At 58.8% G+C, this 115,343-nt stretch carries 97 protein-coding genes, 1 pseudogene and 1 riboswitch (2 of these 99 only partly in view); of the genes and pseudogenes, 58 read left to right on the top strand and 40 right to left on the bottom strand.

Features of this window, described 5'->3' with window-relative positions:
- The 4 genes from bcsC to GQR96_RS23500 all read left to right on the top strand — a co-directional run.
- Positions 1 to 1,207 carry the 3' portion of a cellulose synthase complex outer membrane protein BcsC gene (gene bcsC / locus GQR96_RS23515; protein WP_065903798.1) on the top strand. 2,273 nt of this gene lie to the left of the window's left edge, so only the last 1,207 of its 3,480 coding nucleotides appear in the window; the start codon falls outside the window, past its left edge; it ends in the stop codon at positions 1,205 to 1,207.
- Between the two features lie 243 nt (positions 1,208 to 1,450).
- The gene (gene hmsP / locus GQR96_RS23510; protein WP_065903801.1) at positions 1,451 to 3,457 is read left to right on the top strand and encodes a biofilm formation regulator HmsP; all 2,007 of its coding nucleotides are present in this window, start codon (positions 1,451 to 1,453) and stop codon (positions 3,455 to 3,457) included.
- Between the two features lie 156 nt (positions 3,458 to 3,613).
- Positions 3,614 to 4,900, top strand: coding sequence for a dicarboxylate/amino acid:cation symporter (locus tag GQR96_RS23505; RefSeq protein WP_004204966.1), 1,287 nt, complete (start codon positions 3,614 to 3,616; stop codon positions 4,898 to 4,900).
- A gap of 219 nt (positions 4,901 to 5,119) precedes the next feature.
- On the top strand, positions 5,120 to 6,631 hold the full coding sequence (locus GQR96_RS23500; protein ID WP_004204964.1) for a M16 family metallopeptidase: 1,512 nt from the start codon (positions 5,120 to 5,122) through the stop codon (positions 6,629 to 6,631).
- A gap of 54 nt (positions 6,632 to 6,685) precedes the next feature.
- On the opposite strand, the gene GQR96_RS23495 is transcribed toward GQR96_RS23500, so the two are convergent.
- Positions 6,686 to 7,615, bottom strand: a complete 930-nt coding sequence (locus GQR96_RS23495) for a 2-dehydro-3-deoxygluconokinase (protein ID WP_032456707.1) — start codon at positions 7,613 to 7,615, stop codon at positions 6,686 to 6,688.
- Positions 7,616 to 7,809: 194 nt separating this feature from the next.
- On the opposite strand from GQR96_RS23495, the gene GQR96_RS23490 reads away from it, so the two are divergent.
- The gene (locus GQR96_RS23490; protein WP_017900002.1) at positions 7,810 to 9,861 is read left to right on the top strand and encodes an AsmA family protein; all 2,052 of its coding nucleotides are present in this window, start codon (positions 7,810 to 7,812) and stop codon (positions 9,859 to 9,861) included.
- A 37-nt stretch (positions 9,862 to 9,898) separates the two neighbouring features.
- Here GQR96_RS23490 and GQR96_RS23485 read toward each other — a convergent pair whose 3' ends face one another.
- From GQR96_RS23485 to GQR96_RS23475, 3 genes are all read right to left on the bottom strand, one after another.
- Positions 9,899 to 11,221, bottom strand: coding sequence for an MFS transporter (locus GQR96_RS23485; RefSeq protein ID WP_017900001.1), 1,323 nt, complete (start codon positions 11,219 to 11,221; stop codon positions 9,899 to 9,901).
- A gap of 271 nt (positions 11,222 to 11,492) precedes the next feature.
- Positions 11,493 to 12,524: an inner membrane protein YhjD gene (gene yhjD, locus GQR96_RS23480; protein ID WP_062914623.1), complete on the bottom strand. Its 1,032-nt coding sequence runs from the start codon at positions 12,522 to 12,524 to the stop codon at positions 11,493 to 11,495.
- 106 nt (positions 12,525 to 12,630) lie between these two features.
- Entirely contained in the window at positions 12,631 to 13,530 is a 900-nt protein-coding gene (locus GQR96_RS23475; RefSeq protein ID WP_004204959.1) for a LysR family transcriptional regulator, read from the bottom strand.
- A 119-nt stretch (positions 13,531 to 13,649) separates the two neighbouring features.
- Here GQR96_RS23475 and GQR96_RS23470 point away from each other — a divergent pair, with 119 nt between their 5' ends.
- Entirely contained in the window at positions 13,650 to 14,408 is a 759-nt protein-coding gene (locus GQR96_RS23470) for an SDR family NAD(P)-dependent oxidoreductase (protein ID WP_065903803.1), read from the top strand.
- 34 nt (positions 14,409 to 14,442) lie between these two features.
- On the opposite strand, the gene GQR96_RS23465 is transcribed toward GQR96_RS23470, so the two are convergent.
- From GQR96_RS23465 to GQR96_RS23455, 3 genes are all read right to left on the bottom strand, one after another.
- Positions 14,443 to 14,976 (bottom strand): GNAT family N-acetyltransferase, encoded by a 534-nt coding sequence (locus tag GQR96_RS23465; protein WP_048295698.1) that lies wholly within the window; start codon positions 14,974 to 14,976, stop codon positions 14,443 to 14,445.
- Positions 14,977 to 15,042: 66 nt separating this feature from the next.
- On the bottom strand, positions 15,043 to 16,695 hold the full coding sequence (locus GQR96_RS23460) for an alpha,alpha-trehalase (protein ID WP_017899998.1): 1,653 nt from the start codon (positions 16,693 to 16,695) through the stop codon (positions 15,043 to 15,045).
- A gap of 239 nt (positions 16,696 to 16,934) precedes the next feature.
- The gene (locus GQR96_RS23455; protein WP_062914626.1) at positions 16,935 to 18,083 is read right to left on the bottom strand and encodes an iron-containing alcohol dehydrogenase; all 1,149 of its coding nucleotides are present in this window, start codon (positions 18,081 to 18,083) and stop codon (positions 16,935 to 16,937) included.
- Between the two features lie 126 nt (positions 18,084 to 18,209).
- On the opposite strand from GQR96_RS23455, the gene GQR96_RS23450 reads away from it, so the two are divergent.
- Positions 18,210 to 18,833, top strand: a complete 624-nt coding sequence (locus tag GQR96_RS23450) for a glutathione S-transferase family protein (RefSeq protein WP_023319290.1) — start codon at positions 18,210 to 18,212, stop codon at positions 18,831 to 18,833.
- A 53-nt stretch (positions 18,834 to 18,886) separates the two neighbouring features.
- Here GQR96_RS23450 and gorA read toward each other — a convergent pair whose 3' ends face one another.
- Together gorA and GQR96_RS23440 are read right to left on the bottom strand one after the other, a co-directional pair.
- Positions 18,887 to 20,239: a glutathione-disulfide reductase gene (gorA, locus tag GQR96_RS23445; RefSeq protein ID WP_065903806.1), complete on the bottom strand. Its 1,353-nt coding sequence runs from the start codon at positions 20,237 to 20,239 to the stop codon at positions 18,887 to 18,889.
- A 72-nt stretch (positions 20,240 to 20,311) separates the two neighbouring features.
- Positions 20,312 to 21,154, bottom strand: a complete 843-nt coding sequence (locus tag GQR96_RS23440; RefSeq protein ID WP_004204945.1) for a 23S rRNA (adenine(2030)-N(6))-methyltransferase RlmJ — start codon at positions 21,152 to 21,154, stop codon at positions 20,312 to 20,314.
- A 193-nt stretch (positions 21,155 to 21,347) separates the two neighbouring features.
- On the opposite strand from GQR96_RS23440, the gene GQR96_RS23435 reads away from it, so the two are divergent.
- From GQR96_RS23435 to rsmJ, 3 genes are all read left to right on the top strand, one after another.
- Positions 21,348 to 22,619 carry an acid phosphatase gene (locus GQR96_RS23435; protein WP_065903809.1) on the top strand — a complete coding sequence of 424 codons (1,272 nt, stop codon included), beginning with the start codon at positions 21,348 to 21,350 and terminating at the stop codon, positions 22,617 to 22,619.
- 182 nt (positions 22,620 to 22,801) lie between these two features.
- On the top strand, positions 22,802 to 24,844 hold the full coding sequence (gene prlC / locus GQR96_RS23430) for an oligopeptidase A (protein ID WP_049116793.1): 2,043 nt from the start codon (positions 22,802 to 22,804) through the stop codon (positions 24,842 to 24,844).
- 7 nt (positions 24,845 to 24,851) lie between these two features.
- On the top strand, positions 24,852 to 25,604 hold the full coding sequence (gene rsmJ / locus GQR96_RS23425) for a 16S rRNA (guanine(1516)-N(2))-methyltransferase RsmJ (protein ID WP_004204942.1): 753 nt from the start codon (positions 24,852 to 24,854) through the stop codon (positions 25,602 to 25,604).
- Positions 25,605 to 25,749: 145 nt separating this feature from the next.
- Here rsmJ and dtpB read toward each other — a convergent pair whose 3' ends face one another.
- Both dtpB and uspA read right to left on the bottom strand, forming a co-directional pair.
- Positions 25,750 to 27,222 carry a dipeptide/tripeptide permease DtpB gene (gene dtpB, locus GQR96_RS23420; RefSeq protein ID WP_004204941.1) on the bottom strand — a complete coding sequence of 491 codons (1,473 nt, stop codon included), beginning with the start codon at positions 27,220 to 27,222 and terminating at the stop codon, positions 25,750 to 25,752.
- A 255-nt stretch (positions 27,223 to 27,477) separates the two neighbouring features.
- Entirely contained in the window at positions 27,478 to 27,915 is a 438-nt protein-coding gene (gene uspA / locus GQR96_RS23415) for a universal stress protein UspA (RefSeq protein WP_004145166.1), read from the bottom strand.
- A 382-nt stretch (positions 27,916 to 28,297) separates the two neighbouring features.
- Here uspA and uspB point away from each other — a divergent pair, with 382 nt between their 5' ends.
- The gene (gene uspB / locus GQR96_RS23410) at positions 28,298 to 28,633 is read left to right on the top strand and encodes a universal stress protein UspB (protein ID WP_002921203.1); all 336 of its coding nucleotides are present in this window, start codon (positions 28,298 to 28,300) and stop codon (positions 28,631 to 28,633) included.
- Positions 28,634 to 28,691: 58 nt separating this feature from the next.
- Here uspB and pitA read toward each other — a convergent pair whose 3' ends face one another.
- A complete protein-coding gene (gene pitA, locus GQR96_RS23405; protein WP_004204940.1) occupies positions 28,692 to 30,188 on the bottom strand; it encodes an inorganic phosphate transporter PitA in 1,497 nt (498 codons plus the stop codon).
- Between the two features lie 229 nt (positions 30,189 to 30,417).
- On the opposite strand from pitA, the gene GQR96_RS23400 reads away from it, so the two are divergent.
- Positions 30,418 to 31,611 (top strand): BaiN/RdsA family NAD(P)/FAD-dependent oxidoreductase, encoded by a 1,194-nt coding sequence (locus GQR96_RS23400; RefSeq protein ID WP_064178577.1) that lies wholly within the window; start codon positions 30,418 to 30,420, stop codon positions 31,609 to 31,611.
- Between the two features lie 31 nt (positions 31,612 to 31,642).
- Here the strand turns inward: GQR96_RS23400 and GQR96_RS23395 are convergent, their stop codons facing one another.
- The 5 genes from GQR96_RS23395 to GQR96_RS23375 form a co-directional block, all read right to left on the bottom strand.
- A complete protein-coding gene (locus tag GQR96_RS23395; protein ID WP_065903812.1) occupies positions 31,643 to 33,526 on the bottom strand; it encodes a sigma 54-interacting transcriptional regulator in 1,884 nt (627 codons plus the stop codon).
- A 141-nt stretch (positions 33,527 to 33,667) separates the two neighbouring features.
- A complete protein-coding gene (locus GQR96_RS23390; protein ID WP_065903814.1) occupies positions 33,668 to 34,831 on the bottom strand; it encodes a metallo-dependent hydrolase in 1,164 nt (387 codons plus the stop codon).
- Positions 34,832 to 34,843: 12 nt separating this feature from the next.
- Positions 34,844 to 36,238 (bottom strand): DASS family sodium-coupled anion symporter, encoded by a 1,395-nt coding sequence (locus tag GQR96_RS23385; protein ID WP_025999215.1) that lies wholly within the window; start codon positions 36,236 to 36,238, stop codon positions 34,844 to 34,846.
- A 64-nt stretch (positions 36,239 to 36,302) separates the two neighbouring features.
- On the bottom strand, positions 36,303 to 37,001 hold the full coding sequence (locus GQR96_RS23380) for an RraA family protein (RefSeq protein ID WP_065903817.1): 699 nt from the start codon (positions 36,999 to 37,001) through the stop codon (positions 36,303 to 36,305).
- A 10-nt stretch (positions 37,002 to 37,011) separates the two neighbouring features.
- Positions 37,012 to 37,965 carry a hydroxyacid dehydrogenase gene (locus GQR96_RS23375; RefSeq protein ID WP_004204934.1) on the bottom strand — a complete coding sequence of 318 codons (954 nt, stop codon included), beginning with the start codon at positions 37,963 to 37,965 and terminating at the stop codon, positions 37,012 to 37,014.
- A 336-nt stretch (positions 37,966 to 38,301) separates the two neighbouring features.
- On the opposite strand from GQR96_RS23375, the gene GQR96_RS23370 reads away from it, so the two are divergent.
- Positions 38,302 to 38,577: a LysR family transcriptional regulator gene (locus GQR96_RS23370; protein ID WP_004204933.1), complete on the top strand. Its 276-nt coding sequence runs from the start codon at positions 38,302 to 38,304 to the stop codon at positions 38,575 to 38,577.
- Positions 38,578 to 38,611: 34 nt separating this feature from the next.
- Here the strand turns inward: GQR96_RS23370 and GQR96_RS23365 are convergent, their stop codons facing one another.
- From GQR96_RS23365 to GQR96_RS23330, 8 genes are all read right to left on the bottom strand, one after another.
- Positions 38,612 to 39,625, bottom strand: coding sequence for a magnesium transporter (locus GQR96_RS23365; protein ID WP_065799832.1), 1,014 nt, complete (start codon positions 39,623 to 39,625; stop codon positions 38,612 to 38,614).
- A 56-nt stretch (positions 39,626 to 39,681) separates the two neighbouring features.
- Positions 39,682 to 39,863, bottom strand: a riboswitch (M-box (ykoK) riboswitch).
- Positions 39,864 to 39,961: 98 nt separating this feature from the next.
- A complete protein-coding gene (gene nikR, locus GQR96_RS23360) occupies positions 39,962 to 40,360 on the bottom strand; it encodes a nickel-responsive transcriptional regulator NikR (protein WP_004202063.1) in 399 nt (132 codons plus the stop codon).
- Positions 40,348 to 41,139 (bottom strand): nickel import ATP-binding protein NikE, encoded by a 792-nt coding sequence (gene nikE, locus GQR96_RS23355; RefSeq protein WP_004202065.1) that lies wholly within the window; start codon positions 41,137 to 41,139, stop codon positions 40,348 to 40,350. Before nikE ends, nikR begins: the two co-directional genes overlap by 13 nt.
- A complete protein-coding gene (gene nikD, locus GQR96_RS23350) occupies positions 41,136 to 41,900 on the bottom strand; it encodes a nickel import ATP-binding protein NikD (protein ID WP_004202067.1) in 765 nt (254 codons plus the stop codon). The genes nikE and nikD overlap by 4 nt, the downstream gene beginning before the upstream one ends.
- Complete coding sequence (gene nikC, locus GQR96_RS23345; RefSeq protein ID WP_004202068.1) at positions 41,900 to 42,733, bottom strand: nickel ABC transporter permease subunit NikC; 834 nt, start codon at positions 42,731 to 42,733, stop codon at positions 41,900 to 41,902. Before nikC ends, nikD begins: the two co-directional genes overlap by 1 nt.
- Complete coding sequence (gene nikB, locus GQR96_RS23340; RefSeq protein WP_065903819.1) at positions 42,730 to 43,674, bottom strand: nickel ABC transporter permease subunit NikB; 945 nt, start codon at positions 43,672 to 43,674, stop codon at positions 42,730 to 42,732. Before nikB ends, nikC begins: the two co-directional genes overlap by 4 nt.
- Positions 43,674 to 45,242 (bottom strand): nickel ABC transporter substrate-binding protein, encoded by a 1,569-nt coding sequence (nikA, locus tag GQR96_RS23335; protein WP_049116343.1) that lies wholly within the window; start codon positions 45,240 to 45,242, stop codon positions 43,674 to 43,676. Before nikA ends, nikB begins: the two co-directional genes overlap by 1 nt.
- 137 nt (positions 45,243 to 45,379) lie before the next feature.
- Positions 45,380 to 46,240 carry a LysR family transcriptional regulator gene (locus tag GQR96_RS23330; protein ID WP_017899988.1) on the bottom strand — a complete coding sequence of 287 codons (861 nt, stop codon included), beginning with the start codon at positions 46,238 to 46,240 and terminating at the stop codon, positions 45,380 to 45,382.
- A 97-nt stretch (positions 46,241 to 46,337) separates the two neighbouring features.
- On the opposite strand from GQR96_RS23330, the gene GQR96_RS23325 reads away from it, so the two are divergent.
- From GQR96_RS23325 to arnF, 8 genes are all read left to right on the top strand, one after another.
- Positions 46,338 to 46,844, top strand: coding sequence for a phenolic acid decarboxylase (locus GQR96_RS23325; protein ID WP_012540376.1), 507 nt, complete (start codon positions 46,338 to 46,340; stop codon positions 46,842 to 46,844).
- Positions 46,845 to 47,240: 396 nt separating this feature from the next.
- Positions 47,241 to 48,380, top strand: a complete 1,140-nt coding sequence (arnB, locus tag GQR96_RS23320) for a UDP-4-amino-4-deoxy-L-arabinose aminotransferase (RefSeq protein WP_004202075.1) — start codon at positions 47,241 to 47,243, stop codon at positions 48,378 to 48,380.
- A 1-nt stretch (position 48,381) separates the two neighbouring features.
- Positions 48,382 to 49,365: an undecaprenyl-phosphate 4-deoxy-4-formamido-L-arabinose transferase gene (arnC, locus tag GQR96_RS23315; protein WP_004202077.1), complete on the top strand. Its 984-nt coding sequence runs from the start codon at positions 48,382 to 48,384 to the stop codon at positions 49,363 to 49,365.
- Entirely contained in the window at positions 49,362 to 51,347 is a 1,986-nt protein-coding gene (gene arnA, locus GQR96_RS23310; protein ID WP_032456699.1) for a bifunctional UDP-4-amino-4-deoxy-L-arabinose formyltransferase/UDP-glucuronic acid oxidase ArnA, read from the top strand. The genes arnC and arnA overlap by 4 nt, the downstream gene beginning before the upstream one ends.
- Complete coding sequence (gene arnD / locus GQR96_RS23305; RefSeq protein ID WP_069734274.1) at positions 51,344 to 52,246, top strand: 4-deoxy-4-formamido-L-arabinose-phosphoundecaprenol deformylase; 903 nt, start codon at positions 51,344 to 51,346, stop codon at positions 52,244 to 52,246. Before arnA ends, arnD begins: the two co-directional genes overlap by 4 nt.
- Positions 52,246 to 53,901 carry a lipid IV(A) 4-amino-4-deoxy-L-arabinosyltransferase gene (gene arnT / locus GQR96_RS23300; RefSeq protein ID WP_004202082.1) on the top strand — a complete coding sequence of 552 codons (1,656 nt, stop codon included), beginning with the start codon at positions 52,246 to 52,248 and terminating at the stop codon, positions 53,899 to 53,901. The genes arnD and arnT overlap by 1 nt, the downstream gene beginning before the upstream one ends.
- On the top strand, positions 53,898 to 54,236 hold the full coding sequence (gene arnE, locus GQR96_RS23295) for a 4-amino-4-deoxy-L-arabinose-phosphoundecaprenol flippase subunit ArnE (protein WP_004202083.1): 339 nt from the start codon (positions 53,898 to 53,900) through the stop codon (positions 54,234 to 54,236). Before arnT ends, arnE begins: the two co-directional genes overlap by 4 nt.
- Positions 54,236 to 54,616: a 4-amino-4-deoxy-L-arabinose-phosphoundecaprenol flippase subunit ArnF gene (arnF, locus tag GQR96_RS23290; protein WP_023319275.1), complete on the top strand. Its 381-nt coding sequence runs from the start codon at positions 54,236 to 54,238 to the stop codon at positions 54,614 to 54,616. Before arnE ends, arnF begins: the two co-directional genes overlap by 1 nt.
- On the opposite strand, the gene GQR96_RS23285 is transcribed toward arnF, so the two are convergent.
- On the bottom strand, positions 54,613 to 55,662 hold the full coding sequence (locus GQR96_RS23285; protein ID WP_004202085.1) for an AI-2E family transporter: 1,050 nt from the start codon (positions 55,660 to 55,662) through the stop codon (positions 54,613 to 54,615). The two genes, arnF and GQR96_RS23285, sit on opposite strands and share 4 nt — an antisense overlap.
- Before the next feature lie 133 nt (positions 55,663 to 55,795).
- Between GQR96_RS23285 and GQR96_RS23280 the strand changes: the two genes are divergently transcribed.
- A complete protein-coding gene (locus GQR96_RS23280; RefSeq protein WP_065903823.1) occupies positions 55,796 to 57,016 on the top strand; it encodes an MFS transporter in 1,221 nt (406 codons plus the stop codon).
- On the opposite strand, the gene GQR96_RS23275 is transcribed toward GQR96_RS23280, so the two are convergent.
- Positions 57,017 to 57,574: a DcrB family lipoprotein gene (locus GQR96_RS23275; RefSeq protein WP_017899984.1), complete on the bottom strand. Its 558-nt coding sequence runs from the start codon at positions 57,572 to 57,574 to the stop codon at positions 57,017 to 57,019. It abuts the gene before it with no gap.
- Positions 57,575 to 57,647: 73 nt separating this feature from the next.
- Positions 57,648 to 58,313, bottom strand: a complete 666-nt coding sequence (locus tag GQR96_RS23270) for a 7-cyano-7-deazaguanine/7-aminomethyl-7-deazaguanine transporter (protein WP_004202088.1) — start codon at positions 58,311 to 58,313, stop codon at positions 57,648 to 57,650.
- 206 nt (positions 58,314 to 58,519) lie between these two features.
- Here GQR96_RS23270 and tusA point away from each other — a divergent pair, with 206 nt between their 5' ends.
- Positions 58,520 to 58,765, top strand: a complete 246-nt coding sequence (gene tusA, locus GQR96_RS23265) for a sulfurtransferase TusA (protein ID WP_002920858.1) — start codon at positions 58,520 to 58,522, stop codon at positions 58,763 to 58,765.
- 277 nt (positions 58,766 to 59,042) lie between these two features.
- On the opposite strand, the gene zntA is transcribed toward tusA, so the two are convergent.
- Entirely contained in the window at positions 59,043 to 61,253 is a 2,211-nt protein-coding gene (gene zntA / locus GQR96_RS23260; protein ID WP_065697481.1) for a Zn(II)/Cd(II)/Pb(II) translocating P-type ATPase ZntA, read from the bottom strand.
- 78 nt (positions 61,254 to 61,331) lie between these two features.
- Positions 61,332 to 61,958, bottom strand: a complete 627-nt coding sequence (locus tag GQR96_RS23255; protein WP_004202090.1) for a lysoplasmalogenase — start codon at positions 61,956 to 61,958, stop codon at positions 61,332 to 61,334.
- A gap of 150 nt (positions 61,959 to 62,108) precedes the next feature.
- Between GQR96_RS23255 and GQR96_RS23250 the strand changes: the two genes are divergently transcribed.
- Entirely contained in the window at positions 62,109 to 62,459 is a 351-nt protein-coding gene (locus GQR96_RS23250) for a DUF2500 domain-containing protein (protein ID WP_023291234.1), read from the top strand.
- Positions 62,460 to 62,472: 13 nt separating this feature from the next.
- Here the strand turns inward: GQR96_RS23250 and GQR96_RS23245 are convergent, their stop codons facing one another.
- Together GQR96_RS23245 and rsmD are read right to left on the bottom strand one after the other, a co-directional pair.
- A complete protein-coding gene (locus tag GQR96_RS23245; RefSeq protein WP_004202092.1) occupies positions 62,473 to 62,748 on the bottom strand; it encodes a DUF1145 family protein in 276 nt (91 codons plus the stop codon).
- A complete protein-coding gene (gene rsmD / locus GQR96_RS23240; RefSeq protein WP_017899982.1) occupies positions 62,738 to 63,334 on the bottom strand; it encodes a 16S rRNA (guanine(966)-N(2))-methyltransferase in 597 nt (198 codons plus the stop codon). The genes GQR96_RS23245 and rsmD overlap by 11 nt, the downstream gene beginning before the upstream one ends.
- A 182-nt stretch (positions 63,335 to 63,516) precedes the next feature.
- Between rsmD and ftsY the strand changes: the two genes are divergently transcribed.
- From ftsY to rpoH, 4 genes are all read left to right on the top strand, one after another.
- Positions 63,517 to 65,040: a signal recognition particle-docking protein FtsY gene (gene ftsY / locus GQR96_RS23235; RefSeq protein ID WP_062914635.1), complete on the top strand. Its 1,524-nt coding sequence runs from the start codon at positions 63,517 to 63,519 to the stop codon at positions 65,038 to 65,040.
- A gap of 2 nt (positions 65,041 to 65,042) precedes the next feature.
- Complete coding sequence (ftsE, locus tag GQR96_RS23230; protein ID WP_004202097.1) at positions 65,043 to 65,711, top strand: cell division ATP-binding protein FtsE; 669 nt, start codon at positions 65,043 to 65,045, stop codon at positions 65,709 to 65,711.
- Positions 65,704 to 66,759 (top strand): permease-like cell division protein FtsX, encoded by a 1,056-nt coding sequence (ftsX, locus tag GQR96_RS23225; RefSeq protein ID WP_002920816.1) that lies wholly within the window; start codon positions 65,704 to 65,706, stop codon positions 66,757 to 66,759. Before ftsE ends, ftsX begins: the two co-directional genes overlap by 8 nt.
- Positions 66,760 to 67,028: 269 nt before the next feature.
- Positions 67,029 to 67,883: an RNA polymerase sigma factor RpoH gene (gene rpoH / locus GQR96_RS23220; RefSeq protein ID WP_002920815.1), complete on the top strand. Its 855-nt coding sequence runs from the start codon at positions 67,029 to 67,031 to the stop codon at positions 67,881 to 67,883.
- A gap of 52 nt (positions 67,884 to 67,935) precedes the next feature.
- Here the strand turns inward: rpoH and GQR96_RS23215 are convergent, their stop codons facing one another.
- Positions 67,936 to 69,459, bottom strand: a complete 1,524-nt coding sequence (locus GQR96_RS23215; RefSeq protein WP_049002848.1) for a MocR-like pyridoxine biosynthesis transcription factor PdxR — start codon at positions 69,457 to 69,459, stop codon at positions 67,936 to 67,938.
- A gap of 118 nt (positions 69,460 to 69,577) precedes the next feature.
- On the opposite strand from GQR96_RS23215, the gene GQR96_RS23210 reads away from it, so the two are divergent.
- The 3 genes from GQR96_RS23210 to livJ all read left to right on the top strand — a co-directional run bounded on the left by GQR96_RS23210 (position 69,578) and on the right by livJ (position 73,596).
- Positions 69,578 to 70,843, top strand: a complete 1,266-nt coding sequence (locus tag GQR96_RS23210) for a 4-aminobutyrate--2-oxoglutarate transaminase (RefSeq protein ID WP_004202103.1) — start codon at positions 69,578 to 69,580, stop codon at positions 70,841 to 70,843.
- A gap of 147 nt (positions 70,844 to 70,990) precedes the next feature.
- On the top strand, positions 70,991 to 72,235 hold the full coding sequence (locus GQR96_RS23205; protein ID WP_017899980.1) for an aromatic amino acid transport family protein: 1,245 nt from the start codon (positions 70,991 to 70,993) through the stop codon (positions 72,233 to 72,235).
- Positions 72,236 to 72,492: 257 nt separating this feature from the next.
- Positions 72,493 to 73,596, top strand: coding sequence for a branched chain amino acid ABC transporter substrate-binding protein LivJ (gene livJ / locus GQR96_RS23200; protein WP_002920812.1), 1,104 nt, complete (start codon positions 72,493 to 72,495; stop codon positions 73,594 to 73,596).
- Between the two features lie 325 nt (positions 73,597 to 73,921).
- On the opposite strand, the gene panM is transcribed toward livJ, so the two are convergent.
- Positions 73,922 to 74,305 carry an aspartate 1-decarboxylase autocleavage activator PanM gene (panM, locus tag GQR96_RS23195; protein ID WP_065903851.1) on the bottom strand — a complete coding sequence of 128 codons (384 nt, stop codon included), beginning with the start codon at positions 74,303 to 74,305 and terminating at the stop codon, positions 73,922 to 73,924.
- Between the two features lie 423 nt (positions 74,306 to 74,728).
- Between panM and livK the strand changes: the two genes are divergently transcribed.
- From livK to ugpQ, 10 genes are all read left to right on the top strand, one after another.
- Positions 74,729 to 75,838: a high-affinity branched-chain amino acid ABC transporter substrate-binding protein LivK gene (gene livK / locus GQR96_RS23190; protein ID WP_002920808.1), complete on the top strand. Its 1,110-nt coding sequence runs from the start codon at positions 74,729 to 74,731 to the stop codon at positions 75,836 to 75,838.
- A 61-nt stretch (positions 75,839 to 75,899) separates the two neighbouring features.
- The gene (gene livH, locus GQR96_RS23185) at positions 75,900 to 76,826 is read left to right on the top strand and encodes a high-affinity branched-chain amino acid ABC transporter permease LivH (RefSeq protein WP_043522580.1); all 927 of its coding nucleotides are present in this window, start codon (positions 75,900 to 75,902) and stop codon (positions 76,824 to 76,826) included.
- Positions 76,823 to 78,100: a branched chain amino acid ABC transporter permease LivM gene (livM, locus tag GQR96_RS23180; RefSeq protein ID WP_004202111.1), complete on the top strand. Its 1,278-nt coding sequence runs from the start codon at positions 76,823 to 76,825 to the stop codon at positions 78,098 to 78,100. The genes livH and livM overlap by 4 nt, the downstream gene beginning before the upstream one ends.
- Entirely contained in the window at positions 78,097 to 78,864 is a 768-nt protein-coding gene (livG, locus tag GQR96_RS23175) for a high-affinity branched-chain amino acid ABC transporter ATP-binding protein LivG (RefSeq protein ID WP_002920803.1), read from the top strand. Before livM ends, livG begins: the two co-directional genes overlap by 4 nt.
- A 1-nt stretch (position 78,865) precedes the next feature.
- Entirely contained in the window at positions 78,866 to 79,579 is a 714-nt protein-coding gene (gene livF / locus GQR96_RS23170; RefSeq protein WP_004145133.1) for a high-affinity branched-chain amino acid ABC transporter ATP-binding protein LivF, read from the top strand.
- 271 nt (positions 79,580 to 79,850) lie between these two features.
- Positions 79,851 to 81,167, top strand: coding sequence for a sn-glycerol-3-phosphate ABC transporter substrate-binding protein UgpB (ugpB, locus tag GQR96_RS23165; protein ID WP_004174008.1), 1,317 nt, complete (start codon positions 79,851 to 79,853; stop codon positions 81,165 to 81,167).
- Between the two features lie 106 nt (positions 81,168 to 81,273).
- A complete protein-coding gene (gene ugpA, locus GQR96_RS23160; protein ID WP_004202113.1) occupies positions 81,274 to 82,161 on the top strand; it encodes a sn-glycerol-3-phosphate ABC transporter permease UgpA in 888 nt (295 codons plus the stop codon).
- Complete coding sequence (gene ugpE, locus GQR96_RS23155) at positions 82,158 to 83,003, top strand: sn-glycerol-3-phosphate ABC transporter permease UgpE (protein ID WP_023319266.1); 846 nt, start codon at positions 82,158 to 82,160, stop codon at positions 83,001 to 83,003. Before ugpA ends, ugpE begins: the two co-directional genes overlap by 4 nt.
- A 1-nt stretch (position 83,004) precedes the next feature.
- The gene (locus tag GQR96_RS23150; RefSeq protein WP_004150074.1) at positions 83,005 to 84,075 is read left to right on the top strand and encodes a sn-glycerol-3-phosphate import ATP-binding protein UgpC; all 1,071 of its coding nucleotides are present in this window, start codon (positions 83,005 to 83,007) and stop codon (positions 84,073 to 84,075) included.
- Complete coding sequence (ugpQ, locus tag GQR96_RS23145; RefSeq protein ID WP_065903827.1) at positions 84,072 to 84,812, top strand: glycerophosphodiester phosphodiesterase; 741 nt, start codon at positions 84,072 to 84,074, stop codon at positions 84,810 to 84,812. Before GQR96_RS23150 ends, ugpQ begins: the two co-directional genes overlap by 4 nt.
- 24 nt (positions 84,813 to 84,836) lie before the next feature.
- On the opposite strand, the gene GQR96_RS23140 is transcribed toward ugpQ, so the two are convergent.
- Positions 84,837 to 85,157 carry a DUF2756 family protein gene (locus GQR96_RS23140; RefSeq protein ID WP_004202118.1) on the bottom strand — a complete coding sequence of 107 codons (321 nt, stop codon included), beginning with the start codon at positions 85,155 to 85,157 and terminating at the stop codon, positions 84,837 to 84,839.
- A gap of 123 nt (positions 85,158 to 85,280) precedes the next feature.
- Here GQR96_RS23140 and ggt point away from each other — a divergent pair, with 123 nt between their 5' ends.
- Entirely contained in the window at positions 85,281 to 87,026 is a 1,746-nt protein-coding gene (gene ggt, locus GQR96_RS23135; RefSeq protein WP_017899976.1) for a gamma-glutamyltransferase, read from the top strand.
- Positions 87,027 to 87,115: 89 nt separating this feature from the next.
- Here ggt and yhhY read toward each other — a convergent pair whose 3' ends face one another.
- Both yhhY and GQR96_RS23125 read right to left on the bottom strand, forming a co-directional pair.
- Positions 87,116 to 87,592 carry an N-acetyltransferase gene (gene yhhY, locus GQR96_RS23130; protein WP_072140523.1) on the bottom strand — a complete coding sequence of 159 codons (477 nt, stop codon included), beginning with the start codon at positions 87,590 to 87,592 and terminating at the stop codon, positions 87,116 to 87,118.
- Between the two features lie 239 nt (positions 87,593 to 87,831).
- Positions 87,832 to 88,473, bottom strand: coding sequence for a bactofilin family protein (locus GQR96_RS23125; RefSeq protein WP_064183546.1), 642 nt, complete (start codon positions 88,471 to 88,473; stop codon positions 87,832 to 87,834).
- Positions 88,474 to 88,737: 264 nt separating this feature from the next.
- Here GQR96_RS23125 and GQR96_RS23120 point away from each other — a divergent pair, with 264 nt between their 5' ends.
- From GQR96_RS23120 to gntU, 5 genes are all read left to right on the top strand, one after another.
- A complete protein-coding gene (locus tag GQR96_RS23120) occupies positions 88,738 to 89,775 on the top strand; it encodes an oxidoreductase (protein ID WP_049004487.1) in 1,038 nt (345 codons plus the stop codon).
- A gap of 121 nt (positions 89,776 to 89,896) precedes the next feature.
- Positions 89,897 to 90,592 carry a pirin family protein gene (locus GQR96_RS23115; RefSeq protein WP_002920779.1) on the top strand — a complete coding sequence of 232 codons (696 nt, stop codon included), beginning with the start codon at positions 89,897 to 89,899 and terminating at the stop codon, positions 90,590 to 90,592.
- Positions 90,593 to 90,831: 239 nt separating this feature from the next.
- Positions 90,832 to 91,827 (top strand): gluconate operon transcriptional repressor GntR, encoded by a 996-nt coding sequence (gntR, locus tag GQR96_RS23110; protein WP_002920777.1) that lies wholly within the window; start codon positions 90,832 to 90,834, stop codon positions 91,825 to 91,827.
- 182 nt (positions 91,828 to 92,009) lie between these two features.
- The gene (gene gntK / locus GQR96_RS23105; protein ID WP_004202126.1) at positions 92,010 to 92,540 is read left to right on the top strand and encodes a gluconokinase; all 531 of its coding nucleotides are present in this window, start codon (positions 92,010 to 92,012) and stop codon (positions 92,538 to 92,540) included.
- The gene (gene gntU / locus GQR96_RS23100; RefSeq protein ID WP_004202127.1) at positions 92,540 to 93,880 is read left to right on the top strand and encodes a gluconate transporter; all 1,341 of its coding nucleotides are present in this window, start codon (positions 92,540 to 92,542) and stop codon (positions 93,878 to 93,880) included. Before gntK ends, gntU begins: the two co-directional genes overlap by 1 nt.
- On the opposite strand, the pseudogene GQR96_RS23095 reads toward gntU, so the two are convergent.
- Positions 93,877 to 94,239: pseudogene (locus GQR96_RS23095) on the bottom strand (hypothetical protein). The gene gntU and the pseudogene GQR96_RS23095 overlap by 4 nt on opposite strands.
- Before the next feature lie 103 nt (positions 94,240 to 94,342).
- Between GQR96_RS23095 and asd the strand changes: the two are divergent.
- The 6 genes from asd (at position 94,343) to glgP (ending at position 105,119) form a co-directional block, all read left to right on the top strand.
- Positions 94,343 to 95,449: an aspartate-semialdehyde dehydrogenase gene (gene asd / locus GQR96_RS23090; RefSeq protein WP_017899971.1), complete on the top strand. Its 1,107-nt coding sequence runs from the start codon at positions 94,343 to 94,345 to the stop codon at positions 95,447 to 95,449.
- 237 nt (positions 95,450 to 95,686) lie between these two features.
- Positions 95,687 to 97,873, top strand: a complete 2,187-nt coding sequence (gene glgB / locus GQR96_RS23085) for a 1,4-alpha-glucan branching enzyme (protein ID WP_065903829.1) — start codon at positions 95,687 to 95,689, stop codon at positions 97,871 to 97,873.
- Positions 97,870 to 99,846, top strand: coding sequence for a glycogen debranching protein GlgX (gene glgX / locus GQR96_RS23080; protein ID WP_065903831.1), 1,977 nt, complete (start codon positions 97,870 to 97,872; stop codon positions 99,844 to 99,846). Before glgB ends, glgX begins: the two co-directional genes overlap by 4 nt.
- A gap of 79 nt (positions 99,847 to 99,925) precedes the next feature.
- The gene (gene glgC, locus GQR96_RS23075; protein WP_002920566.1) at positions 99,926 to 101,221 is read left to right on the top strand and encodes a glucose-1-phosphate adenylyltransferase; all 1,296 of its coding nucleotides are present in this window, start codon (positions 99,926 to 99,928) and stop codon (positions 101,219 to 101,221) included.
- Entirely contained in the window at positions 101,221 to 102,654 is a 1,434-nt protein-coding gene (gene glgA / locus GQR96_RS23070) for a glycogen synthase GlgA (protein ID WP_004202133.1), read from the top strand. The genes glgC and glgA overlap by 1 nt, the downstream gene beginning before the upstream one ends.
- A gap of 17 nt (positions 102,655 to 102,671) precedes the next feature.
- Positions 102,672 to 105,119 carry a glycogen phosphorylase gene (gene glgP, locus GQR96_RS23065; RefSeq protein ID WP_004202135.1) on the top strand — a complete coding sequence of 816 codons (2,448 nt, stop codon included), beginning with the start codon at positions 102,672 to 102,674 and terminating at the stop codon, positions 105,117 to 105,119.
- Positions 105,120 to 105,207: 88 nt separating this feature from the next.
- Here the strand turns inward: glgP and glpD are convergent, their stop codons facing one another.
- Entirely contained in the window at positions 105,208 to 106,716 is a 1,509-nt protein-coding gene (gene glpD / locus GQR96_RS23060) for a glycerol-3-phosphate dehydrogenase (protein ID WP_032456687.1), read from the bottom strand.
- 204 nt (positions 106,717 to 106,920) lie between these two features.
- On the opposite strand from glpD, the gene glpE reads away from it, so the two are divergent.
- From glpE to GQR96_RS23045, 3 genes are read left to right on the top strand one after another with little or no spacing between them, the layout of a single operon-like run.
- Positions 106,921 to 107,250 (top strand): thiosulfate sulfurtransferase GlpE, encoded by a 330-nt coding sequence (glpE, locus tag GQR96_RS23055; RefSeq protein ID WP_004202138.1) that lies wholly within the window; start codon positions 106,921 to 106,923, stop codon positions 107,248 to 107,250.
- Between the two features lie 50 nt (positions 107,251 to 107,300).
- Entirely contained in the window at positions 107,301 to 108,131 is an 831-nt protein-coding gene (gene glpG, locus GQR96_RS23050) for a rhomboid family intramembrane serine protease GlpG (RefSeq protein WP_004151408.1), read from the top strand.
- A gap of 49 nt (positions 108,132 to 108,180) precedes the next feature.
- Complete coding sequence (locus GQR96_RS23045) at positions 108,181 to 108,939, top strand: DeoR/GlpR family transcriptional regulator (protein WP_002920548.1); 759 nt, start codon at positions 108,181 to 108,183, stop codon at positions 108,937 to 108,939.
- Positions 108,940 to 108,954: 15 nt separating this feature from the next.
- Here GQR96_RS23045 and malT read toward each other — a convergent pair whose 3' ends face one another.
- Positions 108,955 to 111,660 carry an HTH-type transcriptional regulator MalT gene (malT, locus tag GQR96_RS23040; RefSeq protein WP_004202139.1) on the bottom strand — a complete coding sequence of 902 codons (2,706 nt, stop codon included), beginning with the start codon at positions 111,658 to 111,660 and terminating at the stop codon, positions 108,955 to 108,957.
- Between the two features lie 624 nt (positions 111,661 to 112,284).
- Between malT and malP the strand changes: the two genes are divergently transcribed.
- Together malP and malQ are read left to right on the top strand one after the other, a co-directional pair.
- Complete coding sequence (gene malP, locus GQR96_RS23035; protein ID WP_004202140.1) at positions 112,285 to 114,675, top strand: maltodextrin phosphorylase; 2,391 nt, start codon at positions 112,285 to 112,287, stop codon at positions 114,673 to 114,675.
- A 10-nt stretch (positions 114,676 to 114,685) separates the two neighbouring features.
- Positions 114,686 to 115,343, top strand: the beginning of a protein-coding gene (gene malQ, locus GQR96_RS23030; protein WP_065903834.1) for a 4-alpha-glucanotransferase. It continues 1,436 nt past the right edge of the window; 658 of the gene's 2,094 nt are visible here — the first part of the coding sequence; its start codon is at positions 114,686 to 114,688; its stop codon lies beyond the right edge, outside the window.

Genomic DNA, 115,343 nt, shown 5'->3' with positions numbered 1-115,343 from the left:
GACGCGCAACGACAGCCGGGATGACTGGCTGAAGCGCGGGATCCGCAGCGATGCCGCCGACCTTTATCGCCAGCAGGATCTGAACGTCACCCTGGAACATGACTTCTGGGGATCCAGCGGCACCGGCGGCTATTCCGATCTGAAGGCGCATACCACCATGCTGCAGGTGGATGCCCCGCTAGCGGATGGCCGGATGTTCTTCCGCACCGACCTGGTCAATATGGATGCCGGCAGCTTTTCCACCCACAGTGACGGGAGCTACTCGCCCAGTTGGGGCACCTGTGGGGAGATCGCCTGCACCAGCGGCAGTAAAAATCAGACCGACAGCGGGGCCAGCGTGGCGGTCGGCTGGCAGAACGACACCTGGAGCGGGGATATCGGCACCACGCCGATGGGCTTCAATGTCGTCGATGTGGTCGGCGGCCTGAGCTACAGCAGCGACGTCGGGCCAGTGGGGTACACGGTCAACGTCCACCGGCGGCCCATCTCCAGCTCGCTGCTCTCCTTCGGCGGGCAGAAAGACAGCAACAGCCATACCGGCACCACCTGGGGCGGTGTCCGCGCCGACGGCGGCGGTGTGAGCCTCAGCTATGACCGGGGCGAAGCGCACGGGATCTGGTCCTCGCTGGGGGCCGACTCGTTGACCGGTAAAAACGTGGCGGATAACTGGCGCGTGCGCTGGATGACCGGCTACTACTACAAGGTGATTAACGAGAATAATCGTCGCGTCACCGTCGGTCTCAACAATATGATCTGGCACTACGACAAAGATCTCAGCGGCTACACCCTCGGCCAGGGCGGCTATTACAGCCCGCAGGAGTACCTCTCTTTCGCCGTGCCGGTGACCTGGCGTCAGCGCACGGAGAACTGGTCCTGGGAACTCGGCGGGTCGGTGTCATGGTCCCATTCGCGTACCCAAACGCAGGCCCGCTATCCGCTGCTGAACCTGATCCCGTCCGACCACCGGCAGCGCGCCAGCGAACTGACGGAGCAGGGCAGCAGCAGCCAGGGATTCGGTTACACCGCCAGAGCGCTGGTGGAGCGGCGGGTGACCAGCAACTGGTTCGTTGGCGCCGCGGTCGATATTCAGCAGGCGAAGGATTATACCCCAAGCCATGCGCTGCTTTACGTCCGCTACTCGGCGGCAGGCTGGCAGGGGGATCTGGATATGCCGCCCCAGCCGCTGGTGCCTTACGCCGACTGGTAGCAGAATAGGCTGAATTACGTCACAGAGCGCCACTCCACGGCGCGCTTCGCGTATACTCGTGAGGCGTTGCCCACCGTCGGCCGCCGGGGAGGTCTCTCCGGCGTCTGCGTCACCGCGTGGAAATATCCCGTCACTTCATCCCTCGCGGGCGTGGGCGAAGGATTTGAGTATATAATCAGCCTGAAACGACCGGGATTGAAGGATTGATACCGGGTATGCATTCAGTATCAGTGGAGAACACCGTTGCGCGTCAGCCGTTCACTTACAATCAAACAGATGGCGATGGTCGCGAGCGTGTCCATGGCCTTTGTATTGGTTTTTTGCACTATTTTGCTGTTTCACTTTGTGCAACAGAGTCGCTTTACCACGGCCACGCAGTTAGAAAGTATCGCGCGATCCGTTCGCGAACCGCTGTCGGCGGCTATTCTGAAAGCCGATATTCCGGAAGCGGAAGCTATTTTAAGCCGTATCCAGCCTGCTGGCATCGTCAGCCGGGCGGATGTGGTCTTGCCCAACCAGTTCCAGGCGTTACGGATGCGGTTTATCCCCGAGCGGTCGGTGCCGGTGACCATCACCCGGCTGTTTGAGCTGCCGGTGCAGATTTCGCTGCCCATTTATTCGCTGGAGCGGCCGGCCAACCCGCAGCCGCTGGCCTATCTGGTGCTGCAGGCCGATTCCTATCGCATGTATAAATTCGTCATGAGCGCCCTTGCTACGTTAGTGACTGCTTACTTACTTCTGGTGCTGATGTTGACGGTGGCGCTCACCTGGTGCATCAACCGGCTGATGGTTCGCCCTCTGCGGCGTATCGCCCGCGAGCTGAACGATCTCTCCCAGCAGGAGCGTCTTGGGCATCAGCTGACCCTCCCGCGCCTGCACCATGACGACGAGATCGGCATGCTGGTGCGCAGCTATAACCGCAACCAGCAGAGCCTGGTGCGCCAGCATGATGAGCTGTCCATCCAGTCGACCCGCTTCCCGGTCTCCGAGCTGCCGAATAAAGCCTTTTTGCTGGCGATGCTGGAGCAGACGGTGGCCCGCCCGCAGAGCGCCGCGCTGATCGTCGTCGCCTGTGAAACCCTACAGGACGCCGCCGGCGTGCTCAAGGAGAGCCAGCGCGAAATGCTGCTCCTGACGCTGGTGGAGAAGCTGCGCGCCGCGATCCCGCCGCAGATGGTGCTGGCCCAGGTGAGCGGCTATGACTTCGCCATTCTCGCCGATGGCCTCGCCGAATCCTGGCAGGCGGTGACGTTAAGTAAGCAAGTGCTCACTATTATTAATGAACGTTTGCCGCTGCATGGTCTGCAGCTGCGACCCTACGCCAGCGTCGGGATCGCTATGTTCCACCCCGGCCTCAGCGCCGAACAGTTTTACCGGCGCGCGGTGTCGGCCGCCGTCACCGCAAGACGCAAAGGTAAAAACCAGATTGAGTTCTTCGATCCCGAGCAGATGGAAAAGGCTCAGCGTCGCTTGATGGAAGAGCACGATATAATGACCGCCCTCGACAACCAGCAGTTCGCTATCTGGCTGCAGCCGCAGGTGGCCTGCGCCAGCGGCGAGATCTGCGGCGCCGAGGTGCTGCTGCGTCAGCGGCAGGCGGATGGCAGCTGGTCGCTACCGCCGGCGCTGATTGAACGCATTGAGTCCTGCGGGCTGATTATCCCGGTCGGCTACTGGGTGATGGAAGAGGCCTGCCGCCAGCTGGCTGCCTGGCAAAGCCAGGGGATTATGCTGCCGCTGTCGGTCAATGTTTCGCTGCTTCAGCTGCTGGAGCACGATCGCGGCGAGGAGATGCTGAAGCTGATCGCCCGCTACCGCATCGCGCCGGGGACCTTAATCCTCGAGGTGACGGAGAGCTGCCGGATGGACGATCCGCAGGACGTGATGGCGCGGTTGCAGCCTCTGCGCGAGGCCGGGGTACGTATTGCGCTGGATGATTTTGGCATGGGTTACGCCGGGTTGCACCAGCTGCAGCAGATGAAGGCCCTGCCGGTTGATATCCTGAAAATCGATAAGGTATTCATCGATATGCTGCCGGAGGATGTCAGCATGGTGCCGGCGATGATCCAGCTCGCGCGCGGCCTGTCGCTACGTATCGTGGCGGAAGGGGTGGAGAACGAGGCCCAGTACCGCTGGTTGCAAGCCGCCGGCGTCGAGGTGCTCCAGGGCCATCTGTTCGGTTGCGCTTTACCGCAGGAGGCGTTCAGCGCGCGCTATCTCTCCCCGGTCCGGGAGGATGCAAATTTGTAAATGTTTTGTTGACTTGTGCGAGTCAGCTCAAAGATTTTAACAATTGCGTTGCACTTTCGGCGTTAGTTATTTCTGAAATGTTTCCAGGGTGTTATTTTTAAGCCACAGACGTCAAATATCCCTTCTTGCTCTGTGGTTATTCCCAAAGGACACCCTATGAAAACCTCTATCTTTAAAAGCCTCTATGTCCAGGTTCTGACGGCCATAGCGATCGGTATTCTGCTGGGCCATTTTTACCCGGAACTGGGCGCGCAAATGAAACCCTTCGGCGACGCCTTCGTTAAGCTGATTAAAATGGTGATTGCTCCGGTTATCTTCTGTACCGTCGTGACGGGGATCGCCGGGATGGAGAGCATGAAAGCCGTTGGCCGTACCGGGGCGGTAGCGCTACTCTATTTCGAAGTGGTCAGCACCATCGCGCTGATTATCGGTCTGATTATCGTCAACGTGGTGCAGCCGGGGGCCGGGATGAACGTCGACCCGTCGACGCTCGATGCGAAAGCGGTGGCGGTGTACGCTGAGCAGGCGAAAGACCAGGGGGTGGTGGCCTTTTTACTGGATGTGATCCCGGGCAGCGTCATTGGCGCCTTCGCCAGCGGCAACATCCTGCAGGTTCTGCTGTTCGCCGTTCTGTTTGGCTTTGCCCTGCATCGTCTGGGCAGCAAGGGCCAGCTGATTTTCAACGTCATTGAAAGTTTCTCGCAGGTCATCTTCGGCATCATCAATATGATTATGCGCCTGGCGCCGATCGGCGCCTTCGGGGCCATGGCCTTCACCATCGGTAAATATGGCGTCGGCACCCTGGTGCAGCTGGGGCAGCTGATCATCTGCTTCTATATCACCTGTATCCTGTTCGTGGTGCTGGTGCTGGGGAGCATCGCCCGGGCCACCGGCTTCAGCATCTTTAAATTTATCCGCTATATCCGTGAAGAGCTGCTGATCGTGCTGGGGACCTCCTCATCCGAATCGGCGCTGCCGCGCATGCTCGACAAGATGGAGAAGCTCGGCTGTCGTAAGTCGGTGGTGGGCCTGGTGATCCCGACCGGCTATTCGTTTAACCTCGACGGCACCTCTATCTATCTGACGATGGCGGCGGTGTTTATCGCCCAGGCGACCAACAGCCATATGGATATTTTCCATCAAATCACCCTGCTGGTGGTGCTGCTGCTCTCCTCGAAAGGGGCGGCGGGAGTGACCGGCAGCGGCTTCATCGTGCTGGCGGCGACCATCTCGGCGGTTGGGCATTTACCGGTCGCTGGCCTGGCGCTGATCCTCGGTATCGACCGCTTTATGTCCGAAGCCCGCGCTTTGACTAACCTGGTCGGTAACGGCGTCGCCACGGTGGTGGTGGCAAAATGGGTGAAAGAACTCGATGCCAAACAGATGGATGATGTGCTGAATAACCGTGTTCCCGCGAACAAAACGCACGAATTATCCTCTTAAATCCTCCTCTTAGGCCCGTACTCCCTTGCTGGAGTACGGGCTCCTGCGCATAATTAGAGGTCATTTCCGCCCGGCGGGAATGACACGAAATGATTATTTTACGTTGTCATGCGACATTTTCGTCTCCGTGTGGTCTAACCGACGTATTTCACTCTCACTTTTTTCGGCAGCCCGTCAGTGGGATGCTGTTGTAACCAGGAATGTTCATCAGGGGTTCACATGCAGGGCACAACAATTAAACTCTTAACGGGCGGTTTGCTGATGGTAGCGGCGGCCGGTTATGTGCAGGCAGAAGCGCTCCAGCCTGATCCGGCCTGGCAACAAGGGACCTTAGCGAATGGGTTGTCGTGGCAGGTGCTGGCCACGCCGCAGCGTCCCAGCGACCGTATCGAAGTCCGTCTGTCCGTGAATATTGGCTCGCTGAGCGAAAGCACTCAGCAGAGCGGTTTCAGCCGTTTTATTCCCCGTCTGGCGTTGACGCAAAGCGGCAGCCTGCCGACGATGCAGGCGCGCTCGCTGTGGCAGCAGAGTATTGACCCGAAGCGTCCTCTGCCGCCGGCCATCGTCTCCTACGATTACACGATGTTTAATCTCAGCCTGCCGAATAACCGCAACGATCTGCTGAAAGAGGCGCTGAGCTGGCTGGCGGACGCCAGCGGTAAACTGACCATTACGCCTGAATCGATCAATCACGCGCTGCAGGGCAGCGACATGGTGGCGACCTGGCCGCTGGATACCAAAGAGGGCTGGTGGCGCTATCGCCTGAAGGGCTCCACCATGCTGGGCCACGATCCCGCCGCGCCGCTGAAGCAGCCGATCGACGTGGCGCAGCTGAAAGACTTTTATCAAAAATGGTACACCCCTGACGCCATGACGCTGATCGTGGTGGGTAACGTCGACAGCCGCAGCGTCGCTGAGCAAATCAGCAAGACCTTTGGCGATCTGAAGGGGAAGCGGGAAACGCCGGCGGCGGTGCCGACCTTATCGCCGCTGCCCACCGTGCCGGTCAGCATCATGACCAGCGCCGTGCGCCAGGACAAACTGTCCATCATGTGGGACGCCCCCTGGCAGCCGATCCGCGATTCCGCAGCGCTGCAGCGCTACTGGCGCGACGACCTCGCCCGCGAAGCGCTGTTCTGGCACGTGCAGCAGAGCCTGAGCAAAAATAACGTCAAGGATATTGGGCTTGGTTTCGACTGCCGGGTGCTCTATCAGCGCGCGCAGTGCGCCATCAATATCGAATCGCCGGGCGAGCGCCTGAATAACAATCTGAGCGTGGTTTCGCGCGAATTGGCGAAAGTGCGCGACAACGGCCTGCCGCAGGAGGAGTTTGACGCGCTTATCGCCCAGAAAAGCCTCGAGCTGCAGAAGCTGTTTGCCACCTATGCGCGCACCGATACCGACATTCTGATGAGCCAGCGCATGCGCTCCCTGCAAAATCAGGTGGTGGATATCGCGCCGGAGCAGTACCAGAAGCTGCGTCAGGAGTTCCTCAACTCCCTGACGGTGGACATGCTGAACCAGTACCTGCGTCAGCAACTCTCTCAGGATATGGCGCTGGTGTTACAGCAGCCGAAAGGCGAACCGGAATACAACATGAAGGAGCTGCAGGCCACGTGGGAAAAACTGATGGCGCCGAGTCCGGCGAGTCCGGCGGCCGCAGCGACCAGCGGCAGCGCCGATACGGTTGACGCCCACAGCGAGGCCAGCGACATCCCGTCGGGGCAGTAACCTGACGCCTCTCCGGCGCGCCAGCGGCGGCCGGAGAGCGCTTACAGGTGAGGATTATTGCGGCATCGCTTCCCGCGGGATGATCGCCCCGCGATACTGGATCACCGTGCTGGCGGTCAGATGTCCGCGTCTGGCGGCGGATTCAGCATCGCCGCCGGTCAGGCGAACGGCCAGATAGCCGGCGCTGAAGGAGTCGCCGGCGGCGGTGGTATCCACCACCTTCTCTTTGGCCAGCTTGACGGCCGGCACTTCCCGCAGCGGTTGCCCGCTAACCGAGACCAGGCAGGCATCCGCTCCGCGCTTCACCACCACCTCTTCCACGCCGGCGGCGTGGGTGCGGGCGATCACCTCGGCGACCGGTTTTTCCCCCCACAGCGCGTCTTCATCGTCGAGGGTCAGAAACGCGATATCGGTGCAGGCGAGCATCTCCTGATAAACCTGCTGCGTCTCCGCCTGGCTGGCCCACAGGCGCGGGCGATAGTTGTTGTCGAAGATCACCTTGCCGCCGTTGGCGCGGCACTCACGCAGCAGCGTGAACAACGTTGCACGACTGACCGGGCTGAGAATGGCGAGGCTGATACCGCTCAGATAGAGATAGTCGAAAGTGGCCAGCTCTTCGCAAATCGCCGCTGCGCGATCGCTCTCCAGCCAGAATTTTGCCGCCGCCTCGTTGCGCCAGTAGTAGAAGGTGCGCTCGCCGGCGTCATCGGTTTCAATGTAATACAGCCCCGGCAGGCGGTCGGCCATCCGCTGGATAAGATTGATGTTGACGTTTTCCTGCTGCCAGCTGTCGAGCATCTGCTGGCTGAACGCATCGGTTCCCAGCGCGGTGACGTAGTGGACGCTCAGCGCGCTGGCATCTGTCTGCCGCGCGATATAGACCGAAGTGTTTAAGGTATCGCCGCCAAAGCCGCGGTTAACGGCCCCGTTCTTCTCTGACAGCTCAATCATGCATTCGCCAATGACGGCAATTTTTTTAGACATAGCCAGAACCTGCAATGGAATCGATATAAGCGCTAGTGTGCGCTGCGCTGTTTTGCTGGTCAATCATATTAAAACATCGTTCCATTATTTTTTTGACCTGACGCGCGTAATGTGACGAAAAGCGCATTTCCAGGAGAAACGCCGCTTTTTGACTATATTCAGGACTGACGTGATGCAAAAGGAGCGGAGTAGGGATGAGCAGAACCCGTAAAACGTTGGTAATCATCACAGGAACGATACTGTTGCTGATCGTTCTCTTCTTTATCGTGCTGGCCACCTTTGACTGGAACCGGCTGAAGCCGACGATCAATCAGAAAGTGTCTGCCGAGCTGAACCGCCCGTTCGCCATCCGCGGCGATCTCGGCGTGGTCTGGGAGCGTCAGCCGGAGGAGCGCGGCTGGCGCAGCTGGATCCCGTGGCCCCATGTGCACGCGGAGGATATCGTGCTGGGCAATCCGCCGGCCATTCCCCAGGTGACCATGATCCACCTGCCGCGGGTGGAGGCGACCCTCGCCCCGCTGGCGCTGCTGAGCAAAACGGTGTATCTGCCGTGGATCAAGCTGGAACGGCCCGACGTGCGGCTGATCCGCCTGGCGGAAGACAACAATAACTGGACCTTTCAGCTGGCTGGCGATCGGCGTGCCGCGGGGGACAGCGCCCCCTCCAGCTGGTCTTTCCGCCTCGATAATATTCTTTTCGACCGCGGGACTATCGCTATCGATGACAAGATCACCCGCAGCGATATCACCATCCTCGTCGATCCTCTAGGCAAACCGCTGCCGTTCAGCGAAGTCACCGGCACGCAGGATCGGCAGAGCGCGGCGAAACCAGGCGACTACGTCTTTGGTCTTTCGCTGAAGGGCCGCTACAAGGGGCAGCCGGTCACCGGCAACGGTAAAATCGGCGGCATGCTGGCCCTGCGCAGCGCAAGCACGCCTTTCCCGCTGCAGGGCGACTTCCGCTCCGGCAATACGCGGGTGGCGTTTAGCGGCACGGTCAGCGACCCGCTCAACGTCGGTGGCATTGACCTGCGGCTGAAATTCGCCGGCGATTCGCTGCGCGACCTCTACGACCTGACCGGCGTGCTGCTGCCGGAGACGCCGTCGTTCTCCACCGACGGCCACCTGCGCGCCGACTTTAAGCAGAAAAACCGCATGCGCTTTGACTATCAGGATTTTAACGGCCGGATCGGCGATAGCGACATTCATGGCTCCCTGACCTATACCACTGGCAAACCGCGACCGAAGCTCAGCGGCGACATGGAGTCGAAGCAGCTGCGGCTGGCGGATCTCGGGCCGTTAATCGGCGTCGACTCCGGCAAAGGGACGAAGAAAAGCGCAGCGCGCCAGGCGGGCGACCGACCGCAGCCGGCGGGTAAAGTGTTGCCGGCGGACCGCTTTGAAACCGATAAATGGCAGGTGATGGATGCCGATGTGCGCTTTAAGGGCCGGAGAATCGAGCACGGCGGCACGCTGCCGATCAGCGATCTGGCGACCCACGTGATCCTGGAGGATGGCGACCTGCGCCTGCAGCCGGTGCGTTTTGGCCTGGCCAACGGGTCGATTGCCGGCAGCGTGCACCTGCAGGGCGATAAAAAGCCGCTGCAGGGTGAGGCTAATCTGCAGGCGCGGCGCCTGAAGCTGAAGGCGCTGATGCCGAACGTCGAGATGATGCAGAAAACCCTCGGCGAGATGAATGGCGACGTTCAGCTGCGCGGCAGCGGCAACTCGGTGGCGGCCCTGCTCGGCAACAGCAACGGCAACCTGAAGCTGCTGATGAACGACGGCCTGATCAGTCGCAACCTGATGGAAATTCTCGGCCTTAACGTTGGCAACTACCTGATCGGCCAGATTTTTGGCGATGAGGAGGTTCGGGTGAACTGCGCGGCGGCCAATATCGACGTGACCAACGGCGTCGCCCGGCCGCAGATTTTTGCCTTCGATACGGAAAACGCGCTGATCAATGTAACCGGGACCGCCAGCTTCGCCTCCGAGCAGCTGGACCTGACCATCGATCCGGAAAGCAAAGGCTTCCGGGTGATCACCCTGCGTTCCCCGCTGTATGTTCGCGGCACCTTTAAATCGCCGCAGGCGGGGGTGAAGGCCGGGCCGCTGATTGTCCGCGGCGCGGTAGCGGCGGCGCTGGCCACCCTGGTGACCCCGGCTGCCGCGCTGCTGGCGCTGGTTTCTCCGGCGGAGGGCGATAGCAACCAGTGCCGGACCATTTTGTCGCAGATGAAAAAGTAGGAGAGCGCCCTGACGCCAGCGGCGTCAGGGCGAAGGATCACAACGACTGGTGGCGGGTCTCGTGGGTCAGCAGCAGGGCGATCAGCGTCAGCGCCGCCATCGCCGCCAGATAGGTGCCGACCGCCGCGAGGCCATAGTTGCCCTGCAGCCAGGCGGCAATGTACGGCGCCACCGAGGCGCCGAGGATCGACGACACGTTATAGGAGAACGATGCCCCGGTGTAGCGCACTTCGGTCGGGAACAGCTCCGGCAGCAGCGCGCCCATCGGGCCAAAGGTCAGTCCCATCAGGCTTAAGCCCAGCAGCAGGAAGGCGAAGACCAGCAGCGGATTGCCGGAGCCCAGCAGCGGTTTAAAGGCGAACAGGGCGAACAAAATAATCATCGTGGTGATGATAATCATGCTCTTACGACGACCAAAGGCATCCGCCAGCAGGCCGGCGATCGGCACCATCACGCCAAAGCCAATCACTGCCATCATCAGCATCCACAGCACTTCGTTACGCGGCAGGCCCAGGCCATTCGGCGCCGCGCCGGTGCTGAAGGTCATCGAGTAGACGGTCATGATGTAGAACAGGGTATAGGTTGCCAGCATGATGAAGGTGCCCAGCACCGTCACGCGAACGTGTTTGGTCAACAGGGTACCCAGCGGGATTTTGACCTGTTTTTTTGCCGCCGCCACTTTGGCGAAGACCGGGGTCTCATGCAGCGAAACGCGAACATAAAGACCGATGATCACCAGCACCGCGGAGAAGATAAACGGCACACGCCAGCCCCATTCCATAAACTGCTGATCGGTTAACAGCCAGGAGAGCAGCAGGAAGGTGCCGTTGGCGAAGAAGAAGCCGATCGGCGCGCCCAGCTGCGGGAAGGAGCCGTACAGGGCGCGCTTGCGCGCCGGGGCGTTTTCCGTAGCCAGCAGCGCCGCGCCGCCCCATTCCCCTCCGAGGCCAAGTCCCTGACCGAAGCGCGCCAGCGCCAGCAGCATCGGCGCGACAATGCCAATGCTTTCATAGCCGGGCAGCAGGCCGATCACCACGGTGGAGATCCCCATGGTTAACAGCGAAGCCACCAGGGTAACCTTGCGGCCGACGCGATCGCCGAAGTGGCCAAACAGCGCGGAGCCGATTGGCCGGGCGACGAAGGCGATGGCGAAGGTGGCCAGCGATTGCAGGGTGGCCGCGGCGGCATCGCCCTGCGGGAAGAAGATATGCGGGAAGACGATGACCGCGGCAGTGGCATAAATGTAGAAGTCGAAAAACTCAATGGCGGTGCCAATGAGCGAGGCGACAACGACTTTATTGCGTGAGTTGACCGGGGCGGTTTCCTGCGTGTTTTCGAGTGTGGTGGCTGTGGCTTGCATAGATCTTTCTTATTTTTGCGCGAACGAAAAGCCATATAGCCACAGCCACAGGGACATTTCAATCTGTAACAAACGAAGAGAATGAGCAAAAAAGCGGCAAAAAGCGGATAATTTTTACGCCAGAAAAAATAGTTCTATGAAATGCTTCACACAATTAAAAGGATAGAGAATAAAACCAGTTTTTCGTTAAATAAAAGTTACGCGCTGGATTTATCTGCTGAAATCAAGCGCGAGGATGAATTTTGCCTCTTTTATTCATCCTCGCAATACGTCAGCGGTGGGTTTTGCCCGGCATCCGTCGGTCGTCTTTATACTCCGCGGTGGCGATCCACGCGGCGCAGAACAGCGTCAGGCGGGCAAAGAAATAGAAAAAGGCCATCAGCCCGAGCACCGATCCGAACGCCGCCCCGGAGGGGGATTTCACCAGCGCCGGCAGCGTCCAGGTCATGACGATTTTGATGATTTCAAAGCCAATCGCCGCGATAAGCGTGCCGCGAAACAGGGCCTTGCGCCGCGGACGATGGCGCGGCAGCCGCCAGAAGATCCAGAAAAAGAGCAGATAGTTGGCAAAAATCGAGATGGCGAGACCGATCAGCCGCCAGGCGGGTTTCAGCCATTCAATATTGTCCAGATACAGCGCGGAGATAATCAACTGCTGGGCGGAACCGGCGACAGAGGTGATCGACAGCGTAATAATCAGCGCCACCAGCAGACCGATCAGCGAGATAAGATCGCGGAAGTATTTTATCCAGATTTTCTCCTCGTCCTGCGGCCGGCGCTCCCAGACGTCGCGTGACTGAGCGCGGATCGCTTCGCGCAGGTTGCCCATCCAGTTAATACCGGAATAGAGCGCCACCAGCAGGCCGACCACACCGACGGCGGTACGCTGCTGCACCGCGGTGTTGATGGTGTTTTTCAGCGTCGCCGCCAGCGTCGGGTCGCTGACGTTTTGCAGAATTTTGTCGAAAATGTCCTGCAGCAGGGTCGGATGCCAGGCCAGAACGAAGCCGGCGGCGGCAAATGAGACCATCAGGATCGGGATCATCGACAGGAACGAGAAATAGGTGATGGCCGCGCCGAACTGATTTCCCAGCCGGTCGTTGAAGCGCTCTGCGGCGCGTAGCAGGTGGGCGATCACCGGGTTGCGCTGCACTTTAGCCGCCGTTCCGGTGACGGTCTTCAGCGCCTGGTTGGCTTTTTGGCCGACGGCCGTGTCATTGAGGGCGTCGAGGGGGCTTTTGCTTTTCTCCGGCTGCGTGTCCGGTTCCTGTGGTGGGCGTCGATCGTCGTTTTCCGGCGTCATACGTAATTTCTTCCTTTTTTACCGCGAGATTCAGCAAAAAGTATACCTTAAATGCCGTATCCTGCAGGAACGCATCTGCCCGCCCCCCGTTCACCCTCCGCGCGGATCAATCGACGTAATCTTTCATCAGCCCGCCCAGCCACTCCATAAACAGATGCACGCGGCGGGAGAGATTGCGCCGGTGCGGGTAGATAAGCGAGACCGGCAGCGGCTCAGCGCGGTACTGGGGCAGGATCTCGATCAGTTCGCCGGCGCGTAACGCCTCGCGCACGCCGGTGCGCGGCACCTGAATAATTCCCAGCCCGGCGATACAGGCCGCCTGATAGGTTTCCGTGCTGTTGACCGTCAATATGCCGCCGCTTTTTACCCAGCGCACGGCGCCGTCGATCACCACCTCGAAGCCGGAAGGACGGACCCCGAGAGTGCTGGCGTAGTGGATCAGGGCATGATCCGCCAGATCCTCCAGGGATTGCGGGTAGCCAAAACGGGCCAGGTAGTCCGGGCTGGCGCAGTTAATTTGCGTCAGCTTGCCCAGCGGGCGGGCGATAAGCCCGGAGTCTTTGAGCGCGCCGACGCGCACCACGCAGTCAAACCCCTCGCGGATCACGTCCACCAGCCGGTCGCTGCTGCTCAGCTCCAGTTCGATGCCCGGATACTGCTGCAAAAAAGTCGGCAGATGCGGGATCACCAGCTTTTTGGCAAAACCGACCGGCATATCCACCCGCAGCCGGCCGCTGATGCTCGCCGGATCGTGCTGGAACATCCCGTCCAGTTCGTCGAGATTGCTCAGCAGATCCTTCGCCCGCTCGTAGTAGACCATCCCATCCTGGGTGAGTTGAACCCGACGGGTGGTACGGTGCAGGAGCCGCACGCCAAGATGGCTTTCCAGGGCCTGAATCTGCCGCGAGACGCTGCCTTTCGGCAGCGCCAGGGTCTCGGCGGCGCGGGAGAAGCTCTCCAGATCCGCTACGCGAATGAATAACTGCATTGCATGAATTTTATCCATGCCGATGGCCTATTGTTGTTGTGAATGAAACAGTAAAACGTAATGTAGCGTATTTATTGTTTTACTGGCAGTTAATAAGCTAGAACACAATCACAACGCAACCTGAAAGGGGTCTTCTGATGACACAACGTATCGCTTTAGTGACCGGCGGCAGCCGTGGCCTGGGTAAAAACGCCGCGTTGAAGCTGGCGGCGAAGGGAACCGACATTCTTCTGACCTATCACAGCAACCGCCAGGCGGCTCTCGATGTGGTGGCGGAGATTGAGCAAAAAGGGGTCAAGGCGGCAGCATTGGCGCTGAACGTCGGCGATTCCTCAACATTCGACGCCTTTGCCAGCGAGGTGGCGCAGGTGCTGGCGCAGAAGTGGGGACGCACTACCTTTGATTATTTACTGAACAACGCTGGGATCGGCCTCAACGTCCCCTTCGCCGAGACCAGTGAAGCGCAGTTTGACGAGCTGATGAACATCCAGTTCAAAGGGCCGTTTTTTCTGACCCAGCGGCTGCTGCCCCTCCTGCAGGACGGGGGGCGGATCCTTAATGTCTCCAGCGGCCTGGCGCGCTTTGCCCTGCCGGGCTATGCGGCCTACGCCGCGATGAAGGGGGCGATGGAGGTCCTGACCCGCTATCAGGCGAAAGAGCTGGGCGGACGGGGGATATCGGTGAACATCATCGCGCCGGGGGCCATTGAGACCGATTTTGGCGGCGGGGAGGTGCGTGATAACGCCGAGGTGAATCGGCATATCGCCGCCCAGACCGCGCTGGGGCGCGTCGGGCTACCGGATGATATCGGCGACGCCATCGCCGCCCTGCTCAGCAATGAGCTGGCGTGGATGAACGCGCAGCGTGTGGAAGTCTCGGGAGGGATGTTCCTCTGAACCCCGCTGTCGTCAGACCGTGAGCGGCGGCGCGCTAGGGCGCATCGCCCTCCGCGCGCAGCCGACCGAACAGCCAGTCGTTGTGCCAGCGTCCGTTGAGCCAGTAGTTCTCCCGCAGCACCCCCTCCAGCCGGAACCCGGCTTTGAGCAGTAACTGCTTAGACGCCTCGTTGCCGGCGGTGACGGTGGCGGTCAGGCGGCGGACGCCGCCGGTGGTGAAGGCGTAGTCGCACAGCGCGCGCAGCGATTCGTAGCCGTAGCCCCGGCCCTGCGCCGCCGGGGCGAAGAGAAAGCCGACCTCGGCTATGTCGCGCTGATGATGTAGGTAACCGGTGAGGCCGAGCGGGGTATGGGTCAGCCTGTCGCGCACCACCAGGCACAGCCAGTGTGCATCCCCGGGCGTCCACGGCGGCAGCCGCGAATCGAACGCCTCGCGGATGGCCGCCTGCGGCCGGGGGTCGGCCACATAGAGCATGACCTGCGGATCCTGCTGCAGGGAAAGAAAAAACGACCAGTCGTCCAGCTGCAGCGGTGAGCAGCGCAGGCGCGGCGTCAGAAGTTCAGGCATAAGCGTCATTCCGGGCAGGGCGAATCCCCTGAACATAGCAGGAGAAGGCCGCCGGGAACAGCCCGACTAGGTTGGCTCACCGTACAGGCCAATCAGCCGGCGCACCACGCCGTTGGTCCAGCCGAAGCCATCCTGCAGGGGATACTCCCCGCCGCCGCCCTCATGCGGCACGCCGGTGGCGATGTGGTATTTCTCAATCAGCTTGTGGTGCTGCTTGTAAAAGTGGTTGACCGTCTGCAGCCAGCTCCAGGCGATCTCATCTCCCAACGGATCCTGACCGTAGCGTTTAAATCCCTGCACCGCCATCCACTGCAGCGGCGCCCAGCCGTTGGGTTTATCCCACTGCTCGCCGCTTTCGTATTCGGTGGCCATGATCCCTCCGGGGGTGAGCAGGCGGGCCCGCACCGCATCGGCAAGGCGTTCCGCCTGTTCGTGGGTCGCCAGGCCGACGTAAAGGGTGACAATGCTGGCGGCGGAAAACAGCGCCAGCTGTTCGCGGCGCCAGTCATAATCGCGAAAACAGCCGTTCTCATCGTCCCACAGGTAGCGGTTAACCGCCGCCCGCCGATCCTGAGCCTTCTGGCGGAAGGCTGCTTCCGTCTCGCGATCGCCCTTCAGCCCGGAGAGGTTGGCGATGGTCGTCTCCAGCTTGAACAGGAAGGCGTTCAGGTCGATGGGGATAAACTGCGTGGTACGGATACTGGCCAGCCGCGTGATATCCCGCAGCCAGCGGCTGGAGTAGTCCCAGCCGGACGCGGCGCCCGCCCGCAGATCGCGGTAGACTTCATTGGCCGGCCGTCCCGAGTGGCGGGCGGTCTCCACGTCCTCGCGCCACGATTCATCCCGCGGCGTGTCCCGATCATCCCAGTAGCGATTGAGCAAGGAGCCATCCGGCATGCGCACCACGTGCCGATACGCCTGATGCGGGATCAGCGACTCGGCGCCGTCCATCCAGAAGGCGTGCTCCATCTTCAGATGATCCAGATAGCGCTTCGCGCCGCGCACGCCGTCCTCTTCAAAAAGTTCGACCATCAGGGCGAACACCGGTGGCTGCGAGCGGCTGAGGTAGTAGGTGCGGTTGCCGTTCGGAATGTGACCGTAGGTTTCAATCAGCCAGGCGAAGTTATCGGCCATGCATTTCAGCAGATCTTCCCGGCCGCTCTCCGCCAGCCCCAGCATGGTGAAATAAGAGTCCCAGTAATAGGTTTCGCTAAAGCGGCCGCCGGGGACGATATAGGCCTGCGGCAGCGCCAGCAGCGACGACCAGGGGATATGATCCTGAGGCTCGCGGGTCAGCACCGGCCACAGCTTATCGATGTGCTCTTTCAGCGTCAGGTTGGGGTCGGAGGTGTAAACGTCGGTCTGGCTCTCCGGCAGCCAGAAGTTGTCCTCAACGAACTGTCGTAGATCGAAATCGGGCTGACGTTTGACCTTCCGGTAGTTCCGCAGGATGTCCAGCGGGTCGTGCTTCGGCGCGCAGTCGGGAAACGTTTTGCTGTCGGCAAAAATGCGTGATTTCTGCACGTTGGTAAACAGCTCAAGATAGCGATCCGCCGGGGTGAGGGCGTCAGACGCCGGAAGCCCCTCGATCACCTCAGGCTCCGGTTCAGCGTCAATCATCTCATCCAGCTTTAATTCGTACGGATCGGCTTCGTAGCAGGGATCGATGTCGATCCTTAACTCGTCGTCTTCAACGTGGCGTAATTTCTGGCTGAACATAGCGATACGGACCTCCGGATAGCGTGAGTTCGCGGCCGGGCGTACCCGGCCTTGTCTTTTAAGCGTAGACAGTCGCTTCGGTGAGTGTGAAGCAAACTGTGCGTTAGATCACGCTTTTCCGCCTGAAGGGGACGCCGTGATTTTTAAGTAACGCCTTGATAAATCATTAATAAGTCCGCGCTTGGGCGAAGATAAAATTCGGAGCATTCATTATGCAACAAAATTTTATCCCGGGGCGCTCACTCCCACGCCGCCTCCAGCATCTCCAGCAGCTGTTCGCTGCTCAGGCTGACCGGATTGGCCTTCATGGATGAGGAGGTGCTGGCGGCCAGCGCCACCGGCTCCAGCGCGTCGCGCGCCACGCCGAGGTCGCGCAGGGTGCCGAGACCGGCGTGAAGGCTCCATTCCCGCAGACTGTCCCAGACCCGATCCGCCGGGACCTCCAGCCCGTCGGCCAGCCAGCGGCGAACGTCGTTGAAGCGCTGGCGCAGGGCGGGGTCGTTTATCTGCGACTCATTCAGCGCCAGCCCAAACGGCAGCAGGCTGCCGCACAGGGCACCGTGCGAGGCGCGGCTCAGGCCGCCCAACGGGCCGGCGAGGCCGTGGATCACCCCCAGCCCGGCGTTCGCAAGCGCCAGTCCGCCGCACAGGCTGACCCAGGCCATCTCGTCGCGGCTGGCCGGGCACTCTTTTTCCATCAGAACCTTCAGCGCGCGGATACCCCGCGGGATCGCCTGTTGACAGAGGGCGTCGGTGAAAGGGGTGGCCCGGCTGCAGAGCCACGGCTCTATCACCTGGGTCAGGGCGTCAAGGCCGGAGCTCAGGGTGATACTCCGCGGCGCGTTGTCGGTTAGCGCCGGGTCGACAATCGCCAGGTCAGGCAGCATCCGGTCGTCGCGCAGGCTCACCTTCCGCTGCTGTTCCGGAACGTTGATCACCGCATTTTTGGTAACCTCCGCGCCCGTCCCGGCGGTGGTGGGGATCGCCACGAACGGCAGGGGACTGGCTTCCAGCTGACGGCCCGTTCCCACCACCTCCAGATAGTCGATCACCGGGCCGGTGGCGGGCGCCAGCGCCGCAATCGCCTTACCGGCGTCAATCACCGCGCCGCCGCCGAGGCTGACCACCGCCCTGATCCCTTTCTCGCGCGCCATCTGGACGCCCTGCTCAATATCGCTAAGCCAGGGTTCGCGACTTATCGCCAGCGTCGTGACCGCAAGCTGCAGCGCCTCCAGCTGCTGGCGGAGAAACGCCGCCCGCTGCGGGCTGGCGCCATGCACCAGCAGAATGGGACCACCCTGCTGCGCCAGCCAGGGGGCGGCGCTCTGGGCCTGACCGCGGCCAAAACGAATATTGGCGGGCATCAAAACGGTAAAAGGGGTCAACATGTCGGGTTCCTTTTCGGCAAACAGGCTGGAATCAACTATACACATTATCCAGCGCTCTGCCTTGTTGCTGGCTGGCAATAGAGTAGAGTGAATGAACTCTCTTTTATGGCTGAGGAATCGCTGACGATGCTAACAATTCTGGGCAAACGCTCTTCAATCAATGTACGGAAAGTGCTGTGGACCTGCGAGGAGATCGGGCTGGCGTACCAGCAGGAGGATTACGGCAGCGGGTTTAAGCCCTTGGACACCCCTGAATTTCAGCGCCTGAATCCTAACAGCCTGGTGCCGGTGCTGCTGGACGATGACTTTGTGCTCTGGGAGTCGAACAGCATCTGCCGCTATCTGGCGCGGAAAGCGGAGCGCTGGGATCTGCTGCCCGCTGAGCCGCAGCCCGCCGCCGAGGTGGAGCACTGGATGGACTGGCAGGCGACCGAGTTCAATAATGCCTGGCGCCATGCCTTTATGGGGCTGGTGCGTAAAGATCCTCGCTTTCAGGATCCGGCGGCGATTAAAGAGAGCATTGCCACCTGGACCCACTGTGTGCGCATTGTCGAGGCGCAGTTGCAGCGTACCGGGGCGTGGATAGCCGGCGAGCGCTTCACCCTGGCCGATATCGTGCTGGGGCTGTCGGTGCATCGCTGGAAGATGACGCCCTTTGCGCATCCGGAAATGCCGGCCGTGGAGCGCTGGTATATGGCGCTCAATCAGCGCCCGGCGTTTATGCGCCATGGCAATAACGGCGTGGCCTGAGCATAAAAAAAGAAGCCCCTCAGGGCTTCTTTTTATCATCCGGCGCTCGCGTGTTAGCGCATGGTGACGAACTCTTCTGCCGCCGTCGGGTGAATAGCGACGGTATTGTCGAAGTCTTTTTTGGTAGCGCCCATCTTCAACGCCACCGCAAAGCCCTGCAGCATCTCATCCATTCCGAAGCCGATGCCGTGGATGCCGACAATCTTCTCTTCCGGGCCAACGCACACCAGCTTCATGCGGCACGGCTGGCGGTGCGAGGTGACGGCGGTGTACATCGCGGTGAAGGAGGATTTGTAGACCTTCACCGCGTCGTCGCCATACTGCTCGCGCGCCTGCGGCTCGGTTAAGCCGACGGTGCCGATAGGCGGGTGGCTGAAGACCACGGTCGGAATGTTGTTGTAGTCCAGATGCTCTTCCGGTTTGTTGTTAAACAGGCGTTCGGAGAGACGACGGCCTGCGGCCACGGCCACCGGGGTCAGCTCAACGGCGCCGGTGTTATCGCCCACGGCGTAGATGCCCGGCACGCTGGTGTTCTGGAACTTATCGACGACGATGTAGCCTTTATCGTCAGTTTTCACGCCGGTAGCCGCCAGGTCGAAGTTATCGGTCGCCGGTTCGCGGCCAATCGCCCAGATCAGGCAGTCAACGGTCTGGCTGCGGCCATCTTCCAGCTCAAGGGTCAGGCTGCCGTCGGCATGCTTCACCACCGCTTTCGGGATGGCGTTGGTATGCAGCTGCGGACCTTCGGCGTTCATCACTTCCACCAGCGTTTCGACGATCAGCGGATCGAAGCTGCGCAGCGGCGCGTGCTTGCGCACGAACAGGTGGGTTTCAGCGCCGAGGCCGTTAATCACCCCCGCCAGCTCAACGGCGATGTAGCCCGCGCCGACCACCGCCACGCGCTTCGGCAGCGCCGGCAGTTCGAAGAAACCGTCGGAATCAATACCGTATTCCACGCCCGGAATGGTCGGGTGGCTCGGACGGCCGCCGGTGGCGATCAGGATATGATCGGCCGTAATGGTCTCGCCGTTCACTTCCACGGTGTGGGCATCGACAAAGCGCGCAAAGCCTTTGATCACGTCGACGTTGTTCTTACCCAGCACGTTGTCGTAGGAGGTATGAATGCGGTCGATATAGGCGCTGCGGCTGGCGACCAGCTTCTCCCAGTCGAAATGGTTGATGGTGGTATCGAAACCGTAGTCCGGGCCGTAAAGATGAATCGCTTCGCGGATCTGCGCCGCATGCCACATCACTTTTTTCGGCACGCAGCCGACGTTGACGCAGGTGCCGCCCAGCGCTTTGGCTTCAATCAGCGCGCACTTCTGGCCGTACATGGCCGCACGGTTAATCGAGGCGATACCGCCGCTACCGCCGCCGATGGCGAGGTAATCATAATGTTTGCTCATGCCCATATGTCCTTAATCGTTGATTGCCGCGATTGTAACGCGAGGCGTAAAAGGTTCCACCGATGGTTGCGATTACTCCGGCACGATCCAGCTGACGGTCGTGTGACCGGTACCGGCCGGCACCAGCTTGCTGTGCAGCCACGGCAGCACATTGTTCATCTGCTGCTCCAGCTTCCACGGCGGGTTGATGACGATCATCCCGGAGGCGGTCATGCCGCGCTGGTCGCTGTCAGGACGTACCGCCAGCTCAATCTGCAGAATCTTGCGAATGCCAGTGGCTTCTAAGTCTTTGATCATGCGTTTGATCTGCGCGCGCAGCACCACCGGGTACCACAGCGCGTAGGTGCCGGTGGCGAAGCGTTTATAGCCTTCGTTAATCCCGGTCACCACCGCCTGATAGTCGGTTTTAATTTCGTACGGCGGGTCGATCAGAATCAGACCGCGGCGCGAGACCGGCGGCAGCTTAGCTTTCAGCTGCTGGTAGCCATCGGCTTTATCGACGCGCGCGCGGCTGTCTTTCTGGAACTCGGCGCGCAGCAGCGGGAAGTCGCTCGGGTGCAGCTCGGTCATCTGCAGGCTGTCCTGCTCGCGGAGCAGCTGGCGGGCGATCAGCGGGGAGCCCGGGTAGTAGCGCAGCTGGCCGTTACGGTTGAAGTGTTCGACCACCGAAATATAGGGCTCAAGCTCTGCCGGCAGGTCGTCCTGCTGCCAGATCCGGGCGATGCCTTCGAGATACTCGCCGGTACGCTCGGCGTGCTCGCCGCTCAGCTGATAGCGGCCCGCGCCGGCGTGGGTGTCCAGGTAGAGAAACGGTTTTTCTTTCTCTTTCAGCGCTTCGATGATCAGGCTCTGAACGGTGTGTTTGAGGACGTCGGCGTGGTTGCCTGCGTGAAAGCTGTGGCGATAACTGAGCATGGATGCAGAGATTCCGGGAAATAAACAAGTTAACCGATAGTTTACCGCAGATCGGCCGAGATTACCGCTGCGCCGCCGCGCTGTTTCATTTCTGCCAAAAGCGTTGCAAAACATAACGCTGTCATAAAAGCGTCAAACGGCCGCGCTAGCGTCGGATACAGGCAAGGTAATTGTTTGAATAAAAGGAAAAATAATGAAAAATCAACTCTCGCTGCTGGCCGTGGCGCTGCTGCTGGCGCAACCGGTTCTGGCTAAAGACATCCCGCTGAACAGGGCGGCGGCCCTCGCCAATAGCGTGACGCCGGCTGCCTCCAGCCAGGCGTATGACGATCTTGAGCAACAGGCGCTGGCGCAGCTGCGCCACGCTCTGCAGGGGGATGCCGCCGCGCTGACACGCGATCGGCTGGCGCACGCGAAACAAAACAAAACCCAGGCCGATACCGCCTGGCTGAAGGCCAGCGGCTATGACTTCCAGACCCGGACCAATCAGCAGGCGGGCATTGCGCTGCTGTCGGCGTTCAGCAGCCTGCCGGATACCGTCGTGCAGCAGAATCTGGCGACGGTCACCGCCATTAACCGCGACGCCGTACAGACCACCCGCCGTCAGGCGCTGGCCGATGCGGAAGGGATTAGCTACCTCTACTTCCTCAGCGACGCGCTGGGGCCGCGGCTGGGCAACGCGTTTCTGACCGCCTATGACCAGGGCGCGCTGGGGAAAGCGGCGGCGCTGATCAAAGCCTCGGAGGTCAGCACCGGCGAGGCGAAAAAGCACTACAACAATCCGCGGCCGTTTCTGGTGCAGGGCAACACCATTCACCTGGTGCCGGACGACGTGGTGGTGAAGGATAACCAGCCCTATACCGCCGACGGCGGCTCGTTCCCCAGCGGTCACACCAACACTGGCTATACTGATGCGCTGCTGCTGGCGGCGATGATCCCGGAGCGCTACGACGCGCTGGTGGCGCGCGGCGCACGCTATGGCTATTCGCGCATCGTGCTGGGTGTCCACTATCCCCTGGATGTGATCGGCTCGCGGATGGTGGCCGAGCGCAACGTGGCCCATTATCTTAACGATCCGCGCTACCGGGTATTATTTAACGAAGCCCGCGATCAGCTGCGCGCCGCGCTGGCGAAAGCCTGCGGCACATCGCTGGCCGAGTGCGCGAAGAGCAGCGTGAGAGACGATCCCTGGCGCGATCCGGCGATGCGTGATTTCACTCGTTTCACCATGACCTACGACCTGCCGCGGCAGACGGGGCCGCAGCCGCGCCTGCAGGTGCCGGAGGGGGCGGAAGTGCTGCTGGAGGCTGCCCTGCCGCAGCTGTCTGCGGCCCAGCGCCGGGCGCTGATGGTCAATACCGCGCTGCCGGCGGGCTACCCGCTGTCCGGCGCCACCCCCGAGCAGCAGTTCTGGCAGCGGCTGAATCTGTCGGCGGCCTGGGAAATGGCGCAAAAAGGGCATTAATGCGGTTTCCGGCACGCTGCACCGCGTGCCGCGTTTTTCCGGCAACGGGCGGACTTATCGCAGCAATACCCAGGCTGACGCACCGCCCGTCATTGAAATTCCCCCAACTATCCCCCATTCTAGATCTCATGCATAAGCGCCGGACGCGCGCTTCACTCACCCTTTTCAACAGGACAGCGCATATGACCAATCCATTACTGACGCCTTTTTCCCTGCCGCCTTTTTCTGCGATCAAACCAGAGCACGTGGTCCCCGCGGTCACCAAAGCGCTGGAGGATTGCCGGGCCGCAGTGGAAAGCGCGGTGGCGCACGGCGCGCCGTATAGCTGGGAAAATCTTTGCCAGCCGCTGGCGGAAGTGGACGATGTGCTGGGACGCATCTTCTCGCCTGTCAGCCATCTCAATTCGGTAAAAAACAGCCCGGAACTGCGCGAGGCCTACGAACAGACGCTGCCGCTGCTCTCCGAGTACAGCACCTGGGTCGGCCAGCATGAAGGCCTGTATAAAGCCTACCGCGACCTGCGCGATGGCGATAACTACGCCACGCTGAATACCGCGCAGAAAAAAGCGGTTGATAACGCGCTGCGCGATTTCGAATTATCCGGTATTGGCCTGCCGCCGGAGGCACAGAAACGCTACGGTGAAATCGCCGCGCGCCTCTCTGAGCTGGGCAACCAGTACAGCAACAACGTTCTTGACGCCACCATGGGCTGGAACAAGCTGGTGACCGACGTCGCCGATCTGGCCGGTATGCCGGAAAGCGCGCTGGCCGCCGCTCAGGCGCAGGCCCAGGCCAAAGAGCAGGAAGGGTATCTGCTGACGCTGGATATCCCGAGCTACCTGCCGGTGATGACCTACTGCGACAATCAGGCGCTGCGCGAAGAGATGTACCGCGCCTATTCCACCCGCGCCTCCGATCAGGGGCCGAACGCCGGGAAATGGGATAACAGCCCGGTGATGGCGGAGATCCTCGCTCTGCGCCACGAGCTGGCGCAGCTGCTGGGCTTTGACAGCTACGCCTTTAAATCCCTCGCCACCAAAATGGCGGAGGATCCGCAGCAGGTGCTCGACTTCCTCACCGACCTGGCAAAACGCGCCCGTCCGCAGGGCGAAAAAGAGCTGGCCCAGCTGCGCGCTTTCGCTAAAGCCGAGTTCGGCGTCGAAGAGCTGCAGCCGTGGGACATCGCTTACTACAGCGAAAAACAGAAACAGCATCTCTACAGCATCAGCGATGAGCAGCTGCGCCCCTATTTCCCGGAAAACAAAGCCGTTAACGGTCTGTTCGAAGTGGTGAAGCGCATTTACGGTATTACCGCCAAAGAGCGTACCGATGTCGATGTGTGGCATCCGGAAGTGCGCTTCTTCGAGCTGTATGACGAACACAACGAGCTGCGCGGCAGCTTCTATCTCGACCTGTATGCCCGCGAGCACAAGCGCGGCGGCGCGTGGATGGACGACTGCGTCGGCCAGATGCGTAAGCTGGATGGCTCCCTGCAGAAACCGGTCGCCTACCTGACCTGTAACTTCAACCGTCCGGTCAACGGCAAACCGGCGCTGTTCACCCACGACGAAGTGATCACCCTGTTCCACGAGTTCGGCCACGGTCTGCACCACATGCTGACCCGCATCGATACCGCCGGGGTTTCCGGCATCAGCGGGGTGCCGTGGGACGCGGTCGAGCTGCCGAGCCAGTTTATGGAAAACTGGTGCTGGGAGCCGGAAGCGCTGGCCTTTATCTCCGGTCATTATGAAACCGGTGAACCGCTGCCGCAGGCGCTGCTGGAGAAAATGCTGGCGGCGAAAAACTACCAGGCGGCGATGTTTATTCTGCGCCAGCTGGAGTTCGGCCTGTTCGATTTCCGCCTGCATGCGGAGTACAAACCGGAGCAGGGAGCGAAAATCCTTGAGACCCTGGCCGAGATTAAAAAGCAGGTCGCCGTGGTGCCGGGGCCGACCTGGGGCCGCTTCCCGCACGCCTTCAGCCACATCTTCGCCGGCGGCTATGCGGCAGGTTACTACAGCTACCTGTGGGCCGACGTGCTGGCGGCAGACGCCTTCTCACGCTTCGAAGAAGAGGGGATTTTCAACCGTGAAACCGGTCAGTCGTTCCTCGACAATATCCTGAGCCGCGGCGGTTCCGAAGAGCCGATGGAGCTGTTCAAACGCTTCCGCGGGCGCGAGCCGCAGCTGGATGCGATGCTTGAGCATTACGGGATCAAAGGCTGATTGCTACGTGAAGATCTGCTTAATTGATGAAACGGGCGCCGGAGACGGCGCCTTATCTGTTTTAGCCGCCCGCTGGGGGCTGGAGCAGGATGACGATAACCTAATGGCGCTGGTGTTGACCGCTGAGCATCTGGAGCTGCGTAAGCGCGATGAGCCTAAGCTTGGCGGTATCTTCGTCGATTTCGTCGGCGGGGCGATGGCCCACCGGCGCAAGTTTGGCGGCGGCCGCGGTGAAGCGGTAGCCAAAGCGGTGGGCATTAAAGGCGATTATCTGCCGGATGTGGTTGACGCCACCGCCGGCCTGGGGCGCGATGCCTTCGTGCTGGCGTCGGTCGGCTGCCGCGTGCGGATGCTGGAGCGCAATCCGGTGGTCGCCGCGCTGCTCGACGATGGTCTGGCCCGCGGCTATGCCGATGCGGAAATCGGCGGCTGGCTGCAGGAGCGGCTGCAGCTGATCCACGCCTCCAGCCTGACGGCGCTGACCGATATCACCCCGCGTCCGCAGGTGGTCTACCTCGACCCGATGTTCCCGCATAAGCAGAAAAGCGCGCTGGTGAAGAAAGAGATGCGCGTTTTTCAGTCGCTGGTGGGGCCTGATTTAGACGCCGATGGCCTGCTGGCCCCGGCGCGCCAGCTGGCGACCAAACGGGTGGTGGTAAAGCGCCCGGATTACGCGCCGCCGCTGGCGGAAGTCGCCACGCCGAACGCGGTGGTGACCAAAGGGCATCGGTTTGATATTTACGCCGGCACGCCGGAGTAATATTACCCCGTGGTGGTATCTCCCGGATAGCGGCGCAACGCGCCTTATCCGGGCTACCTCATTGTAGCCCGGCTCAGCGTAGCGCAAGCCGGGAACCGTAATATTTAAACAAACGGCGCCAGTGCGGGTCGGCCATCTTAAACGGTTACTCGGCGCTGGCCGGGGTATTAATCATCCGGTTCAGCCAAGGCACCATTAGCGCCATCACCACCGTGACCCCCAGGGTCACCAGGCCAATTTTACTGAACACGCTGGTGTAAACCGGCAGCGTCTGCAGCGGGTCGGTGATATTTTCCGGCACCGCGGTGAAGGTCGCCACATAGCCGCCGAGCAGGAACGCGGCGGCCTGGGTCAGGAACCACATCCCCAGAATAAAGCCCATCAGATGCTGCGGCACCAGCGCGGCGACCATCGCCAGCCCCAGGGCGCTGATCAGCAGCTCGCCCAGGCTCTGGAACAGATAAACCAGCACAATAAACCACGGCGAGGTTAATCCCTGGGCGTCGGCGAACCACATCCCGGCGGCCGCGGCGGTCAGGAAGCCCAGCGCGCAGAGGAACATCCCGAGGGTAAATTTCACCGGCATGGTCAGGTCTTTACCCTTATGACCGAGATGGGTGTAAATCGCCGCCAGCACCGGGCTGGCTACCACCACCCAGAAGGGGTTCAGCGCCTGGAAGCTGACCGGGTTGATGGTAAAACCCAGGATCTGATGATGGACGTTGTTGATGGCGAAGAAGTTCAGCGAGGTCGGCATCTGGGCGTAGAGAATGTAAAACAGCACCGCCTCGATCATCAGGATAAAGGCGACGAACATTTTGTTGCGCCCGGTTTTATCAAGGCGAAACGCCTCGCGGAAAAAGAACGCAATGACCACGACCGACAGGACAATCAGCACCAGGTTGGCGATCATCACGTTATGCATCAGCCAGGCGCAGAGAAAAATCATTACCACCGTACCGGCCAGCACCAGCGCCAGATTGCGCAGGCTGAGGGGGCGGTGATCGGGCTCGGAGCCAATATCTTTTACCATCCCGCGGCAGGCGAAGTAGACCAGCAGCGCGATAATCAGCCCCGCGCCGCACAGGTTATAGGTCACCGCGTAGCCAAACTTTTCCGCGATCACCGGCGCCAGCGACAGCGACAGCAGCGAACCGATGTTTATCGACATATAAAACAGGGTGAACGCCCCGTCGAGACGGGCATCCTTCGGCGGATAGCATTTTGACAGCAGGCTCGCCGGGTTGGCTTTAAACAAACCGTTGCCGACGGCGATGGTGCCGAGGGCGATAAAGATCAGCTGCGGTTTCAGCAGCGACATCCCGGTCATAAAGTAGCCGATAGCCAGCACAACCGCGCCGAGCACCAGGGTACGTTTGGTCCCCAGAAGATGGTCGCCCACGTAGCCGCCGATCGAGATCAGCCCGTAAACCAGCGCCGCGAAGGCGCCGAAGGTGATAAAGGCCTGTTCCTGAGAGAAGCCCAACTGTTTAACAAAGAAGACCGCCAGGATCCCCTGAACGCCGTAATAGCCAAAACGTTCCCAGAGCTCCACAAAGAAGATCATGAAGAACGGACGAGGTTGCTGCAGCAAACCCGTAGGTGCAGTTGTATTCATATTCCTTCGCCTTGTATTACTTTCCCAAAAAGTATGAACGCGTATGCCAGAACGCGCCGAAAATGTCTGATAACTCGCCATGCTGCGGTTATTGGCTTAATGAGTAGATTATTATATAGATGTTTTAGTGAATAACTGGCTGATCACACTAATGGAATGGCTTTTTTATGGATTTAAGCTCTGTTGTCTGGCGGGGCGGAAGCGAAAATAAAAACGCCCGCAGCGGCGGGCGTCTGGCATGACACAACGGGAGGGTTATTCGTCTTCTTCGTCGCGCAGCGGGACGATCAGCATGTCGACATGGACGGTGTTGATCAGCTGACGGGCAGAGGACATCAGCTTGCTCCAGAAGTCCTGATGGTGGCCGCAGACCACCAGGTCCATATCATATTTTTTAATCGCATCGACCAGCACCTGGCCCAGGTCGCCGCTGCCGCTCAGGGTCTCGGTGATCGGGTAGCCGGCGTTGGTCGAGAGCTCGGTCAGCGCGTGATGGGTCTCTTCGGAGATGCGTTTTTGCATATCGCCGAGGTTCACGTCAATCAGCCCGGTGTAGAGGTCGGAGTAATTTACATCCACGTGGATCAGGGAGACTTTCGCGTTATAAGGCCGGGCCATAGAAACGGCTTTTTCAACCAGTACTTTACTTTCCGGGGACAGGTCTACTGCAATCAGAATATGTTTGTAAGCCATAGTGTTACTCCTTCCATAAGTTTGTCGATGACCATTGGACCTGACAGCTGGCGCTGCCGTTTCGCCCGCGTCCTGCGTGCTACATTCGCGGGAGGGTAGCCTTTAAGGACTTCATTGTAGAAGATATTTCTTACCTTATAGCGCCCCCCGCACTCCGTCAATGCACTGGGTTCACCTAAAAGCTAAACAAATTTATCCGTCTTACGTATTGATAACGAATAACCTTGTGGTAAAAAAATTAATGGATCTCCTACACTATTTAATGAGCCGGTCGGAAAAATAAATGTGATCGGAATCGCACTCTTTACGGTATTGTCGTCGGTTATTTGGGGAGCGGTAGCCGCGGAGGATTTCTCCGTGGGCGGGTCGCCGGGGAGGAGGTATGATCAGCACTATTGCGCTGTTTTGGGCCCTGTGTGTCGTTTGTGTGGTGAATATGGCACGCTACTTCTCATCGTTGCGTGCATTATTGGTTGTGCTACGTGGTTGCGATCCCTTGCTCTATCAGTACGTCGATGGCGGCGGCTTTTTTACCTCGCACGGGCAGCCCAGCAAACAGATGCGGCTGGTCTGGTATATCTATGCCCAGCGCTACCGTGACCATCATGACGATGAATTTATTCGTCGCTGCGAACGTGTTCGTCGCCAGTTTATTCTGACCAGCGCCCTGTGCGGCCTGGTGGTGGTGAGCCTGATTGCGCTGATGATCTGGCACTAACGATATTTTCAGAATAAAAAACGGGCCAGCAAGCTGGCCCGTTTTGAACGAATAACGCTTAAATCAGCTTCAGGGAGAGCCAGTAAAGGACGCCTGAAAGGATAATCGCTGCCGGCAGGGTCAGTACCCAGGCCATCAGAATGCTGGTTACCGTCTTTTTCTGCAGACCACCGCCATCCACCAGCATCGTCCCCGCTACCGAGGAGGAGAGCACGTGGGTGGTGGAAACTGGCATTCCGGTGTAGCTCGCCAGACCGATTGAGACCGCTGCGGTCATCTGCGCCGACATCCCCTGGGCGTAGGTCATGCCCTTCTTACCGATCTTCTCACCGATGGTGGTCGCCACGCGGCGCCAGCCGATCATGGTACCAATACCCAGCGCCAGCGCGACCGCCATGATAATCCAGATTGGCGCGTACTCGATGGTGCTCAGCATATCGGTTTTCAGTTTCTTCAGCAGACGCTGGTCGTCAGCGCTCACGTCCGGCAGTTTCGCCACTTTGTCGGTAGTGTCTGAGATGCAGAGCATGATGCGACGCAGCTGGCCGCGCTGTTCCGGTTTTAGCGACTCGTAGTTCTCAACGCCGGTCAGCATGGTCTTCACGCGGTCAAGGGCGTTGATGGTGTTCGCCGGATGGCAATGAAACTCGCCGTTGGCCGCGGTATTGGTGTCCGGAGAGGGAACCAGCTGGTCAACGCCGGTGGCTTTCTTCAGCAGGTCAGGGCGCTGCTGGAAGAAAGTTTCCACATTGTTGACCGCATCGCGGGTACGGGTGATTTCGTAACCGGAGGCGTTCATATTCACCACGAAGCCCGCCGGGGCGACGCCGATCAGGACCAGCATCACCAGACCAATGCCTTTCTGTCCATCGTTAGCGCCGTGAGAGAACGACACGCCGATAGCGGACAGGATCAGGGCGATACGGGTCCAGAACGGCGGCTTTTTCTTGCCGTCTTTCTTTTCACGCTCCGCCGGAGTCAGGTGGATACGCGCCCGTTTTTTGGTGCCGCTCCAGTAGCGGCGCAGCAGGAAAATCAGGCCGCCCGCAATCACCAGACCAACGATAGGCGAGATGATAAGCGAACCAAAAATGCCGATGACTTTCGGGATATTCAACGCATCAACCACGGAGGTGCCTGTCATCAGCGCATTGGTTAAACCAATACCGATGATGGCGCCAATCAGGGTATGAGAACTGGATGCCGGAAGACCGAAGTACCAGGTCCCGAGGTTCCAGATGATCGCCGCCAGCAGCATAGAGAACACCATGGCGAGGCCATGCGCGGAACCCATGTTAAGCAGCAGATCGGTCGGCAGCATATGCACGATGGCATAGGCTACGCTGAGACCGCCCAGCAGAACGCCGAAGAAGTTGAAGAGCGCCGCCATCGCCACAGCGAGCTGTGAGCGCATAGCGCGAGTGTAGATAACCGTAGCCACCGCGTTTGCGGTATCATGGAAACCGTTAATCGCTTCGTAAAACAGTACAAAAGCTAAAGCAAGCAATAATAATAGTCCGGTATGTAAATCCAGACCGGCAAATAAATGTAGCATAGGACGTTACGCCATTTTGAGGACATGAACGCGGCGCATTATCAGTGACTTTAGCGGCGCGGGCAAAGTGAAATATAGACTTTTTTTGATTTTCTTCCTGTTTAGGTTTTACCCTGTTGGGAGTAATCCTATATCTTTCAATGATGTATCTAATGCGGGATTTTTCCCGCTGGTGTGACCAGAGTGAAATATTTACAAAACCCGACAATTGGGGAACGAGGAATGCGGTGTGGAAAGGTTTGATGCCATTGTCGTTGGCGCCGGAGCGGCGGGAATGTTTTGCGCAGCGCAGGCGGGGCAGCTCGGCTGTCGCGTCCTGCTGCTCGACAACGGCAAAAAGCCGGGGCGAAAAATTCTGATGTCCGGCGGCGGCCGCTGCAACTTTACCAATATGTATGTCGAGCCGGCGGCCTATTTGAGCCAAAACCCGCATTTTTGCAAATCAGCCCTGGCGCGCTACACCCAGTGGGACTTTATCGAGCTGGTCGGCAAATATGGCATCGCCTGGCATGAGAAAACCCTCGGTCAGCTGTTTTGCGATGATTCGGCGGAACAGATCGTCACTCTGTTGCTGGCGGAATGCGAAAAGGGCGGCGTGCAGATCCGCCTGCGCAGCGAAATTCTCAGCGTGGAGCGCGACGAGCAAGGCTATCGGCTTCAGGTGAACGGCGAAACGCTGGCGACCAAAAAGCTGGTGATCGCCTCCGGCGGCTTGTCGATGCCGGGCCTCGGCGCCTCGCCGTTTGGCTATAAAATCGCCGAACAGTTCGGCCTGAAGGTGCTGCCGACCCGTGCGGGTCTGGTGCCGTTTACCCTGCACAAGCCGCTGCTTGAGCAGCTCCAGGTTCTCTCCGGCGTCTCGGTGCCGTCGACCATCACCGCCGAGAACGGCACCCTGTTCCGCGAAAATCTGCTGTTCACCCATCGCGGCCTTTCCGGACCGGCGGTGCTGCAAATTTCCAGCTACTGGCAGCCCGGTGAGTTCGTCACCGTGAATCTGCTGCCGGACTGCAATCTTGAGGAATTCCTTAACGAGCAGCGCGGCGCGCATCCCAACCAGAGCCTGAAAAACACCCTCGCGATGCAGTTGCCGAAGCGGCTGGTGGAGTGTCTGCAGCAGCTGGGGCAAATTCCTGATGTCACGCTGAAGCAGCTGAACGTTCGCGATCAGCAAGCGCTGGTGGAGACGCTGACCGCCTGGCGCGTGCAGCCGAACGGCACCGAAGGCTACCGGACGGCGGAAGTGACCCTCGGCGGCGTGGACACCAATGAGCTCTCGTCGCGTACCATGGAGGCGCGTAAGGCGCCGGGTCTCTACTTTATCGGCGAAGTGATGGACGTCACCGGCTGGCTCGGCGGCTATAACTTCCAGTGGGCGTGGTCAAGCGCCTGGGCCTGCGCGCTGGCGCTGGTGGAAGGGTAACGGCGGTTTTATTCCGGCGGACAGGTTCGGTTTATCCGCTGATGTTATGTTGCTTCAGTTTACGCCACAGGGTGGTAGGACTGATGCCGAGGATGGCCGAGGCTTTGGTTCTGTCGCCATCCGTTTTTTCAATCACGCTCGCGATCAGCTGTTTCTCCTGTTTTTTTAGCAGATCGCTCTCATCCGCGACCACCGCGAGGTCAGTCACAAGAGACACGCCCTGGTGACAGGGCGATGAGAGGTGACTGATCTGCTGCAATACCGCTTTATCCACCGTATCACCCTCCAGCAAGACGATGAGGCGATAAATGACCGCCTGCAGCTCACGGATATTGCCTGGCCAGTCATAGTTCTGTAAGCAGTTCACGGCATCCGGGGTAAAGGTGAGGTGCTTGTTCTGTTGCTGCAGAAGATGGTGAATCAGCACCATAATATCTTCAGGTCTTTCGCGTAATGGCGGGAGCTGCAGTTCAAGGATATTGATTCGGTAATAGAGATCCTGGCGGAACTCCTCGCTGGCGATGAGCTGACCCAGATCTTTATTGCTGGCGGTGATCAGGCGAAAATCGGCTGAGAGCAGGCTGTCGCCACCAAGACGGGAAAATTGCTTCTCCTGCAATACGCGCAGCAGCTTCACCTGGACCGACAGCGGGGCCTCACTGATCTCATCGATAAATACCGTTCCGTTAGTGGCCATTTCAAAGACCCCTGGTTTGCCTCCCTTCCGCGCATTGGTAAATGCGCCTTCGGCATAACCGAAAAGTTCACTTTCCAGCAGGCTCTCCGGAATAGCCGCGCAGTTGATGGCGATAAAAGGACCATGGCTGCGGGCGCTGACGTGATGAATACTCTGAGCAAACAGTTCCTTCCCCGTGCCGGTATCCCCTAAGAGATGGACCGGAAGATCATGCTGAGCGCACAGCCTGGCTTTTTGTATCACCTGATGCATGATCGGCGATTGCGTAATAATATTGTCAAAAGAATAGCTGGTGGCATAGCCGCGTAATTTACTTTTTTTACTGTTAGTCTGCTGCCAGAGTGTGCTTTCCTGGCTTAAGCCAGTGATAATGGCATAGGTGTTTTGGCGATTGGAAAAATGACGGACTGAGATACAAACAAGTGTGCCATTAATTTCAATAGTTTGCTCTTTGATGTTGGACTCATTAATCATGCTGGCATAGATATCTTTAAAAGCTTCTTTTTTAAAGATTTTGTCACCCACCTGACATTGAAATAAGGTCATGCCGATAGCATTGATATTAATGATTTCACCCAGTTGATCAACACACATAATGCCTTCGCGTGATTGATTCAATGCCGCATGGCTCATGACTAACTTTAAATTTTCCCGATTAATATATTTTAGTAAGCCATGAGCTTCATTAATGGCTTGTTCAATGGAATTATTGTCGGCGTCGCCTTCAATAACGTTGAGATTGTATTTCTTGGCCATTTCGGCGACAGTCAAACCACCAATGACCATATGATAACCATTTTCTGACAGATTTTTTATAACATTTTCAATGTCATGGTGATTGTAGACCTGGCAGATTTTAAACTCGTCGTTGGTCATGCTTTGGTAATGCCGCAGCGCCCGGCAAAACTGAGGGAAACCAATGGCGGCAATTTTCTGTGATTTATTCTTGGCTTCCTGCAGGATGCGGTATACGCCATGAAAATCATGGGCAATTTCGATAACCGGAATAGGGATGTTATTGCGAAGCAGGGCCGCAGTGCCGCCCCGGCTAATAATGATTCTGGTGCCGGACTGGATCATTTCATTAGCTTTGTTGAGAACGTCAGAATAACGAAATTCATAGACGGGGATTTCCAGTTTACGCTCAATAAGAACATTCATTATCCGTTGGGTAATGGTGCTGGAAACTGAGAAGATGACAATTTCATTATTCTTCATACATTATTCACTTATCGGCTCAGGATTGGCTAAAATCATTATAATTTTAAGGCGCAGATAAATAATGACGAAGGTCATAGAAGAGGGGTTTTATCATACCAGCCATACGCCTGGAAAGGCGTATGGCTGGTGGCTTGCGAATTAGAAACGCAGACGGCGATAAACAATCTGTCCGTTACAGATAGTGGCGCAGTTATCGAGGTAGCAATCACCCTCCAGGGTTTTTCCCCGGGTATCTTCAAAGGTGATCTTATCTTTGCGTAATTTCACAATGGAAATATCGGCAATAGCGTTTGCCGCCAGGGTACCAATCTGCCCCTGCATTTTCATCAGGCGAGCCGGCGTGGCGGTCACGGCGCGGATAACGTCAAAGAACGGCATGCCCATATTGAGATATTTCGACATCACATGCAGCAGGCTATAGACCTTATCAGTACGCAAGCTATTGCGCAGGGTTAAATCGGTACTGATGATATCAGGGTAGAATCCCTGCTCCATCGCCGATTGCGCCACCTTGAAATCAAAGTGGGCGACACCGTTTGAACAATCGAAGATCACCCCCCTGGACTGTGCTTCTTTGATGGCGGCATACACCTGCCCTTGTTCGTTGAGAATAGAATGACCGGTACCGTGGAAACAGTGTGCATAGATGTCACCCTCTTCAAAATAGCGGATCAGTTCATCGGCGCACAACAGGGAGTCGGTGACATGCACGCAAATCGAGGTTTCCAGTTTGCGTACGAGGGCGACCGTGGCTAACAGCGGATCGCTGGCATACTGTTTGCCTCGGGCGATATCCTGGCTATAGCGTAATTTCAAACCCAGGATGTTGTCTCTATTGTCATTCAGCGTCTGGGCAATTTTTTCCTCGTTGTAATTGGCCGGATTGGTATTTTCAAGGTAGCCGGTGGGCCCGCCACCGAGGGTGGAGAGGCCAACATTGACCACGTTTAAATAGCTCTTAATTTTCACCATCGCCGGATGGATCACGCTATTACGAAATAGCGAATAGTTGACCCATCCGCTGCTCCCGGCATCGACCATGCTGGTGACGCCGTTTGGTAAACAGACGATATCAGGGTTAACGCTAATCGCCGTTCCGCCATGGAAAACATGGCCATGAAAATCGATGAGGCCGGGAAGAATGATACAGCCCGACGCATCAATAACGGTTTCAGCCTGCAGGTCGCTATGATGAGAAATATCAACGATGCGGTTACCCTTAATACCAATATCGGCGTTGATATAAGTACGGTTTTCAATATCGGCGATCTGGCCGTTTTTAATGACTATATCCAGTTTCATTTTATGCTCCTGTCAGATGCCGATAAGCTTCCAGTAAGGAATACCGATAAAGAAGAAGATTAACACGTTCACCACAACCATAATGGTGCCGAGCATCCAGAAGGTTTTCTGTGGCACGTAGCCGCTGGAGAACGTAAATACACCAGCCCCATTGCCATAGTGGGTCAATAAAGCGCCATAGCCTGCGGAGAAGGCCAGGGAGAGCGCGACGTACATCGGATGTGCCTGCGTGGTCATACCCAGGGTAAAAAGTACCGGATAGAAAGAGACCACAAAGGCGCTGTTTGAGACGAAGAAATAGCGGACCGCAAGGCTGATAAACACCAGCACGGCAATCGCGCTGATTTCACTCAAATGCGAGAGATCGAGATAATTTTTAATCACGTCGACCAGGTAAACATAGAAGCCCCCTTTTGACAGCGCCACCGCGCAACCGTAGAAGGCGCCGTACCAGACAAAGGTCTGCCAGGCTGATTTTTCGCTGACCACGTCATTCCAGCTCAGGACGCCGAAAAGCAGCAGACAGGCGAGGAAGGCGAGCCCTACCGGAATAAAGGCAATACCGGTGATAGACCCGGTCATCCAGCCTAACACGCCGAGAATAAAGAACACGATCAACAGCTTCTCTTCGCGTTTGACCGGGCCTAATTCATTGAGGCCTTTTTCCGCAATTTCGTTCACGTTCTCAATAACTTTGAGTTCCGGGGCATAGATTTTATACAGGATCCAGGGCGCCAGAATGAGCACCAGTCCCGCCGGGACAACGGCGGCTTTAAACCAGGTCATCCACTCAAGATTGACCTTCATAATTTCATTGGCTAATGAAACGGTGATCGAGTTGGTGGCCATCCCGGTCAGGAACAGGCTGGAGGTCCCCATCGAGACGACGTACATCAGGATAGTCAGATAGGCACCGATTTTGCGGCTACCGTCGTCGGGCTTCGAGCCAAGCGCTTCGGCGATATTCCTGAAAATGGGGTAGGTGATCCCTCCCGAACGCGACATGTTTGAACCGGTCGCCGGGGCCAGTACGGTATCGGTGACCATCATCAGATAGCCGAGCGTCAGGGTATTTTTGCCGTAGCGTTTGAGTAACAGATAAGCAATGCGTTTACCTAACCCGGTAATGACAAACGCTTTGCAAATAATAAAAGCGCTGATAATAAACCATACCATCGGGCTGCCAAATCCAGCGAATAGTGGACCGGGGTCGAGTACCAGAGAGGCGAATCCCAGAATAATCAGCATAATCACCGCGTCGGTAAACGGGCGTAAAACCAAGCCACAGAGCATGGCCAGATAAATGCCAACCATATGCCATGTCGGGGCGGCAACGCCTTCCGGATGCGGTATTATCCAAAATAAAACAGGGAAAAAGATAATCGGCAAGAGTTTTAAATAAAGCATTTTTGTTACCTTTGCTTTAAGGCCACGGCAGATAAACCACCGTGGCTTATATTATTTAATCGAATTAACGATACGTGTCGTCGATAAATTCGACGCCCGTTGCATCCAGCGATTTTTTAACCCATTGACGATTGGCGGTACCGTTTTTGGCGGCGTCCACTTTGCTGGCGTCGAATTCGGCGTACTCTTTCGCTTTATCCAGCACCGTTTCTGCATCGCTCAGTGGGATGACAATGACGCCATCCGCATCGCCGACAATTAAATCGCCAGGGCAGACAGCGACGCCGCCCACGGCAATGGGGGTATTCACTTCCCCGGGTCCCATTTTGAAAGGGCCTGCCGGATTCGAGCCTGTGGCATAGAGCGGAAAATCAAGCACCGATAGGGCGTCGATATCGCGAATCGGCCCGTCCAGCACGATACCGGCAATTTTCTTCATGTGATGGGCATACGCCACCATGATTTCGCCCATCAATGCCCGCGAGCGATCCCCTTCGTTGGAGACCACGATGACGTCATTTTCTCCCGCCATATCCAGGGCGGCATGGAGCATCAAATTGTCGCCGGCGCGAGCTTTTACCGTAATGGCGAAGCCGGCCATAATCGGTTTTTGGGGTGAGGAAATACGCTTGATGCCGTTGCCTAATACCGCGATACGGTTCATGGTGTCAGCAATATTTGCCGCCGGCAGGTGCTCATATTCTTTCAGCAGGGCAATATTTCCCACCGGACGTTTTAAAAATACACGGTTACCAATAGTCATCTCTTGCTCCTTAAAAACCTGGGACCGGCCAGGACGGTTTTTTACCCGATAACACTTCGTCAATGCCGATGGCGGAATGAAGAGACGCCCTGTCGGTTGCTTCGATAGTGGCGGCACCGATATGGGGGCCGATGACGATATTGCTCAGCGCGAAAATAGGATCGTTGGCATCGAAGGGTTCTTTCTTCAAAACATCAACACCGGCGCCGGCGATAATTTGCTGGCTTAAGGCGTGATAAAGTGCGCGCTCATCGACGAGTTTGCCGCGGGCGGTATTAATGAAATAGGCGCTGGGCTTCATCATCGAGAACTGTTTTTCGCCGACGAAGTCGGTGGTTTCCGCTGTTGTTGGGCAGTGCAGCGAAACGAAATCACTCTCTTTGAAAATTCGGTCGAAATCGTCAGTCAGTTCGACACCCTCGGGGATCTGCTGCTGCGTTTTATAGGGATCATAGGCAATGACTTTCATATTAAAGCCGTGCAATGCTTTTAACGCGACGCGCGAGCCGATATTTCCTACGCCAATTAAACCCAGGGTTTTACCATCAAGTTCAACTTTCGGGGTGCGCAGTTTTGCCCAGTAATAATCTTCAAGCATTTTTTCTTCGACCAGCTTGAAATTACGTGAGCAGTGCAGCATATAAAATATGGTCAGTTCCGCAACTGACATGCTGTTGGCTATCGGGGCATTTAATACCACAACGCCATGACGTTTGGCGGACTCCAGATCTACGGTATCGTAACCTGCGCCATGGCGGGCCACCACTTTGAGCTTTTTAGCCGCTTCAAAAACGCGGTCGGACATTTTTGACAGGCGCACGATGATACCGTCGCAGTCGCCGATATCGCGGATGATATCTTCCTCTTCCATCCCGGAACCATTAATTAGCTGATAACCCCGGCTTTCCAGATACTCTCTCCCTTCGGCCATGATCTCTTGCGGGAGTAGAATTTTATACGTCATGTCAATTTCTCCAGTGTTGTTTACGTGGAGATAAATGCATGCCCTATGCCACAACTTATTTATAGTGTGATAATTTTTATAATATATTGAAATTAAAATGATTTTTATTTTGTTAATTAATGGTGAATTGTTTTTATGTTGATGAGTATCACAAATTTATATTAGGGGTTATCGTCGGTTTTTTTCATTATGAAATGGCTGGATTGCAAAATTAAATAACGGTGTTATGCATTTCACATTGTTGCTCGACAGGGCATTGGCAGCCAGTGATTGACATTTTGTTTGCGGTTAACTAAAACGATGGCGGAATGAATAAATAAAAAGGGGGTATTGACTATGAATAATGCCCAGATTGAAATGTTCAGTGTTATGGTACAAACGGGGAATATTCATCATACAGCACAACGTTTTGGTATCGATGCCGCGTCCATTACCACCAGTATTTGTGCGCTGGAAAACGAGATTGGTTTTAATCTCATCGTGCGAGGGAAAAATATCAGGAAGGTAATATTAACGGAAAAGGGAAAGGCTTTTTACAAACTCACGCCAGAGATCCTTTGTATCCTGAATGCTATCGCCACGATTCGTTGCGCCCAGAACCTGGTTGAATAAGCCCGGCGCAAATCGGCCGGGCTGTTACGTGATGTTAGTTCAACCCAAGAAAATACTGGGCGATTTTGAAATAGATAATCAGTCCGGTGCCATCAATCAGCGTGGCGATAAACGGCGCGGAAACCACCGCCGGGTCGATGCCGATCCGTTTAAGCACCATCGGAATGACCGACGAGACAACTGCGCTCCACAGAGTAATGCATACCAGCGTCAGGCTGACGATCAGCGTGATTTCCATGCCGATGCCCATCATCCAGGCGCGCAGGCAGCCCGCCAGCCCCAGCGTTAAGGCAATCAGAAACGAGGTCGACACCTCTTTGCGGATCACCCGCCCCATATCGCGCAGCCGTACTTCTCCCAGCGCCATCGAGCGCACCAGCGTCGAAGTGATCTGCGTTCCGCTGTTGCCGCCGGTGCCGATGAGCAACGGAATAAAGAAGGCCAGCGCAATGGCCGATTCCAGGGCTTCTTCGAAATGCTGCAGCACGCTGCTGGTGTAGGCTTCGGCCACGAACAGCAGCAGCAGCCACACCGAGCGTTTCTTCCACAGCGTCCAGGGGCTGATGTCCAGATACGGTTTTTCCAGCGGCAGCGTCGCCCCCTGCAGCTGAGCGTCCTCGGTGACGTCATCCTCCAGCAGATGGGCGATCTCCTTTTCCATCAGGCAGCCGACCAGCTCGCCTTTATCGACGACGGGAACCAGCTCGAGGCCGCGCTCGTTGAGCTCGGCAATGACCTGCGGGCGTTCATCGTCAGGTTTGACGCGGAACAGACAGCTGTCCATCAGGTAGCGGATAGACTGCCCGACATCCCCTTCCTGCAGTAGCTTTTTGACCGACAGGCTGCCGCGCAGCTTTTTACCGGCGACAACAAACACCTGGCCGGGAATATCATCGCTGGTGAGCTGCGAGATAAAGTGCTCCCGCGCCTCATGGACGCTGAGATGTTCCTGTAGCGTAATAAAGTCGGTACGCATGTACTGGGCGATGGCATCGCCGTTGAAGCCAGAGGTCGCCTGATGGGCGGCGCAGAGTTGAATGGAAGACATGATTAAAATCCCTATAAAAAATCACTCATAGGGGCGAACAAGACAGGGTTAGCGCAGGCAGATCCCTACGTCCTGGTTTTAGCACTGCATAACGTATCTGAACGGTCATGACCGCCAGAAGTTACCTTGGCAACACCTTGATTCGATGGAAGCCTGTATTTCCCTGAGTGGTCTCTCTCGATACCAACAGGGCGGTAACTTGTATTTATGCAGGAGCCTCGCCATAACGAGATCGTTAAATGAAGCGCCATTATTGGCGAAGCGGGATAATTCACAAAGCGTATAATTTATGTGGTTTATCAACTGTTGATAAACCACCCAAGAATTTTCAAATCGTTAATCATCCGCTAAACACTGCAAATGCCCATGGCGCACGCCGCGCTGGGCAATCACGTCGTCGGCAAAATGCTGTATCTCGACCATGTCTCCCTTCAGCACCGCAATCTCCAGGCAGTCGTCATGACTGATATGCACATGCAGCGTGGCGACGGAGAGATCGTGATGATGATGCTGGGTGGCCACCAGCCGGCTCGCCAGTTCGCGTTTTTCATGCTCGTACACATATGACAGGACGGCATAACCGCGCCGCGGCTCCGACGGTGCGGGATCCTGGTTGAGGGCGTCTCGCAGAATATCGCGTACCGCCTCCGAACGATTGTGGTAGCCGCGGCGGGCGCTGAGCGCATCGAGAGCGGCCAGCAGGTCATCATCAAGAGTCAGGGTTACGCGCTGCATGGCATGGCCTCGTTAAGCAGAGTGGCAGGAAAAGGTGGCAGCACCGCCTGCTGGAGCGCCTGTCCGGCAGGGGAGCGCAGGCGCAGCGGTAGACTGACCGTTGCGGTTTCGACGATGCGTCCGTGCTCCATCACCAGCACCCGCTGGCAAAAGCGCTCCACCAGCCGCAGGTCGTGAGTGATGAACAGGCAGGCGGTGCCAAACTGGGCCTGCAGGCGCTTCAGCAGGGCGATGATCTCCGCCTGCAGCAGCAGATCGAGATTCGAGACCGCTTCATCCAGAATCAACAGCTGCGGCCGTACTGCCAGGGCGCGAGCCAGGCAGACGCGCTGCAGCTGTCCGCCGCTGAGCTGCGACGGGCGTTTATCGAGTAGCGTCGTGGAAAGGTCGACCGCCTGCAGCATCTCTTCCACCTGGCGCGCGCGTTCCTCGCGCGACAAGCGCAACAGATGGCGCAGCGGCTCGCTGACGATCTCGCGCACCGTTTTGCGCGGATTCACCGCGCTGAAGGCGTCCTGAAACACCAGCTGAATATCGCGGCGGAAGGCGCCGACGGCCTCGCCTTTCAGGGCGGTCAGCGGTGTGCCGCGCCAGACAATATCGCCGTGCTGCGGCGTTTCCAGGCCCACCAGCATCCGCGCCAGGGTGCTCTTGCCGCAGCCGCTGCGCCCGAGCAGGGCCACCGTTTCGCCGGGGGCGATGGCGAGTTGGATCTCGTGCAGGACCCTGCCGTGGTGCGGGTAATTGTGGCTCACCCCGGTGACGCTGAGTAAATTCATGCTGTTTTCTCCAGTCCGTACAGCGCCAGATGCGCCGCCAACAGGCGTTGGCTCAGCGGGTGCTGTGGGGCGCTGAACAGCGTATTTACATCGCACTGTTCAACGAGGCGACCGTTCTCCATGACCGCTACGTAATCCGCCAGCCGCGCCACAACGCCCATGTCATGGGTCACCAGCAGCAGCCCCAGACCGCGGCTGGCGACGATATCTGCCAGCAGATTGAGGATCCGCGCCTGGGCGATGGCATCGAGGTCGGTGGTCGGTTCGTCGGCGATGATAAAGGGCGCGCGGCTGAGCAGGGCGAGGGCGACCATCATCCGTTGCAGCATGCCGCCGCTCATCTCAAAGGGGTAGCGTTTCAGCAGCGCCCGCGGATTATCCAGACCCACCTCTTCCATTGCCGCCAGCAGGGCGGCGTCACTTGCTTCGCGGCCCGCCGCCCGGCAGGTTTCCCGGGCGTGGGCGGCCATGGTATGCAGCGGATTAAAGGCGCTGCGTGGGTTCTGCATGATAGTGGCGATAGTCGCGCCGCGCAGCTGTTCGCCGTGCACCGGCATGCCGTCAAGCAACACCCGGCCGGCGGTCTGGTTGACGCCGGGCGGCAGCAGGCCCAGCGCGGCGGCGCAGGTGAGCGATTTCCCGCTGCCGCTGCTGCCGAGCAGCGCCAGTACCTGGCCGCGGCGCAGGGTAAGCGAGACGTCGCTGACCAGCGGGCGGTCGGCGGCAAGGGCGATCTGTTGCAGTTGGATCTTCTGCGGCATCAGTGGCTATGCTCCGCGATCAGGTGAGGATCGAGGCGATCGCGCAGCGCGTCGCCCAGCAGGTTAAAGGCCATCACGCTGATGAACAGCGCCAGCCCCGGCCAGACCATCTGCAGCGGCTGGGTCCAGATATACTGCCGGGCGTCGTTGATCATCACCCCCCATTCCGCCGTCGGCGCGCTGACGCCGAGGCCAAGGAACGACATGCCGGCCACGTGAAGCATCATATGGCCGATATCCAGTGAGGCGAGCACCAGCAGCGAGGGGATCACCGCCCCTGCCAGATGGTCGCTGAACAGCCGCCACTGGCTGGCGCCGCTCAGGCGGGCGGCGAGGATAAATTCGCGCTGGCGCAGGGAGACCACCAGATTACGCACCATTCTGGCGTACCAGGCCCAGTGCGACAGCGCAATGGCGAGGATCACGTTGGTCAGCCCGGTACCCAACACCCCCACCATAAAGAACGACAGGATCGAGGTCGGAAAGGTCATAAACAGTTCGGCGAGGCGCATCAGGCCGCGGTCGGCGCGGCCGCCCAGCAGCCCGGCGCTGCCGCCAACCGCCAAACCGATCAGCAGCACCAGCAGCAGGCAGGCCATTACCGCCCCCAGCGAGACGCGGGTGGCGGCCAGCAGGCGCGAGAAAATATCCCGTCCAAGATGATCGGTTCCCAGCCAGTGTGCTCCCCCTGGCGGCAGCAGCCGCTGCTGCAGGTTAATCGCCGCCGGATCCCAGGGCAGCCACCAGCCACTGCCGAGGGCGATGACCGCCAGCAGCGCGATAACCAGCAGGGCCAGTTTCACCGGCCAGCGGAAGTTTCGCAGCCATCTCATACGCTCACCTCCTCATGGCGGCGCAGGCGCGGGTCGAGCGCCGCGTTAAGCACATCCACCGCCAGGTTAGCCAGTACGAACACCGTGACCATCATCAGGGTAAAGCACTGAATCACTGGATAATCGCGATTGAAGATCGCGGAAACCACGTAGCGGCCAACCCCCGGCCAGGCAAAGATATTTTCGATAATCATCGTGCCGCCGATCAGCTCACCAATGTGCATGCCCATGGCGGTCACCACCGGCAGGGTGGCGTTGCGCAGGATATGCCGCCGCTCCACCTGGCGCGTGCTCAACCCGCGCAGCCGCGCCCATACCACGTGACGCTGGCCGGAGACCTCCAGCATGCTGGCGCGCAGCAGCCGGGCGTTAATCGCCAGCGACATAAAGGCGATGGAGACGGCGGGCAATATCAGGTGCTGCCAGTCGCCGTATCCCATCGCCGGGAGCCACTGCAGATGCACGGAAAAGAGCATCACCAGCAGAAAGGCTAGCCAGAAGTTCGGCATCGACACGCCGAGGAAGGCAATCAGCCGTACAGCAAAATCCGGCAGGCGATCGCGATGGCGCGCCGCCCAGATCCCCAGCGGCAGCGAGGTGACGAGGATCAGCGCCAGCGCCGCGCCGGTAAGCAGCAGGGTGGCCGGCAGGAAGTGCAGCAGGTCGTCCAGCACCGGCCGCCGGGTGGCATAAGAGAGGCCGAAGTCCAGGTGCAGCGCCCGCCACAGCCAGTGCAGATACTGCATCGCCAGCGGCTGGTTGAGACCCAGCAGTTCGCGGGTCGAGGCGACCATCTCTTCCGTGGGCGGCAGATTCGACAGGCGCAGATAATCCAGCGCCGGGTCGCCGGTGCCGAGCCGCAGCAGCAGAAAGATGATGGCGGAGGCGGCGAGCAACAGCGGGATCAGCAGCAGCAGGCGGCGTAAAATATAGCGTAGCATTATGGCGTTACCGGTTTAATCTGGTCGAACGGGATCTCGGTGGTCACCGGCGCGAACGGGATCTCGCCGACCTCCTGGCGCGCAACCGACATCAGCGAGACATAGCTGATGGGTAGGTACACCGCGTCCTGATGCAGACGGGTCAGCACATCGTGGTACAGCCGTTTCCGCTGCGCCTCGTCGCTGGTGGTCAGCACCTCGCTAATCTCTTTATCAATCAGCGCTTTGTCGGGCAGGCCGCGCTGGGCCTGATAATCGGCATGCGAGGGCACGCGCATCGAGCTTAAAAAGGCATGCGGATCGTAGGGGGCGCCCCAGGTGCGATTGAAGATCATGCCGAACCGGCCTTCGCGCTGGCGCGCATAGATGCTGCTCTCCTCCTCGCCCACCAGGGTGACGCGGACGCCGACCTCCCGCAGATTGGCCTGAATAATTTCGGCCATCGATTTAGCCAGCGCGTCGGTGCCGATAAACGCCAGCTCAATCGCCAGCGCTTGCCCGGCTTTTTGTCGCCAGGGCTGGCCTTCCGGCTGCTGCCAGCCGGCCTGCGCCAGCAGGGCGCGGGCTTTTGCCGGATCGTAACGGCGCGGCGTCAGATCCTGCGGGGCGTAGGGGACCGAGGGCGCAAACAGGGTGTCGGCAACCTGCTGGGTGCCGTAGAGCACGCTATCGACGAGGGTCTGCTTGTCGACGGCGTAGTTGAGCGCCTCGCGAACCGCCTGCTCCCGGGTCGGGCCCTGGCTGGCGTTCAGCGCCAGCATCACCGTCTCCGTTGGTGCGGAGAGTCGAGCCACGTAGCAGGGGTGATGACGAAAGCGTTCGAAGGTATCCAGCGGTAGCAGCCCTTCGTCGCCGTAGAGCATGTCAATTTCCCCGGTTTCGAACGCCACCGCGCGGCTGGTGGCGTCAGGGATCACTTTGATGGTGATTTGCTGCAGCGCGGGTTTATTACCCCAGTACTGTTCGTTGCGTACCAGCACGTCGCGCTGATTGAGCTGCGAGCTCGCCAGTCGCCACGGCCCGGTGCCGATCGGGGCTTTGATGCCGTTGGCGGTGCCGCCATCGATAAACTGCGAGGGGGCGATAAAGCGGAACGGGCGGGGCAGGGCCAGCTCTTGTAGCAAGGGGGCGTAGGCGCTTTTCAGGGTGATCTGCAGCTCGCTGGCGCTGAGCGCCCGCACGTCGGTTATCTGATTGGCAAGCTCAAGCCAGGCGTGGCGTTGACGGTTGGCGAGCACCGCCTGGAAATTCGCCGCTGCGGCCTGGGCGTTAAAGGGTTCGCCGTTGGAGAAGGTCACATCCTCGCGCAGGGTGAACCACCAGGTTTTACCATCGGCGGAGTGACGCCAGCGGGTCGCCAGCCAGGGCTGCACGCTGCCGTCAGCCTGATACTTCACCAGCGGCTCATAGACCATGCTTTGGGCAAACATCTGGTTGGGGGTATAAAGATGCGGATTCAGCGGGCCGACGTTCACCGGCCAGGCGGTGGTGAGCGAGTGCTGCGCGGCCTGAGCCAGCAGAGGGACGCAGGCGATCAGCGCCAGCAGAGTGAGGCGGAAAATAGACAAGACGGCAATCTCAACGACAGGAAAGTATGACGATTTTAGTGATTCATCATACTTTCGGAGTAACCTGGATCAATATTGCGCCGAAAAGTATAAGTAATCCGTATGATTATGCGCAGGGGCAGGCGCCGCTTTACCCCTCAGGGCGCCCGGAACAACCCCAGCAGCGTGGCCACCTGTTCGTCGATCGGCGCCAGATCCCGCTTGACGATCAGATGCAGCGGCGTCGCGCGGCGCGCGCCATGGCTGAGGGGCAGCCGCTTCAGCACGCCCTGATCGAGATGGGAACGAATGCGCTCTTCCGGCAGCCAGCCGAAGCCGACCTGATACATCACCGCATCAATGGCGGCGTCAATGGTGGAGAAAGTCCAGGCGTCACGCGTCGCCTGGCCATCGCCGGTCTGGTCGGCAATGCGCACCAGCGGCCATGGCGCCAGCGCGCTATCCTCCAGCGGACCGTCGAGGGCGGCGAGAGGATGGTCGCGGTGGGCGACGGCGATAAAATCAATATTCATCAGCCACTCTCCGCGGCCGGTAATATCCTGGCGGCGGGTCAGAACCATGACATCGGCTTCCGTTCGCGCCGCACCCTCGTCATCCATATTTTCCAGCACTTCGGTGAGTCTGACCTGCGTCTGCGGATAACGCTGCTGAAACTGGCGCAAAATGGCGAACAACCGCTGGCGCGGGAAAATGCTGTCGACCACCAGATCCAGACGGGTGCGCGCCCCGTTGCGCAGAGTGGCGGCATGCGTCTCAACGTAGGCGAAGGCCTGTAGCAGCGGTTTGACCTGATTCAGCAGCAGTTCGCCGGCCGGGGTCAGCACCGCCCGCCGCCCGGACGGCGCCAGCAGCGCTACCCCTAAACGCTCCTGCAGCAGCGCGAGGTTATAGCTCACCGAAGACTGGCTGCGATTGGTCTCCTCCGCCGCTCTGGCAAAGCTCCCCAATTCCACTACCTTTTCGAGTAACGCCCACTGCTCCAGGGTTGTCTTGTGCATAATCAATCTAAAATTTGGATGTATTTAATCCAAACATAGCGTTATTCATTCAATTTTTAAAGACGTATGCTGTCCTCAACAACACAGAGGAGAATAAATGATGAGCACTTTCGACAAACATGACCTCAGCGGCTTTATCGGTAAACATCTGGTCTACACCTACGACAACGGCTGGAACTACGAAATTTACGTCAAAAACGGCCACACCCTCGACTACCGTATTCACAGCGGCATCGTCGGCAATCGCTGGGTGAAAGATCAGGAAGCGTACATCGTGCGGGTGGGGGAAAGTATCTACAAAATCTCATGGACCGAACCGACCGGTACCGACGTCAGCCTGATCGTCAACCTGGGCGATAAACTGTTCCACGGCACCATTTTCTTCCCGCGCTGGATCATGAATAACCCGGAAAAAACCGTCTGCTTCCAGAACGATCACATTCCTCTGATGAATTCGTACCGCGATGCCGGCCCGGCCTACCCGACGGAAGTGATTGACGAGTTTGCTACTATCACCTTCATTCGCGACTGTGGCGCGGATAATGACGAGGTTATTAATTGCCCGGCAAGTGAATTGCCAGCTGATTTTCCTGCAAATTTGTAATTAAGCAGAAATAACTTTGTGATCTGCGCTAACTTTTTGTCATCAAGCGTGACAAAGACAGCGTCATTAATTGTTATCTGGTTTAACCCCCGTTTACTTTCCGCGATAGCGTTCCTGTTTGCTTTTCCAGACAGGAACGCTTTTTTGTCAAAATTCTGCCATAAATAAAACCTATCATTCTGTTTTTTAATGATTTATTTGGCTATGCTGAGAAAAGATTAATTTCTTAATATTATCCTAAGCAAGGTCGACTACATTAATAGTGGTCGAAATACCCTGAAATGGAATGCCGCGCTGAACTCACTTCATTTTAATTTCGTTTAAGTCCGCAGGCGCAGGATATTTTATTCTAACGACCCAGGTTTGTGCGTGGGTCATCTACAGAACAGGATGATGATGAGCGATTTTTTGCCTTTTTCGCGCCCGTCGATGGGCGACGCAGAGCTGGCAGCCCTGCGTGAAGTTTTAACGTCGGGCTGGATCACCACCGGACCGAAGAATCAGGCACTTGAAGCGGCATTTTGCCAGTTGACCGGCAACCGCCACGCGATTGCCGTCAGTTCAGCGACCGGCGGGATGCATGTGACCCTGATGGCGCTGGGTATTGGCCCTGGCGATGAAGTCATTACACCGTCCCAGACCTGGGTCTCCACTCTCAATATGATCTGCCTGCTGGGCGCCACGCCGGTAATGATCGATGTCGATAACGACAATCTGATGATCACCCCTGAGGCGGTGGCAGCGGCGATCACCTCGCGTACCAAAGCGATTATTCCTGTGCACTACGCGGGGGCGCCAGCCGATATCGACGCCATTCGCGCGGTGGGCGAGCGCCATGGCATTCCGGTGATCGAAGACGCCGCCCATGCGGCGGGGACCCACTATAAGGGCCGCCACGTAGGCTGGCAGGGGACCGCGATTTTCTCGTTCCACGCGATCAAAAACATGACCTGCGCTGAAGGCGGCCTGATTGTCACCGACGACGACGAGCTGGCCTCCCGTATCCGCAGCCTGAAATTCCATGGCCTTGGCGTGGACGCCTATGACCGCCAGACCCATGGCCGCGCGCCGCAGGCGGAGGTGATCGCTCCGGGCTTTAAATACAATCTTGCCGACATCAACGCCGCGCTGGCGCTGGTCCAGCTGGAAAAACTGCCTCACGCCAACCAGCGGCGGGCGGAAATTGCCCAGCGCTATCTGCGCGAACTGGCGGACACGCCGTTTACGCCCCTGACCGTCCCGGCCTGGGATCACCAGCACGCCTGGCATCTGTTTATCATCCGCGTCGATGAGGCTGCCTGCGGCATCAGCCGCGACGCGTTGATGGAAAAGCTAAAGGCGATGGGTATCGGCACCGGTCTGCACTTCCGTGCGGCCCATACGCAAAAATATTACCGCGAGCGCTTCCCGGAGGTTTCCCTGCCGAATACCGAATGGAACAGCGCCCGCATCTGTTCTCTCCCGTTGTTCCCGGACATGACCGATGACGATGTCACTCGCGTCATTTCCGCACTGCGCCAGCTGTCAGGACGTTGATATGCTTACTTACCCTCCCGTGAAGAAGGTCTCGGTGGTTATTCCGGTTTATAACGAACAGGATAGCCTGCCGGAGCTGCTTCGTCGTACGGATACCGCCTGCGCCACGCTGGGGCGGCAATATGAAATTCTGCTGATCGACGATGGCAGCAGCGACGATTCCGCGCGCATGCTCACCGAAGCTGCCGAGGCGGAAGGCAGTCACGTCGTCGCCGTGCTGTTAAACCGTAACTACGGGCAGCACTCGGCGATCATGGCCGGTTTCAGCCATGTAACCGGCGATTTAATCATTACGCTTGACGCCGACCTGCAAAACCCGCCGGAAGAGATCCCGCGGTTGGTAGAGAAGGCGGATGAAGGCTACGACGTGGTGGGCACCGTTCGCCAGAACCGTCAGGACAGCATCTTCCGCAAAACCGCGTCGAAGATGATCAACCGCCTGATCCAGCGCACCACCGGCAAAGCGATGGGCGACTACGGCTGCATGCTGCGCGCTTACCGCCGCCATATCATCGACGCCATGCTCAACTGCCATGAGCGCAGCACCTTTATCCCGATCCTGGCGAATACCTTCGCCCGGCGCGCGGTGGAGATCCCGGTGATGCACGCCGAGCGCGAATTCGGCGACTCCAAATACAGCTTTATGCGCCTGATCAACCTGATGTACGACCTGGTGACCTGTCTGACCACCACGCCGCTGCGTCTGCTCAGCATTTTCGGCAGCGTGATAGCCCTGCTGGGCTTCGCCTTTGGCCTGATGCTGGTGGTGCTGCGTCTGGCCTTTGGCCCGCAGTGGGCGGCGGAAGGGGTATTTATGCTCTTCGCCGTGCTGTTTATGTTCATCGGCGCTCAGTTTATCGGGATGGGCCTGCTCGGGGAGTATATCGGCCGCATCTATAACGACGTGCGCGCGCGTCCCCGCTACTTTATTCAACGTGTTGTTCGCCAGCCGGAAACGGCATCTAAAGAGGAAGATCGTTCATGAAAGCCGTAGTCTTCGCTTATCACGATATGGGCTGCACCGGTATCCAGGCTCTGCTGGACGCTGGATATGATATCGCTGCTATTTTCACCCACCCGGATAACCCTGGCGAAAACCATTTCTTTGGCTCCGTGGCGCGCCTTGCCGCCGAGCAGGGCATTCCGGTGTGGGCGCCGGAAGACGTGAACCATCCGCTGTGGATTGAGCGTATCCGCGAGATGAAGCCGGACGTGCTGTTCTCCTTCTACTACCGCAACCTGCTGGGCGATGAGATCCTCAGTCTTGCGCCGAAAGGGGCGTTTAACCTACACGGTTCGCTGCTGCCGAAATATCGCGGCCGCGCGCCGCTGAACTGGGTACTGGTCAATGGCGAAAGCGAAACCGGCGTGACGCTGCACCGGATGGTGAACCGCGCGGATGCCGGCGATATCGTCGCTCAGCAAACCGTGGCGATTGGCCCGGATGACGCCGCCCTGACGCTGCACCGCAAGCTGTGCGCTGCCGCCACTGAGCTGCTGAGCCAGGCGTTGCCGGCGATCCTCGCCGGAACCACCGATGAACGTCCGCAGGATCACAGCCAGGCGACCTATGTGGGACGGCGCACCCCGGAAGATGGCCGCCTCGACTGGGAGCAGCCGGCGCAGACGCTGCACAATCTGGTGCGCGCGGTCTCCGATCCGTGGCCGGGGGCCTTCGGCTACGCTGGCGCGAACAAATTTATTGTCTGGAAATCCCGTGTACGCAGTGATCTACCTGCAGCCAAACCGGGCACCGTTATCTCCGTTGCACCGCTGATCGTGGCGTGCCAGGAAGGGGCGCTGGAGATTGTCACCGGCCAGACCGAACGCGGCGTGTACATGCAGGGCGCCCAGCTGGCGCAGGCGCTGGGCCTGGTGTCCGGGGCGGTGATCAGCAGCAAACCGGTGGTGGCGGTTAAGCGTCGTACCCGGGTGCTGATCCTCGGCGTCAATGGCTTTATCGGTAACCATCTGACCGAACGCCTGCTGCAGGACGACAACTATGAGATTTACGGCCTGGATATCGGCTCCGACGCCATCAGCCGTTTCCTCGACTGCCCGCGTTTTCACTTCGTGGAAGGCGATATCAGCATTCACTCCGAGTGGATCGAATATCACATTAAGAAATGCGACGTGGTGCTGCCGCTGGTAGCTATCGCCACCCCTATCGAGTACACCCGCAACCCGCTGCGCGTGTTCGAGCTGGATTTCGAAGAGAACCTGAAGATCATCCGCGATTGCGTGAAATACAATAAGCGCATCATCTTCCCGTCGACCTCTGAAGTGTACGGCATGTGCACCGACAAAAACTTCGACGAAGATACTTCCAACCTGGTGGTCGGGCCGATCAACAAACAGCGCTGGATCTACTCGGTCTCCAAGCAGCTGCTGGACCGCGTGATCTGGGCCTACGGCGATAAGAATGGCCTGAAGTTCACCCTGTTCCGTCCGTTCAACTGGATGGGGCCGCGTCTGGATAACCTCAACGCCGCGCGTATCGGCAGCTCCCGCGCCATCACCCAGCTGATCCTCAACCTGGTGGAAGGCTCGCCGATCAAGCTCATCGAAGGCGGTAAGCAGAAGCGCTGCTTTACTGACATCAGCGACGGTATCGAAGCGCTGTTCCGCATCATCGAGAACAAAGACGGCCGCTGCGACGGGCAGATCATCAACATCGGTAACCCGGATAACGAAGCGAGCATCAAAGAGCTGGCGGAGATGCTGCTGGCCTGCTTCGAACGCCATCCGCTGCGCGATCGCTTCCCGCCGTTTGCCGGCTTCCGCGAAGTGGAAAGCAGCGACTACTACGGCAAGGGCTATCAGGACGTTGAGCATCGCAAACCGAGCATCCGCAACGCCAAACGCTGCCTGAACTGGGAGCCGAAGGTGGAGATGGAAGAGACCGTTGAGCATACGCTGGACTTCTTCCTGCGCACGGTAGAACTGGTGGACGCTAAACATCCATGAAACAGGTCGGCTTACGCATAGATGTCGATACTTTTCGCGGGACGCGGGACGGTGTTCCGCGGCTGCTGGACCTGCTAGGCCAGCACGGGATTCAGGCAAGCTTCTTCTTCAGCGTCGGGCCGGACAATATGGGGCGTCACCTGTGGCGCCTGGTAAAACCGAAGTTTCTGTGGAAGATGCTGCGTTCCAGAGCGGCTTCGCTGTACGGCTGGGATATTCTGCTGGCCGGCACCGCGTGGCCGGGACGCCGCATCGGCGCGGGGAACGAAGCGGTGATCCGCGCTGCCGCCGAGTCTCATGAAGTGGGCCTGCACGCCTGGGATCATTACAGCTGGCAGGCGTGGAGCGGCGTCTGGCCGCAGGAACGGCTGACGCTGGAGGTCGAGCGTGGCCTGCTGGAGCTCGAGCGCATCATCGGCCGCCCGGTCACCTGTTCGGCCGTTGCCGGCTGGCGCGCCGATCAGCGGGTGGTGAAAGCCAAAGAATCCTTTGATTTCCTTTATAACAGTGACTGTCGCGGCACGCGGCCGTTTCTGCCCCAGCTCGGCAGCGGCGTCTCCGGTACGGTGCAGATCCCGGTCACGCTGCCGACCTGGGACGAGGCGGTGGGCACGGCGGTGGATATCGCCGGCTTTAACCGCTACCTGCTGGATTGCATCCATCGCGACCCGGGCGTGCCGGTCTATACCATTCACGCCGAAGTGGAAGGTATTGCCTACGCCGATCAGTTCGATGAACTGCTGACCATGTCGGCGGAAGAAGAAATTCAGTTTTGCCCACTGAGCCAGCTGCTGCCCGCTGACTTTAGCGAGCTGCCGTCCGGCAAAGTGGTTCGGGGTGAACTGGCTGGCCGGGAAGGCTGGCTCGGACGTGAACAATTACTGATTTCGGGTGTTTGATGAAAAGCATTCGCTATGGCGTCTCTCTGATTGCGCTGTTTGCGCTGTATTACCTGCTGCCGCTCAATTTCCGTTTGCTCTGGCAACCCGATGAAACACGCTATGCGGAGATCAGCCGTGAAATGCTGGCCACCGGCGACTGGGTGGTGCCGCATTTTCTCGGGCTGCGCTACTTCGAAAAGCCGATTGCCGGTTACTGGATCAACAGTGTCGGCCAGTGGCTGTTTGGCCATAATAACTTCGGCGTACGCTTCGGGTCGGTCTTCGCCATCACCATGACCGCCGTGCTGGTGGCCTGGCTGGCGTGGCGCATCTTTCGCGATAAGCGGGTAGCCGTCCTGTCGCCAGTGATTTTTCTCACCGCGATGCTGGTGTATGCGATTGGTACCTATGCGGTGCTGGACCCGATGATCACCCTGTGGCTGGCGCTGGCGATGTGCAGCTTCTGGGGCGCGACGCAGGCGCAGAGCCGCGGCGGCAAAATACTGGGTTACGTGCTGTTGGGCGTCGCCTGCGGTATGGGGGTGATGACCAAAGGTTTCCTTGCGCTGGCGGTGCCGGTGGTGGGCGTTCTGCCATGGGTGATCGCCCGTAAACGCTGGCGTGAAGTGCTGACCTACGGTTGGCTGGCGGTGGTCGTCTGTACGCTGGTGGTGCTGCCCTGGGGGCTGGCTATCGCCCAGCGCGAGCCGGACTTCTGGCGCTATTTCTTCTGGGTCGAGCATATTCAGCGTTTCGCCGAAAAAGACGCCCAGCATAAAGCGCCATTCTGGTACTACATCCCGTTCCTGATCGCCGGCAGCTTGCCGTGGCTGGCCCTGCTGCCAGGGGCGCTGAAGCGCGGCTGGCGTGAGCGCGATGAGGCCCGCGGCGCGCTGTATCTGCTCGGTTGGGTGGCGATGCCGTTCCTGTTCTTCAGTATTGCTAAAGGCAAACTGCCGACCTATATCCTGCCGTGCTTTGCGCCGCTGTCGATCCTGATGGCCCGCTACGCGCTGGAGGCGGCGAAGACCGGCGCGAAAGCGCTGCGCATCAATGGGATGATCAACCTGGGCTTTGGCCTGCTGGGGCTGATCGCCGTGCTGGTGGTCTCGCCCTGGGGCGTGATGCACAAGCCGGTATGGACCAAGATTGAGCTGTATAAATGTCTGCTGGCGGCCATCGCCTTCGCCGTCTGGGCGCTGATGGGCTGGTTGGCGATGAAAGACGCTGGTCGCCGTTGGAGCCTGGCGGCGCTTTGCCCGCTTGGCCTGGCGCTGCTGGTGGGCTTCGCCATTCCGGACCGGGTTATCGACAGCAAACAGCCGCAGTTCCTCGTGGACATCGTCAGCGAATCCCTGCAGCCCAGCCGTTACGTCCTGACTAACAACGTCGGGATCGCCGGCGGCCTGGCCTGGGAGCTGAAGCGAAGCGATATTATTATGTTCGACAAACAGGGTGAGCTGAAGTACGGTCTCGACTGGCCGGACGCTCAGGGAAGCTTTGTCAGCCAGGCCGGGTTTGCCGACTGGTTGGCCACGCACCGTCAGCAGGGGCCGGTCTCGCTGGTGCTGTTGATGGATAAAGGAGAGAGTATGGTCGACTTACCGTTACCGAAACCCGATAACGCCTATGAGCTGGGTCGGGTGGTCTTCCTTCAGTACCTGCCGCAATGAGCGTCTGGATCTGTCTGGTTTTCGCCAGCCTGCTGAGCTGCGCCGGACAGCTGTGCCAGAAACAGGCGACCCGCCCGTCCCGTCGCGGACGGCGGAGTCGCCATATACTCTTCTGGCTGGGGATGGCGCTGCTATGCCTCGGCTGCGGCATGCTGCTGTGGCTGAGCGTCCTGCAGTCTATTCCGGTGAGCATCGCCTATCCGATGCTGAGCCTGAACTTCGTCTGGGTCACCCTCGCGGGCTGGGGCATCTGGCATGAGCCGGTCGCTCGCCGCCACTGGTTTGGCGTCGGGTTGATCGTCGTGGGCATTGTCATTCTGGGGACCAGCGTTTGATGGGCTTTCTCTGGGCATTATTCAGCGTCGGCCTTGTCAGCGCCGCGCAGCTGCTGCTGCGCAGCGCCATGGTGGCCTTGCCGCCGCTGACCGATATTCTGGCCTTTCTCCAGCATCTGCTGCATTTCGAGCCTGGTACCTTCGGCCTGTTTTTCGGCCTGCTGGGCTACCTGTTGTCAATGGTCTGCTGGTACTTTGCCCTCCACCGTCTACCGTTATCAAAAGCGTATGCACTGTTGAGCCTGAGCTATATCCTGGTGTGGGCTGCCGCCATCTGGCTGCCCGGCTGGCATGAGCCGTTCTACTGGCAATCGCTGCTGGGCGTGGCGATTATCGTCGCCGGCGTATTGACCATCTTCTGGCCGGTGAAACGCCGCTAGCCGGGGAGCCGGCTTTTGGGACGCCCCGGGCCGAGCAGGATCGCCAGCTTGCTGCCCCCGACGGTGGTCTCCATCCAGATTTTACAGACGCTGGTTAACGGCACCGAGAGCAGCATTCCCACCGGCCCCAGCAGCCAGCCCCAGACCAGCAGCGACAGGAACACCACCAGGGTCGACATCCCCAGCCGGTGGCCCATCATGCGCGGCTCCACCATGTTGCCCAGCACCATATGCACCACCAGAAACAGCGCCCCGACCAGCAGGCACTCGTAGATGCCGCTGAACAGCAGCGCCTGCAGCATGGGTGGGATAGCGGAGATGGCGGAGCCGATATTCGGCACATAGTTCAGCAGGAACGCCAGCACCCCCCACATCAGCGCGAACTGTACCCCCATCGCCAGCAGCCCCAGCCAGACAATCAGCCCGGTCCACAGGCTGATTAGCGTTTTCAGCGCCAGATAGTGGGTAACGCCTTTCAGCGCCCGGTGCAGCCCGGCGATATGCAGACGAGGGTTATTGAGGGCAAAACGCAGTTTGTAGGGCAGGTGGCGAACCTCAAAAAGCATAAAGATCACCGTCATCACCAGCAGCACAATGCTGGCCATCGCCCCGGAAAGCTGGGTCATCAGCGTCGTGGCCCAGGTCATCAGCCGTTCTGAATCCATACGTCGCAGCATGCGCTCCGGATTGATATGCAGGTTGAGAAAGGGGAGATACTCCTGGAGCTGGACGATCTTACGCGTCAGGGCGCGGTTGAAATCAGGCAGCATGGCGACAAAGTCATTGAGCGACGCCGCCAGCACGCCAAGCAGCGCGGTGAGCATCACCAGCATTGCCGTCACCACCAGGGTAATGGCGAACGGGCGCCGCACCCCGCGGCGAATGAACCAGGTGACCAGCGGGTTGAGGACGATAGCGAAAAACAGCGCCAGCAGCAGCTGCACCAGAATATCGGCGGCGGCGTGGATCCCGGCGAGGATAATCACCAGCGCCGCCAGCTTAAGTAAAATATGGAGCCCGGCTTTATCAGCCTGCGGAGGGGACATAGGTATTCCTTTTGTGAGTCGCGCCTGATAAGTGTAGCGGTTCGCCGACTGCCAATATTCTGAAAGGCGAGCTGCTTTTCCGCCGCCAGCGTGGTAATAGTGAAAGCTGGTTGTCGAAATCTGGTGGAACCTGATGCCCGAACCCGTCGCCGAACCGGCGCTCACTGGACTGCGCCTCAATCTGCGGATTGTCTCCGTCGTCATTTTTAACTTTGCCAGCTATCTCACCATCGGCTTGCCGCTGGCGGTGCTTCCCGGCTATGTGCATGATGTAATGGGCTTTAGCGCTTTCTGGGCCGGCCTGGTGATTAGTCTGCAATATTTCGCCACGCTGCTCAGCCGCCCGCACGCCGGGCGCTATGCTGACCTGCTGGGGCCCAAAAAGATCGTTGTCTTCGGCCTCTGCGGCTGCTTTTTAAGCGGCCTGAGCTACCTGCTTGCCGCCTGGAGCAGCGGCTGGCCGCTGGTTAGCCTGCTGCTGCTATGCCTCGGGCGGGTCATTCTCGGTATCGGCCAGAGTTTTGCCGGCACCGGCTCGACGCTGTGGGGCGTCGGCGTTGTTGGGTCGCTGCATATCGGGCGGGTGATCTCGTGGAACGGCATTGTGACCTACGGGGCGATGGCGATGGGCGCCCCGCTCGGCGTGCTGTGCTATTCGTACATTGGCCTCAGCGGCCTGGCCGGGGTCATTATGGCGGTTGCGCTGGCGGCTATCCTCTGCGCGCTGCCCCGCGCAGCGGTGAAGGCGGCGAAAGGCAAAGCGATGTCGTTTCGCGCGGTGCTCGGGCGGGTGTGGCCTTACGGCATGGCGCTGGCCCTGGCCTCCGCCGGTTTCGGGGTGATCGCCACCTTTATCACGCTGTTTTATGAGGCCAAAGGCTGGGACGGGGCGGCCTTCGCCCTGACGCTGTTCAGCTGCGCGTTCGTTGGTGCGCGGCTGCTGTTTCCTAACGCCATTAACCGCCTCGGCGGGCTGAACGTGGCGATGCTCTGCTTTAGCGTGGAGATCATCGGCCTGCTGCTGGTCGGCTTTGCTGATACGCCGCTGCTGGCGAAAATCGGCACCTTGCTTACCGGGGCCGGGTTCTCGCTGGTATTTCCGGCGCTGGGCGTGGTGGCGGTGAAAGCGGTGCCGCAGCACAACCAAGGGTCGGCGCTGGCCACCTATACCGTGTTTATGGATTTGTCGTTAGGCGTCACCGGGCCGCTGGCCGGCTTGCTGATGGCGTGGACCGGGATCCCGGTGATATATCTGGCGGCGGCAGGTCTGGTGATGGCGGCGCTGCTGCTGGGCTGGCGGTTAAAAAAACGGCCCCCGGTCAGCGAACCGGAGGCCGTCGCACCAGGCCAGTAATTACTGGATGGTGAGGGTGCTGATGATGCTTTCCGCTTCGGTCTGCGCCTGCTGCTGGTTGTCCGCCGGCAGGGTGACCTGCAGGGTCAGCAGTTTGTCATCCACTTTGCCGAGCAGTACGGAAGACCACGCGGTCTGCCCCTTGGCGGAGATGATGCTGTCCAGCTGCTGCAGGGTATGACCTTTGATCTCCAGCGACTTATTGCTCACCACCTGCAGCTGCGGGTCGCGGCTACGCTGCTGATCTTCCAGGCGTTTCGCCAGCACCGCCAGGTCTTCATTGGTGCTGTCGCCGACGATGACGATGACTGCTTTCTGGCCGGTGGCGTCAGAATAGACGTGCATGTTGTTCGCCTGAGTACCCAGTTTGCCGCTCTGGTCGGCCATGCCCGCAGGCAGGGTGAAGCTCAGCTTGCCATCCAGCAGGCTGATTGCCTGGCCGCTGGCATTGCTCTCCGCTGCTGCCCCAACGGTTGGCGCTTTTGAATCGCTGTTATCGCAGGCGGCAAGCCCCATCACCAGCAGGCCAATACCGACATATTTAACCAAATTGCGCATTGACATCTTCCTTTCGATAAACGGCCACTAATGGCTCATCCGGCTATCTTAACACATCAGTCCGCGAGTACCTTTAACTCGGCTGCAATGCCGACAAATCAGATTTATCCGCCAGCCTTTTCAACAGCATATTTAACAGCACGCCGTACATCGGCAGGAAGAAAATGATGCTGATAAGCACTTTAAAGCTGTAGTCGACGAGGGCGATTTCCCCCCAGTGAGCGGCCATAAACGGATCCGGGCTGCGCCAGAAGGCGATGAAGAAGAACGCTACGGTATCGCTGATGTTGCCGAACAGCGTCGAGGCGGTGGGGGCCAGCCACCAGTGACGACTCTGCCGCAGGCGGTTGAAGACGTGGACGTCAAGGATCTGCCCCAGCGCATAGGCCATAAAGCTGGCGATGGCGATGCGCGCGACGAAGAGATTAAAGGTGCCCAGCGCGGCGAAGCCCTGCCACTCGCCCATGTAAAACAGGGCGGAGATGGCGTAGGAGATGACCAGCGCCGGGACCATCACCGCAAAAATAATGCGTCGCGCCAGCGGTGCGCCAAAAATTCGCACCGTCAGATCGGTGGCGAGGAAGATAAACGGAAAACTGAACGCGCCCCAGGTGGTATGGAAACCAAAGATGGAGATCGGCAGCTGAACCAGATAGTTGCTGGAGGTAATCACCAGCAGATGAAATAGCGAAAGCCAGACGAGCGCTTTTTTGCGCTGTACGGTAGTAAACGGATTCATATTGTGACCTTTTTATGCCCGTCATGCTTCAGGTAAATGAGCAATCGGCAGCGGAACGTTGGGGTGAGGGAACCCAATTAAAAACGGCTGCATGATACTGCGTTGCCGGCGTAATGCAATGGTTGTTTTTCGCGCAAACGTTAACCTGGCTTGCGTACTGGCGAGCAGGGGGTAAACTAGGGCCGTTTTGTTGACGTGAGACTAAAATGAGCGAACTTTTCTCCACTCCTGACCACACTCTGGATGCCCTGGGACTCCGCTGCCCGGAGCCGGTCATGATGGTGCGTAAAACCGTGCGGACGATGCCGGTGGGCGAGACGCTGCTGATTATTGCTGACGATCCGGCCACCACCCGCGATATCCCGGGATTCTGCCGCTTTATGGAGCATGAGCTGGTGGCCCAGGAAACCGAAGCCCTGCCGTACCGCTACCTGATCCGCAAAAGCCACTGAGCCTCTCCCGGATGGCGGCGGGTAGCGCCTTATCCGGGCTACCCGACGGTCCGGAACCGTAGCCCTGCTAAGCGTAGCGCGAGCAGGGAATACCCCGGATGGCGGCGCGCAGCGCCTTATCCGGGCTACCCGACGGTCCGGAACCGTAGCCCTGCTAAGCGCAGCGCGAGCAGGGAACACCCCGAATGGCGGCGCGCAGCGCCTTATCCGGGCTACCCGACGGTCTGGAACCGTAGCCCTGCTAAGCGTAGCGCGAGCAGGGAAGCCGGTATCTATGCTACAACTTCTTACGCAATAACCGCAGCGCGTTAGCCGTTACCAGCACGGTGGCGCCGGTATCCGCCAGCACCGCCAGCCACAGACCGGTCAGGCCGAGCAGGGTGGTGACAAGGAAAATCCCCTTCAGCCCTAAGGCAATCGCGATGTTCTGGCGGATATTGGCGTGAGTCGCCCGCGCCAGGGAAATCATCTGCGCCAGGCCGGTCAGACGGTTGTGGGTCAGCGCGGCGTCGGCAGTCTCCAGCGCCACGTCGGTACCGCTGCCCATGGCGATGCCGATGGTCGCCGCTTTCATCGCCGGGGCGTCGTTGATACCGTCCCCGACCATCGCCAGCGGCGCATCGGCATTCAACGCCATCACCGCTTCGACTTTGTCCGCCGGCAGCAGGCCGGCGCGGAATTCCAGCCCCAGTTCGCTGGCGATGGCCGCCGCGGCGCGCGGGTTATCCCCGGTGAGGATCACCCCCTGCACCCCCAGCTGGTGTAAGGCATCCACTGCCTGACGTGCGTCGTCGCGCAGGGTGTCGCGCAGCGCCAGGATGCCGAGAAGCGTCTCGCCGCGCATGACCAGCACCACCGTTTGCCCGGCGCTCTCCAGCTGCTGGATCTGCGCCTCATACTCTGCCGGGGCGGCTTTGCTGGCCGCGCAGATTAAAATCCGGCTGCCGTTGACCTCGGCTTCGATACCGGAACCTGCCAACGCCCGCTGGCCGCTGGCCAGCGGAATGCTCAGCTGGCGCCGCTGCGCTTCTCGGACGATGGCCTGCGCCAACGGATGGCTGGAGCCTTGCTCCACCGCCGCCGCCAGCGCCAGCAGCGCGTTGTCGTCATTCTCAGCCGTGGCGATGACCGAGGTCACCTGCGGCTGCCCGACGGTCAGGGTGCCGGTTTTATCGAACGCCACCTGGCGCACCTGGCCCAGCTGTTCCAGCGCCGCGCCGCCTTTGATCAGCGCCCCGCGTCGGGCGGCGACCGCCAGGCCGGAGGTGATGGCCGCCGGGGTGGAGATGACCAGCGCGCACGGGCAGCCGATCAACAGCAGCGTTAAGCCTTTATAGATCCATGGCAGCCAGGCGCTGGCGAAGAACAGCGGCGGGACAATGGCCACCAACAGGGCCACCACCATAATGGCCGGAGTGTAGATCCGGCTGAAGCGGTCGATAAAACGCTCGATCGGCGCCCGACGTTCCTCCGCCTCTTCAATCAGCTTCAGGATGCGGTCGATGGCGCTGTCGCCCGGTTCGGAGATCACGGTCAGCTGCACCAGGCGGTCGACGCTGGTGGCGCCCGCCGCTACCCGTTCTCCGGCCTGGCGCTCCACCGGCACCGACTCGCCGGTCAGGGCGCTTTCATCAAAGCTGGCAAACGGCGAGAGCAGCTGTCCATCCGCCGGCAGACGCCCGCCGGCAGCCACTTCAATCACATCTCCGGGACGCAGGTCACGCTGGGCGACGGTTTCCCGCACGCCGTTGCGCAGACGGATGGCGGTGTCGGGCTTCAGCGCCATCAGCGCGCTCACGCCCTGCCGCGCGCGGCTGGCGGCCCAGCCTTCGAGACGCTCGCCGATCAGGAACAGTAGCAGGACCATCGCCGCCTCTGCGGTGGCGCCGATAAACAGCGCTCCGATGGCGGCGACGCTCATCAGCGTTTCAATGGCGAACCAGCTCCCGCTTTTGATCAGGCGCAGCGCCTGGCGGGCAACCGGCCACAGGCCGACCAGGGTGGTGGCAACAAAGGCTAACTGACCGGCGGGGTGGTTGGCCTGCTCCAGCCCCCAGCTCAGGGCCATCATAATGACCAGCGTCAGCAACGGTAAATTGTCGCGCAGCCGCGAGCCCTGCGTTTTCTCTGACGCGGGGGCATCGGCATCGCGCAGCGTATAGCCTGCCTGACGTACCGCCTGCTCAACCTGGGCGCGAACGTCGCCTTCAGCGTTAACCAATAATTTTTCCGTGGCGAACAGCACCTGAACCTGACTGACGCCGGGCACCTGACGAACCGCCGTTTCCACCTTGCGGGCGCAGGCGGCGCAGTCCATGCCGGCAACCTGCCAGCTGTAGCGGGCGTCGCTAAGCGCTTCGGCGGCTGGTGCGCTCTCTGCGGCGCAGGCGTGGTCTGTGCAGCAGCTCTCCGCCGGGGCGGGCGCTGGCCGCATGGTGAATGACGAGAATTGTGGGACTTTTTTATCCTGCGCGTCTGGAGTCGACATGGCACCCTCCGGTAAATGATAATTTTCTCATTAGCCGTAGGATACACTCTGGAGTCGACTCCAGAGTCAAGGACTAAATTACAGGTACAGCGCGCGCACGATGAGGAAGTGGCCGGCAAAGTAAAACGCGGCGGCAATGGCGTTATCGGCGCGGAAACGGCGACGATAGTGACTTACCAGCCACACGGCATTGCTCAGCAGCAGCAGAGCGGCGCCGGCGAAACCGGACAGCGCGGTGTCGGTAGGGCGGGCAAACCATAGCTCACCGGCCAGCCAGACCATCACCAGCGTCATGCCGATAAAGGTCAGCACCGGCATTTTCATCTCTTCCAGGCGGCTCCAGATCACCGCCATCAGCAGGGCGCCGAATACCAGCAGCACCAGCGGCAGCGGCCAGAAGAACGACAGCGTCAGCTGGCTGGCAAACCAGATGGTATACAGCAGATGCGACAGGAAGAAGGCGCCCACCGCGTACATCACCCGCTGGCGCGGCAGCAGGGTGAGGGCGTCGCCGAGCAGCGAGGCGCACAGGCCAGCCAGCACCAGGTAGCTGATGGCATTGAACATCGGCGCCTGCCAGGCCAGCAACAGCAACAGAATCAGGGTGACAGGTTTAAATACCCAGCGTCGCCAGGCCGGCCCGCGATAGGATGCATCGACATAAAGCCATGCGGAGAAACAGACAGCAATAAATGACCAAAGCATAGTAAGTCCCTGTATCTGTTATCATAAAGAAAGTTACGGATGCGTGAAGCTACCACTCAGTGTAGTGGTTTGGCGCAGCAGATGACAATGTTATTCCAGTCGCAGTATGCTGATTCCTGATATTTTTTATGGGTAACCTTAATGAGTAAAATGCCGCTCTTTTTTGTTCTGGTCGTCGCGGTGATTGTGGTGGCGGCTTCGTTTCGCTATGTGCAGCAGCGCCGCGAAAAACTGGCGAACGACGCCGCGCCGGTGTTGCAAAAGCGGGTGATCGTCAGCAATAAGCGGGAAAAAGTGATTAACGATCGGCGTTCGCGCCAGCAGACGGTGACGCCTGCGGGCAGCGAGATGCGCTATGAAGCGAGCTTTCGCCCTGAGAACGGCGGGCTGGAGGTGGTGTTTCGCCTTGACGCGCCGCAGTATCATGCGCTGAGCGTCGGCGATCGCGGGATGTTGAGTTATAAGGGCACAGCGTTCGTGGCGTTTACGCCCGATCCCTGAGCCCTTGTCAGGACTATTTCTTCAGCGTCGCCTTCAGTTTTTTCTGCCAGGCGACGAGCTCAAACACGCCGAAGATAAAAATGCGGATTTGCTCAAAGCGGCCCAGCGGCGGGGCATCTTTCGGCTGCGTCGCCTTGAGCAGCGTCAGCTGCAGACCATGCATCAGGATCATAAAAATCAGCGCGACGTTGACGAAGATATTCAGCGGCTTCGGGAAGGGCTGAAACAGATTCAATAACAGAAAGGCCCAGACGCACAGCATCAGCAGGCGGCCTAAATTAATCAGCATGGTGCTCTCCTTGGGCCTCACGTTGGTAAAGACGGTACGCGACCTGTCCGGCCACTTTTTCACGATACAGATGCCAGTTTGCCGGTACCGGCGGTAAACCGTTTTCGACTTCGCTTTCGACGTACACCAGGGCCTCATCGGCCAGCCAGCCCTGCGTTTCCAGCAGGCGCAGCGTCTCCTCCAGCAGCCCCTGACGGAACGGTGGGTCGACGAATACGATCTCATGCGGCGTGCCCGGTTGGCTCAGGAAGCTGAGGGTGTTGGTCGCGATCACCTTGCCGCGATCCGCTTTCAGGGTGGCCAGGTTTTTTTGCAACTGCTGAGCGACGCCGCGCTCCATCTCCAGTAGCGTAGTGCTGGCCGCATAGCGGGACAGCGCCTCAAGCCCCAGCGCGCCGCTGCCGGCAAAGCAGTCGAGGCAGTGCGCGTCAACGATGGACGGCGCCAGCCAGTTAAAAAGGGTTTCGCGAACCCGGTCGGTGGTCGGCCGCAGGCCCGGGCTCTCCGGCACCGGTAATTTACGGCCGCGCCATTGCCCGCCGATGATGCGGATCTGACCGCTGCCCGCGTGGTTTGGTTTTTTCATCTCTCTGCTCAAGTCTCAACTTCCGGCCTGCTATTCTAGCGATCGACGGCGGTTGACGAAACCTTAATCCGGGGGCGGTGCTGCGAGTTAAGTTAAGTGATAGACTATCCAACTAATTTCATCATTTTTTCAGCTTCTGATGAAGCTGCGCCATGAATAAACAGCGAGGAGTGTGGTCGCAAATGGCAAAAGAGAAAAAACGTGGCTTCTTTTCCTGGCTGGGCTTTGGACAGAAAGAACAGGCACAGGAAACCGAGACTGAACAAAAAGTAGAAGAACAACAAGCGGTTGCCGATGAGACGCCGGCGGCGGCAACCCCTGCCGAGCCGAGCGCGCCGAAAGCGGACCCGGAGGCGTTTGCCGAAGAGGTCGTCGACGTCACCGAGACGGTGGTCGAAAACGAAAAGGCCCACCTTGCGGAGCCTGCCAGCGCGCAGGAAGAAGAGTGGGTGGAAGCGCCTGCTCTGACCGAAGAAGCGCCTGTTGTTGAACCGGAGCCCGCGGTCAGCGAACCGGTTGAACAGCCTGCGGTGGTTGAGTCGCTGGCGGAAGAGGTTATCGCCGAACCGGTGGCGGCGGAGGTCGTGGCTGAGCAGCCTGTAGAGGATGCTGTTGCCCAGCCGCAGGAGACGGAAGCGCCGGAAGAGGACGCGCCGTTAAGCGATGAAGAGCTGGAAGCGCAGGCGCTGGCGGCCGAGGCGGCAGAAGAGGCGGCGGTGGTGGTGCCGGCGCCAGAAGACGAGGCGCCGGTGGAAGAACTGGCCCAGGAGCAGGAAAAACCGACGAAAGAAGGCTTTTTTGCCCGCCTAAAACGTAGTCTTCTGAAAACAAAAGAAAATCTCGGTTCCGGATTTATCAGCCTGTTCCGCGGTAAGAAGATCGACGACGATCTGTTTGAAGAGCTGGAAGAGCAGCTGCTGATCGCTGATGTCGGGGTGGAGACCACCCGCAAGATCATTACTAACCTCACTGAGGGCGCCAGCCGTAAGCAGCTGCGCGATGCGGAGGCGCTGTACGGCCTGCTGAAAGAAGAGATGGGTGAGATTCTCGCCAAAGTGGATGCGCCGCTGAACGTTGAAGGCAAAACGCCATTTGTTATTCTGATGGTCGGCGTGAACGGGGTGGGGAAAACCACCACCATCGGCAAGCTGGCGCGTCAGTTTGAGCAGCAGGGCAAAACGGTGATGCTGGCGGCGGGGGATACCTTCCGTGCGGCGGCGGTAGAACAGTTGCAGGTCTGGGGGCAGCGTAACAATATCCCGGTGATCGCCCAGCACACCGGCGCCGATTCCGCTTCGGTGATTTTCGACGCCATTCAGGCGGCGAAGGCGCGCCATGTTGATGTGCTGATTGCCGATACCGCTGGGCGTCTGCAGAATAAATCGCACCTGATGGAAGAGCTGAAGAAGATCGTCCGGGTGATGAAAAAGCTGGACGTCGACGCGCCGCATGAGGTGATGTTAACCATCGACGCCAGCACCGGGCAGAATGCGATTAGCCAGGCCAAACTGTTCCATGAGGCGGTAGGTTTGACCGGGATCACCCTGACCAAGCTGGATGGCACCGCCAAAGGCGGCGTGATCTTCTCGGTGGCCGACCAGTTCGGCATTCCGATTCGCTATATTGGCGTCGGCGAGCGTATTGAGGATCTGCGTCCGTTTAATGCGGGCGACTTTATTGAGGCACTTTTTGCCCGAGAGGATTAAGAATGATTCGCTTTGAACAAGTCAGCAAAGCCTATCTCGGTGGGAGACAAGCGCTGCAGGGGGTGAACTTCCACCTGCAGCCGGGCGAGATGGCGTTTCTGACCGGCCACTCCGGCGCAGGGAAAAGTACCCTGCTGAAGCTTATCTGTGGTATCGAACGGCCCAGCGCCGGCAAAATCTTCTTCAGCGGTCATGAAATCAGCCGCCTGAAGAGCCGTGAGGTGCCGTTCCTGCGCCGCCAGATCGGCATGATTTTCCAGGACCACCATTTGCTGATGGATCGCACCGTGTATGACAACGTGGCGATCCCGCTGATTATCGCCGGCGCCAGCGGCGATGACATTCGTCGCCGCGTCTCGGCGGCGCTGGACAAGGTCGGGCTGCTGGACAAAGCGAAGAACTTTCCGATTCAGCTCTCCGGCGGCGAGCAGCAGCGCGTGGGGATCGCTCGCGCAGTGGTCAACAAGCCGGCGGTACTGCTGGCGGATGAACCGACCGGTAACCTCGACGAGGCGCTCTCGGAGGGGATTTTACGTCTGTTTGAAGAGTTTAACCGCGTCGGGGTGACGGTACTGATGGCCACGCACGATCTGGGGCTTATCTCCAGCCGTCCGTACCGCGTGCTGACGCTCAGCGACGGCCATCTGCATGGAGGCATTCGGGGTGAATAAGCGCGACGCAATGAACCAAATCCGCCAGTTCGGCAGCAAGTTCGATCGCCTGCGCAACGCGGCGGGCGGCGGCGGCGGCGGGCGCAATGCGCCAAAACGGCCGAAAGCGGCGCCTAACCCGGCCTCGCGTAAGAGCAACGTGTTCAACGAGCAGGTGCGCTACGCCTGGCACGGCGCGCTCCAGGATTTAAAAAGCACACCGCTGGCCACCTTCCTGACGGTGATGGTTATCGCCATCTCGTTGACCCTGCCAAGCGTCTGCTACATGGTCTACAAAAACGTCAGCAGCGCGGCGTCACAGTACTATCCCTCGCCGCAGATCACCGTGTATCTGGAAAAAACGCTGGATGACGACGCCGCGGCGCGGGTGGTAGGTCAGCTGCAGGCGGAGCAGGGCGTCGACAAGGTGAACTATTTGTCACGTGACGAGGCATTGGGTGAATTCCGTAACTGGTCCGGCTTTGGCGGCGCCCTGGATATGCTGGAAGAGAACCCGCTGCCGGCGGTCGCCATCGTGGTGCCGAAGCTGGATTTCCAGAGCACGGAAGCGCTGAACACCCTGCGCGATCGGGTATCGCGGATCCAGGGGGTCGATGAGGTGCGGATGGACGACAGCTGGTTTGCCCGCCTCTCCTCGCTCACCGGGCTGGTGGGCCGCGTGTCGGCGATGATTGGCGTGCTGATGGTGGCGGCGGTGTTCCTGGTGATCGGCAACAGCGTGCGCCTGAGCATCTTCGCCCGCCGCGATACCATTAACGTGCAGAAACTGATCGGCGCCACCGACGGCTTTATCCTGCGTCCGTTCCTCTACGGCGGGGCGATGCTGGGCTTCTCCGGCGCGTTTTTATCGCTGATCCTGTCGGAGATTCTGGTGATGCGCCTCTCGTCGGCAGTGACCGAAGTGGCGAAGGTGTTCGGCACCCAGTTTGAGCTAAGCGGCTTAGGCTTTGACGAGTGTCTGCTGATGCTGATCGTCTGCTCGATGATTGGCTGGGTGGCCGCCTGGCTGGCGACAGTGCAACATTTACGTCACTTTACTCCCGATTAAAAAAAGCGTGATATAATCTTTCCCTGCTGCAATGAGTTCCTGTTCGCAGGGAAAGATACCGCAAGCTTGTTCTCCTTTTCCTGCCCTCACTTTTTCATCGTGGTGTCACATTTTGTGCGTAATTTATTCACACCGTTGCATGGAACTTGTGGATAAAATCACTGTCTGATACTAATGTGAGTGATATTCTCGTTGCTCATGAATGCTGGCATGCTTGTTGCCTGATGGGGACAAGACCACGTCAGAAGATATCAATTGAGAGGATTTGAATGACCAAAGAAATGCAAACTTTAGCTTTAGCCCCCGTTGGTAACCTGGAATCGTATATCCGGGCCGCTAACACTTGGCCGATGCTGTCGGCTGATGAAGAGCGGGAGCTTGCTGAAAAGCTGCATTACCAGGGCGATCTGGAAGCAGCGAAAAAGCTGATTCTGTCTCACCTGCGCTTTGTTGTTCACATTGCTCGTAACTACTCGGGCTATGGCCTGCCGCAGGCGGATCTGATCCAGGAAGGCAATATCGGCCTGATGAAAGCCGTGCGTCGCTTCAACCCGGAAGTGGGTGTGCGCCTGGTCTCCTTCGCCGTGCACTGGATTAAAGCCGAAATTCACGAATACGTGCTGCGCAACTGGCGTATCGTGAAGGTCGCTACCACCAAAGCACAGCGTAAGCTGTTCTTTAACCTGCGTAAAACCAAACAGCGTCTGGGTTGGTTCAACCAGGATGAAGTGGAAATGGTGGCCCGTGAGCTGGGCGTGTCGAGCAAAGACGTCCGCGAGATGGAATCCCGCATGGCGGCCCAGGACATGACGTTCGACATGTCGTCGGACGATGAATCCGACAGCCAGCCGATGGCGCCGGTCCTGTATCTGCAGGACAAAACGTCAAACTTTGCCGATGGCATCGAAGACGATAACTGGGAAGAGCAGGCGGCGAATAAGCTGACTGACGCGATGCAGGGCCTGGACGAGCGTAGCCAGGATATCATCCGCGCCCGCTGGCTGGACGAAGACAACAAGTCCACGCTGCAGGAGCTGGCTGACCGCTACGGCGTCTCCGCAGAGCGCGTGCGTCAGCTGGAAAAGAACGCCATGAAAAAACTGCGTGCAGCGATCGAAGCCTGATACGCCACGCCTGCCTGATACCTGATATCAGGCTCCCCGATAACGCCCCGCCTCAGGTTGGGGCGTTTTGTTTTTCTGCGTCCTCCCGGAGCAGGAGCATCTGCGGGCAGTGCGTCTGCAGGCAGCCGAGTAAGACGCTGAACGCCGACGCCATCTGCTCCTCGGGCTGGCTGGCAAATCCCATCAATAATCCTTTCTTACGCGCCGCCGTCAGGTAGTAGCGCGAGAGCGGCCGCACCAGAATGTGGCGCGCATTGGCCTCGCGGGCGATCGCCACATCGTCAGCCTCTTCCGGTAAATTGAGGATCAAATGCAGCCCGGCATTATCGCTGAAGTCCGACAGGGCGTCGGGCATACAGTGCCGCTGAATCAGCTCGGTTAAAAAGGCGCGGCGACGGCTGTAGAGCAGGCGCATGCGGCGGATATGGGCCGAGTAGTGACCAGCGGTAATAAACTCCGCCAGCGCCATCTGGATCAGCGAATGGCCGCCGCGGTAAAGCTCGGCGTGGGCGTGCTTCAGATCGCTGACCAGCGGACGGGGGATCACCACATAGCCCAGACGCAGGCCGGGATAGAGCGTTTTACTGAAGGTGCCGATATAGACCACCGGTGCGTCGGCCACCAGCCCCTGCAGGGCGGGGATGGGCTGGCCGGAAAAGCGAAACTCGCTGTCATAATCATCTTCGACGATCCAGCTCCCCTGCTGGCGGGCGAGCGCCAGCAGCCGCTGACGACGTTCAAGGCTCATCACTGCGCCCAGCGGATACTGGTGAGAGGGGGTGACAAAGATGAGCCGCGGCGCATCGTCTACCGTTTCCGGCGGACACAGGCCGTTGGCATCGACGGTCAGGGGCTCCGCCCGGACGTCATTCATCGCCAGCAGGTGGCGAATGCCCCAGTAGGAAGGCTCCTCCACCCACGCCAGATCGCCGCTGTCGCACAGCATGCGGGTGACCAGATCGATAGCCTGGTGGATCCCCTCGGTGATAAGAATTTGATCTGCCTGACAGTGGACGCCGCGCGATACCCGCAGATAATCCACCAGCGCCTGCTGCAGCTCCGGGGTACCGCCGTTGCAGCTGTAGCTGAGCCGCTCCGGCTTTGGCCGACGGCTGATGCGCGCCTGGATCTTGCTGAACAGCGGATGGGGAAAGGCGTTAACGTCCGGTACGCCGGGAATAAACGCTCCCCACTGGCGCGGGCTGGCGCTGACCTGGCCGAGCAGGTGCTGGCCGCGGCGTGAAAGGTGCGCCGTCGATGTCGCGATGCTGCTGTTTTCCCGCTCACCCTTAGCGGTCAAGGAACTTTCAGAGGCGGTTTGGGCAACGAATGTTCCGCTTCCCCGACGGGAAACCACATATCCTTCCGCCAGTAATTGTTCATAAGTTGTTAATATAGTGTTTCTTGATACGCCGAGTTCTCCCGCCAGGTCCCGCGACGGCGGCAGGCGGCTTTGCGGTGCCAGCGAACCGTCAAGGATCGCGCGGCGAAGCGCGTTGTATAAGCGTTTGTGCAGAAGAGGGTCGCGCTCTTCCTGCAGACGGACCAGCACCAGGTCACCCACCAGCGAACGCAATTGGATCCCTCAGATATTCAAAATTGGTACTCGATTATAGGGCCAACTCCTGTGTAAATAAACGACATCGTTTCTAATTTGTTGCGATAACGTGACATACACGACAGGAGATTCGTAGGTGAAAAGCTCAGAACTGAATCAACGTCGCCAGCAGGCGACGCCGCGCGGCGTAGGCGTAATGTGTAACTACTTTGTCGAGAAGGCGGAGAACGCCACGCTTTGGGATATCGAAGGCAATGAGGTGATCGATTTCGCCGCCGGTATCGCCGTGTTAAATACCGGTCACCGTCATCCGAAGGTGGTTGCCGCGGTCGCTGACCAGCTGCAGGCGTTCACCCACACCGCCTATCAGATTGTGCCGTACGAAAGCTATGTCACGCTGGCGGAACGTATCAACGATCTGGCGCCGATTGACGGGCCGGCAAAAACGGCCTTCTTCACCACCGGCGCGGAAGCGGTCGAGAACGCGGTGAAAATTGCCCGCGCTTACACCGGTCGTCCGGGGCTGATAACTTTCGGCGGCGGTTTCCACGGCCGTACCTTTATGACCATGGCCCTCACCGGTAAGGTCGCACCCTACAAAATCGGCTTCGGGCCGTTCCCGGGCTCGGTGTATCACGGTGTCTACCCGAATGCGGCGCATGGCGTGACCACCGCGGATGCGCTGAAAAGCCTGGAGCGCATTTTCAAAGCGGATATTGCGCCGGATCAGGTCGCGGCCATCATCCTCGAGCCGATCCAGGGGGAAGGCGGCTTTAACGTCGCGCCGGCCGATTTCATGCAGGCGCTGCGCGACCTGTGCGATACCCACGGCATTCTGCTGATCGCCGATGAAGTGCAAACCGGTTTCGCCCGTACCGGCAAGCTGTTCGCCATGCAGCATTATGATGTGAAACCGGATCTGATGACGATGGCGAAAAGCCTCGCCGGCGGTTTCCCGCTGTCGGGCGTCGTTGGTCGCGCCGAGGTAATGGATGCCCCAGCGCCAGGCGGACTGGGCGGGACCTATGCCGGTAACCCGCTGGCGGTGGCCGCGGCGCACGCGGTGCTGGATGTGATTGCCGAAGAGCAGCTGTGCCAGCGCGCTGAGCAGCTGGGTAGCCATCTGCAGGAAGTGCTCAACCAGGCGCGCGCCACCTGTCCGGCGATTGTCGATGTCCGCGGCCGGGGGTCGATGGTGGCAGTGGAGTTTAACGATCCGCAAACTGGCGAGCCGTCGCCGGAGTTCACCCGCCAGGTGCAACAGAAAGCGCAGGAGAACGGCCTGCTGCTCCTGAGCTGCGGCGTCTACGGCAACGTGATCCGCTTCCTCTATCCGCTGACGATTCCGGACGCCCAGTTCTCGAAAGCGCTGGATATTCTGGCGCGCGTACTGAAGAGCTAACGTCTCCCCGGCGGGCTGCGGCGGCAGGGAAGCCGAACAGAAACAGGAAGCCGCAGCCGGCTGTTCATGCTCAGCGTGAGTGGTTTATCACCCTGATATCACCTTTTTTCCGGCGGTGAAAACCGCCGGAGTAAAACGGAAAGTATTATGTCTGAAAACTCCACCTTTTCTCCCGTCCTCACCGGCCGGGAACGTACGGCTGTCCCTGCAAAATCTCTGAGCTTCGTCGAAGGGGTATCGATGATTGTCGGTACCAATATTGGCGCGGGTGTCCTCTCTATCGCCTATGCGTCAAGCAAAGCGGGCTTTTTACCACTGCTGTTCTGGCTGGTGCTGGTGGGCAGCCTGACCACGGTGACCATGCTCTATGTCGCGGAATCCACGCTCCGCACGCGTAAACATCTGCAGCTCAGCGGATTATCAAAGCGCTACGTCGGCGGCTTTGGCGCGCTAATGATGTTCCTCTCCGTCTGCGTCAACAGCGTCGGGGCATTGACGGCTTATATGACCGGCAGCGGCAAGCTGCTGCACTCGCTGTTTGGCATCTCGCCGGCGCTGGGCAGCGTGCTGTTTTTCGTCCCGGCGGCAGGGGTGCTCTATCTGGGGCTGAAGGCGATCGGCCGCGGCGAGAAATTTATCAGCATCGGCATGGTGGTGATGATCTCGGTGCTGGTGATTGCCACGCTGCTGAAAGAGACCACCCGCGTGGGCTATCTGCTCGACGGCAACTGGCTGTATATGGTTCCGGTCTTCAACGTCGTGGCGTTCTGCTTCTCGGCACAGTATATCGTCCCGGAAATGGCGCGGGGCTTCGCCGACAAACCGGAAAAATTGCCTAAAGCCATTATGGTCGGCATGGCGCTGACCTTTACCCTGCTGGCGCTGGTGCCGCTGTCGGTGATCTCGCTTAACGGCCTGGAGAATATTTCGGATGTGGCCACCATCTCCTGGGGCAGGGCGCTTGGCGAATGGGCGTTTTTCTCCGCCAACCTGTTTGCGCTGTGCGCGATGCTGACTTCCTACTGGGGACTGGGCGGCAGCTTCCTGACCAATATCTTCGATCAGTTCCGCCTGGGGAATGACGAACAGCCCGCCCGTCGCCTGATGGTGCTGCTGGTGGTGGCGATCCCGCCGTTCGCGCTGGCCTACAGCGGCATGGTCTCCTTCGTCAACGCGCTCTATTTTGCCGGGGTGTTCAGCGGCGTTATTTTATCGATTATGCCGATCCTGATGCTCAAGGGCGCCCGCCAGCGTGGCGACCTGACGCCGGGCTGGACCTGTCCGGCCTGGATGACCCATCCGCTTATCCAATGCTTCATTGTGTTGTTGTATCTTTGCAGCGCCGTCTACGCGATAGCGTCCGCGGTAGGCTACCTGCCCGCTGGCTGGTAATTAGGGCCTGTTTTGCACCGCGTCCGGTTCATGCTGGCGCGGTTTTTTTATTTGTCACTTATCTGTTACATAGCCCGCAATTTAGTCGTTTCAAATTCCTCAGAATGACGGTATGTTTAGCATAGTGTGCTGCAAAAGCGCGAGCAGCCCCAGGTAGATTAGCTATCATATGCTTTTCCTATCGATATAAACAAAATAATGCGCTAACAAACAACATCACAACAAATGCAAAAACCATAATAATGGGGAGCCTCAGGATGAATATGAAGGGTAAAGCGTTACTGGCAGGATGTATTGCCTTAGTTATGAGCAGCGCGGCGCTGGCGGAAGATATCAAAATCGCGGTAGTCGGGGCGATGTCCGGCCCGGTGGCCCAGTACGGCGATCAGGAATTTACCGGCGCCGAGCAGGCGGTAGCGGATATCAATGCTAAGGGCGGCATTAAGGGCAATAAGCTGCAGATCGTAAAATATGATGACGCTTGCGACCCGAAACAGGCGGTAGCGGTCGCCAACAAAGTGGTCAACGACGGGATCAAATACGTTATCGGCCACCTGTGCTCCTCTTCCACTCAGCCGGCGTCTGATATCTATGAAGACGAAGGCATTCTGATGATCACCCCGGCAGCAACCGCGCCGGAGCTGACCGCGCGCGGCTATAAGCTGATCCTGCGCACCACCGGACTGGACTCCGACCAGGGACCAACCGCGGCGAAATACATTCTCGACAAAGTGAAGCCGCAGCGTATCGCAGTGGTGCATGACAAACAGCAGTATGGCGAAGGTTTGGCCCGTGCGGTGCAGGATGGCCTGAAAAAAGGCGGGGCGAACGTGGTCTTCTTCGACGGGATCACCGCCGGTGAGAAAGACTTCTCCACGCTGGTAGCGCGCCTGAAGAAAGAGAATATCGACTTCGTCTATTATGGCGGCTATCACCCGGAAATGGGCCAGATCCTGCGTCAGGCCCGCGCTGCCGGTCTGAAAACCCAGTTTATGGGCCCGGAAGGCGTAGCGAACGTCTCCCTGTCTAACATCGCCGGCGAGTCGGCGGAAGGTTTGCTGGTGACCAAGCCGAAGAACTACGACCAGGTGCCGGCGAACAAACCGATTGTGGATGCGATCAAGGCGAAAAAACAGGATCCGAGCGGCGCCTTCGTCTGGACCACCTACGCGGCGCTGCAGTCGCTGCAGGCGGGCCTGAATCAGTCTGACGATCCGGCGGAAATCGCTAAATACCTGAAAGGCGCGACCGTGGACACCGTGATGGGCCCGCTGTCATGGGATCAGAAAGGCGACCTGAAAGGATTCGAGTTCGGTGTCTTTACCTGGCATGCGAATGGTACGGCGACCGACGCCAAATAATTTAACCGGCGCCTTTCACGCTGCAAATGCGTTGTCTGCGACCCTCAACCCCGGTCACTTACTGATGTAAGCTCCCGGGGATTTCGGGTGTTGACGCCTTTTTGCCACGCGAAATGCTGGGTTAAATGGGCGGGGGCGCCTTTCACGCTGCAAATGCATTGTCTGCGACCCTCAACCCTGGTCACTTACTGATGTAAGCTCCCGGGGATTTCGGGTCTTGACGCCTTTTTGCCACGCGAAATGCTGGGTTAAATGGGCGGGGCGCCTTTCACGCTGCAAATGCGTTGTCTGACCCCGGTTGCGCTGCGCTTACCGGGGCTACAGCTTAATGCTTTTCCCAACCGGTGTGCTGGGCGCTAAAGCCGAGCGCCTGCATAAAGGCCGCCATCACGCCGCGGTCCTCCACCCCTTGGTCGGCGACGCGCCAGCTTTTGATGGCCGGGTTATCACGCAACGTCTCTTCCACTAAATATTGCCCGACGCCGCGGCGGCGGGTCACTTCACGCACGCACAGATCGCTGAGCTCACCTTCAACGCCGCGCAGGGTAACGCGCACGGCGCCCAGCAGGCGCTCGTTAAAGCGGGCGGCGTAGAGACGATGGTTTTCATCAAGGGTCAGCGTCGACAGATCCTGCGACGGCCAGATTTTTCCCAGATCAATGCGATCCTGATCGCTGAAGTGCTGTAAACGGATAATGGTCAGTTTCATGGGCGGCAAGTCCAGTGCAAAACAGAGGCGCCAGTGTACCCAAAATTGCTGTCTGGCGGAGCGCTGTTTTTTGCGCATACATCAGGGGATTCGTTTTCCTGGCGTTGTTGGGGTAGCGCAATCCGTCATGGATCGAAAAATAAGCAGAATTTTAACCTAATGTGCAGCGTTTTATTCCGCCTTATGTATCGTTATTTTATGCTGCCGCATGGACTTTTTTTTGTTTATCTTCGGCAAAATACAGAATATTATCTTTGCTTAATCGACTGAAAAATAGAGATTTTAATCTGTTTTTTAGTGAAAAGCTGCGCTAAACCATTAAACTCAATGGTAAAAATGGCGTTGTTTAATAAAAGCACAGAATGCTTTTTAACCATAAAAATACAAAACATTTACACCACATCACGAACGGGGTTCTGCAGCATGAAAAGGAACGCGAAAACCATCGTCGCGGGCATTGTCGCATTAGCGATGTCGCACGCGGCGATGGCCAAGGATATTAAGGTCGCCGTGGTCGGCGCGATGTCGGGCCCGGTGGCCCAGTGGGGCGACATGGAGTTCAATGGCGCGCGTCAGGCGATTAAAGACATCAACGCCAGCGGCGGCATTAAGGGCGACAAGCTGGTGGCCGTCGAATACGACGACGCCTGCGATCCGAAGCAAGCGGTCGCGGTAGCCAACAAAATCGTCAACGACGGTATTCAGTACGTTATCGGCCACCTGTGCTCCTCTTCCACCCAGCCGGCTTCCGATATCTATGAGGATGAAGGCATCCTGATGATCTCCCCGGGAGCGACCAACCCGGAGCTGACCCAGCGCGGCTATCAGTACATCATGCGTACCGCCGGCCTCGACTCCTCGCAGGGGCCGACCGCGGCGAAATATATCGTCGAGAAAGTGAAACCGCAGCGTATCGCTATCATTCATGACAAGCAGCAGTACGGCGAAGGGCTGGCGCGTTCGGTGCAGGACAACCTGAAGAAAGCCGGGGCCAACATCGTCTTCTTTGACGGCATCACCGCGGGGGAAAAAGATTTCTCCGCCCTGCTGGCGCGCCTGAAGAAAGAGAACATCGACTTCGTCTACTACGGCGGTTACTACCCGGAAATGGGGCAGATGCTGCGCCAGGCGCGCTCCGTCGGGCTGAAAACCGTGTTTATGGGGCCGGAAGGGGTCGGCAACGCCTCGCTGTCCAATATCGCGGGCGCCGCGGCGGAAGGGATGCTGGTGACAATGCCAAAACGCTACGATCAGGACCCTGCCAACAGCGCCATCGTCAACGCGCTGAAAGCGGAGAAGAAAGATCCGAGCGGGCCGTATGTCTGGATCACTTACGCCGCGGTTCAGTCGCTGGCGCAGGCGATGGACAGAACCGGCAGCCAGCAGCCGCTGGATTTAATCAAAGATTTGAAAGCGCACGGGGCGAAAACCGTGATTGGGCCGCTGACCTGGGATGAAAAAGGCGATCTGAAGGGATTTGAGTTTGGTGTCTTCCAGTGGCACGCCGACGGCTCTTCGAGCGCGGCGAAATAAGCGCTGAAGATGAGTTATCCCTCCGCCCGCGAACCGCGGGCGGTTTGAAAAAGGTTACCTTATGTCCGAGCAGTTTCTCTATTTTCTGCAGCAGATGTTTAACGGCGTCACGCTGGGCAGTACCTACGCGCTGATCGCCATCGGCTATACGATGGTGTACGGCATTATCGGCATGATCAACTTCGCCCACGGCGAGGTCTATATGATTGGCAGCTATGTCTCCTTCATAATCATCGCCGCGCTGATGATGATGGGCATCGACACCAGCTGGCTGCTGGTCGCCGCCGGCTTCGTGGGCGCCATTGTGATTGCCAGCGCCTACGGCTGGAGCATTGAGCGCGTGGCCTATCGGCCGGTGCGTAACTCCAAACGTCTGATTGCGCTGATCTCCGCTATCGGGATGTCTATCTTCCTGCAGAACTACGTCAGCCTGACCCAGGGCTCCCGCGACGTGGCGCTGCCGAGCTTGTTTAACGGCCAGTGGGTTGTCGGCCACAGCGACAGCTTCTCTGCGACGATCACCACCATGCAGCTGGTGATCTGGGTGGTGACTTTTATCGCCATGTTGGCCCTGACGCTGTTCATTCGCTACTCGCGGATGGGACGCGCCTGCCGCGCCTGTGCCGAAGACCTGAAAATGGCCAGCCTGCTCGGGATTAATACCGACCGCGTTATCGCCCTGACCTTTGTCATCGGCGCAGCGATGGCGGCGGTGGCCGGCGTGCTGCTGGGGCAGTTCTACGGCGTGATTAACCCCTACATCGGCTTTATGGCCGGGATGAAGGCCTTCACCGCCGCCGTGCTCGGCGGTATCGGCAGTATTCCGGGCGCGATGATCGGCGGCCTGATCCTGGGTATTGCCGAAGCGCTCTCTTCTGCCTATCTCAGCACTGAATATAAGGACGTGGTTTCCTTCGCGCTGCTGATTCTGGTGCTGTTAGTAATGCCGACCGGCATTCTGGGCCGCCCGGAGGTGGAAAAAGTATGAAACCGATGCAAATTGCAATGGCGCTGCTCTCTGCTGCGATGTTCTTCATTCTGGCGGGCGTCTTTATGGGCGTGCAGCTGGAGCTGAACGGCACCAAACTGGTGGTGGATACCGCCGCCGATATTCGCTGGCAGTGGATCTTCATCGGTACCGCGGTGGTCTTTTTCTTCCAGCTGCTGCGGCCGCTGTTCCAGAAAGCGGTTAAGAACGTCTCCGGGCCGAAGTTTATTATGCCGGCGATTGACGGCTCAACGGTGAAGCAGAAGCTGTTCCTGATCGCCCTGCTGGTCATTGCCGTGGCCTGGCCGTTTATGGTGTCGCGCGGCACGGTGGATATCGCCACCCTGACGATGATCTATATCATCCTCGGCCTCGGGCTGAACGTGGTGGTCGGGCTTTCCGGCCTGCTGGTGCTGGGCTACGGCGGGTTCTACGCCATCGGCGCCTACACTTTCGCGCTGCTGAACCACTATTACGGTCTCGGTTTCTGGACCTGTCTGCCGCTGGCCGGCCTGGTCTCCGCGGCGGCTGGCTTCCTGCTCGGTTTCCCGGTACTGCGTCTGCGCGGCGACTACCTGGCGATCGTGACCTTAGGCTTCGGCGAGATCGTGCGTATTCTGCTGCTCAACAATACCGAAATCACCGGCGGGCCGAACGGCATCAGCCAGATCCCGAAACCGACCTTCTTTGGCCTCGAATTTAGCCGTAGCGCCCGCGAAGGCGGCTGGGATACCTTCAGCAACTTCTTCGGCGTCAAATACGATCCCTCCGACCGGGTGATTTTCCTCTACCTGGTGGCGCTGCTGCTGGTGGTGCTGAGCCTGTTCGTTATCAACCGCCTGCTGCGGATGCCGCTGGGGCGGGCGTGGGAAGCGCTGCGTGAAGATGAAATCGCCTGTCGTTCGCTGGGCCTGAGCCCGACGCGCATTAAGCTGACCGCCTTTACCATCAGCGCCGCGTTTGCCGGCTTTGCCGGGACGCTGTTCGCCGCGCGACAGGGCTTCGTCAGTCCGGAATCCTTTACCTTCGCCGAGTCCGCCTTCGTACTGGCGATCGTCGTGCTGGGCGGGATGGGCTCGCAGTTCGCGGTGATCCTGGCGGCTATTCTGCTGGTGGTGTCGCGTGAGCTGATGCGTGACTTTAACGAATACAGCATGTTAATGCTCGGCGGCCTGATGGTGCTGATGATGATCTGGCGTCCGCAGGGGCTTCTGCCAATGACGCGCGTGCAGTTGAAGCTGAAAAACGGTCAGGCGAAAGGAGAGCAGGCATGAGTCAGCCATTATTATCCGTCAGCGGCCTGATGATGCGTTTCGGCGGTCTGCTGGCCGTCAACAATGTGTCGCTGGAGCTCAGAGAGCGCGAGATCGTCTCGCTGATCGGCCCCAACGGCGCCGGGAAGACCACGGTCTTTAACTGCCTGACCGGTTTCTACAAGCCTACCGGCGGCACCATTCTGCTGCGCGACCAGCATCTGGAAGGGCTGCCGGGCCAGCAGATTGCCCGGATGGGCGTGGTGCGGACCTTCCAGCACGTGCGTCTGTTCCGCGAAATGACGGTGATTGAAAACCTGCTGGTGGCGCAACATCAGCAGCTGAAAACCGGACTCTTCTCCGGTCTGCTGAAAACGCCGGCCTTCCGTCGGGCGCAGAGCGAAGCGCTGGATCGCGCGGCCACCTGGCTGGAGCGTATCGGCCTGCTGGAGCACGCTAACCGCCAGGCCAGCAACCTGGCCTATGGCGACCAGCGCCGGCTGGAGATTGCTCGCTGCATGGTGACCCAGCCGGAAATTCTGATGCTCGATGAACCCGCGGCGGGGCTGAACCCGAAAGAGACCAAAGAGCTGGACGAGCTTATCGCCGAGCTGCGTAACCATCACAACACCACCATCCTGCTTATCGAACACGATATGAAGCTGGTGATGGGCATTTCCGATCGCATCTACGTCGTAAACCAGGGGACACCGCTGGCCAACGGGACGCCGGAAGAGATTCGTAATAACCCGGACGTGATCCGCGCATACCTTGGTGAGGCATAAGATGGAAAACGCGATGTTAACTTTTGACAACGTCAGCGCCCACTACGGCAAGATTCAGGCGCTGCACAACGTCAGCCTGCATATCAAACAGGGCGAGATTGTGACGCTTATCGGCGCCAACGGCGCGGGGAAAACCACCCTGCTCGGCACGCTGTGCGGCGATCCGCGCGCCTCCAGCGGGCGCATTGTCTTTGACGGTAAGGATATTACCGACTGGCAGACGGCGAAGATCATGCGTGAGGCGGTGGCGATCGTCCCGGAAGGGCGGCGCGTCTTTTCGCGTATGACGGTGGAAGAGAACCTGGCGATGGGCGGTTTTTTTGCCGACCGCGATCAGTTCCAGACCCGCATCAAATGGGTGTATGAGCTGTTTCCGCGTCTGCACGAGCGCCGTATCCAGCGCGCCGGCACCATGTCCGGCGGCGAACAGCAGATGCTGGCGATCGGTCGCGCTCTGATGAGCCAGCCGCGTCTGCTGCTGCTGGATGAACCGTCATTAGGGCTGGCGCCGATCATTATTCAGCAGATCTTCGATACCATTGAGCAACTGCGCGAGCAGGGGATGACTATCTTCCTCGTCGAGCAGAACGCCAACCAGGCGCTGAAGCTGGCCGACCGCGGCTACGTGCTGGAGAACGGTCACGTGGTGCTGGAGGATACCGGCGACGCGCTGCTGGCCAACGAGGCGGTGCGCAGCGCCTATCTCGGCGGTTAATTCATCGCAACCCGGCGTCGTTCAGTTCGCCGGTTTGTAGCCCGGGCGAGGCGCTTGCGCCGACCCCGGGAGCCGATCGCACAACTCTTATCCGTGTCTCAGCTCCCACTTTACTTCCCCCGTCCTTTCATCGGCTTGTCATCTCTCTGACCCGTTACTATCTTTTTTTTGTAATAAAAAAGTTATTTTTCTGTAATTCGAACATGTCATGTTACCCCGCGAGCATAAAACGCGTGAAATCGCGCATCCGGCACAACAAGAGAGATAACCGATGATATCGTTACGACATACAGCTTTAGGACTGGCGCTGAGCCTGGCTTTTGCCGGTCAGGCCCTGGCGGTTACCACCATCCCGTTCTGGCACTCAATGGAAGGCGAACTGGGTAAAGAAGTGGATTCTCTGGCGCAACGCTTTAACGCGGCCAATCCTGATTACAAAATCGTTCCGGTATACAAGGGCAACTATGAACAGAGCCTGAGCGCCGGTATCGCCGCCTTCCGTACCGGCAACGCGCCGGCGATCCTGCAGGTGTATGAAGTGGGCACCGCCACCATGATGGCGTCGAAAGCCATTAAGCCGGTCTACCAGGTGTTTAGCGAGGCGGGCATCAAGTTTGATGAATCGCAGTTTGTGCCGACGGTCGCCGGGTATTACACCGATTCGAAAACCGGCCATCTGCTCTCCCAGCCGTTTAACAGCTCCACCCCGGTGCTGTACTACAATAAAGACGCCTTCAAAAAAGCCGGTTTAGATCCAGAGCAGCCGCCGAAGACCTGGCAGGATCTGGCGGCCTACACCGCGAAGCTGAAAGCTGCCGGGATGAAGTGCGGCTACGCCAGCGGCTGGCAGGGCTGGATCCAGATCGAGAACTTCAGCGCCTGGCATGGTCTGCCGGTGGCGACGAAAAATAATGGCTTTGACGGCACCGACGCGGTTCTTGAGTTCAATAAGCCGGAGCAGGTGAAGCATATTGCGCTACTCGAAGAGATGAACAAGAAGGGCGATTTCAGCTACTTCGGGCGTAAAGACGAGTCCACTGAAAAGTTCTATAACGGCGATTGTGCCATTACCACTGCCTCGTCCGGCTCGCTGGCCGATATCCGCCAGTACGCCAAATTTAACTACGGCGTCGGCATGATGCCTTACGATGCCGATGTGAAAGGCGCGCCGCAGAACGCTATCATTGGCGGGGCCAGCCTGTGGGTGATGCAGGGCAAAGACAAAGAGACCTACACCGGCGTGGCGAAGTTCCTCGACTTCCTGACCAAACCGGAAAACGCCGCCGAGTGGCACCAGAAAACCGGCTATCTGCCGATCACCACCGCGGCCTACGATCTGACCCGTCAGCAGGGCTTCTATGATAAGAACCCGGGCGCCGATATCGCCACCCGCCAGATGCTGAACAAGCCGCCGTTGCCGTTCACCAAAGGCCTGCGCCTGGGCAACATGCCGCAAATCCGCACCATCGTCGATGAAGAGCTGGAGAGCGTGTGGACCGGCAAGAAAACCCCGCAACAGGCGCTGGATTCCGCCGTTCAGCGTGGGAATCAGCTGCTGCGCCGCTTCGAACAAGCGACCAAATCGTAATCTGTAACTTGCCCGGTGGCGCTGCGCTTACCGGGCCTACGATGTGCCCTATGTAGGCCGGGTAAGGCGTAGCCGCCATCCGGCATTGTTCAGGAACCCAATCTACATGTCATCATCCCGTCCGGTATTCCGCTCGCGCTGGCTGCCCTACGTGCTGGTCGCGCCGCAGCTGATTATCACGCTGATTTTCTTTATCTGGCCCGCGGGCGAAGCGCTGTGGTATTCGCTACAGAGCGTCGACCCGTTTGGCCTCTCCAGCCAGTTCGTCGGCCTGGATAACTTCGTTGCGCTGTTCCATGACCCGTACTATCTGGACTCATTTTGGACCACCATAAAATTCAGCACCCTGGTGACCGTCAGCGGCCTGCTCATTTCGCTGTTTTTTGCCGCGCTGGTCGACTATGTGGTGCGCGGCAGCCGCTTTTATCAAACGCTGATGCTGCTGCCGTACGCCGTGGCCCCCGCCGTCGCGGCGGTGCTGTGGATCTTCCTCTTTAACCCCGGGCGCGGGCTGATCACTCACTTCCTTGGCGAGCTGGGCTACGACTGGAACCACGCGCAGAACAGCGGCCAGGCGATGTTCCTGGTGGTCTTTGCCTCGGTATGGAAGCAGATAAGTTACAACTTCCTGTTTTTCTTCGCCGCGCTGCAGTCGATCCCGCGTTCGCTGGTTGAAGCCGCTGCCATCGACGGCGCCGGACCAATCCGCCGCTTCTTCAAGCTGGCGCTGCCGCTGATTGCGCCGGTAAGTTTCTTCCTGCTGGTGGTCAACCTGGTTTACGCCTTCTTCGACACCTTCCCGGTGATCGATGCTGCCACCGCCGGCGGCCCGGTGCAGGCGACCACCACCCTGATTTACAAAATCTATCGCGAAGGTTTCGCCGGGCTCGATCTTTCCGCTTCCGCCGCGCAGTCGGTGGTGCTGATGTTCCTCGTCATTATCCTGACGGTGGTGCAATTCCGTTACGTTGAAAGTAAGGTGCGTTACCAATGATTGAGAACCGTCGCGGGCTGACGATTTTCAGCCACACCATGCTGATTTTGGGCATCGCCGTCATTTTATTCCCGCTATATGTTGCCTTCGTGGCGGCGACGCTGGATAACCAATCGGTGTTCGAAACGCCGATGACGCTGATCCCCGGCGGACATCTGCTGGAGAACATGAAGACCATCTGGGTGAACGGCGTCGGCGTCAACAGCGCGCCGTTCTGGCTGATGATGCTCAACAGCTTCATCATGGCGTTCGCCATTACGGTGGGCAAAATCGTGGTGTCGATGCTTTCGGCGTTCGCCATCGTCTGGTTCCGCTTTCCGCTGCGTAACCTGTTCTTCTGGCTGATCTTTATCACCCTCATGCTGCCGGTCGAGGTGCGTATTTTCCCGACGGTGGAAGTGATCGCCAATCTCAAAATGCTCGACAGCTACGCCGGGCTTACGCTGCCGCTAATGGCCTCGGCCACCGCCACCTTCCTGTTCCGCCAGTTCTTTATGACCCTGCCGGACGAGCTGATTGAAGCGGCGCGTATCGATGGCGCTTCGCCGATGCGCTTTTTTCGCGACATCGTGCTGCCGCTGTCGAAAACCAACCTCGCCGCGCTGTTCGTCATCACCTTTATCTACGGCTGGAACCAGTATCTGTGGCCGTTGCTGATTATTCAGGATGTGAATCTTGGCACCGCCGTCGCCGGCATCAAAGGCATGATCGCCACCGGCGAAGGTACTACCCAGTGGAATCAGGTGATGGCGGCGATGCTGCTGACCCTGATCCCGCCGGTTGTCATCGTTTTAGCCATGCAGCGCGCGTTTGTGCGTGGCCTGGTCGATAGTGAGAAATAAAATGGCTGGTTTAAAACTACAGGCAGTAAGCAAAAGCTGGGATGGCAAAACCCAGGTGATTCAACCGCTGACGCTGGACGTGGCGGACGGGGAATTTATCGTTATGGTCGGCCCGTCGGGCTGCGGGAAATCTACGCTGCTGCGGATGGTCGCCGGACTGGAGCGGGTGACCAGCGGCGATATCTGGATCGACCGCAAGCGGGTGACCGAGATGGAGCCGAAGGATCGCGGCATCGCCATGGTGTTCCAGAACTATGCCCTTTATCCGCATATGAGCGTGGAAGAGAACATGGCGTGGGGGCTGAAGATCCGCGGCATGGGTAAGGGATTGATCGCCGAGCGGGTGCAGGAGGCGGCGCGTATTCTTGAGCTGGACGGCCTGCTCAAGCGCCGCCCGCGCGAGCTCTCCGGCGGCCAGCGCCAGCGCGTGGCGATGGGCCGCGCCATCGTGCGCGACCCGGCGGTATTCCTCTTCGACGAACCGTTGTCAAACCTCGACGCCAAGCTGCGCGTGCAGATGCGTCTTGAGCTGCAGCAGCTGCATCGCCGCCTGAAAACCACCTCGCTGTACGTTACCCATGACCAGGTGGAGGCGATGACCCTCGCCCAGCGGGTGATGGTGATGAACAAAGGCGTTGCCGAGCAGATCGGCACCCCGGTCGAAGTATATGAGAAACCGGCCAGCCGCTTTGTGGCGAGCTTTATCGGCAGCCCGGCCATGAACCTGCTGGAAGGGCGCATCAGCGATGACGGCGGTCGCTTTGAGCTGGCGGGCGGCATGCAGCTGCCGACGAATCATGAGCATCGGCGCCACGCCGGGCGTAAAATGACGCTCGGTATCCGCCCGGAGCATTTTATCTTAAGCTCGCAGGCGCAAGGTGGCATTCCGCTGCTGATGGACACCCTGGAAATTTTAGGTGCCGATAACCTCGCCCACGGGCGCTGGGGCGAACAGAAGCTGGTGGTCAGACTGCCGCACCAGCAGCGTCCGGCGGCAGGCAGCACGCTATGGCTGCATCTGCCTTTGGAACATCTGCACCTCTTTGATGGTGAAACAGGACAACGCGCATGAGTAACTGGCCTTATCCCCGTATCGTCGCCCATCGCGGCGGCGGTAAACTGGCGCCGGAGAACACCCTGGCGGCTATCGATGTTGGCGCCCGCTACGGGCACACGATGATTGAATTTGACGCCAAGCTGTCAAAGGACGGGCAGATCTTTCTGCTGCATGACGATAATCTCGAACGCACCAGCAACGGCTGGGGCGTGGCGGGGGAGCTGCCATGGGACGATCTGCTTAAGGTCGATGCCGGCAGCTGGTTCAGCCGTGAATTTAAGGGCGAGCCGCTGCCGCTGCTCTCCCAGGTGGCGGAGCGCTGCCGCCGTCACGGCATGATGGCGAATATCGAAATTAAACCGACCACTGGCCTTGGGCCGCAGACCGGCAACGTGGTGGCCCTGGCGGCACGGGAGCTGTGGGCGGGAATGACCGCGCCGCTGCTATCGTCGTTTGAAATCGATGCCCTGGAGGCGGCGCAGGAAGCCGCTCCCGAGCTGCCGCGCGGGCTGCTGCTGGATGAGTGGCGCGATGACTGGCGGGAGTTGACCACCCGGCTGGGCTGCGTGTCCATTCACCTCAACCACAAGCTGCTGGACGCCGGGCGTGTGGCAAGCCTGAAACAGGCCGGCCTGCATATCCTGGTGTATACCGTTAACAAACCCCAGCGCGCCGCCGAGCTGCTGCGCTGGGGCGTAGACTGCATCTGCACCGATGCCATTGACGTCATCGGGCCGGATTTCAAGCCTTAATATCCACTGCGCGGCGGCTGGCCTTTACGGGTTGGTCTGCCGCAGCATCCCTCCATTATTGTTCGGCAGCACCTGCTGCGGCGGATTGATATTCCCGCCCTGTGCGGCACGCTGCTGATTGGTCTGCAGCTGGTTTTGCAGATGCTGCTGCTGGGAGCGAGTCTGATTGTTCAGATTCTGCTTCAGCATGCTCTGCTGCTGCTGTTGCTGCACCTTCATCTCATTTTGCATGCGCTGCTGGCTGGGGACCACGTAACCCGGCTGATTGGGGTTGTTATCAATATTGATTGGCTGGGCTAAAACGCCGAGCGGCATCAGCGCCGCCAGAAATAACATCGCTTTCATGGTTTTCTCCTCCCGTGCGTGGGATCACTTAAGTGTACCTCGAATCCGCCATAACAATGATTTTTTAGGAGTTATCAACCAGGCTTAAGCGGGGAATGAAACCTACCTATCAGGAGTAAGACAATGATAAAAACAACAATCTGGCGTCAGGTGGTCATCGCTGCGTTGCTGGCGGGCGGGAGTTTTACCGTTGCCGCCAGTCCGCCACCGCCGCCGCCGGTCTCTTATGGCGTAGAGGAGGATGTGTTCCACCCGGTTCGCGCCCGACAGGGGATGGTGGCCTCGGTGGATGCCCTGGCCACCCGCGTCGGTGTGGACATTCTGCGCCAGGGCGGCAACGCCGTCGATGCGGCGGTGGCGGTCGGCTACGCGCTGGCGGTCACCCATCCGCAGGCCGGGAATATCGGCGGCGGCGGTTTTATGCTGCTGCGTACGAAAGACGGCAAGACCACGGCCATCGATTTCCGCGAAATGGCGCCGGAGCAGGCTACGCGCGACATGTTCCTTGACGATCAGGGTAACCCGGACAGTAAAAAATCGCTCACCTCGCATCTCGCCTCCGGCACGCCAGGCAGCGTCGCCGGTTTCTCTCTTGCCCTGGAAAAATACGGCACCATGCCGCTGAACAAAGTGATCCGCCCGGCGATTAAGCTGGCGGAAGAGGGCTTTATCGTTAACGATGCGTTGGCGGACGATCTGAAGACCTACGGCAGCGAAGTGATCCCGCAGCACGAAAACAGCAAAGCGATCTTCTGGAAGAACGGCGAGCCGCTAAAGAAGGGCGACCGGCTGGTACAGAAGAACCTGGGGAAAAGCCTCGAGCTGATTGCCGAGCACGGTCCGGATGCCTTCTATAAAGGCGCCATCGCCGACCAGATCGCTGAGGAGATGAAAAAGCACGGCGGGCTTATCACCAAAGCCGACCTCGCTAACTATAAGGCGGTGGAGCGCACGCCGATTAGCGGCGAATATCGCGGGTATGAGGTTTATTCCATGCCGCCGCCGTCTTCCGGCGGGATCCACATCGTGCAGATCCTCAATATCCTCGAAAACTTCGATCTGCAGAAATATGGCTTCGGCAGCGCCGACGCCATGCAGGTGATGGCGGAGGCGGAGAAACACGCCTATGCCGACCGCTCTGAATATCTCGGCGATCCTGACTTCGTCAAAGTGCCGTGGCAGGCGCTGACCAGCAAAGCCTACGCCAAAGCGATCGCCGCTGAGATCGACGTCAATAAGGCGAAGCCTTCCAGCCAGATCCGCCCGGGCAAACTGGCGCCCTATGAAAGCAACCAGACCACCCATTTCTCGGTGGTGGATAAAGAGGGCAATGCGGTGGCGGTGACCTATACGCTGAATACCACCTTCGGTACCGGCATTGTGGCCGGCGACTCCGGCATTCTGCTGAATAACCAGATGGATGATTTCTCGGCGAAGCCCGGCGTGCCTAACGTCTATGGCCTGGTGGGCGGCGACGCCAATGCGGTGGAGCCGAAAAAACGCCCGCTGTCGTCGATGTCGCCGACCATTGTGGTGAAAGACGGCAAAACCTGGCTGGTGACGGGCAGTCCCGGGGGCAGCCGGATCATCACCACCGTACTGCAGATGGTGGTCAATACCATCGATTTCGGGATGAACGTCGCAGAAGCCACCAACGCCCCGCGTTTTCACCATCAATGGCTGCCGGATGAGCTGCGGGTAGAGAAAGGCTTTAGCCCGGATACCCTGAAGCTGCTGGAGGCGAAGGGGCAGAAAGTGGCGCTGAAAGAGGCGATGGGCAGTACCCAGAGCATTATGGTGGGGCCGGACGGGATGCTGTATGGTGCCTCCGATCCGCGTTCGCCGGATGATTTAACGGCGGGGTATTGATATGTTGCCCGGTGGCGCTGTTGCGCTTACCGGGCCAACCACGGCACGAAAGTAGGCCGGGTAAGGCGAAGCCGCCACCCGGCAATAAGCTACTTCATTCTCGCCATATAATACGCATCCACATACTCACCGTTGCGCAGCGCGTAACGCTTGCCGGTGCCTTCGATCTCAAATCCGTGTTTTTTGTACACCGCAATCGCAGGCTCGTTATCGGCGAATACCGTCAGCTCGATGCGGTCAACGCGCAGCCAGTTATCGCACAGGTCGATCATCTCGCGCATCAGGGCGCTGCCGATACCGCGGCCCTGATGGCCTGCTGAAACCGCCATACCAAAGGTCGCAACGTGGCTGCGACGAGGGCGCGGCTCGACATGGAGCGACAGATGCCCGGTAACCCGATCGTCCAGCGTCGCTACCAGGTGGAAGGTATGGGGTTTGGGCTGTAGCTTCTCCTGCCAGGCTTCCATGGCGGGGTAAGGGATCTGTAGCGTGTCATGATAGACCTCCGGGTGCGCCATCAGCATACGTAAAGGTTCAGCATCGCGCGGTTCGGCATGGCGTATCACTATGTCACTCATTCCCCTATCCTCTTTTTGGTGGTTGATTCCCCTTCACCATCTCTGACGGCAGCCGGGGAGTCAATGTTGTTTTTTGCAAAAAAAGATAGACAAGTGCGAATGAGAATGATTATTATTGTCCTGCATTCAGGAAGACCCCTGCGGAAAGCCTGAAAGCACGACATTGCTCACATTGCTTCCAGTATTACTTTAGCCAGCCGGGTGCTGGCTTTTTTTTTGCTGCAATCTCAGGCGCTTTGCGGCCTGGCGGACGTCACGCCGTCTTCCGCAACCAGGCCGATGAGATGACTTTTGCTTTCCGCCGCGGCCAGCACCTCGGCGCTGCCGGTGAACAGGCCCCCCTTTTTAATCGCCAGCGAGCGATAGGTGAGGGTGCCATCCAAATTGCCATGCTCCTCAATGGTGATACTGTCGCCGCGACACTGGCCCTGCACCTTGCCGTCAATAATCAGCTCCCGGCAGCTGATGTTGCCCTCCACCTGGCCTTCACGCATCACCTTAATCAGATGTTCTTTAGCCTCAATGTTGCCGGTAAGCTGGCCGTGAATGTAGACATGGCCGCTGGCGACAATATTGCCGACGAAATGCACCCCGCTGGCGATGACCGTGGTCTCTTGTTTTTTACTGGCGACCGTTGGGGATTCTGGGTTATTTGCCGGAGGCGTGACCACTTCTGAAGTCTGGGGTTCCGTTTTATTTTTCTTGATAAACATCGCGTTAATCTTGTTCCGTTGGCTATGGAGGAGGAAGGCGACCAGCGCGCAGGCGGCCGCCAGGCGCGCCGGCACGATCGCATTGACAGACCAGGCGATCAGCGCGAGAAGCCAGAAAAAAAGGGCGCCGTTTAAGGCGAGATACTGTTTGTCCATTAGCAGCGGCTGGCTACTCCGTTAGTCATCAGCAACGTCCTGGTTTGCCCTCCACTTATCCGCAGTTTCGCCATTGAGATCAAGAGGTTTAGCCGGAAAGTGGTGATTTAATCACTTATTAATCAAGTAGTTATTAATAATTACGTATAAGTAGTGCACTACCTATTTTTTTTACGAATCTTCACGGAAAACGGACTGAGAGGATGAAGTCATGTCCCGGCTTGCGCTATGGTTGAAGGTAGTTCATTCACTAAGGACAGCGTTATGACTCTGCACTGCGCATTTATTGGCTTCGGCAAAAGCACCACCCGCTACCATCTTCCTTACGTATTACACCGCCAGGACCGCTGGCAGGTGGCGCACATCTACCGCCGTCGGGCGAAGCCCGAAGAGCAGGCGCCGCAGTATTCCCACATCCATTTCACCAGCGATCTCGATGAAGTATTAAACGACCCGCAGGTCAGGCTGGTGGTGGTCTGCACCCATGCCGACAGCCATTTTGAATATGCGAAAAAGGCGCTGGAGGCGGGGAAAAATGTGCTGGTGGAAAAGCCGTTCACCCCGACGCTGGAGGAAGCCAAAACCCTGTTTGCGCTGGCGAACAGCAAAGGCCTGACGGTGACGCCCTACCAGAACCGCCGCTTCGACTCCTGCTTCCTGACCACCAAGAAGGTGATTGAGAGCGGCAAGCTTGGCGAACTGGTGGAGATCGAAAGCCATTTTGACAACTACCGCCCGCTGGCGGAGACCAACCCTGGCGGTCCGCAAAACGGCGAGTTCTATGGCCTTGGCGTACATACCCTGGACCAGATTATTTCGCTGTTCGGCCGCCCGGACCATGTTGCTTACGATCTGCGCTCGCTGCGCAACAAAGCTAACCCGGACGATACCTTTGAGGCCCAGCTGTTCTACGGCGATCTGAAGGCTATCGTTAAGACCAGCCATCTGGTGCAGATCGACTACCCGAAATTCATCGTCCACGGCCATAAAGGCTCGTTTGTGAAATATGGTATCGACCAGCAGGAAACCAGCCTGAAAGCCAATATCATGCCGGGCGAGCCGGGCTTTGGCGCGGATGACAGCGTCGGCGAGCTGGTGTATGTCAACGACGCGGGGGAGACAGTGCGCGAAGCGGTCCCGCTGGAGAGCGGCGACTATGGCCGGGTATACGACGCGCTGTACGATACCCTCGTCAACGGCCAGCCAAATTACGTCAAGGAATCTGACGTTCTTACCAATATGGAGATCCTGCAGCGCGGCTTTGAGCAGCCATCACCGGCCACTATTACCCTGGTGAAATAAGCCCAATCGGCTCCTCTGCGCTTGTTCATATTTTTTGAACAGAGGAGTCAATTTTCACCCTCTATGATCGTTGGCGAAATGGGTCCACACTGACTCCATCGAAAACATATGGGGGTGCAACATGATCTACTTACGCAAAGCGAACGAACGTGGCCATGCTAACCATGGCTGGCTGGATTCCTGGCATACTTTCTCTTTCGCAAACTATTACGACCCGAACTTTATGGGCTTCTCCGCCCTGCGGGTGATTAACGATGATGTCATCGACGCCGGTCAGGGCTTCGGTACCCACCCGCACAAAGACATGGAGATCCTGACCTATGTGCTGGAAGGGGCGGTGGAGCACCAGGACAGCATGGGCAACAAAGAGCAGGTGCCGGCGGGCGAGTTTCAGATCATGAGCGCGGGTACCGGGGTGCGTCACTCTGAGTACAATCCGAGCAAAACCGATCGTCTGCGTCTGTACCAGATCTGGATTATTCCGGAAGAAACCGGCATTACCCCGCGCTACGAGCAGCGCCGCTTCGACGCCGCCCAGGGCAAACAGCTGGTGCTGTCGCCGGATGCGCGAGATGGCTCGCTGAAGGTGTACCAGGATATGGAACTGTATCGCTGGGCGCTGCTGAAAGATGAGCAGTCGGTTCACCAGATTGCTGCGGAACGCCGCGTCTGGATCCAGGTCGTCAAAGGCGAAGTGACCATCAACGGTACCAAAGCTACCACCAGCGATGGTCTGGCCATCTGGGATGAGCAGGCGATTTCGGTTCATGCCGACAGCGATAGCGAAATCCTGCTGTTCGATCTGCCGCCGGTTTGATAGTTATCTGAGGTAGTCTATACCCAAAATAATGCGAGTTGCAGGAAGGCGGCGACGCAGCGAATCCCCAGGAGCTTACATAAGTAAGTGACTGGGGTGAGCGAGGAAAGCCAACGCGCATGCAACTTGAACTATGATGGGTATAAATAAATTGCGCAACCTTCCCTAACATGAGGGAAGGTTGCGCTTTGTCCGTGATAAACTGAGAAAATGTTTCCCCGTTGATCACAGTCAGGACGATGAAAAAGAAAAGACCCGTACTTCAGGATGTAGCCGATCTTGTCGGCGTGACCAAAATGACGGTCAGTCGCTATTTACGCAACCCGGAGCAGGTCTCCGAAGCGCTGCGTGGCAAGATTGCCGTTGCTCTCGATGAACTGGGTTATATTCCCAATCGCGCCCCTGACATTCTCTCCAACGCCACCAGCCGCGCGATTGGCGTGCTGCTGCCATCGTTAACCAACCAGGTGTTCTCGGAAGTGCTGCGCGGTATTGAAAGCGTCACCGACGCCTTCGGCTATCAAACCATGCTGGCGCACTACGGCTACAAGCCGGAAATGGAAGAGAAACGCCTCGAATCAATGCTCTCCTGGAACATTGACGGCCTGATCCTCACCGAACGCACCCATACGCCCCGCACCCTGAAGATGATTGAAGTCGCCGGCATTCCGGTGGTGGAGCTGATGGACAGCCGGTCGCCATGCCTCGATATTGCGGTCGGGTTTGATAACTTTGAAGCTGCCCGGCAGATGACCGCGGCGATCATCGCCCGCGGCCACCGCCACGTCGCCTATCTGGGGGCGCGTCTTGATGAACGTACTATCATCAAACAGAAGGGGTACGAGCAGGCGATGCTCGACGCCGGCATGACGCCCTACAGCGTGATGGTGGAGCAGTCCTCGTCCTATTCATCCGGGATTGAGCTGATGCGCCAGGCGCGTCGCGAATACCCGCAGCTTGACGGCATCTTTTGCACCAACGATGACCTCGCGGTCGGCGCGGCCTTTGAGTGCCAGCGCCTGGGGCTGAAGATCCCCGATGATATGGCAATTGCCGGTTTCCACGGCCACGATATCGGCCAGGTGATGGAGCCGCGGCTGGCCAGCGTCCTGACTCCGCGTGAGCGGATGGGGCGCATCGGCGCCGAACGTCTGCTGGCGCGCATTCGTGGCGAAGCGATTACCCCTAAGATGTTAGATTTAGGTTTCACATTGTCACCGGGCGGATCAATTTAAACTGACAAGTTTGAAGTAGATCACACATATTCACATCTGGCACGAATGGATATTGCTTCTCCACAGGTCCGGCATGACAATGTTACCGATAACAGTTACCCGTAACAATTAACCGATACGCCGCCTTCGCGCTCAATGAGTCTCAGCCACGGCGCGGCGTACCTGTCCGGTGGGAGGATGCTTTGAGCACGACTAATCATGATCACCACGTCTACGTTCTGATGGGCGTTTCCGGCAGCGGAAAATCCGCTGTCGCCAGCGAAGTGGCGCATCAGCTGCATGCCGCGTTTCTCGACGGCGACTTTCTGCATCCGCGCAGCAATATCACCAAGATGGCTTCCGGTGAGCCGCTCAACGATGACGACCGTACCCCGTGGCTGCAGGCGTTAAATGACGCCGCGTTTGCCATGCAGCGTACCAATAAGGTGTCGCTGATCGTCTGCTCGGCGCTGAAGAAGAGCTATCGCGACATTCTGCGCAAGGGCAACCCGAACCTCTCCTTCATCTACCTGAAAGGCGACTTCGAGGTGATCGAAAACCGTCTGAAGGCGCGTAAAGGGCACTTCTTCAAAACCCAAATGTTGGTGACGCAGTTTGAAACGCTGCAGGAACCAGGCGCCGACGAGAGCGATGTGCTTATCGTCGATATCGACCAGCCGCTGGAAGGCGTGGTGGCCAGCACCATTGAGGTGATCAACAAAGGCAGTCACTAGTGAGTACTTTAACGCTTGTTTTAACAGCTGTCGGCTCGGTATTGCTGCTGCTGTTTTTAGTCATGAAGGCGCGGATGCACGCCTTCGTGGCTTTGATGGTGGTTTCTATTGGTGCAGGTCTCTTCTCCGGCATGCCGCTGGATAAAATCGCGGCGACGATGGAGAAGGGGATGGGCGGTACGCTGGGCTTCCTGGCGATCGTCGTCGCGCTGGGCGCGATGTTCGGTAAGATCCTGCATGAAACGGGGGCGGTCGATCAGATTGCCGTCAAGATGCTCAAATCCTTCGGCCACAATCGCGCGCACTATGCGATTGGTCTCGCCGGCCTCATCTGCGCGCTGCCGCTGTTTTTCGAAGTGGCGATCGTACTACTGATCAGCGTCGCCTTCTCGATGGCGCGCCATACCGGCACTAACCTCGTGAAGCTGGTGATCCCGCTGTTTGCCGGGGTGGCCGCCGCCGCAGCGTTCCTGCTGCCGGGACCGGCGCCGATGCTGCTGGCGTCGCAAATGCACGCCGACTTTGGCTGGATGATCCTGATTGGCCTGTGCGCGGCAATTCCGGGGATGATTATCGCCGGGCCGCTGTGGGGCAACTTCATCAGCCGCTACGTTGAGCTGCATATTCCTGACGACGTGACCGAGCCGCATCTCGGCGAAGGCAAAATGCCCTCCTTCGGCTTCAGCCTGTCGCTGATCCTGCTACCGCTGGTGCTGGTAGGCCTGAAAACCATCGCCGCGCGCTTTGTGCCGGTGGGGTCTACCGCTTACGAATGGTTCGAATTTATCGGTCACCCGTTCACCGCGATCCTGGTGGCCTGCCTGGTGGCGATCTACGGCCTGGCGGTACGTCAGGGGATGGCGAAAGACCGGGTAATGGAGATCTGCGGCCATGCGCTGCAGCCGGCGGGAATTATCCTGCTGGTGATCGGGGCTGGCGGCGTCTTCAAGCAGGTGCTGGTTGACTCCGGCGTCGGCCCGGCGCTTGGTGAAGCGCTGACCGGCATGGGGCTGCCGATCGCCATTACCTGCTTCGTGCTGGCGGCGGCGGTGCGTATCATCCAGGGATCTGCCACCGTGGCGTGCCTGACGGCTGTCGGCCTGGTGATGCCGGTGATTGAGCAGCTGAACTACAGCGGCGCGCAGATGGCGGCATTATCTATCTGTATCGCCGGAGGCTCGATTGTGGTGAGCCACGTGAACGACGCCGGCTTCTGGTTGTTCGGTAAATTTACCGGCGCCACCGAAGCCCAGACGCTGAAAACCTGGACGATGATGGAAACCATCCTCGGCACCACCGGGGCGATTGTCGGCATGATTGCCTTCCAGCTTCTGAGCTAAGTCTGTTCGTCACCCGCTCGCGGGAGGCCAAAAGCCAGGGTAACGCCGTTTACCCTGGCTTCCCGGCAATAAGCCGCGCTTTTTCCCTCTTTTCTCTTCCGGCTCCTCGCCCTTATTAGCGCTACGACGATACTCGTATCCTTCGGCAAGCCTTGCTGCACCTGGGTTTGTTGCTTCTTTTTGGCAAGGGGAAAATCAGCCGATTTCGTGCTTAATCCATAATCAGGATCAATAGAATCGCAACGGAAAATGTTCCATTCCCTGGGTGATTTCCCCGATAATCATTGCGCTTTTGACGACTACCAGCGACGGTGGACAATGCGCAGGATAAGTTGCTTTTCTGATTGTTCAGCAATCATTGATTAATTTCACTTGCGACTTTAGCTGCATTTTGTAAGGTGAGGGATAATCCAGTTGGAAACTGGTCAGGCACAAACAGCACACACCTCGCAGGAATACGTTATGAAAAATGTTGGTTTTATCGGCTGGCGCGGAATGGTCGGCTCTGTTCTCATGCAACGCATGGTTGAAGAGCGCGATTTCGACGCCATTCGCCCGGTGTTCTTCTCTACCTCCCAGCTGGGACAGCCAGCGCCGTCATTCGGCGGTAGCACCGGTGGCACGCTTCAGGATGCGTTCGATCTGGACGCGCTGAAGGCACTGGACATTATTGTCACGTGCCAGGGCGGCGATTACACCAACGAGATTTACCCGAAGCTGCGCGAAAGCGGCTGGCAGGGTTACTGGATTGACGCCGCCTCTTCGCTGCGCATGAAGGACGATGCGATCATTATCCTCGACCCGGTTAACCAGGACGTGATCACCGCCGGCCTGAACAACGGCGTAAAAACCTTTGTCGGCGGCAACTGTACCGTCAGCCTGATGCTGATGTCCCTCGGCGGCCTGTTTGCCCAGGATCTGGTGGAGTGGGTCAGCGTGGCGACATACCAGGCGGCTTCCGGCGGCGGCGCGCGTCATATGCGCGAACTGCTGAGCCAGATGGGCCAGCTGCACAACCACGTCGCGACAGAGCTGGCGGACCCGGCTTCCGCCATTCTGGAAATCGAGCGCAAAGTGACGTCGCTGACCCGCAGCGGCGAGCTGCCGGTGGATAACTTCGGCGTTCCGCTGGCGGGCAGCCTGATCCCGTGGATCGACAAACAACTGGATAACGGCCAGAGCCGCGAAGAGTGGAAAGGCCAGGCGGAGACCAACAAGATCCTCGCCACCTCGTCCGTTATCCCTGTAGACGGCCTGTGCGTCCGCGTTGGCGCGCTGCGCTGCCACAGCCAGGCGTTCACCATCAAGCTGAAAAAAGATGTCTCTATCCCGACCGTTGAGGAGCTACTGGCCGCGCACAACCCGTGGGCCAAAGTGGTACCGAACGATCGCGACATTACCATGCGCGAGCTGACCCCAGCCGCGGTGACTGGCACCCTGACCACCCCGGTCGGACGCCTGCGTAAACTGAATATGGGACCGGAATACCTGTCGGCCTTTACCGTTGGCGACCAGCTGCTGTGGGGCGCCGCCGAGCCGCTGCGCCGGATGCTTCGCCAGTTGGCGTAAGCACAGGATGAACAGAAAGGGGGTCTTCGAGCCCCCTTTTTTTTTGCGTAATACAAGGAGTAAACGCGGATGTTAGATTTTTCCCCACAGAGGTAACTCAGCCTTGGCTATGCTTTAAGTAAGGAATTCCTTACCTGAAGGTGGGACGGAGCAGAAGGATGCAAAAAGCGCTGCGCCGTTCAGGTCAAAAAAGTCGCCAGTTACAGGAATGAGCGACACTTACAACAGGATGAAAGCATGTCTAATCATATCGATAGAGACGTGATTAATGCGCTAATCGCCGGTCATTTCGCGGACCCTTTTTCCGTGCTCGGCATGCACCGTACCGACGCCGGGCTGGAAGTGCGCGCATTATTACCCGATGCCACCGATGTGTGGGTTATTGAACCAAAAACCGGACGCAAAGTCGGCAAGCTCGAATGCCTCGACTCGCGTGGTTTTTTCAGCGGCGTTCTGCCGCGGCGTAAAAACGCCTTTCGCTATCAGCTGGCCGTCACCTGGCACGGACAGCAGAATCTGATTGATGACCCTTATCGCTTTGGTCCGCTGCTGCAGGATCTTGACGTCTGGCTGCTGTCGGAAGGGACCCACCTGCGCCCTTACGAAACGCTGGGCGCGCATGCCGCCACCATGGACGGCGTTACCGGCACCCGTTTCTCGGTGTGGGCGCCGAACGCCCGCCGCGTCTCGGTGGTGGGGCAGTTTAACTACTGGGACGGCCGACGCCACCCGATGCGATTCCGCAAAGAGTCCGGGATCTGGGAGCTGTTCGTTCCCGGCGCGCACAATGGCCAGCTGTATAAATTCGAACTGATTGACGCCCACGGCCACCTGCGGGTCAAAGCCGATCCTTATGCCTTTGAGTCGCAAATGCGTCCGGAAAGCGCCTCGCTTATCTGCGACCTGCCGCCCAAAGTGGAACAGCCGGCGGAACGCAGAGCGGCGAACCAGTTTGATGCCCCGATCTCTATCTATGAAGTGCATCTCGGCTCCTGGCGCCGCCATACCGACAATAATTTCTGGCTGAGCTACCGCGAGCTGGCCGACCAGCTGGTCCCTTACGCGAAATGGATGGGCTTCACCCATCTCGAGCTGCTGCCGGTTAACGAACACCCGTTCGACGGCAGCTGGGGCTATCAACCTACCGGCCTCTATGCACCGACCCGCCGTTTCGGCACTCGTGACGATTTCCGTTACTTTATCAACGCCGCGCACGCCGCCGGGCTGAACGTCATTCTTGACTGGGTGCCCGGCCACTTTCCGGCGGATGATTTTGCCCTTGCCTCGTTTGACGGCACTTCGCTGTATGAGCACAGCGATCCGCGCGAGGGATATCACCAGGACTGGAATACCCTGATCTACAACTACGGACGTCGGGAAGTCAGCAACTACCTGGTGGGTAACGCGCTGTACTGGATCGAACGCTTCGGCATCGATGCGCTGCGCGTCGACGCGGTGGCCTCGATGATCTATCGCGACTACAGCCGCAAGGCGGGGGAGTGGATCCCTAACGAATACGGCGGCCGGGAAAATCTGGAAGCCATTGAGTTTCTGCGCAACACCAACCGCATCCTTGGCGAACAGACGCCGGGCGCGGTCACCATGGCGGAAGAGTCCACCGATTTCGCCGGGGTAACCCGTCCGCCAGCCGGCGGCGGCCTCGGTTTCTGGTTCAAATGGAACCTCGGCTGGATGCATGACACCCTGGATTACATGAAGCTCGATCCGGTGCATCGCCGCTACCATCACGACAAAATGACCTTCGGCATGCTCTACAACTACACCGAGAACTTTGTGCTGCCGCTCTCCCACGATGAAGTGGTGCACGGCAAAAAATCGATTCTCGACCGCATGCCGGGGGATGCCTGGCAGAAGTTCGCTAACCTGCGCGCCTACTACGGCTGGCTGTTCGCCTTCCCGGGGAAAAAGCTGCTGTTTATGGGCAATGAGTTCGCTCAGGGCCGCGAGTGGAACCACGACGGCAGCCTCGACTGGCATCTGCTGGAGGGCGGCGACAACTGGCACCACGGCGTTCAGCGGCTGGTGCGCGACCTGAACCATACCTATCGCCACCATAAGGCGCTGCACGAGCTGGATTTCGACCCGTACGGCTTCGAATGGCTGGTGGTCGACGACCATGAGCGCTCGGTGTTTGTCTTTGTGCGCCGCGACCGGGCTGGGAACGAGATTATCGTCGCCAGCAACTTCACGCCGGTACCGCGCCACGACTACCGCTTCGGCATCAACCAGCCGGGCCGCTGGCGCGAGGCGTTGAATACCGACTCAATGCACTATCACGGCAGCAACCAGGGCAACGGCGGCGTGGTGGAAAGCGATGCTATCCCCAGCCACGGTCGCGAACATTCGCTGTCCCTGACCCTGCCGCCGCTGGCGACGATCTGGCTGGTCCGGGAGGCGCAATGACCACCCTCGCGGCAGGCAAACCTGCGCCGTTAGGCGCCAGCTATGACGGCAAAGGGGTGAACTTCGCCCTCTTCTCCGCCCACGCGGAGCGGGTGGAGCTGTGCGTGTTCGACGAGCAGGGCAACGAGCAACGCTTCGATCTCCCGGCGCGCAGCGGCGACATCTGGCACGGCTGGCTGGCTGGCGTCGGGCCGGGCCTGCGCTACGGCTACCGGGTGCATGGTCCCTGGGATCCGGCGCAGGGACACCGCTTTAACCCGGCCAAGCTGCTGATCGATCCCTGCGCGCACCGGGTGGAAGGCGAGCTGCCGGACGACGAACGCCTGCACGGCGGAATGTGGCAGCCGGATCATCGCGACAGCGCCGCGATAGCGCCAAAATCGCAGGTCGTGGATCTGCATTACGACTGGCTGGGCGATCAACCGCCGCGTACCCCGTGGGGGGAAACGGTGATTTATGAAGCGCACGTGAAAGGGCTCACCCTGCTTAATCCGCAGCTGCCGGAAGCCATTCGTGGAACTTATAAGGCGCTGGGCCACCCGGTAATGATCGCTTACTTCAAATCGCTGGGCATTAGCGCCCTTGAGCTGTTGCCGGTGGCGCAGTTCGCCAGCGAGCCGCGACTGCAGCGGATGGGGTTGAGCAACTACTGGGGCTACAACCCGCTGGCATGGTTCGCGCTGGATCCGCGCTATGCCAGCGACCCGACGCGCGCCCTGGATGAGTTTCGCGATGCGGTTAAGGCGCTGCACGCCGCCGGTATCGAAGTGATACTGGATATCGTGCTCAACCATAGCGCGGAAATCGATCTTGAAGGTCCCACCGTCTCCCTGCGCGGAATCGACAACCGTAGCTATTATTGGGTAAGGGAAGATGGCGATTATCACAACTGGACCGGGTGCGGGAATACGCTCAATCTCAGCCACCCGGGGGTAGTGGAACTGGCGCGCCAGTGTTTGCGCTTCTGGGTGGATGAGTGCCATGTCGACGGTTTTCGCTTCGATCTCGCCTCAGTGATGGGGCGGACACCGGAATTCCGCCAGGATGCGCCACTGTTCGAGGCTATCCGCCACGACAGCGTGCTGTCGCAGGTGAAACTGATCGCCGAACCCTGGGATATCGGCCCGGGGGGCTACCAGGTGGGCAATTTTCCCCCGCTGTTCGCCGAGTGGAACGACCATTTTCGCGATAGCGCCCGCCGCTTCTGGCTGCAGCAAAACGTCTCCCTGGGGGATTTCGCGCAACGCTTCGCGGCCTCCAGCGATCTCTTTGCCCGTGATGGCAAGCCGCCATCGGCGACGGTCAACCTGGTGACGGCTCACGATGGCTTCACGCTGCGCGACTGCGTTTGTTTCAATCAGAAACACAATGAGGCAAACGGGGAGGAGAATCGCGATGGGACTAACAATAACTACAGCAACAATCATGGTATAGAAGGATTAGAAGCTAATTTTGCGGTGATTGAACGGCGACGCGCCAGCGTGCATGCGCTGCTGACGACGCTGCTGCTGGCTCAGGGGACGCCGATGCTGCTGGCGGGCGATGAGCAAGGCCACAGCCAGCACGGCAACAATAATGCTTACTGCCAGGACAATGCCCTGACGTGGCTGGACTGGCGCCAGGCGAACCCGGGATTAACCGCCTTTACCGCGGCGCTGATCCACCTGCGCCGGCGCATTCCGGCGCTCACCCGCAACCGCTGGTGGCAGGAGGGGGATGGCAGCGTCCGTTGGCTTAATCGCAATGCCCAGCCGCTGACTGCCGGGGAGTGGCAGCAGGGGGCAGCGTGTATGCAAATCCAGTTGTCGGATCGCTGGCTGCTCACGCTGAACGCCACCGCAGAGGTGGTCGATATGGTTTTACCCGAGGGGGAATGGCGCGCCGTTCCTCCATTCGCCGGAGAGGATAATCCGGTCATCATGGCTGTCTGGCATGGGCCCGCGCACGGAGTGTGCGTATTTCAAAGGTCGTAAGCCCTGAAGCTTCCGGTAAACCCGTGGCGGCGGCGCGGCGGGATGAGCAGGAAAGCGGGGGTGTAAAAAGGAGTTAATCATGGTTAGGCTTGAAAAAAACGATCCGCTGATGCTGGCGCGTCAATTACCCATCAAATCCGTGGCGTTGATCCTCGCGGGCGGCCGTGGCACCCGGCTTAAGGATCTCACCATTAAGCGTGCGAAACCTGCCGTTCACTTCGGCGGCAAGTTCCGTATTATCGATTTCGCATTATCTAACTGCATTAACTCAGGGATCCGCCGCATCGGCGTTATTACCCAGTATCAGTCGCATACGCTGGTGCAGCACATCCAGCGCGGCTGGTCTTTCTTCAGCGAAGAGATGAACGAGTTTGTCGATCTGCTGCCGGCTCAACAGCGCGTACACGGCGAAAACTGGTATCGCGGCACGGCGGATGCGGTGACGCAGAACCTGGATATCATCAGCCGCTACAAGGCCGAGTACGTGGTGATCCTCGCGGGCGACCATATTTATAAGCAGGACTACTCGCGCATGCTGATCGACCATGTCGAAAAAGGGGCGCGTTGCACCGTGGCCTGCATGCCGGTGCCCATTGAAGAGGCATCCGCCTTCGGCGTCATGGCGGTCGACGAAAACGAAAAGATCATTGAGTTTGTCGAGAAACCCGCCAACCCGCCGGCGATGCCGACCGACCCGACCAAATCGCTGGCCAGCATGGGCATTTATGTCTTTGACGCCGCCTATCTTTATGAGCTGCTGGAAGAAGACGATCGCAACGAGAACTCCAGCCATGATTTCGGCAAAGACATCATTCCGAAGATCACTGAAGCTGGCATGGCTTATGCACATCCTTTCCCGCTCTCCTGCGTGCAGTCCGACCCGAACGCCGAGCCGTACTGGCGCGACGTGGGGACGCTGGAAGCCTACTGGAAGGCCAACCTCGATCTGGCGTCAGTCACGCCGGAGCTGGATATGTACGACCAGAACTGGCCGATCCGTACCCATATGGAATCGCTGCCGCCGGCGAAGTTCGTGCAGGACCGCTCCGGTAGCCACGGCATGACCCTGAACTCGCTGGTTTCCGGGGGGTGCATTATCTCCGGGTCGGTGGTGGTGCAGTCGGTGCTGTTCCCGCGCGTGCGGGTGAACTCATTCTGTAACATTGATTCGGCAGTCTTGTTGCCAGATGTCTGGGTGGGGCGCTCATGCCGCCTGCGTCGCTGCGTGATTGACCGCGCCTGCGTCATCCCGGAAGGTATGGTGATTGGTGAGAACGCGGAAGAGGATGCACGCCGCTTCTATCGCTCAGAGGAAGGTATCGTGCTGGTAACCCGCGACATGCTGCGGAAATTGGGGCACAAACAGGAGCGCTAATGCAGGTCTTACATGTATGTTCTGAGATGTTCCCGCTGTTAAAGACGGGCGGTCTGGCGGACGTCATCGGCGCGCTGCCGGCGGCGCAAATCGCGGAGGGTATCGATACGCGCGTGCTGTTGCCGGCGTTTCCTGATATCCGCCGCGGCGTGGTGGATGCCCAGGTGGTGACCCGCCGGGATACGTTCGCCGGGCGGATCACGCTGCTGTACGGCCACTTTAACGGCGTGGGGATCTATCTGATAGACGCCCCGCATCTCTATGACCGGCCGGGGAGCCCTTACCACGATACCAACCAGCACGCTTATACCGACAACGTTCTGCGCTTTGCGCTGCTGGGCTGGGTGGGAAGCGAAATGGCCAGCGGACTGGATCCATTCTGGCGACCGGATGTGGTCCATGCCCACGACTGGCACGCCGGCCTGACGCCGGCCTACCTGGCGGCGCGCGGCCGCCCGGCTAAATCGGTCTTTACCGTGCATAACCTGGCGTACCAGGGGATGTTTTACTCCTGGCATATGAATGATATCGAACTGCCGTGGTCGTTTTACAACATGCATGGCCTCGAGTTTAACGGCCAGATCTCGTTTCTGAAGGCCGGTCTTTACTACGCCGATCATATTACGGCGGTGAGCCCGACCTACGCGCGCGAGATCACCGAGCCGCAGTACGCCTACGGCATGGAGGGGCTGCTGCGTCAGCGCCATCATGAAGGACGGCTGTCGGGAATTCTCAACGGCGTTGACGACGGTATCTGGAGCCCGCAAAACGACCTCCTGCTGCCGATGCGCTACGATCGCGACACGCTGGAGGAGAAGGCGGAGAACAAGCGTCAGCTGCAGATCGCCATGGGCCTGAAGGTCGATGATAAAGCGCCGCTGTTTGCTGTCGTCAGCCGTCTCACCAGCCAGAAAGGGCTGGATCTGGTGCTCGAAGCGCTGCCGGGCCTGCTTGAGCAGGGCGGCCAGCTGGCGCTGCTGGGCGCTGGCGATCCGGTGCTGCAGGAAGGGTTCCTCGCCGCCGCCGCCGAACATCCAGGCAAAGTGGGCGTGCAGATTGGCTACCATGAGGCCTTCTCCCACCGCATTATGGGGGGCGCCGACGTCATTCTGGTCCCGAGCCGCTTTGAACCCTGCGGCCTGACCCAGCTGTACGGTCTGAAGTACGGTACGCTGCCGCTGGTGCGCCGCACCGGCGGTCTGGCGGACACGGTCTCAGACAGTTCGCTGGAGAACCTTGCCGATGGTCTGGCGACAGGTTTTGTCTTTGAGGACAGCAATGCGCTGTCATTGCTGCGCGCTATTCGTCGCGCCTTTGTCCTCTGGTCGCGCCCATCGCTCTGGCGCTATGTGCAGCGTCAGGCGATGAATATGGATTTTAGCTGGCAGGTTGCCGCGAACTCCTATCGCGAACTTTATCAACGCTTGATGTAACCACTGGAGTCATTGTTATGAATGTACCCTTTAGCTATGCATCACCGACGCTGAGCGTTGAGGCGTTAAAGCATTCTATTGCCTATAAGCTGATGTTTATCATCGGCAAAGATCCGGCCATCGCCAACAAGCATGAATGGCTTAACGCCACGCTGTTTGCCGTTCGCGATCGCATGGTGGAGCGCTGGTTGCGCTCCAACCGCGCGCAGCTCTCGCAGGAAGTGCGCCAGGTATACTATCTGTCGATGGAGTTCCTGATCGGCCGTACCCTCTCGAATGCCCTGCTGTCGCTCGGCATCTATGACGATGTGAGCAGCGCGCTGGCGGAGATGGGGCTCGATCTCGAAGAGCTGATCGATGAAGAGAACGACCCCGGGCTTGGCAACGGCGGTCTGGGCCGCCTGGCGGCCTGCTTCCTTGACTCCCTGGCGGCGCTAGGCCTGCCGGGACGCGGCTATGGGATCCGCTACGACTACGGGATGTTTAAACAGAATATCGTCGATGGCCGGCAAAAAGAGTCCCCTGACTATTGGCTGGAGTACGGTAACCCGTGGGAGTTTGAGCGCCACAATACCCGCTATAAAGTGCGCTTCGGCGGCCGCATTCAGCAGGAGGGGAAGAAAACCCGTTGGATTGAGACGGAAGAGATCATCGCTGAAGCCTACGACCAGATTATCCCCGGCTTTGACACTGACGCCACCAACACGCTGCGTCTGTGGAGCGCACAGGCCAGTAGCGAAATAAACCTCGGTAAGTTCAACCAGGGTGACTATTTCGCCGCGGTCGAGGATAAGAACCACTCCGAAAACGTATCCCGCGTGCTCTATCCGGACGACTCAACCTACTCCGGCCGCGAGCTGCGCCTGCGCCAGGAGTATTTCCTCGTCTCGGCCACGGTGCAGGATATCCTGAGCCGCCATTACATGTTGCATAAGACCTATGACAACCTGGCGGACAAGATTGCCATTCATCTGAATGATACCCACCCGGTGCTATCTATACCGGAGCTGATGCGCCTGCTTATCGATGAGCATAAATTCAGCTGGGACGAGGCGTTCGAAGTGACCTGCCAGGTCTTCTCCTATACCAACCATACCCTGATGAGCGAAGCGCTCGAGACCTGGCCGGTGGATATGCTGGGTAAAATTCTCCCGCGCCATCTGCAGATTATCTTTGAGATTAACGACTACTTTCTCAAGACCCTGCAGGAGCAGTATCCCAACGATACCGCGCTGCTCAGCCGTACCTCGATCATTGACGAGTCCAACGGCCGTCGCGTGCGGATGGCCTGGCTGGCGGTGGTGGTCAGCCACAAAGTCAACGGGGTGTCGGAGCTCCATTCCCGGTTGATGGTGGAGTCGCTGTTTGCCGAATTCGCTAAAATTTTCCCGATGCGCTTTACCAACGTGACCAACGGCGTCACGCCGCGCCGCTGGCTGGCGCTGGCCAACCCGCCGCTGTCGAAAGTGCTGGATGAGCATATCGGCCGCACCTGGCGGACCGATCTGAGCCAGCTTGACGAGCTGAAGCAGCATATCGACTATCCGACGGTCAACCAGGCAGTGCGTCAGGCTAAACTGGAAAACAAACAGCGGCTGGCCAGCTATATTGCGCAGCAGCTCAATGTGGTGGTGAATCCGAAGGCGCTGTTTGATGTGCAGATCAAACGCATTCACGAGTACAAACGCCAGCTGATGAATGTGCTGCACGTTATTACCCGCTATAACCGGATCAAAGCCGATCCGCAGGCCGAGTGGGTGCCGCGGGTGAATATTTTCGCCGGTAAGGCGGCTTCAGCCTACTACATGGCCAAGCATATTATTCACCTGATCAACGATGTGGCAGCGGTAATCAATAACGATCCGCAGATTGGCGACAAGCTGAAGGTGGTCTTTATCCCCAACTACAGCGTCAGCCTGGCGCAGCTGATCATTCCGGCAGCAGACCTGTCGGAACAGATCTCCCTCGCAGGCACGGAAGCTTCCGGCACCAGTAATATGAAGTTTGCCCTTAACGGCGCGCTGACTATCGGCACCCTCGACGGGGCGAACGTGGAGATGCAGGAGCACGTGGGCGAAGAGAATATCTTTATCTTCGGTAACACCGCGGAAGAGGTGGAGGAGCTGCGTCGCAGCGGCTATAAACCGCGCGAATACTACGAGCAGGATGAAGAGCTTCACCAGGCGCTGACCCAGATCGGTACCGGCGTTTTCAGCCCGTCGGAACCGGGGCGCTACCGCGACCTGCTGGATTCGCTGATTAACTTTGGCGACCACTACCAGGTGCTGGCGGACTATCGCAGCTATGTGGACTGCCAGGATCGCGTCGACGAGCTGTATCAACATCCGGAAGAGTGGGCCTATAAGGCGATGCTGAATATTGCCAACATGGGCTACTTCTCTTCCGACCGGACGATCCAGGAGTACGCGAAATATATCTGGCATATCGACCCGGTAAGGCTGTAAGCCAGTCAACGCAACACAACGGGGCCATTTGGCCCCGTTGTTTCATTATTGCGGTTGAACCTGGCCTCAGGCGTTTCCGCCGGCAGCGTTACGACGCTAACGACAGCTCAGACTTTCCCGCATGCTGCGCCAGCCATTCGCTGATGCGCGCCTGCTGCTCGCCATTCAGCCACATGCCCTGTTTGGTACGGCGCCAGATGGCGTCATCCAGGCTGCGCACCCATTCATGCTCAACCAGATACTTCAGCTCGGCTTCATAAAACTCATGGCCAAAATCTTCTCCCAGATCGCTCAGGGCGCTGGCTTCCTTCAGGATCCACTCGCTGTTGCTCCCGTAGGTGCGGGCATAATGGCGGGCCAGTGATTCGCTGATGAACGGGAAGCGACGGCGCAGTTTTGCCGCGTAGTCGTCGCGGTCGCCGCCGATATCGCCGCCGGGGAGCACCGCGGTTTTGGTCCATGCCGGGCCGATCCCTTTGTAATAGGGGGTCAGTTTTTCCAGCGCGTGCTCGGCCAGTTTGCGATAGGTGGTCAGCTTCCCGCCGAAGACGGAGAGCAGCGGCGCCTGGCCGTTCTCATCGTGAATATCCAGCGTGTAGTCGCGGGTGATCGCCTGCGGCGAATCCGACTCGTCGTCGCACAGCGGACGGACGCCGGAGTAGGTCCAGACGATATCGTCCTGGCTGAGGGTCTTTTTAAAGTGCGCGTTATAGACGTTCAGCAGGTAATTAATCTCTTTATCATCAATGGCCACCGCTTTCGGATCGCCCTTATACTCGACGTCCGTCGTGCCGATGATGGAGAACTCATCCATCCACGGGATAACAAACACAATACGTTTATCTTCGTTTTGCAGAATGTAGGCCTGCTTCTGGGTATGTACCCGCGGCACCACGATGTGGCTGCCCTTAATCAGGCGGATACCGTAAGGCGAGCGCAGATGCATCCCTTCGTCGAAGAACTGTTTGACCCATGGACCGGTGGCATTGACCAGACCGCGCGCCTTCCAGGTAAACTTCTCGCCGCTATCAATATCTTCCGCTTCCACCACCCACAGGCCATTCTCTCGTTTTGCCGAGATGGCGCGAGTGCGGGTGCGTACTTCGCCGCCTTTGCGGACGACCATCTGCGCGTTGGCCAGCACCAGGCGGGCATCGTCGACCCAGCAGTCGGAATATTCGAAACCGCGCACAATTTCCGGCTTAAGTACCGATTCTGCGCCAAAACGCAAGCCGGTGGATCCCGGCAGGCTGGTGCGTTTGCCCAGATGATCGTACATAAACAAGCCGATACGGATCATCCATGCTGGACGCAGATGCGGGCGATGAGGGAGACGAAAGCGCATCGGGAAGGCGATATGCGGGGCCATTTTTAACAGCACTTCGCGTTCGGCCAGCGCTTCGCTGACCAGGCGGAACTCATAGTGTTCGAGGTAGCGTAGCCCGCCGTGGATCAGTTTGGAACTGGCGCTGGAGGTGGCGCAGGCGAGATCGCGCGCTTCCAGCATCAGTACGGATAAACCACGCCCGGCGGCATCTGCCGCGATACCGGCACCGTTGATGCCTCCGCCTATCACAATCAGATCTTTGGTTTCCACGTTCTTACCCTCTCACACTTTCGTTTAAGCTCACAAATGCTCGATATCGCTCACTATAGCAAACAAACGCGCTTTTGGTAACATCAAAAAAACATTTTGGAGTGATGGGTGTAACATATTGGCGTTTCTTTACCGCCTGACGGTACACTACAGGGTAAAATTGGGCCGGCCATCGCCCGTCATGACGAGAAAGAGAAGAGAACCATGGAACAGTTTGAATGTATCAACGTTGAAGAAGCGCACCAGAAACTGCATCAGCAGACGGCGGTTTTGGTCGATATCCGCGATCCGCAAAGCTATGCGATGGGCCATACGCCGGGCGCGTTTCATCTGACCAACGATACGCTGGGCGCGTTTATGCGTGATCACGACTTTGACACGGCGGTGATGGTGATGTGCTATCACGGCAACAGCAGCAAGGGCGCCGCGCAGTATCTGCTGCAGCAGGGGTTTGATAAGGTCTACAGCGTTGACGGCGGGTTCGACGCCTGGCATCGCCATTTCCCGGCGGAAGTGGCGCACGGGACGTTTTAACGACTGGCAGGTATACTATCTCCCTTTGTGTGGAATAAGCGATTCGCTGCATGTTAATGATTACCTCTTTTGCCAACCCGCGCGTGGCCCAGGCGTTTGTCGATTATATGGCGACGCAGGGGATTATCCTGACTATCCAGCAGCACACCCAGAGCGACGTCTGGCTGGCTGATGAGAGCCAGGCCGGGCGCGTCAGGGCTGAGCTGGCGCGTTTTCTCGAAAACCCGGCGGACCCGCGCTATCTGGCGGCGAGCTGGCAGTCCGGGCAGACCAATAGCGGGTTGCGCTATCAGCGCTTTCCTTTCTTTGCCACGCTGCGGCATAACGCCGGCCCGTTCACCTGGGCGATTCTGCTAATCTGCATCGCGGTATTCATCCTGCAAAATCTGCTGGGCGATCAGCCGGTGATGATTTGGCTGGCCTGGCCCTACGATCCTTCGCTGCAGTTCGAAGCCTGGCGCTATTTCAGCCATGCTTTCATGCATTTCTCGCTGATGCATATTCTCTTCAACCTGCTATGGTGGTGGTATCTCGGCGGCGCGGTGGAAAAGCGCATCGGCAGCGGCAAGCTGGTGGTGATCACCGTCATCAGCGCCCTGCTGAGCGGCTTTGTGCAGCACCAGTTTAGCGGCCCGTGGTTTGGCGGCCTGTCGGGCGTGGTCTACGCGCTGATGGGCTATGTCTGGCTGCGGGGCGAGCGCGATCCGCAGAGCGGTATTTATCTGCAGCGCGGGTTAATACTCTTCTCTTTAGTGTGGTTAATTGCTGGCTGGTTTGATGTTTTCGGCATGGCGATCGCCAACGGCGCGCACGTGGCTGGTCTGGCGACCGGTCTGGCGATGGCGTTTGTCGATACCTTGCATGGGCGAAAACGCGCATAAAGACTTACCGACAGGGGTCGGGTAGGCGACATTTTTCCAGGGATATTTCATGAAACAAACACAACGTCATGACGCCATTATCGAGCTGGTAAAAAAACAGGGTTACGTCAGCACGGAAGAGCTGGTTGAGCAGTTTGCGGTCAGCCCGCAGACCATCCGCCGCGACCTGAACGATTTAGCCGAACAGAAAATGATCCTCCGCCACCACGGCGGCGCGGCGCTGCCCTCCAGCTCGGTGAACACCTCCTGGCACGATCGCAAAGCGACCCAGACGGCGGAGAAAGAGCGTATCGCCCGGCGGGTGGCCAGCGAGATCCCGGACGGGGCGACGCTGTTTATCGATATCGGCACCACGCCGGAAGCGGTGGCGCACGCCCTGCTCGATCACAACGATCTGCGGATTGTGACCAATAACCTTAACGTCGCCAACACGCTGATGGTGAAAGAGGACTTCCGCATTATTCTTGCCGGCGGCGAACTGCGCAGCCGCGACGGCGGGATCATCGGAGAAGCTACCCTCGACTTTATCTCGCAGTTCCGTCTCGACTTCGGCATTCTCGGCATCAGCGGCGTCGACAGCGATGGCTCGCTGCTGGAGTTTGATTATCATGAAGTGCGCACCAAGCGCGCGATCATTGAGAATTCACGCCACGTGATGCTGGTGGTGGACCATACTAAGTTTGGCCGTAACGCGATGGTCAACATGGGCAGCATCAGCATGGTCGATGCGGTCTATACCGACGTGCTGCCCCCGGCGGGCGTGCTGAAGGTCATTACCGATAACAACCTCCAGCTCGAGCTGTGCTAAACGGCAACGGCGTCGTCAGACGCCGTATCCCATCATCTTAAGCAGCTGCTGGGCATGCTGCACCGCGTCCTGACGGTGGGCGACGCCCAGTTTCTGATACAGATTGCGAATGTGGGTCTTGATAGTGGTGGCCGCCACGTCAAGCTCGCCGGCAATCTGCTCGTTGCTGTAGCCGGAATAGATTAAGCCAAGCACCTGCCATTCGCGCTGGGTCAGCGGGCTGGTGCGGATAAGCTCTGGCACCTCCGGGTGATTCAGCAGCCGCTCGACGAACCCTTCGTCAAAGTGGGCGAATTTGTGGCGATGATGTTGGTTGATGTCGCGCAGAATACGCTGGGCGCGATGCTGCTCCAGCTCCGGCAGGGTGTTCAGCTGGATCAGCTGGCGCAGCTGCTGGGCCATCGCCTCGCCCTCAATCACAAAGTGATTGATAAAGCCGGTGCGGTTGGCGAGCGTCAGGGCTTCCAGCAGGGCTTTCTGCGCTTCGCTCTTGCGTCCTGCCTGCCAGTACAGCTGGTTGAGCAGCAGCAGGTTGCGGTTGAGATCGCTCATCAAACGCAGCGAACGCGCATTTTCGTTCAGCTCTTCCAGCACCATTTCCGCGGGTTCGAAATCGCCCAGCAGGATCTGCGCGCGGGCAATATTGCGCCATTGGCTCTGCAGGAAGTGGTTATTGGCGAATTCCGGCTTCGGCGTCTGGCGCAGCCAGTTGGCCGCCGCGGTTTTATCGCCGGTCATCTGCCAGTAGATCACCCGCACCTTGTCGGCGTTGGAGACCCAGTCGCTGTGATAGTGACCATTACCGAGCAGGTTCTCCAGTCGGTTCAGGTGGCTGCGGGCATTATCCAGATCGCCGCGCGCTAGCGAGCATTGCACCATGAGCGCCAGGCACTGCAGCTGCTGCTGTGGTTGATAAGTTGAGAGAACCTCCATCCCCTGACGGGCGCAGGCTTCAGCTTCGTCGAGGCGCGCCCATGCCCACAGCAGCTGAGAGCGGATGCGCAACAGGAACTCATGCATCGGCAGCTGCTCAAGATGCTGTTCGCGTACCAGCTGGAAGGCTTTCTCCTGGCTCTCCCAGGCGGCCTGCAGGAAGCCCTGGGCGAACAGAATTTCGCTTTGCTGAATGATGCTCCACAGGGCGTAATGCCACACGTCGTGACGGCGGGCCATCTGTTCGGTCTGCTGCATCACGGCGAGAGATTTGGTCAGTTTACCCTTACAGTGGAGGACTTCGCCATGTACCGAGGTGGCGACGATGCGGCTGTAATAGTTGGCCAGCGGCAGCTCTTCCAGGGCCACCATCGACAGACGTTCCGCCTCGTCCTGGTCGCCGTCGTTAATCGCCACCTGCGCGCGCAGGGCGTTGAAATCGCCATGCATCGCGGTATCCATTTCGACGCTCATCTCCTGCTCGGCGCGCGCCAGCAGGGTGTTGACTTCGCTGTAGCGATGCTGGCTCTGCATCAGCCAGGCCTGCAGCAGGATCAGGCGCGGATTTTCCAGCAGATTTGACCAGGGCAGCGCCGACAGCGACTGCTCCAGCAGGCCCAGTTCGCTATGGTTAAACATGCCCCAGGCGTGATTGAGCAAGATATCGCGCAGCATTTTGGCATCGCCGGCCGCCAGCGCATGGTGGATGGCCTCGCTGGGGAAGCCTTGCGCCATCCAGCTTTCCGCCGCGGCGCGGTGGATCTCCGGCAGTTCAACCGCCAGCTCCCACTGACAGCGCTGGCGCAGGAAACTGCCAAACAGCGGGTGATAGCGGAACCATTCGCCGGAATCATCCATCCGCTGCAGGAACAGCCCCTGACGTTCGATCTCCTCCAGCTGCATCTGGCCATTCTCTTCGCCGGTGACGCGAACGATTAACGCGTCGTTCATTGAGCGCAGCAGCGAACTCTTCAGCAAAAAATTGCGCGTGCGGGCGTCGACGTTATCCAGCACTTCATCCACCAGATAATCCGACAGATGGCTGGCGTTAATCCCGGCGAGTCGGCGGGCGGAGTGTTGGGCGGAGGAGTTATTCTGGCGGGCGGAGAGGGCGATGAGCTGCAGCGCGGTGGCCCACCCGGCGACGTCGTCGCACAGCCGGCTGCTGTCGTCGGCTTCGATAGGCGACGTCAGACGGCAGTCGAAAAATTGTTTCGCTTCCTGGTGGGTAAAGGCCAGCTGCTGGCTGCCAATCTCCAGCAGCTGATCGCGGACGCGCAGGTTGGCAATCCCCAGCTGCGGCAGGTTCCGCGACAGGACCACGAGGGTCATATTCTCCGGCTGATGGCGGAGGAAAAAGCGCATCGCGTCATGGATCACCGGATTATTGATCAGATGGTAATCATCAATGACGAGGTACAGCGGGCGCTGCCAGTCGGCGAGTTCAATAAACAGCTGCGCAAAAAGAGAGGAGAGGCTGGCGTACTGGCGCTTTTGCACCATCGCTTCACTGGCCGCGCAGTGGTTGCCGGTGGCCTGCTGGATCGCCGCGATCAGATAACTGGCAAAACGCTCCTGCTGGTTGTCGCCTTCGTCCAGCGAAAACCACCCAAGATCGTTTTTACCTGCGGCCCACTGAGAAATGAGCGTTGTTTTACCGTACCCGGCAGGACTGGTGATCAGCACGAGACGATAATTGTTCGCGCCGGAAAGTTTCGCCAGTAAACGCTCACGAACCACGGTGTGTTCAAGGCGGACCGGACGACTTAATTTGGACGGAATCAACATAGTTCTACATTTCGCTGTGCAAGAGAGAGGTTGCGATTTTTTTTGCGCTTCGTAATTAATATCTAATAAGGTCGGTGATTATGAAATTTATTGCAAGTTATGTCCGAAGTTTATGCTCTTGAATTTGCTCTATGTCACAAATTTCGACATTGGTTGCGAATGGGGAAAAATCGCAGGCAGGACTCGTCATCAGCGGTTTTTAGCCGGTGGTGAGCGGAGCGGGGAGAGATTAATTTTATGTCTGAAGTAGTTGTTTGTTTTTATTAAATTATTGTCAGTGATTTCTTAGAAGTAATCTTTTTTGCGGGTTAATGTGATGAAATGTGCTTATTTTCCCGGAGGTCTCTATTTATTTTTTTAATAACCCTGCGAAGGGCGGGAAAATTTTTGCCGCGTATTGGCCTGTAACAAATTTTTGGTCGGCAGAAATGGCATCTCGACTGTCATACTGCGGTGATTTTTACAGCATATTTTGGCCTTCTCACCCACACTATAGTGGTCAGGATCACACTTTTCGCTCATCCCCGGCACTCCTCCCTGTCTAATCCCCGTCGGGATGAGGACGATGAATCGGGAGGTCGGCACACTAGCGCCATCGTTTTAGTAAAGGACCCGGATCTCATTATGTCACAGACTTCATTTAACAAAGCTCAGTTTCAGGCTGCACTGACGCGTCAGTGGCAGCGTTTTGGTTTACAGTCCGCTTCCGAGATGACGCAGCGTCAATGGTGGCGCGCCGTCAGCGGAGCGCTGGCGGAACTTCTGTCGGCGCAGCCGGTGGCAAAACCAGCGCAAGGACAGCGTCACGTTAACTACATCTCGATGGAGTTTCTGATTGGCCGCCTGACCGGCAACAACCTGCTCAACCTGGGCTGGTACGAGGGCGTGAGCGACGCGCTGAAAGGCTATGACGTCAACCTCACCGATCTGCTGGAAGAAGAGACCGACCCGGCGCTGGGTAACGGCGGCCTGGGCCGTCTGGCAGCCTGCTTCCTCGACTCCATGGCGACCGTGGGGCAGTCGGCGACCGGTTACGGCCTCAATTACCAGTATGGTCTGTTCCGCCAGTCCTTTGACGACGGCCAGCAGAAGGAAGCTCCGGACGACTGGGGCCGCAGCAGCTACCCGTGGTTCCGCCATAACGACGCGCTGGATGTCCAGGTCGGTATCGGCGGCAAAGTCAGTAAAAACGGCGAGTGGCAGCCGGCGTTCGTCATTACCGGCGAAGCCTGGGACCTGCCGGTGCTAGGCTATCGCAACAACGTCGCCCAGCCGCTGCGTCTGTGGCAGGCCAAACATGCTCATCCGTTTAACCTGACCAAATTCAACGACGGCGATTTCCTGCGCGCCGAGCAGCAGGGCATCGACGCGGAAAAACTGACCAAGGTGCTGTACCCGAACGACAACCATCAGGCCGGTAAAAAACTGCGCCTGATGCAGCAGTACTTCCAGTGCGCTTGCTCAGTGGCCGATATCCTGCGTCGTCATCATCTGGCAGGCCGCAAGCTGGCCGAGCTGGCGGATTACGAAGTGATCCAGCTGAACGATACGCACCCGACCATCGCCATCCCGGAGCTGCTGCGCGTGCTGATCGACGAGCACCAGTTGAGCTGGGATGACGCCTGGGCGATCACCAGCAAAACCTTTGCTTACACCAACCATACCCTGATGCCGGAAGCGCTGGAGTGCTGGGATGAGAAGCTGGTGAAAGCGCTGCTGCCGCGCCATATGCAGATCATTAAAGAGATTAACGACCGCTTTAAACTGCTGGTGGACAAAACCTGGCCGGGCGATAAGCAGGTCTGGGCGAAACTGGCGGTGGTGCATAACAAGCAGGTGCGGATGGCCAACATGTGCGTGGTGGGCGGTTTTGCCGTCAACGGCGTAGCGGCGCTGCACTCGGACCTGGTGGTGAAAGATCTGTTCCCGGAATATAACCAGCTGTGGCCGAACAAATTCCATAACGTGACCAACGGCATCACACCGCGCCGCTGGATCAAGCAGTGCAACCCGGCGCTGGCCACGCTGCTGGATGAGACGCTGAAAAAAGAGTGGGCCAATGACCTTGACCAGCTGATCAATCTGGAAAAATACGCTGACGATGCGGCGTTTCGTCAGACCTATCGCGATATTAAGCAGGCCAACAAAGTTCATCTGGCCGAGTTTGTGAAGCAGCGTACCGGGATTGAGATCAACCCGCAGGCGATTTTCGACATTCAGATCAAACGTCTGCACGAGTACAAGCGTCAGCACCTCAACCTGCTGCATATCCTTGCGCTGTACAAAGAGATCCGCGAAAACCCGCAGGCCGATCGCGTACCGCGCGTCTTCCTGTTCGGCGCTAAAGCGGCGCCGGGCTACTATCTGGCGAAGAACATTATTTTCGCCATCAACAAGGTAGCGGAAGCGATCAACAACGACCCGAAAGTCGGCGATAAGCTGAAAGTGGTCTTCCTGCCGGACTACTGTGTTTCGGCTGCGGAAAAACTGATCCCGGCGGCAGATATCTCCGAGCAGATCTCCACCGCGGGCAAAGAAGCCTCTGGCACCGGCAACATGAAACTGGCGCTGAATGGCGCGCTGACCGTCGGGACGCTGGATGGCGCCAACGTGGAAATCGCCGAGCAGGTCGGTGAAGAGAACATCTTTATCTTCGGCCACACGGTAGAAGAAGTGAAAGCCCTGAAAGCGAAAGGCTACGATCCGCTGAAATGGCGTAAAAAAGACAAACTGCTTGATGCGGTGCTTAAGGAGCTGGAGAACGGCACCTATAGCAACGGCGACAAGCATGCCTTCGACCAGATGCTGCACAGCCTGCTGCAGGGCGGCGACCCGTATCTGGTGCTGGCCGATTTCGAAGCCTACGTGGCGGCGCAAAAACGGGTAGATGAGCTGTATCGCGACCAGGAGGCCTGGACCCGCGCGACAATTCTCAACACCGCGCGCTGCGGCATGTTCAGCTCCGACCGCTCGATCCGCGATTATCAGCAACGTATCTGGCAGGCGAAACGCTAAAGGAAGGCCTATGGAGAGTAAACGCCTCGATAATGCCGCGCTGGCGGCGGGCATCAGCCCCAGCTATATCAACGCGCACGGCAAGCCGCAGTCTATTGCGGCTGTCACCAAACAGCGTCTACTGGATGCGATGCATCGCTCAACCGCCGCCACGAAAGTGGCGGTTAACCCGCTGCCGAACGTGAAGATCTTCACCCACGGCAAAACAATGTCGCTGCCGGTGGCAGGACGCGGTGAGTATCAGTGGATCCTGACCACTGAGGACGGTAAGCAGTATCAGGGTAAAACCCGCGGCGGCGAGACGCTGCCGCTGCCGGCCAAACTGCCGGAAGGGTATCACTCCCTGACGCTCACCCAGGAGGGGGAGCGCTGGCACTGCCGGACCATCGTCGCTCCGGCCCGCTGCTATGAGCCGCAGCCGCTGAAAGAGGGGAAAAAGCTGTGGGGCACCTGCGTGCAGCTGTATACCCTGCGGTCGGAGAAAAACTGGGGGATCGGCGATTTTGGCGATCTGCGCGCCATGCTGCCGGAAATCGCCCGCCGCGGCGGGTCGTTTATTGGTCTCAACCCGATCCATGCCCTCTATCCGGCGAACCCGGAGAGCGCCAGCCCCTATAGCCCGTCTTCACGTCGCTGGCTGAACGTTATCTACATCGACGTCAATGCGG

Origin of the sequence: Klebsiella sp. PCX, assembly GCF_021869705.1 — a bacterium.
In the GTDB taxonomy this organism is placed as follows: domain Bacteria; phylum Pseudomonadota; class Gammaproteobacteria; order Enterobacterales; family Enterobacteriaceae; genus Klebsiella; species Klebsiella quasipneumoniae.
The sequence above is the reverse complement of the archived record's forward strand: the minus strand, read 5'-3'. Positions and strand labels throughout refer to the sequence as shown.

What these genes read in the sequence shown, in the direction of transcription:
- GQR96_RS23505 (WP_004204966.1), top strand. Translation starts at nt 3,614, where the DNA reads ATGAAAACCTCTATCTTTAAAAGCCTCTATGTCCAGGTTCTGACGGCC.
- GQR96_RS23500 (WP_004204964.1), top strand. Translation starts at nt 5,120, where the DNA reads ATGCAGGGCACAACAATTAAACTCTTAACGGGCGGTTTGCTGATGGTA.
- GQR96_RS23495 (WP_032456707.1), bottom strand. Translation starts at nt 7,615, where the DNA reads ATGTCTAAAAAAATTGCCGTCATTGGCGAATGCATGATTGAGCTGTCA.
- GQR96_RS23490 (WP_017900002.1), top strand. Translation starts at nt 7,810, where the DNA reads ATGAGCAGAACCCGTAAAACGTTGGTAATCATCACAGGAACGATACTG.
- GQR96_RS23485 (WP_017900001.1), bottom strand. Translation starts at nt 11,221, where the DNA reads ATGCAAGCCACAGCCACCACACTCGAAAACACGCAGGAAACCGCCCCG.
- yhjD (WP_062914623.1), bottom strand. Translation starts at nt 12,524, where the DNA reads ATGACGCCGGAAAACGACGATCGACGCCCACCACAGGAACCGGACACG.
- GQR96_RS23475 (WP_004204959.1), bottom strand. Translation starts at nt 13,530, where the DNA reads ATGGATAAAATTCATGCAATGCAGTTATTCATTCGCGTAGCGGATCTG.
- GQR96_RS23470 (WP_065903803.1), top strand. Translation starts at nt 13,650, where the DNA reads ATGACACAACGTATCGCTTTAGTGACCGGCGGCAGCCGTGGCCTGGGT.
- GQR96_RS23465 (WP_048295698.1), bottom strand. Translation starts at nt 14,976, where the DNA reads ATGCCTGAACTTCTGACGCCGCGCCTGCGCTGCTCACCGCTGCAGCTG.
- GQR96_RS23460 (WP_017899998.1), bottom strand. Translation starts at nt 16,695, where the DNA reads ATGTTCAGCCAGAAATTACGCCACGTTGAAGACGACGAGTTAAGGATC.
- GQR96_RS23455 (WP_062914626.1), bottom strand. Translation starts at nt 18,083, where the DNA reads ATGTTGACCCCTTTTACCGTTTTGATGCCCGCCAATATTCGTTTTGGC.
- GQR96_RS23450 (WP_023319290.1), top strand. Translation starts at nt 18,210, where the DNA reads ATGCTAACAATTCTGGGCAAACGCTCTTCAATCAATGTACGGAAAGTG.
- gorA (WP_065903806.1), bottom strand. Translation starts at nt 20,239, where the DNA reads ATGAGCAAACATTATGATTACCTCGCCATCGGCGGCGGTAGCGGCGGT.
- GQR96_RS23440 (WP_004204945.1), bottom strand. Translation starts at nt 21,154, where the DNA reads ATGCTCAGTTATCGCCACAGCTTTCACGCAGGCAACCACGCCGACGTC.
- GQR96_RS23435 (WP_065903809.1), top strand. Translation starts at nt 21,348, where the DNA reads ATGAAAAATCAACTCTCGCTGCTGGCCGTGGCGCTGCTGCTGGCGCAA.
- prlC (WP_049116793.1), top strand. Translation starts at nt 22,802, where the DNA reads ATGACCAATCCATTACTGACGCCTTTTTCCCTGCCGCCTTTTTCTGCG.
- dtpB (WP_004204941.1), bottom strand. Translation starts at nt 27,222, where the DNA reads ATGAATACAACTGCACCTACGGGTTTGCTGCAGCAACCTCGTCCGTTC.
- uspA (WP_004145166.1), bottom strand. Translation starts at nt 27,915, where the DNA reads ATGGCTTACAAACATATTCTGATTGCAGTAGACCTGTCCCCGGAAAGT.
- uspB (WP_002921203.1), top strand. Translation starts at nt 28,298, where the DNA reads ATGATCAGCACTATTGCGCTGTTTTGGGCCCTGTGTGTCGTTTGTGTG.
- pitA (WP_004204940.1), bottom strand. Translation starts at nt 30,188, where the DNA reads ATGCTACATTTATTTGCCGGTCTGGATTTACATACCGGACTATTATTA.
- GQR96_RS23395 (WP_065903812.1), bottom strand. Translation starts at nt 33,526, where the DNA reads ATGAAGAATAATGAAATTGTCATCTTCTCAGTTTCCAGCACCATTACC.
- GQR96_RS23390 (WP_065903814.1), bottom strand. Translation starts at nt 34,831, where the DNA reads ATGAAACTGGATATAGTCATTAAAAACGGCCAGATCGCCGATATTGAA.
- GQR96_RS23385 (WP_025999215.1), bottom strand. Translation starts at nt 36,238, where the DNA reads ATGCTTTATTTAAAACTCTTGCCGATTATCTTTTTCCCTGTTTTATTT.
- GQR96_RS23380 (WP_065903817.1), bottom strand. Translation starts at nt 37,001, where the DNA reads ATGACTATTGGTAACCGTGTATTTTTAAAACGTCCGGTGGGAAATATT.
- GQR96_RS23375 (WP_004204934.1), bottom strand. Translation starts at nt 37,965, where the DNA reads ATGACGTATAAAATTCTACTCCCGCAAGAGATCATGGCCGAAGGGAGA.
- GQR96_RS23370 (WP_004204933.1), top strand. Translation starts at nt 38,302, where the DNA reads ATGAATAATGCCCAGATTGAAATGTTCAGTGTTATGGTACAAACGGGG.
- GQR96_RS23365 (WP_065799832.1), bottom strand. Translation starts at nt 39,625, where the DNA reads ATGTCTTCCATTCAACTCTGCGCCGCCCATCAGGCGACCTCTGGCTTC.
- nikR (WP_004202063.1), bottom strand. Translation starts at nt 40,360, where the DNA reads ATGCAGCGCGTAACCCTGACTCTTGATGATGACCTGCTGGCCGCTCTC.
- nikE (WP_004202065.1), bottom strand. Translation starts at nt 41,139, where the DNA reads ATGAATTTACTCAGCGTCACCGGGGTGAGCCACAATTACCCGCACCAC.
- nikD (WP_004202067.1), bottom strand. Translation starts at nt 41,900, where the DNA reads ATGCCGCAGAAGATCCAACTGCAACAGATCGCCCTTGCCGCCGACCGC.
- nikC (WP_004202068.1), bottom strand. Translation starts at nt 42,733, where the DNA reads ATGAGATGGCTGCGAAACTTCCGCTGGCCGGTGAAACTGGCCCTGCTG.
- nikB (WP_065903819.1), bottom strand. Translation starts at nt 43,674, where the DNA reads ATGCTACGCTATATTTTACGCCGCCTGCTGCTGCTGATCCCGCTGTTG.
- GQR96_RS23330 (WP_017899988.1), bottom strand. Translation starts at nt 46,240, where the DNA reads ATGCACAAGACAACCCTGGAGCAGTGGGCGTTACTCGAAAAGGTAGTG.
- GQR96_RS23325 (WP_012540376.1), top strand. Translation starts at nt 46,338, where the DNA reads ATGATGAGCACTTTCGACAAACATGACCTCAGCGGCTTTATCGGTAAA.
- arnB (WP_004202075.1), top strand. Translation starts at nt 47,241, where the DNA reads ATGAGCGATTTTTTGCCTTTTTCGCGCCCGTCGATGGGCGACGCAGAG.
- arnC (WP_004202077.1), top strand. Translation starts at nt 48,382, where the DNA reads ATGCTTACTTACCCTCCCGTGAAGAAGGTCTCGGTGGTTATTCCGGTT.
- arnA (WP_032456699.1), top strand. Translation starts at nt 49,362, where the DNA reads ATGAAAGCCGTAGTCTTCGCTTATCACGATATGGGCTGCACCGGTATC.
- arnD (WP_069734274.1), top strand. Translation starts at nt 51,344, where the DNA reads ATGAAACAGGTCGGCTTACGCATAGATGTCGATACTTTTCGCGGGACG.
- arnT (WP_004202082.1), top strand. Translation starts at nt 52,246, where the DNA reads ATGAAAAGCATTCGCTATGGCGTCTCTCTGATTGCGCTGTTTGCGCTG.
- arnE (WP_004202083.1), top strand. Translation starts at nt 53,898, where the DNA reads ATGAGCGTCTGGATCTGTCTGGTTTTCGCCAGCCTGCTGAGCTGCGCC.
- arnF (WP_023319275.1), top strand. Translation starts at nt 54,236, where the DNA reads ATGGGCTTTCTCTGGGCATTATTCAGCGTCGGCCTTGTCAGCGCCGCG.
- GQR96_RS23285 (WP_004202085.1), bottom strand. Translation starts at nt 55,662, where the DNA reads ATGTCCCCTCCGCAGGCTGATAAAGCCGGGCTCCATATTTTACTTAAG.
- GQR96_RS23280 (WP_065903823.1), top strand. Translation starts at nt 55,796, where the DNA reads ATGCCCGAACCCGTCGCCGAACCGGCGCTCACTGGACTGCGCCTCAAT.
- GQR96_RS23275 (WP_017899984.1), bottom strand. Translation starts at nt 57,574, where the DNA reads ATGCGCAATTTGGTTAAATATGTCGGTATTGGCCTGCTGGTGATGGGG.
- GQR96_RS23270 (WP_004202088.1), bottom strand. Translation starts at nt 58,313, where the DNA reads ATGAATCCGTTTACTACCGTACAGCGCAAAAAAGCGCTCGTCTGGCTT.
- tusA (WP_002920858.1), top strand. Translation starts at nt 58,520, where the DNA reads ATGAGCGAACTTTTCTCCACTCCTGACCACACTCTGGATGCCCTGGGA.
- zntA (WP_065697481.1), bottom strand. Translation starts at nt 61,253, where the DNA reads ATGTCGACTCCAGACGCGCAGGATAAAAAAGTCCCACAATTCTCGTCA.
- GQR96_RS23255 (WP_004202090.1), bottom strand. Translation starts at nt 61,958, where the DNA reads ATGCTTTGGTCATTTATTGCTGTCTGTTTCTCCGCATGGCTTTATGTC.
- GQR96_RS23250 (WP_023291234.1), top strand. Translation starts at nt 62,109, where the DNA reads ATGCCGCTCTTTTTTGTTCTGGTCGTCGCGGTGATTGTGGTGGCGGCT.
- GQR96_RS23245 (WP_004202092.1), bottom strand. Translation starts at nt 62,748, where the DNA reads ATGCTGATTAATTTAGGCCGCCTGCTGATGCTGTGCGTCTGGGCCTTT.
- rsmD (WP_017899982.1), bottom strand. Translation starts at nt 63,334, where the DNA reads ATGAAAAAACCAAACCACGCGGGCAGCGGTCAGATCCGCATCATCGGC.
- ftsY (WP_062914635.1), top strand. Translation starts at nt 63,517, where the DNA reads ATGGCAAAAGAGAAAAAACGTGGCTTCTTTTCCTGGCTGGGCTTTGGA.
- ftsE (WP_004202097.1), top strand. Translation starts at nt 65,043, where the DNA reads ATGATTCGCTTTGAACAAGTCAGCAAAGCCTATCTCGGTGGGAGACAA.
- rpoH (WP_002920815.1), top strand. Translation starts at nt 67,029, where the DNA reads ATGACCAAAGAAATGCAAACTTTAGCTTTAGCCCCCGTTGGTAACCTG.
- GQR96_RS23205 (WP_017899980.1), top strand. Translation starts at nt 70,991, where the DNA reads ATGTCTGAAAACTCCACCTTTTCTCCCGTCCTCACCGGCCGGGAACGT.
- livJ (WP_002920812.1), top strand. Translation starts at nt 72,493, where the DNA reads ATGAATATGAAGGGTAAAGCGTTACTGGCAGGATGTATTGCCTTAGTT.
- panM (WP_065903851.1), bottom strand. Translation starts at nt 74,305, where the DNA reads ATGAAACTGACCATTATCCGTTTACAGCACTTCAGCGATCAGGATCGC.
- livK (WP_002920808.1), top strand. Translation starts at nt 74,729, where the DNA reads ATGAAAAGGAACGCGAAAACCATCGTCGCGGGCATTGTCGCATTAGCG.
- livH (WP_043522580.1), top strand. Translation starts at nt 75,900, where the DNA reads ATGTCCGAGCAGTTTCTCTATTTTCTGCAGCAGATGTTTAACGGCGTC.
- livM (WP_004202111.1), top strand. Translation starts at nt 76,823, where the DNA reads ATGAAACCGATGCAAATTGCAATGGCGCTGCTCTCTGCTGCGATGTTC.
- livG (WP_002920803.1), top strand. Translation starts at nt 78,097, where the DNA reads ATGAGTCAGCCATTATTATCCGTCAGCGGCCTGATGATGCGTTTCGGC.
- livF (WP_004145133.1), top strand. Translation starts at nt 78,866, where the DNA reads ATGGAAAACGCGATGTTAACTTTTGACAACGTCAGCGCCCACTACGGC.
- ugpB (WP_004174008.1), top strand. Translation starts at nt 79,851, where the DNA reads ATGATATCGTTACGACATACAGCTTTAGGACTGGCGCTGAGCCTGGCT.
- ugpA (WP_004202113.1), top strand. Translation starts at nt 81,274, where the DNA reads ATGTCATCATCCCGTCCGGTATTCCGCTCGCGCTGGCTGCCCTACGTG.
- ugpE (WP_023319266.1), top strand. Translation starts at nt 82,158, where the DNA reads ATGATTGAGAACCGTCGCGGGCTGACGATTTTCAGCCACACCATGCTG.
- GQR96_RS23150 (WP_004150074.1), top strand. Translation starts at nt 83,005, where the DNA reads ATGGCTGGTTTAAAACTACAGGCAGTAAGCAAAAGCTGGGATGGCAAA.
- ugpQ (WP_065903827.1), top strand. Translation starts at nt 84,072, where the DNA reads ATGAGTAACTGGCCTTATCCCCGTATCGTCGCCCATCGCGGCGGCGGT.
- GQR96_RS23140 (WP_004202118.1), bottom strand. Translation starts at nt 85,157, where the DNA reads ATGAAAGCGATGTTATTTCTGGCGGCGCTGATGCCGCTCGGCGTTTTA.
- ggt (WP_017899976.1), top strand. Translation starts at nt 85,281, where the DNA reads ATGATAAAAACAACAATCTGGCGTCAGGTGGTCATCGCTGCGTTGCTG.
- GQR96_RS23125 (WP_064183546.1), bottom strand. Translation starts at nt 88,473, where the DNA reads ATGGACAAACAGTATCTCGCCTTAAACGGCGCCCTTTTTTTCTGGCTT.
- GQR96_RS23120 (WP_049004487.1), top strand. Translation starts at nt 88,738, where the DNA reads ATGACTCTGCACTGCGCATTTATTGGCTTCGGCAAAAGCACCACCCGC.
- GQR96_RS23115 (WP_002920779.1), top strand. Translation starts at nt 89,897, where the DNA reads ATGATCTACTTACGCAAAGCGAACGAACGTGGCCATGCTAACCATGGC.
- gntR (WP_002920777.1), top strand. Translation starts at nt 90,832, where the DNA reads ATGAAAAAGAAAAGACCCGTACTTCAGGATGTAGCCGATCTTGTCGGC.
- asd (WP_017899971.1), top strand. Translation starts at nt 94,343, where the DNA reads ATGAAAAATGTTGGTTTTATCGGCTGGCGCGGAATGGTCGGCTCTGTT.
- glgB (WP_065903829.1), top strand. Translation starts at nt 95,687, where the DNA reads ATGTCTAATCATATCGATAGAGACGTGATTAATGCGCTAATCGCCGGT.
- glgX (WP_065903831.1), top strand. Translation starts at nt 97,870, where the DNA reads ATGACCACCCTCGCGGCAGGCAAACCTGCGCCGTTAGGCGCCAGCTAT.
- glgC (WP_002920566.1), top strand. Translation starts at nt 99,926, where the DNA reads ATGGTTAGGCTTGAAAAAAACGATCCGCTGATGCTGGCGCGTCAATTA.
- glgA (WP_004202133.1), top strand. Translation starts at nt 101,221, where the DNA reads ATGCAGGTCTTACATGTATGTTCTGAGATGTTCCCGCTGTTAAAGACG.
- glgP (WP_004202135.1), top strand. Translation starts at nt 102,672, where the DNA reads ATGAATGTACCCTTTAGCTATGCATCACCGACGCTGAGCGTTGAGGCG.
- glpE (WP_004202138.1), top strand. Translation starts at nt 106,921, where the DNA reads ATGGAACAGTTTGAATGTATCAACGTTGAAGAAGCGCACCAGAAACTG.
- glpG (WP_004151408.1), top strand. Translation starts at nt 107,301, where the DNA reads ATGTTAATGATTACCTCTTTTGCCAACCCGCGCGTGGCCCAGGCGTTT.
- GQR96_RS23045 (WP_002920548.1), top strand. Translation starts at nt 108,181, where the DNA reads ATGAAACAAACACAACGTCATGACGCCATTATCGAGCTGGTAAAAAAA.
- malT (WP_004202139.1), bottom strand. Translation starts at nt 111,660, where the DNA reads ATGTTGATTCCGTCCAAATTAAGTCGTCCGGTCCGCCTTGAACACACC.
- malP (WP_004202140.1), top strand. Translation starts at nt 112,285, where the DNA reads ATGTCACAGACTTCATTTAACAAAGCTCAGTTTCAGGCTGCACTGACG.